This window comes from Roseburia sp. CLA-AA-H209 (assembly GCF_020687575.1).
Lineage (GTDB): Bacteria > Bacillota > Clostridia > Lachnospirales > Lachnospiraceae > Roseburia_C > Roseburia_C amylophila.
This window is the reverse complement of record NZ_JAJEQU010000008.1, coordinates 57672-147464: the sequence shown is the minus strand read 5'-3', so window position 1 is coordinate 147464 and position 89793 is coordinate 57672. Positions and strand designations below refer to the sequence as shown.

Sequence of the window (89793 nt, the reverse complement as noted above, 5' to 3'; positions counted from 1 at the left end):
ACATCTACCTTATACGCCGCAGTGCGCATCCTCGCGGAGCGTTTTTTACTTTACAGGAAAGCAATTTCCTGTAAAGTGAAGAAGAGGAAGTGGCTTACGCCTCTTCCTCTTCTTCTGTATCTTTTGCCCATCCAAAGGCATATTTTACTGCCTTCTTCCAGCCTTTTAATTTTTTCTGTCTCTCTTCCTCTTCCATCTGTGGATGGAATACCCGCTCTATCTGCTGGTTCTTTATCACATCTTCTTTGGTCTTCCAGTAGTCTACTGCAAGTCCTGCCAGATATGCTGCACCCTTTGCTGTTGTCTCTACACATGCCGGACGATTGACCGGTGCCTGTATCATGTCTGACTGGAACTGCATCAGGAAATTATTAGCACTGGCTCCTCCATCTACATTTAAGGAACGGATTTCGATTCCAGCATCCGCTTCCATGGCAGAGATAACTCCTTCCACCTGATAAGCAATAGATTCCAGAGTTGCCCGGATGATATGATTCTTATTGGTTCCTCTGGTAATTCCTACAATTGTTCCTCTTGCATACTGATCCCAATATGGTGCACCCAGTCCGGTAAATGCCGGAACCACATAACAGCCATGAGTTCCTTTTACTTTGGTCGCCATATACTCTGAATCCGATGCAGAGTCAATGAGACGCATACCATCACGCAGCCACTGGATTGCCGCACCTGCCACAAAGATAGAGCCTTCCAGTGCATAATTTACTTTGCCATCCAGCCCCCAGGCAATGGTGGTGACCAGTCCGTTTTCTGAAAATACCGGACGTTCTCCTGTATTCATCAAAAGGAAACAGCCTGTACCATATGTATTCTTCGCTTCTCCTTCGGAAAAGCAGGTCTGTCCGAACAAAGCTGCCTGCTGATCTCCTGCTGCACCGGCAATCGGTATCGCACTTCCAAAATATGCCGGGTCTGTATAACCATATACACAGCTTGACGGCATCGGCTTTGGCAGCATGCTCTCCGGAATATCAAGCTCTGCCAGAATATCTTTATCCCAGGTTAATGTGTTTATATTAAAAAGCATGGTTCTTGACGCATTGGAATAATCGGTTACATGTGCTTCCCCTTTCGTCAGTTTCCAGATCAGCCAGGTCTCTACCGTTCCAAAGAGCAGCTTTCCTTCTTCCGCTAATTTTCTTGCACCCTTCACATTATCTAAAATCCACTTGATTTTCGTTGCCGAAAAATAGGCATCAATAATCAATCCTGTTTTCTTACGATAGGAATCTTCCAACCCCTTTTTCTTTAACGCATCTGCAATATCAGCGGTCCGGCGGCACTGCCAGACTATCGCATTATAAACCGGCTCTCCGGTCTCTTTGTTCCATACAATTGCTGTCTCTCTCTGGTTGGTGATTCCAATGGCTGCAATATCTGCTGCCGTAGCACCAATCTTAGACATTGCCTCTACTGCTACCCCAAGCTGCGTCGACCATATCTCATTGGCATCATGTTCTACCCATCCTGGATTTGGAAACATCTGACGGAATTCTTTTTGTGCCATACTGCAGATTTCACCGTCTTCATTAAAGAGAATACACCGGTTGCTGGTGGTTCCGGCGTCTAACGCCATAATAAATTTTGACATAAAAATACCCTCCTGAAACTATATTTATACCCTTAGTACAATTATAATTTCCAGAAGGGTTTTTCGCAACTATTTTACACGAATCATCTGAAGAATATCAGCAAGCTTTGCTGCTTTCTCTTCATATGCTGCTTCTGTCATTTCTTCTGTTACAAATCCAAGTTCGCCGTTTACACCTTCTGCTGCAACAAACTCAACTGCTCCGAATGCATTCTTTACTGCTGCTTCGTCTGCTTTGGTACGGACAAAGAAACGGTTGGTTACCATCTTATAATCTGCAAGCTCTAATTTCTCCGGTCTCCATTCCATTGGAAGGTTGGTGTCTTTGAATTTTGCAATTTCAACCATATCAGCCACAACAGCACTGGCGGTTGGAAGTTTTCCTGCTCCACTTCCGTAGAACATTGCATCTCCTAATACATTACCATGTACAAAAATTGCATTAAATACATCATTCACCGGATACAGTGGATGCTCCTGTGGAAGCATACACGGAGATACCATTGCACAATAGCTGTCTCCTACTTTACGGCTGGTTGCCAGTAATTTAATGGCTTTACCCATTGCTTTTGCATATTTGATATCTGTTGCACTGATTTTGGTAATTCCTTCCGTATGAATGTCATTGAAGTCTACCTGTTGTCCGCATACTAAAGAAGTTAAGATTGCAATCTTACGGCATGCATCAAAGCCTTCTACATCGGCAGTCGGATCTTTCTCTGCATATCCTTTATCCTGTGCATCCTTTAATACATCTGCAAATTCAGAACCCTCTACACTCATCTTGGTAAGCATATAGTTGGTCGTTCCATTTAAGATACCGGTAATCTCTTCGATTACATCTGCAGTCAGGCAGGAATTTAATGGGCGGATAATCGGGATACCGCCTCCTACGCTGGCTTCAAACAGGAAATTCACATTTTTCTCTTTGGCAAGTGCAATCAGTTCTGCACCTTTCTCTGCTACTAATGCCTTATTTGAAGTTGTTACATGCTTTCCTGCCTCTAACATGGCACGGACAAAAGTATATGCTGGTTCTACACCGCCCATTGTCTCAACTACCATGCCAATTTCAGGGTCTTCTGCAATTACTTTGTAATCATGCACGATTTTATCCTGAATCGGGTCTCCCGGGAAATCCCGTAAATCCAAAACATATTTTACTTCGATTGCTTCGCCTGCACGTTTTGCAATGCTGTCATGATTAATGTTTAATACTTCTACTACTCCGGAACCAATTGTTCCATATCCCATTACTGCTGCTTTCATTGTTATTTCACTCCCTGGCTAATATTTTCAGATAATGTATTCCATCCTGTCCTTCAATCTTATCTACCATCTGTGACAAATCTCCTGTCTCCGGCAGAATATCAATACTCAGTGTCAGGGATGCAATCCCGTTTACCGGTATGGACTGGTGGATAGTTAATATGTTGGCATGAAACTCTGCCACAATATTCAAGACGGTTGATAATAATCCCGGCGTATCATCCAGCTGGATTACCATCGTAATTGTTCTCCCCTTCGCATTGTCGTGAAATGGAAAAATATCATCTTTATACTTATAAAATGAACTCCGGCTGATATCTACCTGCTCGGCTGCTTCCTGTACAGATGTTACGCGTCCGGATTCTAAAAGACGTTTCGCTTCCACTACTTTCAGCAATACCTCCGGTACAGCCTTCTCTTTCAACACAAAATACTTCGTATTCTCTGCCATATTCCCCTCCGACTGTTTGTGGTACAAACACAACTGTTCTCACCAGAAAGATGATAGCACATATATACAGCCATTACAAGTAAATTTCTCTTTTTTATACAAAAGTACCCATATGGAACCTTTTTCGGATTCCATATGGGTAAATTGACGAATTTTTATATTTGATTTCCTTATCCGAAAGCTCTTAGAATTTACGGCTTCCGCCTCCGGTGCTTCGTCCTCCTGCTCCGGTATGTACTGTTGTTCTGCCGGAACCACTTCCACCACCAGAAGATTCCCTCTGGATATGACGATGGGTTACTACCTGATTTACAAAACGGTCAGTACGGTTTGTAAGATTTACATGGCTGTTCTTGTGATAATCATATTTGTACTTATCAAAATGCAGGCGATATTTTCCAATGGTGATTCCACAGAATGCACCACCGATACCCAATGCCACCAGTAAGGTAATCAGGATTTCAAACCAGGTCAGCGTATTTTTCTCGTAGTAATCATATTCCCCGGTTTCTTCATCGTAATTATACTGACCAGAAGGCACACCCTGTCCGTAATAATATTCTGCCTCATCAATCATTGCCTCCATGGCATCTGCATACTCTGCATCTCCCATATAATTGAAGCCTTCATCCAGAATACTTTCTACTCTTTCATCCGTATAATAGCGGTTTGCTTCTCCAAAATGAACCACTGCGATTTCACGGTTATCCATGTCAATGACAAAAGCAACGCCATCCATGCCGGTGGCATACTGGTCAAAGGTATTCTCTCCATACTCCTGGGAAGTATACCCCTGCGCATCCTCTGTGGTAAATGCATAAATTTCCCAGCCGGTCTCACTGGAAAAATCGCTGATTTTTTCACTGATGGAATCTGCTTCACTCTGGTCAAAAAGCTCTGCATCATCATAGACGAAGGCTGCTTTTGGCTCTGATGCCATAACAGGAACAGCAAATAACATACTGCATAAAAGCAGTAATGGTACGATTATCTTTTTCTTTACCATATCAGCAGCCCTCCTAACAATCCAAGTACCAGCACTGCTGCTGATATGATTCCACTAACCAGAGTCAGCTTCTTATAATCTACCGGAAGTTCTCCACATACTTTTCCGGTCTGTCCATTCATGGAATAGTAATACATCTTGCCGTTATTGGCACGATAGGTGATGGTCCAGATTGGAAGAAGCACATAATTCCAGTTCTCACTGCCATTAGAAAATCCGCAGTTATGTACCTTCACACCGTCGTAGCCGGATACGCTTTCCCGCAAGAGCCTGGTTGCATAATCCTTTGTCTCTCGTCTTGCCTCCTCGGCTACGCCTTCTTTTTCAATATCACGCTTCTCTGCCTGGAAGCCGGAAAGATACCCCATGGAGAAATCCTTCATCTTGTCAAACTGATATGGCAGTACACCCTCTACCAGCTCTTTGTTAGCTTTCTGTAATGCATTCAGTTCCAGATTGGAAAGAGATACATCTCCGCCACGTTCTACTTCATAGAATTTTGTCTCGGTATATTCTTCATCTCCGGAACGCCATACCCGGACACGGGTTGCCTCTGCCGAAAGATTACCGTTCATCCTGGTATCATAAATCCAGAACGGAAAGTATACACCGGATAATTTATCAATTTGTTTCTTATTGAAAAATGCCTTTGGAACAAACTTTTTCCTGCCTACATATTCCATAAAACGTTTTTCTGCTTCTTTACGGTCAATTGCAAACGGAATGACCTTATTCGGCATATAGTTTCCGGATAATCTTCCGGAAAGCACTACCGGATTGTGGCAATAATAGCAGAAGGTTGCCGCCGTGGTTGCATCTGTTACAATCTGCGCACCACAGCTCGGGCAGGTATAAATGACTGCTTCTTCCTCTGTCTTCTTCTCTTCCTGTGTTCCGTCTGTATTCTCAGAAGCCTGGCTTCCATCCATGCTGCCGGCAGGTTTTTCCTGTTCCTCCGCCGGCTTCATGGCATCCAGTTCTTCCTGTGTAAATTTTGAGCCACAATATTCGCATTTATATGCGCCAGAAGCAGGGTCAAAAATCAGTTCGCCATCACAATTCGGGCACTTAAAACTAATTACTGACATGCAGTGCTCCTTCCTCCATTATGGTCTCTGTTTTCCACAATTGCTGCAGAATTTTCCGGTATTTACTGCTCCACATTCGCAGGTCCAGTCTGCTGCCGGAGCCGGTTTTCCGCAGTTAGTACAGAATTTTCCGGTATTTACCGCTCCACACTCACAGGTCCAGTCTGTCTTTACTGCCGGTGCAGGAGCCGGTTTTCCACAGTTACAGCAGAATTTTCCGGTATTTGTTGTTCCGCATTCACAGGTCCACTCATTGCCTGCCGGTGCTGCTGCCTGCTGTGCCGGAGCTGCCTGTTGAGCCGGTGCTGCCTGCTGCACGCCTGCTGCTCCGCCTGCCATCTGTGCTCCATTATTCATCTGCTGATTCTGCTGCATACCTGCAGTCATCTGATTTAAGCTGTCCATGCTGCTGTTGAATGCATTCATTCCCATTCCAACACCCATAAATCCGGTCATTGCACCCGCTGCATTAGAACCTGCATCACGGATACCTTCCGTAATATTTCCAACAGCAATACCACGCATTACATTCGGGTCACTACCCATCATTGCACCTTTGTTGCGCAGATTGATAAGGTTAGTGGATTCCTCGTCGTAAGAGATGCTTGCAATACCTACTGCCTGAATCTCCATACCACGCATCTGGTTCCATTCCTCATCAAGAGTTTCTGACATGTATTTACTCAGCTCGCGTCCCTTGGATGATACATAGGAAATGCGGACACCATCTGCAGATAACTGGTTGATGGATGTCTGTAATGCTTCTAAGAATTCAGAGATATACTGTTCATTGATATCTGTGATTTCTACCCTGTCTTTGTTTCTTGGAATTGCTTCTGCATAGAAACGAATCGGGTCTACAATCTTAATGGAATAAGTTCCGTGTGCACGCAGGAACAATTCTGCATTGTAGAAATTATCAAAATAGTTGATCGGATTTCTTGTTCCGAATTTGATTCCCTTGATTTCCTGAAGATTTATAAAAAATACCTTCTGTTTATCCGGTGTCTGACCACCAAATTTGATACGTGCGAAGGAATCTTTTAAAGTATCCTTTAACTGTCCATTAAACAGGGATGGTAAAGAAGAATTATCTACTTTGTAATATCCCGGCTCTGCAGTATAGTCTACGATTTTTCCACCATCTACTAACATCATAAACTGATTATCATATACATGGATGATGGAACCATTAGATACGGTATCATCAGTTCCCTTTGTATTCTGTCCACGGCGAATCAACACACCTCTGGTAAAGACGGTCTGATCTCCCATATCATCCGGCTCGATTACCTCTAACCACTGATCTGCAAAACTTCCTCCAACTGCCTGTGCTACTGCTTTAATTAAACCCATAACAAACCTCCTGTTTTCTTATGTTATATACTTTCATTACACCTTTTGGTATGTAACTTCGTAAAAATGCTGCAGAGACCAAACCTGCATATTGATTGGTATTACTTCACTGCCACAGAACTCACAGTATTTCGCTCCAAGAGATGTAACCGGAGCACCGCAGTGCGGGCAGGTAAGTCCTACCCCTTTATCAGCACTGACTTTGCTCTCATCCTGGATATACATCAGTTCCATGTTGTACTTGGTCTGTTCTAACAAATCTTTTTTACCGGAAATCAGTTTTCCGTCTTTTTCTTTATAGTGAATATGCTCCACTGCACTCTGTAGTGTAATAATGCATTTTCCCTTTTGTTTTTCATATCTGGCAATCTCAGTCTGATGAACACGGATACGTTCATATACCTCATTTACACCTGCTGTCTGATTCTGCTCAATTCTTGCTGCCACTTCTTCTTTAAGTGCTTCCGACAGGCTCTCTGCCCTTCCTATACTATGTGCGGAAATTGCCATCAATGACAATTTCAATGCATCTTCTGCCTTATTTTTAAACTGCACCCAGTTAAATTCCGGGAAATCCCGCTGTATCTGTGGTTCTAATAATCTTGTCATTCCGGATACGGAACATGGTGTCACAGACAGCTCCTCTTCCTGTTTCTTCCAGCCTTCCACTAAAGAATCTGTTCCAAAGAGATCCTGCGAAAATTTTCTTACTTTATTTTTCACATAGAAAAACACGCCTGCTATCACTCCCACAATGACAAGAATAATGACCAGTGGTATGATTACTTTTTCCATCTTACTCTCCCATCTTCTCCGGACAGCCCAGTGACAGCCACTTTAAATATCCATTAATGAAAATATCAATATCTCCATCTAATACTGCATCTGTATTTCCCGTCTCTACGCCGGTTCTGGTATCTTTTACCATAGTATACGGCTGCAATACGTAGGAGCGTATCTGATTTCCCCAGCCAATTTCTGTGACTTCGCCACGGATATCTGCTGCTTTATCTGCATTTTCCTGCTGTTTCAATAAATACAGCTTGGATTTTAACATCTGCATTGCCTTGTCTTTATTCATGTGCTGGGAACGCTCATTCTGGCAGGTTACTACAATTCCCGTCGGAAAATGGGTAATCCGGATTGCTGAAGATGTCTTATTGATATGCTGTCCACCGGCTCCGCTGGAACGGTAGGTATCAATCCTTATATCTTCATCCTTTACTTCAATATCAATGTCTTCTTCTATATCCGGCATCACATCACATGATACAAAGGAGGTCTGACGCTTTCCTGCCGCATTAAACGGTGAAATCCGCACCAGACGGTGTACGCCTTTTTCTGATTTCAGATAACCGTAAGCATTTTCTCCGTTTACCTGAAAGGTAATGGATTTGATTCCTGCTTCATCTCCATCTAAGGAATCCAGTACTTCAATGGCAAATCCTTTATCGGATGCCCATCTTGTATACATGCGGTATAGCATGGATGCCCAGTCACAGGATTCTGTTCCGCCTGCTCCTGCATGTAAGGATACAATTGCATTGTCTTTATCATATTCTCCGGATAACAGGGTTTTGATCCGAATCTTTTCAAACGCTTCTTCGTATTCCTTTATCTCTTCTTCGATTTCCGGAATCAGAGAAACATCATTCTCTTCATCTCCCATCGCAATCAGTGTTTCAATGTCGGAAAGTTTCTCTTCCAGCTGTGCACAGACTGCCACGTCATCCTTATAGCTTTTTAACTCCTTCATCTTCTGCTGGGACACTTCTGCATCATTCCAGAAATCTGGTGCTTCCATCTCCCGTTCCAATTCTTCGATTTTTTTTGACTTATCTGCTAAGTCAAAGTGAATCCCTCACTTCCTGCAGTGGAGCCTTATAGGTTCCCAATTTGTATCGGTATGCGTCCAATTCAACCACAGTATCACCAACTTTCTTATATTCTTATGATTTTCTGTATAACAAAGAATGTGCCTTGGCACATTCTCGCGCCTGCGCGGTCGCTTGCGACATTTACCTTATACGCCGCAGTGCGCATCCCCGCGGAGCGTTTTTTCGCTTTACAGGAAAGCAATTTCCTGTAAAGTAAGAAAAACCACTATAAACATTATAGTGGTTTCCCGGCTTCGAATCAATTATATTTTCCTTAATATTGGTTGAAAAGTCTATTTTTCTGCTTTCCGTTTCATTTTTAAGAGCATTTCCTTATCCTCTTTGGTCACGCGATAGGATTCCCTGATTTTCTGTATCGTCTTATTGTAAGTCCAGTCATCCAGATGATTTGTCCTGAGATAGGAAAGTGTTTTATCCCGGAACTTCACAAAACACACAGACAAATTCCAGGCTACTGCCATTTTCACATAATAGGCTTCCTGATGAATCTTATCCACCTCTTCTAAGACAAGGTCGATATAGTCTTCCGTAATAAAATGATCTAATAACATCACAACGCCAAACCGGATGAAAAATTCTTCGTCACTGCGAAGATAAGGCAGTAAATATTCTAAAACTGCCCCCGGCTCTTTTCTGGCAATTTTTAAACTTGCACAGGTGCTGTCACATACCGACCAGTTCTTAATCTTTGGAAGAAAGGCATCAAGATACGGACGGATTCCTGCGAAATCACTTTTCACATAGCCTAAGGTCATGCCCTGTAACATGGTCTCTTCCATGGAATCATCCGATGCCTGTGAAAGGTAAGTCTGCCAGTCTCCTTTTGCTAATTCTTTTGCATAAGAACGAAGTAATGGCAGCCTTACTCCAAGCACATGTTTTTCCCCCGGAATCAATCCGGCGGAAAAGGTGCCAAAATCCGGTTCTGCCCATTCCATTAACTGCTGCCGAATCTTTTCATTTAATTCACTCATGATTTATCTCTGTTGTAATTTCTGTATTCTGTGCATTGTCATGCTCTTCCGCATCCTGATACATCCCCTTAAGTACGAGAATGGTAACTACCAAAAGAATTACTGCCACCACATAGCGAATGATAAGTTTTTTCTTCTCTTCGTCATTCATCTTCATTATTCTTCTCCGTTCAATACTTCAATGGCTTTTAATATCTGATTATCCTGCATCTCATCATAAGTACCCTCGGTATCTCCGGTGTACTCATATTCAATTTCAACATCCGGTGTAATTCCGGTTCCATGGATGTTATCACCGTTTGGTGTATAATATTTTGCTACCGTAAGCTTAATGGCACTGCCATCCTTTAACTGCATGATATTCTGCACAATGCCTTTTCCAAAGGTTGTGGTTCCAATCAGTGTTCCATAATCAAAATCCCGGATGGCTCCTGCAAATATCTCGGATGCACTGGCGGAATTGCCATTGACTAATACTGCAATCGGCATATCAAGATAATGCTCTGCATCAGAAGTATAATCCTGACGGTTGCCATATTTATCTTCCGTATAAACAACGGTTCCTTCCGGAAGAATCATATCCAGCATCTGCTGACAGGATACTACCATTCCGCCGCCATTATCACGTAAATCAATAACCAGCTTCTCCATACCCTGACCCTGTAAATCTGTAATTGCATCCGAAAACTGGGTTGGTGTATTCTCTGCAAATTCAGATACCTGTATATATCCGATATTGTTTTCTAACATTTTATAAGCTACTGTTGGAATATCTACTTTGGCACGGGACACATCAAATTCCAGATTTTCTGATTCCCCTTCTCTTTCAATTACCAGATGAACGGTGGTTCCCTCTTCGCCACGGATGTTGGTTACCAGTTCCGATAGTTCCATAGAAGTGGCTTCAATATCATCTACCTTGACTATCTTATCGCCTTCTTTTAATCCTGCTTCCTGTGCCGGAGAATTATCATAAATATGGGTAACGGATACTTCCATGGTATTCTTATCCTGGGTAAGTCCTGCTCCGATTCCATAATAATTTGCATGGGTGGATATCATGATATCTTCATATTCTTCCGGGGTATAATACTCACTGTACGGGTCTCCGATCCCCTCAAACAAGCCTTTATACATTCCGTTAATCAAGTCTTCCTGATCCACATCTTCATAATAATCTGCATTAATCTGGTCTGCCAGATTGTCAAGCTTATTGATGACATCCTTTGAAAGCAGATCACCATCTGATGCTGTTACCGTCTGGCTGCCTCCTGTTCCACCTTTTCCACCAATTACCACAGCACCACTGTAAATACCAATCAATAATACAATCAGCAATACCGCCATGACCGAAGCAGCACCGGTAATCGCACCACGCCAGTAAGTTCTTCTCTTTTCCTTTATTTCCTGCCTGATTGCTTCTGCTGAATTTGTCTCTTCCCTTATTTCGTCCATCTTTCTTCCTCTTTTACTATTTACTCAGATAATTCCATGGGCTTACATAGCTTCCATTTAAGGATACGCCAAAATGTAAATGATTTCCAGTAGATATACCGGTACTTCCTACCTGGGCTATCGTCTGTCCCGCCGTGACTTTATCACCGGTGGATACCAAAAGTGCCGAAGCATGCCCATATACTGTATATAGCCCGCTGCCGTGGCTGATCATTACATAGTTGCCCATTCCATTATTATAGCCTGCATAGGAAACCGTTCCATCTGCCGCCGCCACAATACTCGCACCATAGCTTGCCCCAATATCCAGTCCCTTATGATTAGAGGATGCTCCCTGGGTCGGAGATAATCGCGTTCCGTAATCACTGGTTACCCTGGTACTGCTCGGACACGGCCATACAAAAGCCCCGCCACCGTATACATCTCCGGGAGTCGTATCCGGAGTAGTTCCATTTTCCTCTGCTTCCTGTCTTCGTTTCTCTTCTTCCGCTTTTTTTCTGGCTTCCTCTGCCTGAATCTGCGCAATAATTTCATTCTGTGCATCAATCTCTGCCTGTACTGCATCTGCATCCGACTGTGCCACCGTAATGTCACTCTTTACCTTATCCAGTTCGTCTTCCTTGGCATCCATCAGAGCCTGCACGGTCTGCTGCTGGGATTCTACCTGTGCCTTCAATTCTTCCAGCTCTGTATATTGCTGTTCTAACTGTTCCTTGGCATCTGCCACGGTCTGTACACTGTCATTGTACTGCTGCAGCATATCTCTATCATATTCTGAAATCTGCCGGATATATTCTGCCTGATTCAAAAATTCTGTCATACTGCCGGATCGAAAAAAAGCTTCCAGATATGACATTTTTCCACTATTTTCATACATGAACTGAATCCTTTTGCTCATAGCTTCTGCCTGGCTTGCCACATCCGCCTGGGCATCCTCTAATTCGCTCTGGGTGTCTGTAATCTCGGCACTCTTTTCCTCTAACTGTGCCTGTGTATTGGTAATTTCAAGAGAAATGCTTGTAAGCTGCTGATCTAATTCCTTTACCTTCGTCTGAATATCAGCCTTGGAATCTTTCAGCCCATCAATGACACCTTGGGCCTCCTCTAACTGCTTCTCTAAATTTTCTTTTTCCTTCTGTGCATCAGACAGGCTGCTGGCAGATATCTCCATCACCGGAGAAAGTAACATCACAGCTGTCAGTATTGCGGTTGTTACTTTTCTTCGTATCTTCATCTTATTCTCATCACCTTTTATATATTCAAAACAGGGTATCCCTGTGACTGCCCCAGTACACAGGCGATACCCTTTGTCCTTATACTTTCAAATGCTTCTTAATAGTCAGCCGGCTGCCAACAAATCCAATTCCCACTCCCAACAGCAGTGAAATTGGAACCAGACTGTGAAACAGTTCTGCAACCGGAATAAAATTCATAATATTATCTAAAAAGCTGAATTTGTCCGCTACATATACTATAATCTTGCCATACATGAAGTAAAGCAGAATCAGTGGCAATGCAGAACCCAGAAGTCCAATCAGCACACCCTCTACTACAAATGGTGCCCGCACAAAAGAATCCGTAGCTCCAATCAGCTTCATAATCGCAATCTCTTCTCTTCGTACCGAGATGCCAACTGTAACGGTATTACTGATTAAGAAGATAGCAACCGCAAGCAGGATTAAGATAATGCCTCCGGAAACATACGCAATCAGTTTATTAAAATCAGACAATGTATTTGCCACCACTGCAGAATGATGCACTTCCCTTACGCCATCTAAGGACTCTAAATATGTAACCAGTGCATCCTGCATGGAAACATCTTTCATATAAATTTCATAACTGGCAGAATTAGCAAGTGGATTCTCCGCAAATCCCTCTGCTGCTTCTTCTGAGCCACCAAAATATGTCTCTTTACACCTTTCCCACGCTTCATCTGCGGAAATAAATTCATAGCTGGCAACTTCCACACGCTTACTAATTTTATTACCAATCTCATCTATCTGTTCCTGCGAGATTCCCTCATTAAAGAAAACAGATACTGCAACGCCTTCCTCTGCCTCTTTTACCATTGACTGGAAGTTTTCTACAATCGAATAGAAAAGTCCAAACAAAAAGATACAGGCACACATGGTCGCAATAGATGCTACTGAAAACATTTTGTTACGCCAGATATTCTTGATACCCTGTTTTATTGAATAGAAAAACGAACTAATCCTCATCGCTGCAATCACCTTTCTCGTCACTGATAATGACGCCTTTCTTCATTGTGATTACACGTTTCTTCATTGCCTTGACAATCTCAAGATTATGTGTAACAACGACTACTGTCGTTCCCTTCTGGTTAATCTCCTCTAAGAGCTTCATGATTTCCCATGCATTATGGTTATCAAGATTACCGGTCGGCTCATCTGCCAGAAGAATCTTCGGCTGATTTACCAGTGCTCTTGCAATGGCAACCCTCTGCTGTTCTCCACCGGACAACTGTTTTGGATAAGATTTATATTTGGCAGCCAGCCCTACCATAGATAACATGGTCGGTACACTGCTTCTTATGAGCCTTGCCGGAGTACCTATTACCTTCTGGGCAAATGCTACATTCTCATATACATTTCTGTCTTTTAAAAGGCGGAAATCCTGGAACACAACACCCACATTACGCCGATATTTCGGTATCTGTTTTCTCCGGATTGCATTTAAATTACGGTTGTTAATCGTAATAACCCCTTTGGTCGGCTCTAATTCTTTTAACAATAATTTAATCAGTGTTGACTTTCCGGAGCCGCTGTTTCCAACGATAAAAACAAATTCCCCTTCTTCTATATTAAGACTGATATCATTTAATGCCGGTATTCCTGCCGAATATGACTTGCTTACATGTTCAAGCTTAATCATGTGTTCCTCCTAAAACTACTGCTTAGTAATCCAATGTCTCCATATATTTCATGTATTTTACTACCATTAACGCAATTTTAAATGTAATGGCATCTTCAAATACCCGAAGATCTAAGCCTGTACTTTTCTGCAGTTTATCCAGACGGTATACCAGTGTATTTCTGTGTATGTATAACTGTCTGGATGTTTCTGAAACGTTCAGGCTGTTTTCAAAGAATTTATTGATGGTAGTAAGTGTTTCTTCATCAAAATCATCCGGAGATTTTCCATCGAAAATCTCTTTGATAAACATTTTGCAAAGTGGAATCGGGAGCTGATAAATCAGACGTCCAATTCCCAGTGCAGAATACGCAATAATATTCTTCTCTTCAAAGAATATCTTTCCTACATCCAATGCCATTCGGGCTTCTTTATAAGAACGGGATACTTCCTTAATCTCATTTACTACGGTACCATATGCGATATAAGCCTCGCAGTCTTCATCTGCCTTGAACAGATTTAAGATAACTTCTGCCGTTTTCTCCAAATCCTCATAGGTCTCATTTTCTGCAAGTTCTTTTACCACAATGATATTTTTCTCATCTACCGCTGTCACAAAATCCTTGGACTTGCCGCCAAAGATACTGCGTACTTTTTCCAGTTCATTTCCGTCCTTTTCCCGGTTGGTTTCTACAACATATACCACGCGGCGTACTTCCGTCTCAATATGAAGCTTCTTCGCACGGTTATAAATATCTACTAAAAGAAGATTATCCAATAAAAGATTCTTAATAAAGTTGTCCTTATCAAACCGTTCCTTATATGCTACCAGAAGATTCTGAATCTGGAAACCGGCAATTTTTCCCACCATATACACATCATCACTGTCACCATTTGCCAGTAAAACATATTCTATCTGATGATCATCAAAAACTTTAAAGAACTGGCATCCCTGAATCACCTGACTGTCTGCCGGAGATTCTACAAATGCCAATGCAGGATTGATATAATTATCTGCATCGGGAAATGTGGTTGCCAATACTTTCCCCTCAGTATCGATAATGCACATATCCACTCTTGTAATCCCTTTCAAACCGTCAATTGTGTTTTGAAGTATCTGATTTGAAATCATACTTTTTTCTCCTTCTCTTATCAATATCGCCCCAGTTACTGGACAACTTTCACAAAAAATTCGCATCCTTTTGTGAAAGATAAAACTCTTTGAATCTTATTTTAATGCAAAACGTCAAAAAAATAAAGAGGAAATGTGAATATTTTTATGCTAATATTCCAAAAAACCTTCTCCCAGCACTTCCCGGGCATCCGTCACAATTACAAAAGCTTTCGAGTCAAGTTCCATTACTATCTCTTTTAACTCTACAATTTCCTTTTTCGACACTGCACAAAAGAGTATGTCCTTCTCATTTCCGGAATACATTCCCTTTGCATGAATCGCCGTAACACCGCGGTTCATCCGGTGCATCAGTGCATCTGCCACTTCAGCGGCATCTTCCGTAATGATATACGCCGCCTTGGAATATTTGATACCTTCCATAATTGCATCCGATACTTCCGTTGTTATAAAAATTGCCACCACAGCATATAACGCCGGCTTTACTCCAAAGAAAAACATTCCGCTTAACACAATAATACCATCTAACACCAGCATAATCTGTGCAATGGTATATTGTTTAAGAAAACGCTGTAATAAAGTGGCTACCATATCTGTCCCTCCAGTAGAGGACTTCGTCACCAGAACCAGACCGATTCCCGCTCCGGAGATGCATCCGCCATAAATAGCTGCCAGCATATAATCATCCTGGGCTATATTCCAGTGAGGCAGTACCAGAAGCCAGAAAGACAGCATTACCATTCCATATAATGCCCGCCACAAAAATTTCTTTCCCTTTCTTCTCCATGCGCATAAAAAAACCGGAAGATTCAACGCCAGGTTCGTAAACCATAACGGAATTCCTCCGGGAATCCATTTTACTGTCAGTTGTCTGATGAGAATTGCAACTCCGGTAAATCCACCAACAACCATTCCTACCGGGTCATAGATGGACTGAATTGCTATACCCATAAGGCAGGTTCCTGCTGTCATACACAAATAATCCACTATGGCCGGTCTTTTATATCCCAGACCCATAACCATCCGTTTCCTTTAATCTTTATTATATTTGTGTAATTTGCTCTGCAGTTTCTTCTTATGAATCAATCTGCCCGCTATCTGGGATATTCTGCTGATACGGGAACGCGGTGCATAATCACTGCTCAACCCATACCATATTTTAGCATCCAGTTTGCTTTTATTTTCTGTCAAAAACTGTTCCTGTAACGGAGACGGCAGAATGGAAAAAATAACATCTGCACTGGCACTGTTAATCTCATTTACCACACTTTCAAAGTCATTGGACTTTTCCTCTATCGCACAATGACCTGCCACCTCAATCTGTTCGTATTTTCCTACAAGGAAATGCTCCAGCTGTTCTTCCTGAGCAATGGTTTCTGCCAACAAAAATACTCTCTTATGGTTACGGATAATCCGCTTGATGAATTCCCTGAAAAAATCATGATTGATTGTCTCACTGATCCGCTGGCTGGAATGAACATCTGCCGCAATCAGAATCTCCTTCTCTCCGATTACCGCAAGATCCAGCTGTTCCATGCACGCCCGTACTGTTTCATCCCGTCCTGCCAGTTCTAGCATCTTCATATCTATGGTCTCTATGGTATTCATTACCGTGTTATCCAGATAATTTTCTACCTGCATCATTGCTTCACGGACTGTATAATTATCTACTTCTATTCCCAGTATATCGATTTTCTTTAACATCTTACACCTGTCTTATTCTGTGCATTTTCATGCGCTTTTATGCAAGTAGTATAGCAAAAGCTCCTGTTTTTTTCAACCATTGTGCAAATTTTCTGTAATTATTTTCTCCGATTGTCTTTTTACACCTTTGTAAATAAACTGACATTTTCAGACAATTTTATATGATTTTTTCAATATTGCAATGTCAATAGATTTTGTATATTTTTTTGAAAAGTTATCAACTTTATCATTTGTTCACAAAACATCCGTTCTTATTTTTTGCTATGTAAACCTATATTTTTCTCCTTTTTTCTGTGGATAATGTGTATAACTTGGTGTATAACTCCTTTTTTTCGATATTTCCACATTTTTCGATGTGGATAACTTTTGGGACTTTTTTATAATTTCCAGCACTTTTTTTCGACGTTCTTTTCTTTTTTGTGCATATTGTATATTTTCAAAAAAGAAGTGTAAAATTGTCTGATTGCAATTTACACTTCTTTTCCGTCAAATGAATTTCTTTTCCACTTTTCAAAATAGTCCCTCTTCCACATATGTATATTTACATAATATCATATTCGTTCACATAACTATTTTGATTAGAAAATTGTATGAACAATTCCTTCTATTCTTTTTTCTAAAACTGCATCTGCGTCCAGGATTCAGGCTCTGCAGACAGCTTCGATTTCTTCTAACTCTTCCGTGGTAAATGCCGGTGCATCTACAATCTTTAAATTATCTAATATCTGCTGTGGACGGGATGCGCCAATCAGAACACTTGCTACCGTCTCATCCCTTAATATCCAGCTTAATGCCATCTGTGCCAGTGTCTGTCCACGGCGCTTTGCGATTTCATTCAGGCTCTTAATCTGCTGCATTCTTGTTTCCGTAAGGTCGGATGCATGAAGGAATCTGCCATCTCTTTTAATCCGGCTGTCCTCAGGGATTCCATTGAGATATTTATCCGTCAGCATTCCCTGTGCAAGTGGAGAAAATGCAATCACACCTTTCCCCTTCTCTTTTGCAGCTTCCAGTAAGCCATTATTCTCTACCGTACGGTCAAAGATATTATAGCGGTTCTGGTTTATCACAAAAGGGCACTTTAAATCTTCTAAGATTTCAGCCGCCTGTTTCATATGTTCTCCATCGTAATTAGAGATTCCTACATATAGTGCTTTTCCGCTTCTTACAATCTGGTCTAATGCCAGCATGGTTTCTTCCAATGGCGTATCCGGATCCATTCTGTGATGATAAAAAATGTCCACATATTCAAGTCCCATACGTTTTAAGCTCTGGTCTAAGCTCGCAATCAGATACTTCCTGCTGCCATGATCCCCATAAGGTCCCGGCCACATATCAAAACCTGCTTTCGTTGTAATTAACAATTCATCGCGGTAGGCATGCAGTTCTTCCCGCATGATCCTGCCAAGATTACTCTCTGCACTGCCATATTCCGGGCCATAATTATTTGCCAGGTCAAACTGTGTGATTCCATGGTCAAATGCCGTAAAACACATCGCCTTCATGTTCTCATAATTATCATTGGTTCCAAAATTATGCCAGAAACCAAGGGACAATATTGGAAACAACAATCCGCTCTTTCCTACTCTTCTGTATTTCATGGTTTCATATCTTTGTTCTGATGCTGTATATTCCATCTGTGGTAACCTGCCTTTCCTTTCATTCTATAATAATGCGCCTCCGCCACTTTATTAGCTGATTTTATTATAATTGCAGTTTTTCCAGATAAAAATAGAATATTTTTTAATAACGTATCAAATTTTTATATCTGCTTTTTTCCAAATGTCTACCTGCAGTGTGCATCCTCGCGGAACGTTTTTTACTTTACAGGAAAGCAATTTCCTGTAAAGCAAAAAAAGGACTGTTGCAACCGCAACAGTCCCTGTTTATCTTTTTCAATATTATTTCATCCTTAATTTTACCATAAACTACAAGAAACACGCTTTGCGAGTTTCTCGAGTTATCGCGGTGCTCGCCAAATCTGCATGCAAGCATGCGATTTTTCTCGCTACTCGCGTAAATCAAATCCGGACATCCTAGAAAATACGTCTTACGGAAAGAACTGGCTTATAGTCAATCGGTGATGTAAATTTGATTCCAGAAGATGGTGTGCTGGCATGTACGATTGTGTTGTTACCAACATAAATTGCAACATGTCCGCTGTAGCATACGATATCGCCCGGCTGCATCTGGTCTGTACCAACTTCATATCCGCAGCCTCTCATTGCTCCTGAAGAATGTGGTAATGATACTCCAAACTGTGCATACACACTCATTACAAATCCGGAACAGTCTGCTCCGTTTGTTAAGCTTGTTCCACCTGCTACATATGGATTACCAACGAACTGGCTTGCGAAGTTTGCAACTGCTGCTCCATCAGATCCGGATGGTGCATTGTATGTAGATGTACCACCAGATGTACTGGAGGATGAGCTGCTGCTCTTAGAAGATTTTTCTGCTGCTTTCTTTGCGGCTTCTTCTGCTGCTTTTCTTTCAGCCTCTTCTTTTGCAAGTCTTGCGGCTTCTTCTTCTTTGGATTCTGCCTGAACGAATTCAGTAGATAATGTTACATAATCAGCGGATACATATCCCTCGCCCTCTTCGATGGAAACTTTTACCCATCCATCTACAGACTCGTCTGTAACTGTCAAATCATCCAGTCCTGCAACCATTCCAAGTTTCTTAGAATCGGTAGAAGGCTCTGTTCTCACAAATAAAGTAACTGCATCTTCATTTACAGTTGCTACACGACGTCCGACGGAACGGGCCAGTTCTTCGTTGCCGACTACTACATATTCACTCTTAACGTAACCGGTAACGGTACCAGAAGTAATCTGATACCAGCCATCTACGGTCTGCTGGACGGTTGCTGCTGAATTATTATAAAGCTTACCAAGCACCTCACTGTCTTCTGATGCTTCGCTTCTGATATTTACATAGTTATCAACCTGTGCAATTGCCACATTTGCGAACGGATCTTCTTCTGCCGGCTGTGCCTCTTCTGCTGTATCCTGCTGTGCTGCATCCCCTTCTGTAACAACAGGTGTGTCATTATTCTGTGCAGTTGCCACATTCGCCTTTGCTACAAGCTCACTGCTTGCCATATAATTGCTGAATGTCAAAGAAAAACCTGCTACTAATGTGTCATTGGAAGCCCCCACTTCCATTGCTGAAGTAACACCTGCGACTGGTGCTGCATATGTTGTTGTATTGCTTCCAGTGATTAATAATGCGCTTGCGAGTCCGCAGGCTGTTAATCTTAACGCTTTCTTATACATAAAAACCTCCAAACCTAACGATTTGTTACAAATTTATTACATTTATTACAGAGTCATTATAGCGCAGCTAATCTATCATGTCAACCTAAAATTCCCGCTTTTTTTTACATCATTCTTTCCATTCTTTTACGAAATTGCTCCATCACTTTCCATAGAAGCAATGGCATTGGCGCCATCTGCTACTGCAGTTACCACCTGACGCAGCTGCTTGGTTCTGACATCTCCCACTGCATATATGCCAGGCACACTGCTCCTTCCATCCTCTCCGGCTTTGATATATCCTGTATCATCCAATGCCAGATCCGGTATTACTTTTACGGTATTCGGTGCCATTCCCACAGCAACAAAAATGCCATTTACCGGAAGCATTTTTTCTTCCTGTGTCTTCTTATTTAATATTTTGATTTTCTCTACCATTCCTTCCCCGCAGATTTCCTCTACTACGGTATCATATAATATTTCAATTTTTTCATTTGTCTGCACCTGCTCCGCCAACACTTTTGCGCCACGGAAACTGTCTCTCCGGTGAATGAGGTATACTTTTTCACAACCTCTTGCCAAAAAGAGTGCATCCTCTAACGCAACATCACCACCGCCTGCCACCGCAACAGTCCGATTCCGGAAAAATGCTCCATCGCAGGTAGCACAATACGAAACTCCCATACCGGTAAGTCTTTCCTCCCCCGGTACCCCAAGCTTCCGGTAAGATGCTCCTGATGCAATGATTACTGCTTTTGCTTCATACTGTTTCTGATTTGTTGTTACAAGTTTCTTTTCCTGCTTATTCTCCACCGATACAACCTGTTCTTTTGCAAAGGTTACACCGCTCTTTTGGGCATGTTCACGCATCTTCTGCGCCAGTTCAAATCCACCAACTCCCGGCAGTCCCGGATAGTTGTCCACCTCACTGGTATTGACAATCTGACCTCCACTCATAGGTTTTTCTTCTATTATAAGTGTATCAAATTTTGCTCTTCCTGCATAAATTGCTGCTGACAGCCCCGCAGGACCGCTTCCTATTATAATCACATCATACATGTTATGGTTCCTCCATTTCTTCAGCAGGATAAGTATACCACCTTTTCCAAAATATATGAATGTTTCCTTGCTTTTTCTAATCTGCCATGCCATAATGAAAGTACATATCAAAGCAGAAAGGATGTGACTGATATGGATATTGCAGCATTAAACAATACTGCTTTAAGCGCACTCAACAGTGCCTCTACTCCAACCAGCGAAGCGATTGGAGTTGCAATGCTGAGTAACCAGCTGGATGTCAGTCAGAGTATGAGTGACAGCCTGATTCGTGCCATGGAATTGTCTGTAAATCCTGCTGTTGGCGGGAACTTTGATGTCTCCGTTTAAATCCACTGTATGGTTTTGCAAGACAATACATTGCAACGCAAAAGACCGGAACCTTTTTCTTCCTTCAGGGAGACTTTAAGATTTCCGGTCTTTTTCTATGTTTCCTTGTCTTATTTCATTGCGATTGCTTCGACTTCAAGCATAACGTCTTTTGGAAGACGTGCTACTTCTACGCAGCTTCTTGCCGGGAAATCGGTGGTAAAGAATGTCTTATAAACCTCATTAATTGCTGCGAAATCATTCATCTCTTTGATGAATACCGTCGTCTTAACCACTTTGTCCATATTTGTGCCCGCTGCTTCTAAAAGATTGGAAAGGTTGGTCAGCGCCTGTTTTGCCTGTGCTACAGAGCCTTCCGGAATCTCGCCGGTTGCCGGTACAACGGGAATAATACCAGAAGTATATACCATTCCATTTACTTCAATTGCCTGTGAATATGGTCCGATTGCTGCCGGTGCTTTTTCTGTTGCGATTACTTTCTTCATGTCTCGTTCCTTCTTTCTTTATTTAAATAATAACTATTCGCAGTGCTCGCCAAATCTGCATGCAAACATGCGGTTTTTCTGGCTGCTCGCGTAAATTAACTGTTTTTACGGATTGCATGCTCGCTGAGGGTTATCTTTCTCTCCTTATAGAGTCTGCCTATAGCACGCTTGAATGCTGCCTTGCTAAGTCCGGTTTCCCTCATGATTACTTCCGGTGATGCCTTTTCTGTAAATGGCAGTACACCGGCATAGGAATCTATCACTTCCATTACCTTCTGTGCATCGCTGTCCATCTGAAGGTAAGCTTTTTCCCGAAGGGTAATATCCAGTTTGCCATCCGGTTTTACATTGACTACCCTGGCAGCAATTACATCCCCTATCCGAAGATGGCTGCTGTCCTCATGCTTGGAAATCATTGCAGAATATTTATCATCCACCGCCGCAAAGGTTCCAAAATTATCACTGAATTCATAGATTCTTGCTTCTACTTCATCCCCTGCTTTATATGGAGAATCTTTGCTTAAAAGGTCATAAAGATTCTTCATGCTGGCACAAAGTCTGCGGCTCTTATCAATATATAAAGTTACCATGACTTCATCCCCGGCATTTACCTTGCGGGTCATCTCCTTATAAGGAAGGAATAAATCCTTTTCCAGTCCCCAGTCTAAAAATGCTCCTATTTTACCAACTTCCAATACCGGAAGCACTGCAAGCTGTCCCAGTACCAATTTCGGTTCATGGGTGGTTGCAATCAGGCGGTCTTTGGAATCCCGGTATAAAAAGATTTCTACTTTATCTCCAATGCAAAGTCCCTCCGGCACCTGTTTTGCCGGCAAAAGCACTCTGGTCTCATCCTCCGGATTTTCTGCCAGATACATTCCAAATTCAACTTTCTTTACTGCTGTCAGTTCCTGTTTTTCTCCAAGATTCATATTTTCCTGCTTTCTATTGTTCAAATTCTACAATGGCATATGGCTTCTGCTCTTCATCCGCCAGTGATACCAGATACATTTTATCATCTGCATATACAAATGGGAATACCTTGTCTCCTAATACTGCTGCTTTCCGGTATTCTGCCCGCATTTTATGGATATTAAAATTCTCAGGCAGATAATTCTTTGCCATGGCAATATACTGTTCATTATTTACATGATGATTGGTATCAATCTGCTCCGGGCGAATCTGAAAGCTTTCCTTTTCCTGCATTTTCTCCGGAAGTTTTATCTTTCTGTCCGCATAGTCCATTTTGAAAGGTTCTTCCATCTGATATTCTTCTAACATCTTATCAGAAATCCGTGCCGGTCTTTCCCTCTTTAAATCCATAAAAATCCACTGGGAATCCGCATAAGCACAGATTTTTCCCTCAGCATCCTCTATGGTAAAATTACGATAACCATAAAAACCTTTAAAGTTATATGGCCAGGTCTTTACTGTTATTTTTTCTCCAAGAACCGGCAGCCGTTCTACCACAATCTGCCAGGATGCCAAAAACCATGCCTGTGCATGCTCCTTCAAATAGTCCACGCCAATTCCAAGATCCTCTGACTGGAATATACAACAATCCTGCAGATAATTAGTCAATGCCTGAAATGTCATCTTCTGTCCGCTGTCTGCTTCACTATATCTTACTCTGCTTTTCATGGAATACATAGATGTGTCCTCCTTGTAAATGCCTGGCTATTAAAAAGAATGTGCCTGGGCACATTCTCGCGCCTGCGGCAGCTGCTTGCGACATCTACCTTATACGCCGCGGTGCGCATCCTCGCAGATCGTTTTTTACTTTACAGGAAAGCAATTTCCTGTAAAGTAAAAAAACACCACGCTGCTGTGGTGTTTTCATGAGCAGGGCTACAAGGATTCGAACCTTGAAATGACGGAGTCAGAGTCCGTTGCCTTACCGTTTGGCGATAGCCCTTTGTTGTGTCAACAATGGGTATTCTACATGAAAACATTCCATTCGTCAAGCACTTTTTCGATTTTTTTTCGATTTTTTGCAAAAAGTTTTTACAGGTCATCAAAAAACCCTGATTGTACCGTTCAAATCTGCAAATTCAATGGTCTCTTCCCACATCAGCTTTGCCTTTCCACTGGTGGAATCCGTAAGTTTCTTTTCTAATTCCAGACACTGTTCTAACGGTACTGCTACATCCAGTTCCACACCTTCTGCATATTCGGTATCCATAATCGTAACGCCCTGTTCTGCCAGAAGATACTGTATCTTGCCAAGTCCTGTATAATCCGTACTTATCTTAAGACGCTTTCCCGGTCTCTTTTCAATGATGGTACAATTCTTTAAGCCCTCCTGTACAGCACCCTGATAAGCACGCACCAGTCCACCGGTTCCCAGAAGTGTTCCACCAAAATACCGGGTTACTACTACCACTACATCCCGGATGCCCTCCCGTAAAAGTACGTCTAACATCGGACGGCCTGCTGTGCCGGAAGGTTCTCCGTCATCCGAGCAGCGGGTCAGCTCCTGATTTCTTCCTATTATAAATGCGGAGCAGTTATGTCTTGCATCCCAGTATTTTTTCTTCATAGCATTGATATATGCTACCGCTTCCTCTTCTGTGGTAACTGGTGCAATATTTGCAATAAACCGCGATTTTTTCTCTTCAATCTCACCACTGCCGCCTTCATATATTACTTTTCCGTTTGAAACTTCTGACATATTGCATTGCTCCTGCCTCTTTTTTCGTTTCCTTATTGTAGCATGATTTCCATTTTTCCTGCAAGGAAACCTTAAGAATTTCTTATCAAAACCTTGCGTTTTTACTTTTTTCTTTATTATATGGTATCTTTTTGCTATAATAAGAAAATAATGTTATTAATCCAAAGGAGGCACATTATGAATTATGGAAAGAAGAGTACCGCCAGGAAGGAAAAAGAGCTCACTTCCAAAGGTACTATGGTCCGTAAGAAGTTTTCCGTAATTTTCTGCAAGACTCTACTGATCTGCTTTTTCTTAGCAGCTGTCGTCGGTATTTGTGCAGGAATCGGAATCTTCAAAGGAATCATTGATTCTACACCAGATATAGATGATATTGATGCAAGTCCTACCGGACAGCTCTCTACCGTTCTTGACGATGAGGGTAATGAAATTGCCACTCTGGTTACTTCCGGTACAAATCGTGACCCGGTAACCATTGACAAGATGCCGATTAATCTTCAGCATGCATTCGTAGCCATCGAAGATGAACGTTTTTACGAGCACAACGGAATTGATATCAAAGGAATCATCCGTGCCGGCTTCAAAGGCATTGCATCCGGTTTTCATTTTCATCAGGGAGCCAGCACAATTACACAGCAGCTTCTGAAAAACAACGTCTTCACCGACTGGACAAGCGAAGACAGTATGGCTGATAAGTTTGAGCGTAAAATACAGGAACAGTATCTGGCTATACAGCTTGAAAAAAGAGAATCCAAGGACTGGATTCTGGAAAATTACTTAAACACCATTAACCTTGGTCAGAATACCCTTGGTGTCCAGGCTGCATCCAAACGATATTTTAACAAAGATGTATCTGACTTAACACTTTCTGAGTGTGCAGTAATTGCAGCGATTACCAAGAGTCCGACAAAGTATAATCCGATTACTAACCCAGACAACAACGCATCCCGTCGTAAAGATGTCTTAGACAATATGTTAGACCAGGGTTATATTTCGCAGGAAGAACACGACGAAGCGTTAGAAGATAATGTCTACGACCGTATTCAGATTGTAGATAACAGCACTTCTTCTACTGCAAATGTCAACTCCTACTTTGTGGATACCCTTACCGACCAGGTAATGGATGACTTAATCAATGAATTAGGTTATACCGAGACACAGGCTTTCAATGCACTCTATGGTGGTGGTCTTACCATTTACTCCACCCAGAATACTAATCTCCAGCAGATTTGTGATGAGGAAGTCAATAACTTAGACAACTACAATGGTCAGGTGGAATATTCTTTCTCCTACCGTCTTTCCATCCAGAAAGCCGATGGTACACTGCAGAATTACAGTGAACAGACCATGCTCACCTACTATCGTGAAAAAACCGGTAATAACAACTACAACATCAACTTCAGTTCCAAAGAAGATGCCCAGGCTGCCATTGACCAATATAAAGCAGATATTATGGAAGAGGGAGATACCATCCGGGGCAGCGGCGAATCCGTTACCTTTACGATTCAGCCACAGGCTTCCCTTACACTGATGGATCAGGCTACCGGTGAAGTGAAAGCATTAGTTGGTGGCCGTGGTGATAAAACCGCAAACAAAACCTTAAACCGGGCTTCTGATACCACCAGACAGCCGGGTTCCACCTTCAAGATTTTAGCTGCTTATGCACCTGCTCTTGACAGTGGCGGAATGACCTTAGCTTCTGTAGAAGATGATGCTCCTTATTCTTATACCAATGGACGTTCTCTTCGTAACTACGATGGCCAGTATCGCGGATTTACTACTTTAAGAGAAGCAATCTGCCACTCCATCAATATTGTAACAGTTAAGACCCTCACCGATATCAGTACCGATTTAGGTTACAGTTATTTACAGAATTTTGGATTTACCACCTTAGATGCTGAACATGATAATAATCAGGCTCTCTGCCTTGGAGGTATCTATAAAGGTGTTACCAACTTAGAATTAACTGCTGCCTATGCAACCGTTGCAAATGGCGGTACTTATACCAAACCAAGATTCTATACCAAGATTTTAGACCATGACGGAAATGTTTTAATTGACAATACTCCGCAGACCCATACTGTATTAAAGGACACCACTGCATGGCTCTTAACCAATGCCATGGAAGATGTTGTGACCTCCGGTACCGGTACAATCGTTAACTTCGGTTCTATGCCGATTGCCGGTAAAACAGGTACTACAACCTCTGACCGCGATGCTCTTTTCATAGGATACACACCATATTATACCTGTGGTGTATGGGGCGGATATGATGATAACAGCGAACTTTCCAGCACCAGATATCCAAAGTTAATCTGGAAAGCAGTTATGTCCCGTGTTCATGAAAATCTGGAATATAAAGACTTTACTATGCCAAGCGGAATTACTTCTGCTGTCGTATGTAAGAAATCCGGAAAACTTGCCGTAGAAGGTTTATGTGACTGTGATCCGCGTGGCAGCATGGTTGAAACAGAATATTTTGCAACCGGCACAGTTCCAACAGAAGTATGTGACCATCATGTCAGTGCAACAATCTGTACTTCCTCCGGAATGCTTGCAAATGAATATTGTCCGGAAGAAACAAAACAGACTGGTATCTATATCGTTGGCGGTTCTGAAGGTACGGATGATTCTCCATATCTTATGACAGATGAATTATCCAACAGCACCTGTAACGTACACACTTCAAGTTCCGTTACACAGCCTTCCACCCCATCTACTAATACAACAGATACCTCTAATCCAACCAGTGGAAGTCTTACTGGTGGTGGGGATAATACTACACCAGATCATGGTAATACCGGAACCGGAACCAGTACAAATACCGGTGGTGATACAGGAACCAATGGTGGTACAGGAACCGGCAGCAATACAGGAACCGGTGGTGGTACAGGAACCGGCGGCAATACAGGAACCGGTGGTGGTACAGGAACCGGCGGTGGAAGTTCCGGTACCGGCTCTGATGGAAACACTACGAATTAACCAAATCATTATTCTATAATCAGACACCTATAGAAGCTGCCAAAGGCAGCTTCTATTTTTTCTATCTGATGCCGGGCACAGACAACAACAAAAGCCCTGACATACGCCAGGACTTTCGTTGTTGATGTATATACTACTAAGGGGATTAGATAATTACTAACCTAATCACAATTAGATTAGTACATGATTAGTGAAGTTCTCTTGTTACAAAATCCGGGTAAGCTGACTCTAAGCCATGCTCAGTAGAATCCAGACCTTCTAACTCTTCTTCTTTTGATACTCTAAGACCAATTGTCTTCTTTAATACGATAAATACAATGCTCATGGTTACAATTACCCAGCCTGCGATACATACGACACCAAGTGCCTGAATAGCCAGATGATGAACTCCGCCACCATAGAAGAGGCCATCTGTATAATCGAAGAGACCTACCATCAATGTTCCAAAAAGACCACAGACACCGTGTACGGATACAGCGCCAACCGGGTCATCTACTTTTAATTTGTCTTCTACAAAGTATACTGACATGGTACAAAGGATACCAGCTAAACCACCGATAACGAATGCACCTACTGCATCAACATTTGCACATCCTGCTGTAATTGCTACCAGACCTGCCAGGGAACCATTTAAAGACATGGACACATCCGGTTTACCATTCTTAATCCAGGTATAAATCATTGCTGTAACAGTTGCTGCTGCCGGTGCAATGGTTGTTGTTGCAAAAATCTGTGAAAGCTGTAAGGTATCAGTTGCTGCTGCACCATTAAATCCATACCAGCCAAACCAGAGAATAAATACTCCCAAAGCACCAATTAAAATGTTGTGACCCATAATAGGTCTTGATTTACCATCTTTGTCATATTTACCAATACGAGGTCCTAATAAAGCGGCTCCGATAAATGCGGTAATTCCACCTACCATATGAATACATGCAGAACCTGCGAAATCTGTAAATCCAAGGTCTGTAAGCCATGGAGTTCCGCCCCATACCCAGTGTGCTTCTACCGGATATACAATCAGGCTGATTACAAAACTGTAAATACAATATGTAATGAACTTGGTACGCTCTGCCATTGCTCCAGATACAATTGTTGCAGCTGTTGCACAGAATACCAGGTTAAATACGAAATTGGACCAGTCTGTTGTTCCAAAATTCTTCAATGGGTTTAAACCCCATCCCACAAATTTTCCATCACCACAAAGAATATTATATCCTAATAAATAAAATGCAACGGTACCAATACAGAAGTCCATCAGGTTCTTCATTGTAATATTACCTGTATTTTTTGATCTGGTAAAACCAGCCTCTACCATTGCAAATCCACATTGCATAAAAAATACTAACGCTGCTCCCATCAGGAACCAAACACTCATATCCATAATCATTTCCTCCTTTACCAAAATAAATATTAAAGTAAAAAAAATAGAGATATCAAACAAGGCTCTCTCCTTGTCTGCTTATCTCCTTCGATAATATTTATTTGCGATATTCATTTTTCAATATCCACAAGACAGTTACCTATCTGTGCCTTACTCCTCTTTGCATCTTTTATAATGCTTTGTCACCATGTTCACCGGTACGGATACGAACGGCATCTTCTACATCATACACAAAGATTTTACCATCACCAAAGTTACCGGTATTAATCTCATCTACTACCTTATCAATTAATCCTGGTGCAACTTCATCTGAGACAACGGTCTCTACTTTGATTTTCGGAAGTAATGTTACATTATAAGATGCTCCACGGTAATTCTTGATAATACCCTTCTGATTACCATATCCCATGCTGTTTACAATGTTTAAACCATTGACTTCATTGCTTTCTAAGACTGCTTTCAAGTCTTCAAGCTTTTCCGGTTTGATAATAATTTCCAGCTTTTTCATATTATCTCGTCCTCCTTCTTATTATTGTTCACAATTTATTCACCTGGTATTCAAAGATGATTCACTTTATCAACACGTTTTTTTCAAATTAGGCTGATATAGTATAGTCATAAGCAAAAGAAAAACATAACTTTAAATATTCTTTTTCATAATCTGCCAGGTAACTTAAGTTGCCTGGCATCCTCCCTTTTATGCCTCTTTTTTCCGTCTGTTCTAAGGAGAATGCCCTGCAATTAAAGTTCTTTCTTATACTTCGAAGATTAAATCTCCATAAGATGGCATTGGCCATATATCTTTGTCAACAAGCATCTCTAACTTGTCAACCGGAGCTCTTAATGCATCCATTGCTGTTTTTACAACATCTCTATAATATACAGCCTGATTTCTTCCCTCTTCCATTGTTCCACCTTTTTCTGTTACTTCTTCCAGTTTTGCCAAAGCAACCTTGGTCTCAGATAAGAGGTCAGATACTTCTGCCAGTAATTCTGTCTGAACACTGATGTCTGCATCACATACAGATTTTACAGCTGCTGCAGAAGTTGCAAGCTCTGTTGTATATTTGATAACTGCCGGGATAATCTGTTTTCCTGCAATATCAATCATAGCTTTTGCTTCGATGTTAATCTCTTTTGCGTAGGTCTCATATTCGATTTCTACACGGGAATCCAGCTCCGCTTTGGTAAATACACCAAAACGCTCGAATAAAGAAACTGCTTTTTCTGTATTCAGTGCCGGGATTGCGTCAACCATGGACTTGATGTTTGGAAGTCCACGACGCTCTGCTTCCTCTACCCATTCATCAGAGTATCCGTTTCCGTTGAATACGATTCTCTGATGCTCAGTTGCATATTTCTTAATCAGATCATGTACTGCCATATCGAAATCGTCTGCTTTTTCCAGTTCATCACACGCCTCAGAAAATGCTTCTGCTACGATTGTATTCAATACAACGTTAGGCTGTGCGATGGAATCCTGAGAACCAACCATACGGAACTCGAATTTATTTCCGGTAAATGCAAATGGTGAAGTTCTGTTACGGTCTGTTGCATCTTTCATGAAGTCAGGCAATGTCTTAACACCAGTCTCTAATTTAGAACCAGCTAAACTGTGTGTAGCTTCTCCGGTACAGATAAGCTGTGATAATACATCCTGTAACTGTTCTCCAAGATAGATAGAAACGATTGCTGGCGGTGCCTCGTTTGCGCCTAATCTGTGGTCGTTTCCAACGTCTGCTGCAGATTCACGAAGCAGATCTGCATGTTTATCTACTGCTTTTAAGATACAGGTAAGCACTAATAAGAACTGTACGTTCTCATGAGGTGTTTTGCCCGGCTCTAATAAGTTAATTCCATCATCTGTTGTGATAGACCAGTTGTTATGTTTTCCAGAACCATTGACACCTGCAAATGGCTTCTCATGAAGCAGACACTGCAAGCCATGACGACCGGCAACCTTCTTTAAGGTTTCCATTACTAACTGGTTGTGGTCTACTGCTACGTTTGCTTCGGAGTAGATTGGAGCTAACTCATGCTGTGCAGGAGCAACTTCGTTATGCTGTGTCTTTGCAGATACACCAAGTTTCCATAATTCTTTATTTACATCTCTCATGTATGCTGCAATTCTCTCACGGATGATTCCGAAGTAATGGTCATCCATTTCCTGTCCTTTTGGAGGCATTGCTCCAAATAAGGTACGTCCGGTAAAGATTAAATCTTTTCTCTTTAAATATTTTTCTCTATCTACGATGAAATATTCCTGCTCCGGTCCAACGGAAGGAGTTACTTTCTTAGATGTTGTATTTCCAAATAATTTTAAAAGACGAAGAGACTGGGTATTAATCGCTTCCATAGAACGAAGTAACGGTGTCTTCTGGTCTAATGCTTCTCCTGTGTAAGAGCAGAAAGCGGTAGGAATGCAAAGAGTTGCTCCTGCTGCATCCTGTCTTACGAATGCCGGCGAAGTACAATCCCATGCTGTATATCCTCTTGCCTCAAAGGTTGCTCTTAATCCACCGGATGGGAAAGAAGATGCGTCTGGCTCACCTTTGATTAATTCCTTACCGGAAAAGCTCATTAAAACTTTACCGTTTGGCATTGGTGCTGTAATAAAGGAATCATGTTTCTCAGCGGTTACTCCTGTTAATGGCTGGAACCAGTGTGTATAATGGGTAGCTCCTTTTTCGATTGCCCACTCTTTCATCTCATGTGCCACTACGTCTGCTGTCTCGGGATCTAATTCTTTTCCCTCTTCGATTACTTCTCTTAACTTTTTGTAGGTCTTTTTCGGAAGACGTTCCTGCATTACTGCATCATTGAATACGTTCTCGCCGAAAATATCTGCTACATTGAAATATTCTGTCTCACTCATACTATACATCCTTTCTGCCTCTCACCATAAATCCCCTGAGAAATATGATTTTTATTTTCTGCAATCAATGTATGACTTCTCTCCTCCGGTAATTCCCCAGATATAGAAAAAAGGGCATTCCAATTCCTTTGGAACACCCTTGTTCGTCACGCACATTTCATCTGCTATATCTAAAATACATGAAACTTTCTAAAAAATCAAGTCAAAGTTTATATTTTTTTTATTTTTGATACATTCTACAAATTTGTGCAAAATAATATACATTTTTTGTCGATTTTATCAATCGCCGGTTTCGAAATCAGTTGCTGCCAGGCGGTACTGCATACCCATTCTCATCTGCAACTACTTTTTCCGTACCCTCTTCTGTGCTTTTTAATGTACACATTCCGTGGTTTCCAGCGCGGACTGCATCCAGATCCTCCTGCAGAATCTGGTTAATATCTGCGTCCTCTGCATGGGCAACCCGTTCTGACATCACCATGATAAGCTCTTCATTTAAGTTCCTTACCCAGCGTCCGTTGCTGTGATCTGAAGTCAGACTGTAGTTATTCTTTACCAAATCTGCATAAGCTGCTTCATCCACTTCATATGCTGCGTTATGTAAACCAAGAAGTCCAATCTTCACAATTTCATCCGGTGTATAATCCTCAAAATCAAAGGTATGCGGAATACGGCTGGCAAGACCGGAGTTCATCTGTAAGAACGCAGACATTTCCTTCGTATATCCGGCAAAGATAATAACCATATCTTTTCTGTGGTCTTCCATAAATTTTAAAATCTCATCGATGGCTTCCTTACCAAAATCATTTTCGCTGCCCTGACTCAGGGAATATGCCTCGTCAATGAAAAGGACGCCACCCAATGCTGACTCTAAAACTTCTCTTGTCTTCTTGGCTGTCTGACCGATATAGCCTGCCACCAGATCACTTCTTGATACCTCAATAAATTTCTTCTGGCTGATAATTCCCTTCTGATAAAGAACCTCACCTACAATACGGGCTACCGTTGTCTTTCCGGTTCCCGGATTACCAAGGAATAAGGAATGCAGTGTGAAGTCACTGTTTTCCATGCCCTGTTCTTCTCTCCGGTGATTTAATTCTACCAATGAAATAAAGCGGTTTACCTGTTCCTTTACACCATTGATTCCAATCAGCTTCTGCAGACGTTCCAATGCATCCTCATCCTTCTTACCGGATGCCTGATATCTGCCCTGTGCTAAGACTTCATCAATATCTGCTCTGGTGATAGTTTCCAAATCCTCTGTTCCCGTATTCATAACACGGTTGGCAAAGGCTTTCAGCAATTTCTCATTAAAGTTTCGAATCCAACGGGCATTGCTATGGTCTAAGGAATTACGATATGCACGTTTTACCTGCTGTGCATAGTATTCTTCATCTTCAAACTGATACTGTTTCTTTACCAGATCCTTTTCGCCAATCTCAACGATTTCATCCGGTGTATAATCCTCAAAGACAAATTTGTTTGGCACACGGGAAGTAAGTCCCGGATTGGTCTTTAAAAACTCTTCCATCTCTTTGGTATATCCGGCGAAGATAATCATGATTTCTCCACGGTGGTCTTCCATATACTTTAAGATGGTATTAATTGCTTCAATACCAAAGTCTACATTAGCATCCTTTTTATTCAGGGCATATGCCTCATCAATAAATAACACACCGCCTTTGGCTTTTTCCAATAATGCCAGTGTCTGCTGCGCCGTTCCACCTACATTCTGGGAAATAAAGTCCGGCTCGGATGCTTCTATCAATTTAAATTCATCACTCTTAAATGCTCCGGATTCAAATAAAACTTCTCCGATTAACCGGGCTACGGTTGTCTTTCCGGTTCCCGGATTTCCAAGGAATACGGAATGATAAGACTGCTCCTGCGGCTCTAATCCTTTTGCAATGCGCTGCTGGTTGAATTCCACCATACGAAGCATTTTATCAATCTCTTTCTTGACGCTGCCAAGTCCGATCAACTGATTCAACTGCTCTCTTGCACTTACCTGTGGCTTATCAGAATCTTCACTGCCATTGCCGGCATTTCCGGATGCTCTGCCATTCTTTGGATAATAAGTCTTGCAGCCCTCTTCTGCCTCAATATTCAGTTCACTTACTTCTCCACCATTATGTTTCAATTCCTTCACACTAAAAATGGAATCCTCTGTCATTCTGATATTCGGTGAATTCACATGATTTAAGGTAAGAGTGTCTCCATATACTACGGAACGATTCATGATGCCAAGGTCAATCTTGTCTTCACTCTCACCTAAAATATTCCATTCTCCAAGAATACATGCTGCTGATTCATCCTGTATCATAGCTCCTTCACGAATCACCGTATTCTTAAAGGTAGCTTTTGCATCCTCCACTTTTATAGAAGTAAATTCATTTCCCTCAGAATGTAAGCCGGAACCACTCTTCACACATATGGCTGCACTAAATCCCGGTTGCAGGATACGGGATGATACAATGCTTGCTGTACTTTTATCCAGCCATACTGCCGGATATTCTTTGTCCTTGTCACAGCCCTTAATGGTACTGTTTACAATTTCTACATTACAGCCTGCTGCATTTATGGCATTTCCATCCCCTGTCTGAAGGGTACTGTTATTCACTTTAAAATCTACATTGTCTATAATCAGCTTACAGTCCTGGAAAACGCAGTTATCCAGTTCCAGCTTACTGTTTTCGATATAGCTTTTTATATACAATTTCGGATTTTCCATGATGGTAGTGTTTTTCAAAACCACCTTTGATTCATTCTCTGCATAAATCAGCGGATATACCTCACCATCCGTCTGTGAATTTTCCAGCACGCAGTTTATCAGGCTGACTTCTGCCTGCTCTTTGCAGTTAATGATATTGGTTCTTTCCACTCCATAACAAATCCAGATGTTTTCAAATGTTACATTTGCCTGTTGATTGATATTAAATTTTCCTGTAATTACATTGGTAAAGTTCTGATTTCCACCCTCTGCCAATGTAACTTTTCCTTCAAAATGAAGGTCTTTGCTTATGGCAATGCCATCCACCACCGGCGAATAGCCTGCCTGAAACTCAATGGTATCCCCCGCAGCCGCTGCCTGAATTGCATCCGGCAGTCTCCAAGTATTATTATCTGTTCCAACCAGATATCTCATCTATTTGCTTCCTCCCTGTTTTTCCTGCAAACTACGAGAAACACGCTTTGCGAGTTTCTCGAGTTATCGTGGTGCTCGTCAAATCTGCATGCAAGCATGCGATTTTTCTCGCTACTCGCGTAAAAGAAAAAGACCTCATAGAGCAGTTCCTGCCGCCCTACAAGGTCTTTGTTTTTGCTTAATTTTGTCACTCCATAGGCTAGTAAATTTTACTCTTTAGAAATAAAATACTCTGCCTTGAAATGCAGAAAATCTGACCTTATAAAAAATATTATAGCGCGCCCACTATATTTTGTCGATACTATTTTACTTAGCATCTCTTATATTTTTAACCTATACTATAAAACCTATCAAATGTTTTTTTGAAACTGAATACTTCACAATGGATTCAATTCCCAGTAGATGACAAAAGTTTTCTTCATCGAACCTTAATTGAATAGAACTCTGCTATATCATACTGATAAATAAACGGATTTAAAAATTTTCTATTTTCAAAAAAAGACCTCATAGAACGGTTTTCCCGCTCTACAAGGTCTTTGTTTTTCATTATTTTATTCATCCCTTCGGTTAAAATTTTTTGCCTTGGGATAGATAAAAATCATTCTTATTCTGCTTTTCCAACAGAACCAAATAATTCCATTTTTTCTTTTACAGTAGCTTTGATTGCTTCTGCACCCGGAGCTAATAATTTACGTGGGTCAAATCCTTTGCCCTCTAAGTCCTTACCAGCTTCGATATATTTACGTGTAGCATCTGCAAAAGATAACTGACACTCTGTATTTACATTAATCTTAGATACGCCAAGAGAGATAGCTTTCTTAATCATATCTGCAGGAATTCCTGTACCACCGTGAAGTACTAATGGCATAGTTCCTGTCTTCTGCTGGATAGCGTCCAGAGTCTCGAAGGAAAGTCCTTTCCAGTTTGCCGGATATTTTCCGTGGATATTACCGATACCTGCTGCAAGCATATCTACACCAAGATCAGCGATTGTCTTACACTCGTTAGGATCTGCGCACTCGCCCATTCCAACTACTCCGTCTTCTTCTCCACCGATGGAACCAACCTCACACTCGATAGAAAGTCCAAGCTGATGAGCTACATTTACAAGCTCTGTAGACTTAGCAAGGTTCTCTTCAAATGGATAATGAGAACCATCAAACATGATAGATGTAAATCCAGCTTTGATACATTTATAACATCCTTCGTATGTTCCATGATCTAAGTGAAGTGCTACAGGAACTGTGATTCCAAGTTCTTCATCCATAGCTTTTACCATAGCTGCAACGGTCTTAAAACCTGTCATATATTTTCCTGCACCTTCAGATACACCAAGAATTACAGGGGATTTTAATTCTTCTGCAGTTAACAGTATTGATTTTGTCCACTCAAGGTTGTTGATATTGAACTGGCCTACTGCATAATGACCAGCTTTTGCTTTTTTTAACATTTCTGTTGCTGATACTAACATTTTGATTCCTCCATTGTTTTTTTTTCATTGTACCATGGCTTTTTCCAAAAATAAAGTTAAAAATATAACAATCATTTTACAGATGTTTCTTTATTCTTGACCATAATCTCCAAAGCCTGGTGCATATTTCTTATTTCCACTTCCTTATGGTCTCCCCCAAACTCACCATCTAAAGTCCATGGAATAATTTCTTCCGGATAAAACTTAATATTGCTGCTCTTAAATGAGTATACCAGGTCGGTATCATCCTTGCGGCTGGTTAATGCTGCAATAATCTCATTTAACTCCAGTGGATTCTTCGGTGCTTTAATCAGTGTCACCTCAAAAACACCGTCATCCAGGAGTACATTTTTACCTGTCAGGTTCTTAAATCCCCCCACAGAAATAGAATTGGTAATCATACCATAGATAAATTCGTCCTCTAATACCTCATCATCATATTCCACCCGCATCTTATAGACCGGAATGTCTAAAAGCTGTTTCATTCCTTCTAAAATATAAGCTGCGTGTCCTAATACATTCTTTAACTGCTGGCTGGTCTGATAAGATACTGCAGTAAACAGTCCAAATGCTGCCACATATACGAATGAATCTCCATTAAAATATCCTATATCTACCGGAAACCTTCTTCCCTTTACCGCTACATTTGCTGCCTTTAGCATGCTTTTAGGTATTCTTAAAGAATTGGCAAAGTCGTTGGTACTTCCTGCCGGAATATAACCAAGCAGTGTCTTTTCTTCACTTTCCATCATTCCGCTGACTGCTTCATCCAAAGTACCGTCTCCACCACTACAGACAATCAGATCATAATTCTTCGCTTCTTCTCTGACATGGTTCTGCGCATCCCCTTTGCTCTGTGTCGGATATATGGTTACTTCATAATCTGCCTTTACCATAATATCTACAATTTCTAACAGTTTATTCTTAATCAGTCCCTTGCCGGAATGTGGATTAAATATAAAAAGTAATTTCTTTTTCATTTTTTACATAACCTCTCTTTTCCTTCTAGCCCTCAGACAGGAACTGTTCCAATGTATCCAAGGCTTCCTTCTCGTCCTCACCCTCAGTAACAACTGTTACCATATCCTCATAATTCATTGCCAGTGACATCATACCCATAATGCTCTTCACATTTACTTTTTTATCTCCGGATTCAATATAAATACTGCTGGAAAAACGATTTGCAGTCTGAACAAGCAATGCAATGGGACTTGCTTCGACACCATTAACAAATTTAATGGTCACCTCTTTCTTCATCATATGTATTCCTCCTCATCCTTTTCATACTCTCATGTTTTCAGCAATTTCACTTATCTTTCTTAACCTGTGATTCACACCGGATTTTCCCACCGGCGGATTTAAGTATGCCCCCAGTTCCTTAAGAGGCGCTTCCGGGTGCTCCAAACGTACCTGTGCCATCTCGTAAAGATTATCCGGCAATTCCTGCAGTCGTCCCTTTTCCTGGATAAACTTAATATCTTCAATCTGCTTTACTGCAGCATTCACTGTCTTATTAATATTGGCAGTTTCACAATTTACCTGCCGGTTTACACTGTTACGCATCTCTTTCAAAATGCGTACATTTTCAAGGTTCATCAGTGCCACATGTGCTTCCATGATATTTAACATATCCACAATCTGTGCACCTTCTTTTAAGTATACCACATGGTGCTTCTTGCGTTCCACCACTTTCGCATCCATGCCAAAGTCACTGATTACCGTCCTGAGCTGTTCTGCCTGTTGTGGCGTTGCACATACAATTTCAAAATGATAGGATTTATGCGGGTCACTCATGGAACCCGAAGCCAGAAATGCTCCTCTTACAAATGTCCTTCTACAGCAGGACTTCTGCAGCAACATTCCATTTACTGCCTGTCGGAACGGATGCAGTGAACCGTCCTCTTCCAAAAATTTAAGTGCCATTAATACCCTGCGCATGGCATCCTGTTCTTCTATATATAACACACCCGGATTCTGTTCAGATAACTCTGCACTGATGTCAAATGCCCGCTTCAAAAGCGTATAGCACTTTTTTGCCAATCCGGCATGTTCTGTTGCAATTTCCAATCTGGGATCTGCTCCCGTCAATATCATTCTTCCGGAAAAACTTATAATTGCTGCAAGTTCTGCTAACTGGCAGTGTCTGCTTTTACTTATATGCTTCTCCAGTTCCGCCTTTACTTCTCCTGAAAAAGACATCTCATATCTCCATCTAGTGCCGCATCGTATCCTTTTCAATGTCACGATGCTCTATCTTAATTCCAAACTGTTTCTGTTTCTCCAACCGTTTAAACAATTCATTGGCAAGGGTTACGGAACGATGCTTGCCTCCGGTACAGCCAATGGCAATTACCAGCTGGCTCTTCCCCTCTGTTATGTAATTCGGTATCAGAAATTTTATCATATCTTCTAATTTATCCAGAAATACGTGGGCTTCCTTATATTGCATCACAAAATCCTGAATTTCTTTATCATTACCATTCTTTTGGCGTAAGCCTTCCACATAATAGGGATTTGGCAGAAAACGTACATCAAACACCAGATCTGCATCTGCCGGAATTCCATACTTGAATCCAAAGGATAAAATTGTGATAAATAAATTCTTAAATTCCTGATTCTCTACAAATATTTTATTTAATTCTGTTTTTAATTCTCTGGTCAGAAGATGACTGGTATCTATAATGTAATTTGCCTGTTTCTTTAAGAATTCCAATCTTCTTCTTTCTTCTTCGATGCCTTTATCGACACGATCGCTTCCTGCCAGTGGATGACTTCTTCTGGTTTCTTTATAACGTTTTACCAGCACACCATCCTCTGCATCCAAAAACAGTACATCAAATTCTTTTCCTTCACCTCTCAGGTGGTCAAGAATATCCTGCAAATCTTCCAATGCCTGTCCGCTTCGGATATCCACACCCACAGCAACCTTCTGAAGCTCGGTATTTCTTAAATCTGCCAACTCTATAAACTTTTCAATCAGCGGAATCGGTAGATTATCGACACAATAAAATCCGATATCCTCCATCATCTTAAGTGCTGTACTCTTTCCAGCCCCGGACATTCCTGTCAGAATTACCAGTTTCATGAAAATTCTCCTAACCTTCTTACTTCCGGCTCCAGTCTTACCTGAAACTCCTGTTCTACTTTTTCCTGCACCCTGCGCATCAGCTCTTCCACTTCTGCTGCAGTTGCCTGCCCACGGTTTATAACAAAGCCACAATGTTTCTCGGATACCTGGGCATCTCCCACACGATAGCCTCTTAACCCGGCATCCATAATCAGCTTTCCGGCAAAATAGCCTTCCGGCCGCTTAAAGGTACTTCCTGCACTTGGGAATTCCAACGGCTGCTTCTCCTGCCGTTTCTGGCGGAGTTCCTGCATGACAGCTTCAATTTTCTCTTTTTCTCCGGATACTAATTTTAACGTTACACCCAGCACTACTTCCCCGGTCTCCATGACACGGCTGTGTCTGTAACTTAAGGAAATCTCTTCTACCGGAACTTCTACCACTTCACCATCTTTGGTCAAAAGATCCGCAGATACTAAAATATCCTTCATCTCTCCGCCATAAGCACCGGCGTTCATCACAACTGCACCTCCGATGCTTCCCGGAATTCCTGCTGCAAATTCCATGCCGCCTAAGGATGCTTCCAGTGCCTTGTGTGCAACCTTCGAAAGCAATGCTCCCGCTTCAGCACGGATCATATTTTCCTTTACTTCAATGGAAGAAGCATTTGCGCCAAATTCAATGACCACTCCGGGAATTCCCTTATCGCCCACCAGAAGATTGCTTCCGTTTCCAATAATCGTATACGGAATCTTCTTTGCTCTGCACAATGTGATGACATCCACTGCCTCTTTGATGGTCGGCATCAGAAAAATCTCTGCCATACCCCCAATCCGGAATGTGGTATGACGGCTCATCGGCTCCTGCAAGCGTATTCTGTTTTCATCTACAATTGTTTTAATGGCTTCTATCCAGTCTTCTCTCACCATTTGCTTCTCCCATTTTATATTTCTCTATGAAGCCAAAAATGCTACATAACCTTTATATGCTTCATATAAATCTGCTTTACTGATAATTTCCCATGGTGCATGCATATTTAAAACTGCCACACCACTGTCAATTACCTGCATTCCATAATTTGCCAGAATATACGCGATGGTTCCGCCGCCACCCTGGTCTACTTTACCTAATTCTGCAGTCTGATAAAATACATTACCATCGTCCATCACTGCACGCAATTTTCCAACATATTCTGCACTGGCATCATTAGAACCTGACTTTCCTCTGGAACCGGTATATTTATTAAATACCATTCCTTTTCCAAAATATGCTGCATTTTTCTTATCCATAACGGACGGATAATTGGGGTCAAATGCCGCACTGACATCAGAGGATAATACATGGGAATTCTGCAATGCACGACGCAGTGCAAGTTCTGTATACTGTCCTGCTGCTGCCATCACTTCTGCTGTCATATTTTCAAAAAATCTCGACTGCATCCCGGTTGCTCCCACGCTGCCGATTTCTTCTTTATCTACTAGGAGACATACACTGGTATATTCCGGTGTTTCGTTTTTTGCCAGCATTGCCTCAAAGGATGGATACGCACAGACTCTGTCATCATGTCCGTACCCCATAATCATGCTCCGGTCAAATCCATAATCTCTTGCTTCTCCGGCTGGTACTACTTCAATCTCTGCGGACAGGAAATCTTCTTCCTCAATTCCATATTCCGCTTTTAAGATTCCAAGGATATTTTCTTTTACCGTATCCTTGGCATTTTCTTTTTCTTCACCTGCAAGCGGAATACTTCCAATCAGAAGGTCTAAGTTTTCTCCTTCAATAACCTTTGCTGCTTTCTTTTCCATCTGCTCACCGGCAAGATGAATCAGTAAATCACTGACACCAAATACCGGGTCTCCCGGCTTATCTCCAATATTTACCTCTACTACACTTCCGTCTTTCTTTGCCACTACACCATGCAATGCCAGCGGAAGTGTTACCCACTGGTATTTCTTCACACCACCATAATAATGGGTATCTAACATAGCAAGCCCGGTATCTTCATAGAATGGATTCTGTTTTAAATCCATTCTCGGAGAATCCACATGTGCGCCGAGAATCCGCATGCCCTCTTCCATTGGTTTCTTTCCTACAATGAACATAGCAAGTGCTTTTCCATTATTATCTGCATACACTCTTGCACTGGATTCCAGTTTTATTCCTTCTGCAATCACTTTCTTTATATCAAGATATCCTGCTGTCTCTGCCCGCTCTACCAAAGTGCGTACACATTCTCTTTCTGTCTTACATGCTGATATAAATTTACGATACTCTTCTGCAAATTCAAAAACTTTCTTCTTCTCTTCTTCACTGTAATGATTCCATGCTACTTCTCGTTCCATATGAATGAATCTCCTTTTACTCTTCTTCCTCGTCGTCCTTCTTGTTCAGATTTGCCTGTACACGACGATACAATTCCTGAGCTGCATTGTAACCCATCTTCTTCTGTCTGTGGTTAACGGCTGCAGCCTCGCAGATAACTGCCAGATTTCGGCCTGGACGGATTGGAAGGGAATGACATACTACTTTATTTCCAAGTAACTCTGTATATTCTTCCTCAAGACCAAGGCGGTCATACTCATTATCTTTCTTCCAGTCTTCCAGTTTAATTACGAGATCGATATTCTGTTTCTCTTTTACACACTCAACACCGAACAAAGTCTTTACATCAATGATTCCGATACCTCTTAACTCAATGAAGTATCTGGTGATATCCGGTGATGTGCCGGTTAAGGTATGCTCATTGATTTTACGGATTTCTACCACATCATCTGTTACCAGACGATGTCCTCGCTTAATCAGTTCCAGTGCTGCTTCACTCTTACCGATTCCGCTTTCACCGGTAATCAGAAGTCCCTCACCGTAAACGTCTACCAGCACACCATGGATGGTAATACACGGAGCAAGCTCTTCACTTAAAAGATAAATCAGCTCCGCCATGAATTCTGATGTGCTTCTGCCTGTTCCGAATACCGGCACATTATTTTCCTTTGCCCTCTGTAAGAACAGGTCATCCGGCTGTAAATCCCTGCAGAAAATAACACATGGTATATCATATTTTAAGAACCGGCTGTAAATGCTGTCCTTTTCTGAAACATTCAAATGCTGCAGGTATGTATATTCTACCATACCGATAATCTGTACACGGGACTGCTCGAAATGTTCAAAATATCCGCTCAGCTGTAATGCCGGACGGTTTACATCCGCAAGTCTGATGCGGTGTCCCTTTAATTCCATATCCTCAATATATTTCTTTAACTGCAGTTTTTTTACGATTTTCTCAATTCCTACACCTTCCATGGCATGACTCCTTCCTTATCTTCGCCCCTGTATTTTTATAATTCTTTACTGTTCTAATAATTTGAAACGATCTACCAGTTCATCTAAAGAAGTTGCCTCTGCAGACAATTCTTCACTGGTTGCTGATGCCTCCTGGGATGCTGCAGAATTGGTCTGAATAACATCATCAATCTGTTTTACACCATCTTCAATTTCTTTTACTGACACTGCCTGGCGGTCAGAAGCAATTCTGATATTAGCAACTTCTGTAATAATAGTATCCAGTTCTGTAATAACCTTATTTAATGATTCCGATGTCTGCTGTGTTACTTCATTTCCATGTTCTACTTCTACCTGGTTTGTCTCCAGTAAATGCTTGGATGTCTCTGCAGATTCTGCACTGCTTTCAGCCAGCATACGAATCTGCTCCGCAACAACTGCAAATCCCTTTCCTGCTTCTCCAGCTCTTGCCGCCTCAATGGATGCATTCAGGGAAAGAAGGTTAGTCTGGCTTGCAATACCATCAATTTCAGTAATAACTCTTTCCAGCTCTTTGGATGTTGTCGAGATACGTTCCATTGCCTCCATAAGTTCCCGCATCTTGTTCTGGCTGACATTTGCTTCCATTCCTACGCTCTTTGCACGGTCATGTACAATATCTGTTGACTTGCTGTTTGCAACAACCTGCTCTGTAACCTTTGAAACATTCTCCACCAGATTATCTACTGCAATAGACTGGTCTGTTGCACCCTTTGCCAGATCCTGGGAGCTGATTGCAAGCTGTTCAGAACCGGCGGCTACCTGATTAGAAGATTCCTTAATCAGACATAATGTACTGCTTACGTTCTGGATGGTGCTTACCAGTTCTTCCATCACTGTTTCAAATTCTCCCACATATGCTTCTTTGCATGAAGAATGTACGGTATAATTACCCTGTGCAAATTCTTTTAAAATATTCTGTAAATCGCCAACAATTTTCTGTAAAGTATCTTCCATATTACGGAACTGGTTTGCCAGTTCTCCGATTTCATCTTCTGACTGATAAGTTACTTTCTCATGTAATTCTCCATGGGAAAGATGCTCTGCTACATCTTTTAATTCCCGGATTGGTTTTACAATATAATAAATTAACCACTTGGATTCCCGGCCGGTTAAAGTAACACTTACTACTACGATTGTCAGCATAATCACAATGCAGATAACCAGAACCGGAATACGGAACGCATCCGGCACCACTGACAGCAGAATCAATCCCAGGCAGGCTAACGCTACTGTTGTAAAATACAGCCTGAATATCATGTTAAATGCATCATTAACTTTTTTCTTGATACTTTTGTTTTTGAATTTTTCTTCTTTGGTCATAGTAATTCTCCTTTTTCTTTTTCTTTTTCCTCTCCCCTGTGGAAAAAGCGGAATACTTCTTCCGCTGCTTTTTCGTTCATCGCTTCTGTCCCAGACAATTCTTCTATGGATGCACTGCGAATTGCGTCTAAGGACTGGAACCTTCGCATCAGCGCCTTTCTTCGTGCCGGCCCGATTCCCGGGATATCATCCAGCACAGAATGCACCTGTTCCTTACTTCGTAAAGAACGATGATATTCTATAGCAAACCGATGTGCTTCATCCTGTATTCTTGTAATCAGATGAAATCCTTCACCGGAAGTGTCTATCGGTATCTCTATATTCTGATAATATAATCCTCTCGTCCTGTGATGATCATCTTTTACCATTCCACAGACCGGTATGGAAAGATGCAGTTCATCCAGCACCTGAAGAGCAATATTTACCTGACCTCTTCCACCATCCATCATAATCAAATCCGGGAATTTTGTAAATCCCCCATATTGGTCATCCAGCCCTTTTTTTTGTAAAATTTTCCTTTCTTCCTGTCCATGGGTAAATCTGCGGGTCAGAACCTCGTGCATGGATGCATAATCATCCGGTCCCGTAATAGTTCTTAACTTAAATTTCCGGTAATCACTGCGCTGTGGTTTTCCCTTTTCATAAACCACCATGGAACCTACCGTTTCAAATCCATTGATATTGGAAATATCATAGGCTTCCACGCGTTCTAACTTTTCTAAATCCAGCCAGGATGCAATTTCTTTCATTGCACCGATTGTCCTGCCTTCTTCACGCTTTAGTTTTTCCCTGTCCTGGGACAATACCAGTGCGGCATTTTTCTCTGCCAGCTCTACCAGTTTTTCCTTCATTCCTTTCTGTGGTACCCGGAGTACTACCTTCTGACCACGCTTCTTAGTCAGCCAGTCTTCAATAACTGCTGCATCCTCAACTGCATATTGCAGCATGATTTCCTTTGGGATATATGGTGTTCCGGAATAGAACTGCTTTAAAAATGTTGCCAGTATCTGTTCCTTACTGTCTTCATTGGCAATAGTTACATAAAAGTGTTCTCTTCCTATAAGCCTGCCACTCCGGATAAAGAATACCTGAACTACCGCATCCCGGTCATCGGCTGCAAGAGCTATTATATCTTTATCCTCTCCGTCGGAACTGGTGATTTTCTGCTTCTGTGCCACCTGTTTTACACTGTTTAAAAGTTCCCGGTACTCAATTGCCCGCTCAAAATCCATATTTTCCGATGCCTGCATCATCCGCTCTTCTAATTCTTTTAAAACCGGCTGATAATTGCCATTTAAGAAATCTACTGCCTGATTGATTTTCTCCCGGTACTCCTCTTTGGAAATATACCCCTGACAGGGTGCCTGACACTGATGAATATGGTAATTAAGGCACGGACGTTCTTTTCCAATATCTCTTGGCAATACCCGGTTGCAGGTTCTTAAATGATAAATTTTTTTCAACAAATCTATCGTATCTTTCACCGCACCGGCACTGGTATATGGACCAAAATATCTGGATTTGTCTTTTTTCAGCTGACGGCAAAAGAGAACCCTGGGGAATTCTTCCCCCAGAGTCACCTTTATATAGGGATAAGTCTTATCATCCCGGAGCATGGTATTATACTTCGGTCTGTACTCTTTTATTAAATTGCATTCTAATACCAGTGCTTCTAATTCCGAATCAGTGATAATATATTCAAACCGGGTAATCTTCTTTACCATCTGGTCTTTCTTGATTCCTTCGTCATGACACGCCTGAAAATACTGACGTACCCGGTTCCGAAGGCTTACTGCCTTACCTACATAAATAATGGCATCACTGGCATCATGCATGATATAGACCCCCGGCTGATCCGGAAGCTTCTTTAATTCTTCTTTAATATTAAACGTCATTCCCGTTCTCTTCTTTTTGGTCCTCTTCTTCCTTCTTTTCCTCATCCGGATCCGGCAGCCCTTTTAACTCACGGAATATCTTCATAAATTCTTTACCCGTAATGGTTTCATGTTCATATAAATAATCCGCAATATGGTCTAATACCTCGCGATTCTCTTCTAAGAGCTGATATGCCTCCTGATAGCAGTTATGAATCATGGTACGGACTTCTTCATCAATCTGTGCCGCTGTCTCATCGCCGCAATTCAAATGTGCTGCACCATCCAGATATGCATTATCTACAGAAGCCAAACTCATCATGCCAAATTTATCTGACATACCAAACTGTGTAATCATTGCCCTTGCAATCTTGGTCGCATTTTCAATATCATTTGCTGCTCCACTGGTTGCAGAATGGAATACCAGTTCCTCTGCTGCACGGCCTGCCATATAAGTCGTTATCTTGGCAATTAATTCATCCTTGGTCTCAAGAAATTTCTCTTCTTCCGGTGTCTGCAAGGTGTATCCCAATGCCCCCATGGTTCTTGGTACGATAGTAATTTTCTGTACCGGTTCTGTATTCTTCTGTAATGCAGTAACCATTGCATGACCTACTTCATGATAAGAAACAATCTTCTTCTCATGATTACTCATGGCACGGTCTTTCTTCTCTTTTCCACCAACTGCCACGATTTCAAAGGCTTCAAACAAATCACTCTGATTTACAAATTTACGGTTATGTTTTACTGCATTAATAGCCGCTTCATTAATCATATTTGCAAGATCGGAGCCAACCAGTCCAGCACTTGCCAGAGCAATTGCTTCCAAATCTACGGATTCATCCATATGCACATCTTTGGAGTGTACCTTCAGCGTCTCAAGACGACCCTTCAAATCCGGTTTGTCTACAATAATTCTACGGTCAAACCGGCCCGGGCGAAGTAACGCTTTATCCAGTACTTCCGGACGGTTTGTTGCTGCCAGAACTAAAAGCCCCTTTGAAGTATCAAATCCATCCATCTCTGCCAGCAGCTGGTTTAAGGTCTGCTCACGCTCATCATTTCCACCGCCGAATCTGCTGTCACGGCTCTTGCCGATGGCATCAATCTCATCAATAAATATGATACATGGTGCCTGTTTCTGGGCATCCTTAAACAAATCTCTTACCCGGGATGCACCGACACCTACAAACATCTCTACAAAGTCAGAACCGGCCAGTGAGAAGAACGGAACATTTGCTTCTCCGGCAACTGCCTTGGCAAGCAGCGTTTTACCGGTTCCAGGAGGTCCTACAAGCAATGCTCCCTTCGGAAGTTTTGCTCCGATTTCACGGTATTTTTTCGGATTATGCAGGAAATCTACCACTTCCTGTAAAGATTCTTTTGCTTCATCCTGTCCGGCAACATCCTTAAAGGTTACACCGGTTGTCTTTTCTACATATACTTTGGCATTGCTCTTGCCGACTCCCATCATTCCGCCACCGGCCTTCTTCATGACTGCGCCAAAAATAATCCAGATAATAATCAAAGGCAATACAATACTTAAAATATTAAATACCCATGTCGATGTATTATTCGGAATATATCCGTCAATTTCTACCTTGTGTTTATTTAAGAGATCTAATAAATTTTCATCTTTAATAAATCCGGTATAATAGGTCATCTTTACCAACGTCTTATCATCTGACTTTGGTGTGATATTATACTGGTTTGCACCTACTTCGACCTTTTCTACCTTGTCATCCTTTACCATCTGGACAAATTCCGTATAGGTAATCCGCTGGGAAGTCATATCTGCACTGCAACGGTTTAAAAGACTCATAAAGAACAGCGTCACAAGAGTAATGATAACAAATGCCAGTATCATCTGGCCATTACCGCCCTTTTTATCGCCGTTCTGATTATTATTCCCATTATTCTGGTTATTATTTCCACCATTCTGATTATTATTTCCATTATTAAACAGGTTATCCATTGTATCCTCCGTATATGATTCTCGAAACTCTCCCAAAATATAGTTCTTATTATATGTAATCTGCCCGGATAAATCAATAATAACTCTGTTAAGTTTTCCTTTCTTTTCTAAATATTTTATAAATTTTTGTGGATTTATTTTTACTGTCGTTGTATAATAGACTAAGTTTGAGAAAAAATGAGACCGACGGCGCATTCACTGTCGGTCTATCTAAGTTTTAACCATATACACACATTTAAGGAGGAACTACCATGCCTGTAAAATACGTCTTTGTCACCGGTGGAGTTGTTTCCGGTCTCGGAAAAGGCATTACTGCTGCATCACTTGGCCGTCTGTTAAAAGCCAGAGGCTACAAGGTTACTATGCAGAAATTTGACCCGTATATCAATATTGACCCGGGTACCATGAATCCAATCCAGCACGGTGAAGTTTTCGTTACCGATGATGGAGCAGAAACCGACCTGGATTTAGGCCATTATGAACGTTTCATTGATGAAAGTCTTACCAAGAATTCTAACGTTACTACCGGAAAGGTTTACTGGTCTGTACTTCAGAAAGAACGCCGTGGAGACTTTGGTGGAGGTACTGTTCAGGTAATTCCACATATTACCAATGAAATCAAGAGCCGATTCTACCGTAACTTTACTTCCAATGATACCCATATTGCCATCATTGAAGTAGGTGGTACTGTTGGAGATATTGAAAGCCAGCCTTTCTTAGAGTCCATCAGACAGTTCCAGCATGAAGTCGGACATGAAAATGCAATTCTGATTCATGTAACACTGATTCCTTATATCAAGGCATCCGGTGAATTAAAGACCAAACCGACACAGTCCAGTGTAAAGGAATTACAGGGAATGGGTATCCAGCCGGATATTATCGTATGCCGTTCCGAGCATCCTTTAGACCAGGGCTTAAAAGATAAAATTGCTTTATTCTGTAATGTGCCAAATGACCATGTGCTGCAGAATCTGGACGTAGAATATCTCTACGAAGCACCACTTGCCATGGAAAAAGAAAATCTGGCAAAGGTTGCCTGTGATTCTCTTCATCTTCCATGTCCGGAGCCGGATTTAAAAGACTGGACCGATATGGTTGAAGCATTACGCAATCCGATTCAGGAAGTAAATATCTCCTTAGTCGGAAAATATACACAGCTTCATGATGCTTATATCTCTGTTGTAGAAGCATTAAAACATGGTGGAATTGCCGAGCGTGCAACCGTTAATTTAAACTGGGTAGATTCCGAATTATTAAATGATGAAAACGCAGAAGAAATTCTTGGTAATTCTGACGGAATTATTGTACCGGGTGGTTTCGGTGACCGTGGTGTAGAAGGAATGATTACTGCTGCAAAATATGCAAGAGAACATAAAATTCCATACCTTGGTCTCTGTCTTGGTATGCAGGTTGCTATCATTGAATATGCAAGACACGTCTGCAAACTCAATGACGCGCACAGCATCGAATTGGACCCGAATACCACACATCCTGTTATTGCTCTGATGCCGGATCAGGATGGCATTGAAGACATCGGTGGAACCTTACGTCTCGGTTCTTACCCATGTGTTCTGGATACTGCTTCCCTTGCTTATCAGGTTTACGGAGAAGAAACCATCCACGAAAGACATCGTCACAGATACGAAGTGAACAATGATTACCGTAACATTCTTACTGAAAACGGTATGAAGCTGTGTGGTCTTTCTCCGGATGGACGTATCGTAGAAATGGTAGAAATTCCTGGACACCCTTGGTTCGTTGCAACCCAGGCCCATCCAGAATTAAAATCCAGGCCAAACCGTCCACATCCTTTATTCAAAGGCTTTATTAAAGCAGCAACTGAAATCAGAAAGCAGAAATAGACTTTATTTTAAAAACAGCCTGTGATTTTCATGATACATCATGAAAATCACAGGCTGTTTCTGTTTTACAAATATAACCAAAAATCAAAGCAGTACTGCTTACTTTCTTTCTCCGTCTAAGAAACGCATCTCGCCCTCTTCCCCTTCTTCCGGTTTTGAGAAGCCAATCATTCTGGCCTTTTCTCCATTTAAAAGACGCAGGCACTGTGGACAAAGTGTTCCAAAGGAAACCGGCTGTCCGCACCGGGAACAATAATTCGACATAATACCTGCTTTATCCTTTTCTTTATATTCAATTCTTCCCTCTTTAATCCACTGCTTTACCATTCGTACCGGAATATCAAAATACTCTGCCACCTGATATTCATTTACATCATTGTTTCGTACAAATTCCCGCACTTTATCAAAAAGAAGCAGTTCCTCACAGGCATAACAGTATTCCCTGTCTGACAAAGGCGGCAATGCCTTTCTGCACATCTTACAATACTTAACTTCTGTCTCCATTCTTCCCATCACCTGCTAACTGTATTTATTCTGTATCTTCTGAAGATATGTCACATATTTTTCTCTCATCTCTGCCGGCTCGATAATCTCAACCTTTTCTCCAAGACCACAAAGCCAGCCGTAAAACTGTCCGCTGACTGCCACATGAAGTCTTGCTCTAAAATGCATATCATCTGCTTTTCTGACATTTACTTCCTGCCCAAACCGGTCAATCACCACACCAATCATATCATTTTCACAAAGCAGTGTCACCGTTTCTTCCTCACCGGCAAACATACCAAAAGTTTTCTTTGAATAAGATGCAATATCAAAGGTTTCAAACTGCTTAAGACCTTCCCGTTTCTTTCTGGTCAGTGAAATCTTAAGCATCTTATCCACGCGGAAATGCTTGATAATCTTATCTTCCTCATCATATGCTATAAGATAATAATTCTCATCATCCCAGGAAAGCACCAGCGGACTCACCTCGTAAAATGCTCCGTCCCGCCGAAGCTCCATTTCCTTTTCGATATTCCACGAAAAATACTGGAAACGGATTTTTACATCTCCGGAAATTCCGTTGTAAATCATATCAATGTTATAATAAATATTCTCATTAATGGTCTTATTCCGGTTGGTTACCACTACCTGACGCTGAAGCTGTTTTGCCTCATAGACGCTGACCAGCTTCTCCAACTTATGTATCAGCTCTCTTGATTTCTTCTGTGTAATGAACTTCGATGACTGCACCGCATCCACCAAAAGTTTCAATTCTGCCAGTTCAAAATCACGGCTTCCGATATAATATCCGCCTCGGTACTCCTGTTCCCTTAAAATATCCACACCAAAGTCCTGCAGCATCTCCAAATCCCGATAAATACTTTTGCGTTCTGCCGAAATACCTTTCTGATTCAGATATGCTATAATATCCCTCATCCTGACAGCATGCTTCTCATCCGTCTGTTCATACAGCAGTTCTAATATATATAATATTTTCAGTTTCTGATGCTCTGTTTTTCCCATAGTTCTAGTATAGCATAGGGCAAAACTTTGTGATACCTGTTTTTCAAATTTTCTGACATTTTCTCGTCACTCGCCTAAATTATGTTTTTCATTTTACTGTAAAAAAGGAATTGTCACCCATTCCAATTCATGTTATAATATGTATAAATAAAGATTGAATTACCAAGAGATGAGAGCAAGGTAAAGAAGAGCGAGAGTATCGCTTTTATTTATCTTGCTTTTTTTGTTGCCAGCAGAAAGGAGTTTTATATGTACGATATTGCAATTATTGGTGCCGGAGTCACCGGCTGTGCCATTGCCAGAGAGTTATCCCGCTATCAGGCAGGCATCTGTGTCATTGAACGGGAAGAGGATGTCTGCTGCGGAACCTCCAAAGCCAACAGTGCCATTATCCACGCCGGATTTGACGCAAAACCGGGCACACTGAAAGCAAAGCTTAATGTAGAAGGAAATGCCATGATGGATACTCTCTCTAAGGATCTGGACATTCCTTTTGTACGAAACGGTTCTCTGGTGGTCTGCACCGATGAACAGGATGCCAGCGAATTGGAACGTCTTTTGGAACAGGGGAAAGAAAACGGGGTCAAAGACTTACGCATTCTTGACCGCGAAGCCTTACACACCATGGAACCAAATTTAGACAATCATGTCACAAGTGCTCTCTACGCGCCCACAGGTGGTATTGTCTGTCCGTTTCATATGACAATTGCCTTCGCAGAAAATGCCGTTGCAAATGGCGTTGAATTCTTTTTAAATACTGCTGTAACTTCTATCACCAGCCTAGAAGATGGATACCTGATTTCCACTGATAAGCAGGATATCACCGCAAAAACTGTTATCAACGCTGCCGGTGTATATGCCGATGTTTTTCACAATATGGTAAGCAGCAAAAAACTTCACATTACCGCCCGGAAAGGTGAATACCAGCTTCTTGATAAATCTGCCGGAACTCATGTATCCCATACGATTTTCCAGCTACCGGGTAAAATGGGAAAAGGTGTCCTGGTTACTCCTACGGTTCACGGCAATCTTCTCGTTGGTCCGACCGCAGAGGATACCGATAACAAAGAAGGTATCAATACCACCAGAGAAGGACTTGCTTCTCTTTCCGAAAAAGCCTCTCACAGCGTTAAGAATCTTCCGATGCGTCAGGTCATTACTTCTTTTGCCGGACTTCGTGCCCATGAAGATAATGGCGACTTTATCATTGGCGAAGCAGCTGATGCTCCCGGCTTCTTTGATGCCACTGGTATCGAATCTCCAGGGCTCTCCTCTGCACCAGCCATTGGCGTCATGATGGCCAGACTGGTGCAGGATAAGATGCATTTAACCAAAAAAGAAAATTTCATTGCCACCCGCAAAGGAATTTTAAGACCAGAAGAGCTTTCCTTAGAAGAAAGAAATGAACTGATCAAAAAGCAGCCTGCCTATGGAAACATTATCTGCCGCTGTGAAATGATTTCAGAAGGAGAAATTCTCGATGCTATTCACCGCCCGCTGGGTGCCCGCTCTTTAGATGCCATCAAGCGTCGTACCAGAGCAGGCATGGGACGCTGTCAGGCAGGTTTTTGTTCCCCGCGTACCATGGAAATTCTTTCCAGAGAAGTTCCTATAGAAATGACGGACATCAGCAAATGTGGTGGCTCTTCACAGTTTGTCTATGGATATAACAAAGAGATTCAGGAGGAAATGCCATGAAATCACATGATTTAGTAATCGTTGGCGGCGGTCCTGCAGGACTTGCAGCCGCTGTATCCGCAAAAGAAAATGGAATAAATGATATTCTCATTATTGAACGTGACAAAGAACTGGGCGGCATCTTAAACCAGTGCATACACAACGGTTTTGGCCTTCATACCTTTAAGGAAGAGCTGACCGGGCCGGAATATGCTTCCCGCTTTATTGAAAAAGTACTCGCTCTTGGCATCTCTTACAAATTAAACACTATGGTAATGGATATCTCCCATAAGAAAAAAATAACTGCCATGAACCGGAAAGATGGCATGTTTGAGATTCAGGCAAAAGCAATTATCCTTGCCATGGGCTGCAGGGAACGGAGCCGTGGTGCCCTTAATATTCCGGGCTATCGTCCGGCAGGTATCTACTCCGCCGGAACGGCACAGCGTCTTGTCAATATGGAAGGCTATATGCCGGGCAGGGAAGTCGTTATCTTAGGCTCCGGTGATATCGGTCTGATTATGGCACGCCGCATGACCTTAGAGGGCGCCAAAGTAAAAGTCGTAGCAGAACTGATGCCTTATTCCGGTGGTCTCAAGCGTAATATTGTTCAATGTCTGAATGACTTTGATATTCCGTTGAAATTAAGCCATACCGTTATTGATATTGAAGGAAAAGAGCGTGTCACCGGTGTTACCATTGCAGAAGTCGGCTCCGATGGAAGGCCAATTGCCGGTACAGAAGAATATTATTCCTGCGATACGCTCCTTTTATCCTGTGGTCTGATTCCGGAAAATGAATTAAGCCGCGGTGCCGGTGTCACTTTAAATCCGGTCACCTCCGGTCCTGTTGTAAATGACAGCTTAGAAACCAGTATTTCCGGTGTTTTTGCCTGTGGAAATGTCCTGCATGTCCATGACCTGGTGGATTATGTTTCTGAAGAAGCCGGTATCGCCGGAGCGAATGCTGCACATTATATTTTATCCGGCAATACTGCTGATGCATGTAATACCAGCAGCCAGCATTCCAATGCATCCGTTTCCGAATGCAGCCAGCCATCTGTCGAAATTATTCCAACCGGTGGCGTCCGCTATACCGTTCCAAAATACATCCGGCCGGAGGCTATGGCAGACAAAGTTACTGTCCGGTTCCGTGTGGGACAAATTTATAAAAACTGCGGAATTGCTACTTACTTCGGCAAAGAACGTATCAGCTTCCGGAAACGTCCGGTTATGGCTCCGGGCGAAATGGAATCCGTTGTCCTTACCAAAGAACAGCTTACCAACTGCCCTGATTTAGAGCAGATTACCATTTGTATAGAGGAGGCGTAAGAGGATGGAAAAACGTGAATTAACCTGTATCGGCTGCCCTTTAGGCTGCTCCATTACCGTAACCATGGAAAATGCAGAAATTCTTGATGTTACCGGCAACACCTGCAAACGCGGCGATGCTTATGCCCATAAGGAAGTTACCCATCCAACCAGAATCGTAACTTCTACCGTCCGGGTATCCGGTGGCACGATTCCGATGGTGTCCTGCAAAACCAAAGAGGATATCCCAAAAGAAAAGATTTTTGCAATTATCAATGCTCTCTGTGGCGTCACTGTTCCTGCACCGGTTTCTATCGGAGATATTCTGGTTCAGGACGTTGCAGGTACCGGCGTGGATATTGTTGCCACAAAAAATGTTCCTGCAAAATTATAATCTCATTGTTATCAAATGATTCACATCATTCTGATAAATATTTATTCCAGGGGAATAACTGTTTTGGTGCGCCAGTATCTGATTGAGGGGTCGGATGCTGGCGTACTTGTTTTTACATGCGTTCCGTATGTTCATAAAATTCCGCAAATTTATATTTTTTATCCTATAGTTTTCCTTTATCATTTCCGGAAATGACGGTATAATATTTATAAATACGAAAATACGATGCGTAGAAAGGCGGTTTTACTATGCTTTCAAATTGTAAAGATGCTATGGATAATTCTCCGATTATTGCAGCCATCAAGGATATGGCAGGATTGAAAAAATGTCTCACCTGCGACAGTCAGGTTATTTTTATCCTGTTTGGAGACATCTGCAATATTGCAGATATTGTAGATAAGGTCAAAGCTGCAGGGAAAACGGCTATGGTACATATCGATTTAATCAATGGCCTGTCCGGAAAAGAGATTGCTGTGGATTTCATCCGCAAATACACCCACGCCGACGGAATTATCACTACAAAACCAGTCCTTATCAAACGAGCCAGGGAATTAGAGCTTTCCACGATTCTGCGATTCTTCGTCATTGATTCCATGGCTTATGACAGCATTGAAAAGCAGCTTCGTTCTGTAAAACCGGATTACATTGAAATCCTGCCGGCACTAATGCCTAAGGTTGTATCCCGCATATGCCGGCTTTCAAAAGTTCCGGTTATTACCGGCGGACTCATTTCCGATAAAGAAGATGTAGTTTCCATGCTGAATGCTGGAGCAGTCTGCATCTCATCTACGAATCCGGATGTGTGGTTTTTGTAATATGATTTTCAATTAATTTTATACAATTTCTATTTGTAACGAATCAGGAGGTTTCCTATGACAGAATCAGAAAAAATGAAGCTGGGACTTTGGTATGATGCCAATTATGACCAGGAATTATCAGAAGAACGTGAGAAAGCCGAAGATTTATATTTCACTTTCAACCATACTGCACCAAAGGAAAAGGAGCTGCGGGAAGATATTCTTAAAAAACTGCTTCCAAAAATGGGTGAACGTGTTACCATTCTCTCCCCATTTTATACCGATTATGGTTATAACTGTAACATTGGCTCTGATTGCTTTATCAATCACAATGCCTATCTGATGGACTGTGCTCCAATCACTCTTGGCAGCCACTGTTTTATCGGCCCAAACTGCGGCATGTATACAGCCGTTCATGCTACTATCGCCGAAGAACGCAATCTTGGGCTGGAAAAGGCGCTTCCGATTACTATTGGCGATAACGTCTGGATGGGCGGTGATGTCACCATTCTTCCAGGTATCACCATTGGTGGAAATACCATTATCGGTGCCGGAAGCGTCGTCACAAAGGATATTCCTTCCAATGTCGTTGCCGCCGGTAATCCATGCCGTGTTCTCCGCCCAATTACAGAGGCCGACCGCATTGCAAAGAAATAATGCATTTCATTATAATTACTTCTTTCTTCAAAATATTCTTCCTTTTTAATCTACTTTCTTATTCTTCTTATCAACACACCATTTGACAAAAGTGTGGAATCAATGTAGTGGCGGGCAAGCAGGATTTCTCCCTGCTGTTCCACTTCTACATCTTCTTCACAGCAGTTGATGATTACCTCCACATAACAATCCGGAAAATCCACTTTCCGGAACTGGATAACACGCTTGTACTTGGCATAATCATTTGGGAAATGGAAATTGCGGCTTTTTAAAAGAGGTTCCTGTCTGCGCAGATGAATCAATGTTGCAATAATTTTGCTGCGCTCAGCATATTTTCCAGCCTCAATATCCTTCCAAGGCATACAACGTCTGCAATCCGGATCATAGCTTCCCTCCATTGCAATTTCCGTTCCGTAATAAATGCAAGGACTGCCCGGCATTGCAAATAATACTGCAATCTGCGCAAAATACTCATCCAGATTTTTCACATCCGAGCGAAGCCGCTTTGTATCATGAGAATCCAGAAGATTGAAAAGCACATCATTGGTCTGCTGCATATAGCTTGTATAGCAGCGGTTAATCGTATACTCAAAATCCTCATTGGTCAGACTCTTATCAATCCAGAAATCCTTAATACTTTGTCCCAGTGGATAATTCATAACGGCATCAAATTCATCCCCGCGAAGCCACGGAAGTGCATTGTGCCAGATTTCTCCTAAAATATAAATGTCCGGGTTAATTTCCTTTACTCTGGCATGCAGTTCCTTACAGAATCGATGAGATACCTCATTTGCCACATCCAGACGGATTCCGTCAATACCATAATGCTCCACCCAGTTTGCACAGATGTCTACAAAATATTTTCTGACTTCCGGGTTATTGGTATTGATTTTCGGCATTCCATCATAAAAGGCAAAGGTATAAATCTGTTTTTTCTTTGCAGCCTTTCCATTCCGGTCAAAAGGCCATTCATTTATCATAAACCAGTCATAATATTCTGATTCCGGTCCTTTTTCAAGAACATCCTGCCACGGTGCAAAATAATATCCGCAATGATTAAACACGCCATCTAACATTACACGGATGCCACGTTTATGTGCTTCTTCCACCAGATGAATCAATGTCTCTTCATCTCCGAACCGTGGGTCTATCTTTGTATAATCCGTCGTATCATACTTATGGTTGGATGGTGACTCATTGATTGGTGTCAGGTATAATCCATTGATTCCAAGATTCTGCAGGTAATCCAGCTTACTTGTGATTCCAGCCAGATCTCCGCCAAAGCATTCCTCATTTTTCACTCTGCCATGCTCACGCCACGGCACTACATCCTCCGGGTCAATGGAATGGTCGCCGTTACAGAAACGGTCCGGGAAAATCTGATACCACACGGTATCGTTTACCCATGCAGGTGTACGCGGCACATCACACGGATTCATCCACGGAAATACAAAACACTGGCGGCTTCTGCCTTCCAGATGCATCTGCTCATCACTGACAAATCCATCCTCAAAATAGAACCAACTTTCATTTTCTGTCTGTAACTTAAAATAATATTTCAGACGTTTATACTCCGGTCGGACGGTCGTTGTCCACCAAATCTGATTTTTCAGACGCTTCTTATAAATGATTGCCTCTTCCGTTCCATCCCAATGCTCTCCACCGCCTAAGATACCGGCAGCAAATGGGTCTCCTAATATGATGGATACTGATTGCACATCATATCCTGTCTTAATATTAATAATTAACTCATCTTCATTCAGCGGATAACAATAATTGTCACTTGCCTGATGATAAACTGCATTAAAATCCATTTGTTTCCTCTTTCTTTCCATTCTATGATTCTTTTTATTCCGAAACAATTTTAGATAGGTATATTCTACCACAATTATCACAAAAAAACACCCCAGGACATAAGTCCTGGAGTGTAAAATACTTTTTCTGTAACGTTGTGATTCTGACTAACGTTTTGAGAACGAGAAAAGCCCTGAAATAAGGGATTTGTTGATAACAGTGTTGCATTTGTGTTGTATGCTGAGGACTGCTCCAAGCATTCCACGACTTCTCCAATATGTGAGATTGCTTGTACACTTTTGTCGTACAAATACTACAAGCATGAAATATGTGGTGAGCGTATTTACAAAACATCGCCACCCGAAAGGATCTACTTATGATTAAGATAATCTTTGCTATATATAACTCCGAAACCGACAGCGTTGAGGTTAGCCTTGATAAACAAATCCACATCTCTTTTAACTGTCAAAAATGTAACGCTTCTGTTCGTCTGGATGCTCCTTCTGATATTGCATATCTTACAAGGCTTGCCAGAGAAGAACCATGACTATATGCCAAACTGGCTGCCAAGGATGGTGGGTTGAAAGGGTATGTTGAGGCGATGGGGCGTTTAATTAATGGCTCCCCAAATCATCTATTTCGTTTTTATTCAACTCGTCATTGCCTAACGAACTAAGTAACTGTTTTAATGTTTCATAACCACGTTCCACAAGCAAGGATTTCATCTTATCTGAATAACCATTTTCCACACCGTTTTTTTCAATTGATAATACAAATGAATATAATCCTTTTATGTGTGCAATTTCATTATAGTCTTTTTCCTCCTTATCATATTGATTAATTGCAGACCAAAAAATATGATTTTTTAATTTTCTCCCCACACTTAAATGTCTATAATTATTTTTATCTTTTGTTATACTCACTCCAGTAATACGAACATGATTCGTTTTCTCAAGATTAATTATTTTAGTTTTTTTATGATTTATAGACAAATGAACTCTTTTTAATAAATTATCAATTTCACTCCTTATCAATTCTATTTTTTCCAAATAGTCTTCCTGGCTCTGAAACGAAATAACCATATCATCCGCATATCGTGTATATATCGGTCTTTTTATATCCATTTTTTTTAACTTTCCATATAACAATCCATCAAACTCTTTCAGATAAAGATTGGCTAACGCCGGTGATGTCACAAAACCTAATGGCAATCCTTTTTTTCCTACACTACATTTTTTAACTATATCATAACACTCTCTTCTACTAATCGAAGTATTTTTGTTAATTTCATGGTAAAGACATTCCGCTAAATAATTATGATTAATACTAGGAAAAAAATCTTTAATATCCATTTTTAAGAATATATCATTGTACATATGTGCATACGCATTTTTATAAATAGATGTTTTAGGTGCATAAGCTTTTGCAAATTTTGATACAATAACATGTTTATCTAAGTATTCAACTACTTTTTCATGATACTTCCTTAGTTCCCCACGTTCCTTATATGTGACAATTTTTCGAACTTTATTTTTTGTTTTTATATACTTAACAACTAATTCCTCGTCCATGTTAATCCTTTCACACTATCTGTGTATCAACAGCACAGCCTATGCACTCATCATATTTTTTGTAAAAGAAATGATTCATTCCCGTCTTGCATTGCACAATCTTTCTAGTAATCTCAACTTTACCACTTTCTTTATAATCTTCATCCTTTACAATTTGTATAAATTCTGCAGCTTGAAATAAATATAAACACATACCTATAACTCCAGATATATAAACTCCTCCAACATTCATTCTTGGAGTAATAGAACAAGAATATATTTCTTTACCAGTTTCCTCTACTATTGTATTTATAAACACTTGTTGCAAGTGTTTTTTCACAATGGCAATATACTCTTTCATTTGCTTATATCCTGCATTAAATATTCCATCTTCAAATTCATCAACATTAAAAATTGTTGCTATACATAGCATAATTATTCGAGGTAAAGCTGTGATTTCTAATCGACCATCAATCACCGAATAATGAATCATCCCTTCATTAACTTTATTAATATTTTTAGTAAATCGAATTTGATATTTCAAATCATCGCATTTGAGAAATTCCATAATATTTTTACCAAGATTTTCACCTATCATATCTTTATGAAAATATGTATGCCAATTCATAACCTCGTTAGAAATAATATTCTTCTCTACTCTTGGATAATATGTTATAATTTTTACGTCGCTCGCTTCACTTAAAAATGCAAGTTTTATAAACTGACCAATCTTATCTTCTTCTACCGCAATTTGATCCGGAACTAACAAACATGTTTTTTTAGCCATTTGTTCTTCACTTAAAAACAAACCAGTCTCTGCCCCTGTTGAAATACTTTCATGAATAATTATATTTTTATCTGATAAATAGTTTGTCAGCATCTCAACCTGATATAGATCCTTCATATAAATATCATCATATACGAGAAATCTGGACATATTCTTTTTGAAAATAAAATTGTCTTCTAAAATTATTGGCTTATAACAAGAATTACTCGTTTTAATAAAATTTCTAATTACATTTCGCTTGTCTTTCATACTATTTCTTCCGTACTTAGTTCCACACAAAAAAATATACCTATACTCATCTACAATTTGTTTTTCTCTAAATATGTATCGTTTCATTTTTTCTCCATAAAAAAAGGATCCTACTTAAATTTGGAAATAATTCTTTGCAAAAAGAAAATTTATTATGGGGTTCTTCTTATTGAGGCAAGGTTGCCGAAATAAGAAGGTTCATATAATAAATTTACTTTTAAACCAAACATCGACATCGTCGACCAAATTTAACCAAATTTATATTGCTTTAACCTCAAACGCTGAGGTGGCAAAAAGCCTTACTAGGATCCTAACTCATTCTATCATATTATTCCCGCTTTTTCAAATGAATCAAAATCACAAAAAATCTTTATTTTTGCATCTCTTTTTTCTTGTGTGTCATAATTTGAATAAATATCACCTTCCACATCAAATCCCACATTTTCCAAATATGCCTTTGCTCTTTCATCCATATAATAGTAATATTTCAATAATAAAATATATTTTGATGTTGTTTGTTTTAAAAAGTTGGGTTTATCTAACCAAAGCGACACAGACATCATATCTTTCGCCAAAATTAAATTAATCAATATTAATAAATCTTCAAATGTTATATCTATATCTTTTGGATTAGAAAGTATTTGCCCATCTACAATTTTCTTCATTCCCTTTAAAGCATATGATTCTTTTCCAATGACAATTTCATAAGATTCCCCTTCATCCATATATATTTTTTTTAACTCCTCTATTAATAAATCCATTGTACTACTTGCTTTTATTTGAAGAAGCATCATAAGAATATCTGCATCTGAAAAATACACTCTACACCCATTCTTCACATACAAATATTTTGTAAACTGTCCTTTTTTTATAATAAACTCCTTACACTCCCTTCCATACACTTCAACTTTTATTGGTATGTAAAGTGCAAAATTCTTATTATATGGACTAATCTTATTTTTAACTCTAACGTCGTCATATAGGCAATCCAAATTCTCAATAAAATTTGACATTTCTATTCCTCTCAACAATTTTTCATCTACATTCTTTACACTAAGATTGATTCCTAATATTTCCATTTCCCATATTCCTATATCCAAATTCACTAAGTGGCTTTTCCTTTCCACAATTCGGATATATACGCATCGGCTCACTTCCATTGTAACAACTTGTTTGGATAATTGGTTTTTTATCATTTTTCTTGTTTTCGAAAATAATAACCTCTCCTTTCATACGCTCGTCACTAAATAAACACCTTTTCCATAGCCCCATTCTCCATATCCTCAATATTGTAAATCGTATCCATAACATCAAATGTCTCTCTTAGATTACCTCTGGCACTCTTCCATCCAATTCCATCTGTAAACCATACAAATGTAAAGCCATCTATTATATCAGCCTCTTGAGAAAGCATCTTATAACTTCTCGCCGTTTCATTTAACTTTGAACCACCACTCGCATAGAAATTGGTTTCAATTGCATATATCATCTTATCCGTCTTAACCACAAAATCAAATCTCTTTGCAGCTTTGCCCTGATTTGAAAGTGCGGATAAATCTATATTCCATTTGGCTTCAATGTCCTTCAGATACATTTCTTTAAAATAATTTACATCCTTTTTAAATCCTGCTGCCACAATATACTTTTCAACCAAATTCTCCATCTGATGGCCACCACGATTTTTACGACCATTAGAGTCAAGACCAGTTTCTATACCTAATGCATAGTCAACTAGGTTATTCACAATATGATTTGCAATCATATCAAACAATCCAGTCTTACGCATGAATATCTTGTACTGCTCCACGCTATAATCCATCTGCTTGAAATTATATAAAAATGCACCGTCCTCATCCTGTGCATAAATCTCATTTCCACGAACTGCAAGCAATAATGGAATGCATTTTAATGTTTCTGGATACTTGGTTACAATCTTTTCAAACTCATTTTCTATGTTTTTAGAACCGATTAATGAATTCAGAATGTTAAGCTCCACCTTGATTTCATCGACATTCTTAATTACCTTTGCAAAATCTATGTAATAATCATAGCTTGATATACTTGGTCTGAATTTACTCAGCCATTCATCAAAATCTCTCATCTATCAATGCTCCTTTATAGTAATATCTATTTTATCTTCAGAAAATTTCCAAATTGCCTTACATGGATTGTACGAACCATCCTCAGCAATTAATCCAGATTTCTTATACAAATCTGTTACGCCTGCAAGATATCCTCTATTCTTTGCTACCGTTAATTCTTTAGTTGACAGTCCATTAAATATCACTTTAACTTTATGTGCGTCTTCTGGTAAACGATTTGTAATAGCTTTTGGTAATCTTAATATTCTTGCTCGAATGTCATTAGCCGAAATCTGTTTATCCACAACCAGCTTAATCTCTTCGTTTTCTTCAGCGATTGTTCCATCTTCTTTTACCAAATCATCTGTTTCATCCTTTAGTGCGTCCATTGCATCTTTACTGAATACAGGTGTAAATACAAAACCAATCTCGTTATCAATACAGCTTTCAACAAGTGATTTTCCATCTATAAGTATTATCGGACGTGATGGATCTGCTTCTATAAATTCTTCTGTCTTTTTTGAGTAACTTGCAGTTGTTATAAATATCCCTTTACTGCCTGATGGCATCACACCTCTAAGTGCCCTAACTTTTTCAATAGGAATTGTAGTTCCTGGTTTATTTCTCTTTGCCTGAACAAAATAATCAACAGCATCCGCCCCATCAAAACCACCAACACCATATCTTACAGCCTCTAAATCAATTCCACCATCTGAAGAACGCTGTGTGACAATAACCTCATCTAAACCAATCTTTTCAAGATACACTTTTAAAAATTCCTCGAATGCATATCCGCTTTCAAAATAGCCATAAAACTGCTCTAAAAATTCATTTATCTTTTCATTAGATATTTCAATATTCTTTCTCACTCGCTAATACCTTCTCCAATCTTCTCTTCGATATCTCTAAGTATTCTTCACTGACATCAATTCCTATAAACTTTCGTCCAAATTTTACTGCCTCCACCCCTGTAGTTCCTGAACCACAGAACGGATCTAATATAATCTGTCCATCTTCCGTAGATGCCAACACTATTCTTTCCAGCAAATATTTTGGCTTCTGTGTAGGATGCTTTCCTTCTGTCTTCTCGGATGGCTTTGTCAATGAACCCGTCCACACATCCTTCATCTGCTTGCCACCATTCATTTCTTTCATTTTCTGATAATTAAAAAAATGCCGAGACTTCTTTTCATTCTTCCTTGCCCATAAGATAGTCTCGGTAGAATGTGTGAAGCATCGACATGCTAAGTTTGGTGGTGGGTTTGTTTTCTGCCATGTAATATTATTGATTATCTTGAAGCCTTCCTGCTCCAATGCCATACCAATCGAATATATATTGTGTAATGTTCCTGATATCCATATTGTGCCGTTTGGCTTTAGTACTCTCTTACATAACCCAATCCACTTTCTGTTAAACTTATGTTTTTCTTCAACACTGGTTCCGCCTTCTGAAAGCTTATCCCATGAGCCCTTATTTACTGAAACCATCTTTCCACCCTGACAGGTAATTCCGTCATTACTTAAAAAATATGGTGGGTCCGCAAATATCATATCTACGGATTCTGGTTTCATTTTTGTTAGAATTTTAAATGAATCACCTACTATCAACTGTGATTCATCAGTCTCAAAGTATAATGGCACTTTCTTAGTAAATAAGTTATCCATTATATGTCTCCTTGTTTTTCTTAACTAAATGCGAATCTTTACAAACAAATATATTTTCTACATTTAATAATTGCATATAATCACTTCTTTACCAACTCTGTTAGATGCATCTGAATTAATCATACGCTTTACGCTTACAACATCTATCTTATAATCTTTATTTCCATATAACTCATTTATCAACTCTGTATTATGATTCGTAAGCATACAATAGCAACCTCTGGCAGTTAATTCATCATAAAGCTTTGCTAATCGCTTGTGACTTTCTATGTCAAACCCTTCTTTTGTGTAGGATTCAAAGGATGTAGGATTCAAAGGTGCATACGGGCTGTCTATAAATACAAAATCACCTTTCTTTGCATTCTTACAAGACTGTTCAAAATCACCATCTTTAATAGTTACTCCCCTAAGATACTCAGATGTAGCCATAATAACATCTTCATCAATAGAAACTCTTCGACTATTATTATATGGAACATTAAACAATCCCTTGCCATTCACACGATATAATCCATTAAAACAATGTTTATTTATAAATACAAACAATGCTGCCAGCTCTACATCATATTCTGACCGCATAAGTTTGTCATTATAATGTTCTCTGATAGAATAATAATATTTTTTCCCATCTTCCCACATATCATTATCTAGCCTGTTGACCTCTTTCAGGAAAGTATCAGGTTCATTACATATTGTTCTGTATGTGTTAATCAAAGCTTTATTTATATCATTAATCAGAGCATTTGCAGGTAGTAGATCAAATATTACAGCACCACCACCTACAAACGGCTCATAGTAATCATTATATTTTTCAGGCATTCTTTCTCTTATCTGCGGAATAAGCTGACGTTTTCCTCCAGCCCACTTCACAAATGGAGCAATACTTGAATTACTCATTTTGATTCCTCTTCTCTAGTCACTAAGTGACAAAATCTCATAAATTTATTATACTTGCTAACATAGAAAATAACAATCAAAACTTTCTCTCCATGTGAATCCAATATACTTTCATTACTTCTCAAAGACAAATATATACTCATGTGCAAGAAGCAAAAAATTATTATTCTGTTTTTCCCAGTACCCAGTAGATTTACAATTATGCTGCTCTTTTATGATTATTTCCTTGTTGGTAAATCCAACTCGCAAAAAACACTCCATCATACGAAATCCTAACGGAACAACTTTTCCACCTTTTCTTATATCACCAATCATAACAGCACACATCTTTCCCTTTTTCAACACACGATATGCTTCATATGCTACCTTATCCATTGCATCTATGAATGGCTTTAACCCCAGCATAGAAATATCCCCTTCTATGCCTTTGCTGTACTTTATGATATCAGCATATGGCGGATGAGTGCAGATAAAATCTATATGAGCATCTTTGATAAAATGCAATTCTGCTGCATTTCCCTCTCGTATATATATTTTTGAACTTGTATCACATTGGAATTGTAAATTTGTTTCTGAAATTGAAATTGACTGCGGATTAATATCTATACCTACCGCATTACGACCTAGTAGTTTTGCCTCAACCAGTGTGGTTCCACTACCCATGAATTGATCTAAAATCCAGTCACCTAGTTTAGAATATCGAAGTATCAGATTTCTTGGTACATATGGTGACCAATTTCCCCGATACTTTCCTGAATGCGTTGCCCAACTTCCTCTGTCCGGAAACGACCAGATTGTTGTTGGTTCAAGCTTGAAATTATTTGGTTGTAAACTTATAAGTCATGCCCCCTTTTCATTTCCATTGGCTGAAGTATTCTGAAACACCCCCGATACCTTTTATCATGAATGCTCTCATAACATCATTTTGAAACTTAATTTTATTTTCATCAGAAAGGTTATTAAAGTCCTGTTGTATCTCTTGAATTTTATGTGCTGTCTCTATTACAAATTTATCATATTCATATTTTTCTTGAAATGAATCCATTGTAATCCCCACCTTCCATCAATCATATATATAAGTTTACCTCAACTCAGTTAAAAAAGCCATCTCTTTTTTCTTTCACAATAAGTGAATTTTTATCTTATTCATAGCATGAGATAATATTCACAAATAGTGAAAGAGGTATAGCTATGCATTTTAATAATGATACTGACCTATATCGTACTATAGGTTCAAATATAAAACATTATAGACAACAAGCTAATTTAACACAGATGCAGCTTGCAGAAAAGGCTCAAATCAGTATCAGTTATCTTTCTAAAATTGAAGCTTCTGGTTGTGATAAAAGTCTTTCCATATCTGTACTTAATCAGATTGCAAATGTACTCAATGTTGAAATCAATGACTTTTTTAAGGAAGAGGAGACAAATGCCAAGACAAGCTAATCGCTTTGGTGGCGGAGCTAATACCAATAGAAATGGACTCCATTTCGAACAAACAACATCCCTAAATACAGCATTACAAAATGCCGGATTTATCATTGCCAATCATTTTGAAGTATATGATAGAAACCAGTTACTAGGTTACTCTATAAATCAAGATGAATTTTCCACAATATTTTTGAGACGAAATGGAATTAATGACCGAGCCATCAACTCCAAACGATGGAAGCCTGATGAAGCTTTTATAAATGAAATTGATAAAACCGTTTACATTATTGAAAAAAAATTTCAGCACACTAGTGGTTCAGTTGATGAAAAACTCGCAACATTCCCATTCAAAATCAGAGAATATAGACGGCTTTTAGATCCTATTGGTTACGATTTGGTTTATATCTATCTATTGTCATCTGATTGGTTTAATGTTCCCAAATATCAAGATTATTATGATTATATGGATGAACTTGGTTGTCCTCATTACTTTGATAACTTACCATTATATGCTATTGGTCTATAAGCATCGATAGTTATTTTAGAAACTATCATATAGGAGGTGTTTCAATATGGCTATATGTAACAAACAACATCGATATTTGCAAGGTTTTAATGAGCTTCCAGAAGCTCAAGATAATAGAAACGGGAGACGACATATCTGTGCCGCTTGTGCTTATGAAGAGGGACTAAAAGATGCTCTACAAGGCAATTCCCCACAATCAGATCTTTCTCATTTGCCCGATAGTCAAGCCGGTGCTGTACGCCATAAGAGTGCTATTGATGCATATAATCTCGGATATAAATTTGGCAGGGAAATCAGTTCTTAACTAATATTATAAGGTATCTTGAAAATTTATTCAAGATACCTTATTTTTATCTTCCCTCATACACCTCCCACAACCTCTTCTGCTCCGCTCCAATCCTCAATATCTCCTGAAAATCTCTTGCCATAGTCTCAACATTAGCATCCATCTGTTCAACTGTTCCTGTCCTGTTACCTGCCTTAATCTCCCATTGAATTGACTCTTTACTATAATATTCCCTAGTCTCCACATTCGTATATCCATACACCGAATATGAATACTAGGGCTACTTCGCCCTTAGAAATTTTCCACCTCATAAGCCTTGGAAACCAGCATAATCCTTCTTTTATCAGTTCCTTAAATGTCTCCAACAACTTTCCTATCTCATAAAATATTCCTCTGAATGAGTTTCCTGCTTCTATCGTCTTATCTGATTCAACATGATTAGCATATTCTTCTATTGTCGGAGCGAATAATCTGAATGATGATACAAAGGCATTGATCTTATCAAGCAATTCTACTGCTTCATTTGCTTTGTTTGTCACGCTTGCCAGCTCTTGCTTTACCGATTGAAGTTCTGAACGCTTTTCATTAAGTTCCTTAGTCTGTCTACGCTCCAATTCCTTATAGGCAATTTGTGAAGCAAACAACTTAATATCCGCATCACTCACCTGTTCCTGTATCTGTTCCAAATGCTCTGTTTCCTGTGCTACTTTATATTCCGCAACTGTCAGATCATGATTACGTCCTTTCGACTTTTCCTTTATTTGTTCCCCAAACCAATCATTGACCTCTTTATTGGCTACCTCCCTTAGCTCGTCCTGCAGCACTTGCGAAAGCACTTCTCTTGTAAACACTTTTCTCTTTGATACCTGCTTGCTAAGTCCCTTTTTATATCCATCTGCTACTGGAACTCCCACTATATGCATATGAGGACTATCCTCGTCAAGATGAACTACTGCATTTGCCACAACAAATTGTGGAAGTCTCTTTATTAGTTCACCCAATATTATCTCATACGATAGCTTTATATATGATTTCGTATCATCATATTCTTTCCAGAACTCCCTGTCGCCTATCTGAATGATTATCTCTACCGCCATATCCTGCTCCTTACCAGCGACATGTTCAAAATAATCTTCTATCCGTCGGTCAGGTCGTGTCTGCTTTTTATTATATTCTTCTAATACCTCATCGAATTCTTTGTGATATACTGTCTTTACATCATCAATCAGATTTGATGTTCCATAGACAATAACAATGTTGTCTTTGCTGTAATCTGATGACTTATATTTTCTCAGATTGTGTTTTGCAACAGCAGTTAGCTTAGATTTCGATGTAATGGCACTTTTCTTACTGCTCACATGAGCTGTATATGAAATATTTCCCATTCGCATCTCCTTATCTGTATTCTATTCTTATCTGTGTTTCTATCGGAGCAGTGCAGTTATCATCTTGGCTCTGCCATAGATGATAACCCCCTAGCAGTTCTGTCAGTCCAAATCCACAATCGTCATTGTGAATATTGTTCTGTCATAACTGCGGGGGCTCTCCGAGGGTTACATATACACCAGTCCGATACAACTGATACATATGTGTTACATATCAAGAATTTAATAATCTGTCCTTTTAAGAAGTACAGACTCTAAACTCTTATAAGAATTTAGAATCTGTTTTCTCAAACATTCAGATTATTAAATTCTTTATTGTGGTAAGAGCCAAGTCCAATAACTTGTTCCATCCTCCGCTTTAGCTTTACCCGAAGTAATTCCCAGTTTTTTCTTTGCTGATAACAGAGTGTTCCTCTTTATTCCTCTTCTTACTGCCTCTTGCAAAATATCATTCGATATGATTTCTTTGCTTGAGCCGAAGTACTCTTTGATAAAATTCTCTGCTATATCCAGCTTCTTTTTACCTCTCCCTTCATTACCCGACAGAAGCTCATCTATGCTGATATCATAAGGTCCTATGCATACCATTCCACTATCCTCTGTCATCTCGAATCCTATAGCATCTCCTGTTGGTGCAAGTGATGATTTATCATGTGCCATTATTCTTATATTAGGCTTGTCCCGAAGTCTTGCTACCAACAACACGCTCCTTGCTGTTGCCTGAATATCAATCGAGCCTAAACCTCTGTAGGTTGACTTACTTCCAGCCGCCTTATTCATATGACCGATAAGAACTATTGCACAGTTATATTTTTCAGCAATCATTCCCAAACGCTTTAACACTGGTCTTATTTCATTTGCTCTGTGCATATCAACCTTTGCCCCTATATACGCCTGTATCGGGTCAAGAATAACCATTCTCGCTCCTGTCTCAACAATCGCCTGCTCCAGCCTGTCATCTGTCATACTTAATTCTTTTTCAGTTTCATCAATCACTCGTATCATGGAACAATCCGCACCAGCCTTTTCAAGTCTTGGCTTTATCGTATCGTCAATTCCATCCTCTGCTGTCTGATAAATAATATGAATTGGTTCTCGTTCCATATCATCATCACAGGGAAGTGGCAAGCCCCTGCTAAGGGCTGCCGCTAACTTTAATACCAGAGTTGTTTTTCCTTCTCCCGGATCTCCTTCTACTATAGTTATCTTTCCATAGGGTATATATGGATACCATAACCACTCAACTTCTTTTGAAACCACATCTTCCATGTGAATGAGTTTCAATTCTACTTTCTGTTGCTCGTTCATAATCTTCCTCCTTGTCATACTGCTTCTTTGTTAAAATATCCTGTTTCTTCCCACACTCGCTTATCCGGACAATAATAGCTATATTCGTTTGAATTTCCTACTTTTATCGCCGATCCGAATTTGAGTATTCCTTGTTGTAATCCCAGCCTTACATACTGTGCGTCCTTCCCTATTGCACTTGCAATCTCCTTTATTGGTACATTCCTTCCTGTAAAAGCTGGCAAATCAACCTTATAAAGAACATCTGGCATATTTACCACCTCCTCTTTTATAGAGCATTTCTTGCTCTGTTATGTTTTGCATTATACAGACCTTTGTTTGCTCTGTCAATAGTTTAAAATTTAATGTTGACTATCAATTATTAGTATGTTACATTTACAACTACAGGAGGTTGAAGCAATGAATACAGGTAAAAAGATTAAATTGATACGAACCTTTCGTGGTTTAACCCAAAAGGAACTAGGTGAAGCATGTGGAATACACGAAGTTGCAATCCGCAAGTATGAATTAGGAAAAAATATTCCTAAGCCGGAACAATTAAGAAAAATTGCAGAAGCACTTAATGTAAATGTCAATTCATTAGCAGAATTTGATATTGAAGCTGATGGTGATGTACTACCATTACTATTTGCAATTGATGAAAAGTTTGATGTGTCTCTCAAAGACATTGATGGCGAGCCGGGAATATTTTTCTCTGATAAGAATCTTGTACAGTTCTTAAAGGACTGGCAGGCTATGAAAGAACTTCTTGCATCTGGCAGCCAGACACAGGACAACTATGAGATATGGAAAACAATTCGCCCAAGCGTGACAAAGGTAACCCACGAATAACAATCATTTTATCCGTTTGCTATCAGCTTTCTAGTAAATAGCGAAAGGATGGTGCTTATGAAGTTACCCAACGGATACGGAAGCGTTGTAAAACTTTCCGTTAAAAGAAGAAAGCCTTATATTGTGTGAAAAACTGTAGGCTGGCACTACGATAAGGAAAAAGACAAGCAGATTCAGGATATGATAACAATTGGATATACAGCAACCAAAGCCGAAGGCTTACAGATGCTTGCTGAATATAACAACAATCCATTTGATACTACTGCCGCCAAGATGACATTTTCAGATGTATATGATGAATGGTCAAAGCGTAAGTTTCCTACAGTTTCTGAATCTAATGTAAAAGGATATACAGCATCATATAAGACATGTGAATCCCTTTACAACAAAGTATTTAAGGATATCAAACTGGTTGATTTACAGACAGTGATTGATACCTGTGGAAAGAATTATCCCACACTAAGGAAAATCAAAGTCTTATTTAATCAGCTATATGATTACGCTTTAAAGAATGATATATGCAACAAAGATTATTCAAGCTATGTAGATGTTGTTCAGTACAAGGATCGTAATCCTAACAAATACGACAGAAATAAATTCGAGAAAAATGAGATTGACCTTCTATGGGAGCAGAAAGAAGACAAATATTATCAGATAGTATTGATGCTTATATATAGTGGTGTCCGAATTTCAAAACTGCTCGATTTGAAGAAAGAAAATATTTATCTGGATGAACAGTATTTTGATGTCATCTGTAGTAAGACAGAGAATGGTATCAGAAAAGTTCCAATCGCCGACAAGGTTCTGCCATACTACAAAGACTGGTATGAATCCTGCCCTGAATGTGAATATCTGCTTCATACAGAAGACGGAAAACATTTTGAATACAGGAACTACTATGATAGCTATTTCAAGCCACTTATGGAACAACTTAATATTAATCGTACACCACACTGCTGCAGACATACATGTATATCTATGTTAGCAGAAGCCGGTATTAATCAGACGATTATCAAGAAAATTGTGGGACACTCTGGTGCTACGACACTCACAGAAAAAGGACATTCCCAGATTCCTCTGAAAATGTCCTGTACATATCAATATATTTGTTGCATACCTGCTACATATGTGTTGCATTCGATGTAAATTCCAGCACATCTGACAGCATTCCACAACTTCTGTAACCCTTGTAAAATGGGCTTTTCTTGATATCTTCGTTCTTGAAATATTATCTCTTTGTTAACGTTTGCTGAACTGTGGAGCACGACGTGCAGCTTTGAGACCGTATTTCTTTCTTTCTTTCATACGTGGATCTCTTGTTAAGAATCCGTTAGATTTCAGAACTGGTCTGTAATCTGCATCAACGGTAAGTAATGCTCTTGCAATACCATGACGGATTGCTCCAGCCTGTCCTGTGTATCCGCCACCTTTTACGTTTACTAATACGTCGAACTTGTCGGCTGTCTCAGTAACTGTTAATGGCTGACGAACGATAACTTTTAAAGTCTCTAATCCGAAATATTCATCGATATCTCTTTTATTTACTGTAATCTTACCTGTTCCTGGTACTAAATATACTCTGGCAACAGAGGATTTTCTTCTTCCTGTTCCGTAATACTTTGTATTAGCCAATGTTTTTTACCTCCTATTAAAATGTTAAAGCTTCTGGTTTCTGAGCTTCATGCTTGTGGTCTGGTCCTGCGTATACAAATAATTTAGTATACATTTCTCTTCCTAAAGGTCCCTTTGGAAGCATTCCCTTAACAGCGAACTCAATAACTCTTTCTGGATGCTTTGCTAACATTTCCTTTAATGTAGTCTCTTTCATACCGCCTACATAATCGGAATGATGGTAATAAATCTTCTGGTCTAATTTCTTACCTGTTACTTTAATCTTCTCTGCATTTACAACGATTACATAATCACCTGTATCGATATGTGGTGTAAATGTTGGTTTATTCTTTCCTCTTAATACTTTAGCAACTTCTGATGCTAAACGTCCTAATGTCTTTCCATCAGCGTCTACTACATACCATTTTCTCTCAATGGTTGCTGGACTAGCCATAAAAGTTTTCATTGGTTTACCTCCTTGAAATTATAAGGAACATATACATTCTGCGTAATGTCCGGACGCAGTCCGCTTTGCGTTCCACACTATTGTTTCTATAGTTGAAATGTCGCTCCGGGGCTTTGGATTGACATTCTTGTACTATGTCAGACTTAGATATTATAGTACACGACCCCTCGTGTGTCAAGTAAATTCTCTACAAATATTTTCCACAACATTCGCCATATACCATCTATCTTATTATTATAAATATTCGATTCCAATCATCGTTAATCCCTGTGCCGGTGCCGTTGGTCCTGCAGCACTTCTTTCCTTTGCCGCAAGAATTGTTTTTATCTCTTCCGGCTCTATCATTCCCATGCCTGCCTGAAGCAGGGTTCCTGCAATAATCCGGACCATATTATAAAGGAATCCATTTCCAGTAACACGGATTGTAATGATATCCTCCTGCCTGCTTACCGTCAGCTCATAAATGGTACGAACCGTTGTTTCAACCACTGCCGCTGTAGCACAGAAGCTTTTAAAATCATGTTCTCCCCTTAAATATTCTGCCGCCTGCTGCATCTTCTCTAAATCCAGCTTGCGGTAACAGAAATATGTGTTATTCCGATACATCGGAAGCGGAAATTCCCGGTTTAAAATCCGGTATTCATAGGTTTTCCGGCTGTCACAGTGTCTCGGATGAAAATCAGCTGGTACTTCCTCTGATTTCTGCACTACGATGTCCTCCGGAAGCCACTGGTTCAGGGCATAAGAAATCTTTTCCGCCGGAATGCGGCTCTTCGTATCAAATACTGCTACATTCCCCATGGAATGTACACCCGCATCCGTCCGGGATGCTCCGGTCACAATAATCTTTTCCCCTAAGAGACTGCTTAAGGTGCGGTTTAGCACGCCTTCTATTGTCTCTCCGTTGGGCTGCACCTGCCAGCCGTGATAATTCGTACCGTCATAGGCTACAATTAGCTTCACCCGTTTCAATCGTTTTGGGGCAGATGGAGTTTTCTGCTCTTCTACCTCTTCTATGTTCACAACCGGATTTATCTCTGTACTCATAATGGAAATGCTCCCGGAAGTATACCTGCTGCCATACCGGACAATACGTTAATCCAGAGGATGCGAAGTCCGATGACTGCTGCAAGATAGACCAGTAAAGTCAGATAAGCCATGCGGTCACGTTTCTGGTAATGAAGCGGTTTCATCTTGGTTCTGCCTTCCCCACCACGATAACAGCGGGCTTCCATTGCCATTGCCAGATCATTGGCACGGCGGAATGCAGATACAAATAGCGGAACCAGAAGTGGAACCATGTTTTTGGCTTTCTGAATCAGATTTCCATGTTCAAAATCTGCTCCTCTTGCCATCTGTGCTTTCATGATTTTATCTGTTTCTTCAATCAGAATCGGGATAAATCGAAGTGCAATTGACATCATCATTGCAATTTCATGCACCGGTACTTTTATATATTTCAATGGAGATAACGCTTTTTCCAGACCATCTGTCAACTCGTTTGGTGTTGTGGTAAGTGTCATCAGCGAGGTTCCGATAATTAAGAAAATCAGACGAACCATCATGACAACAGCATTTTTCAATCCCTCATAAGTAATGGTAAAAATCCAGAAGGAAACCAGCTTTGTTCCCGGTGTCAAAAACAAATTAAATACCGCCGCAAATAACATAATCAGTACAATAGTTTTCAATCCTTTAACCATATAGGAAAATGGCACCTTTGACAGCTTGATTAATACTACCAGAAAGATTGCTGCCAGTATAAATGCCGGAAGTCCCTTAAATACAAACAGGGAAATAATATAAATCAGTGTTCCAAATAATTTCACCCTCGGATCCAGCTTATGAATAACGGAATCTGCCGGATAATATTGTCCTAATGTAATATCTCTTAACATACTGTTCCATCCTGTCTCTTTGTTATTACACGCAGGATTTCATCCCGTGCCTCGTCTACTGTAGTTGCATCTGTGCTTACCGGGAAACCTTCTTCCTTCAATTCATGCATCAGATAAGTTACCTGTGGTGCCGCAAGTCCGATTGCTTCCAGTTCTTTATAGTGGCGGAATACTTTCTTTGGAACATCATCAAACATCACCTGTCCCTGATTCATTACAATAATTCTTCCCACATATTTAGCCACATCTTCCATGCTGTGTGAAACAAGAATGATGGTAATTCCACGTTCTTTATGCATTGCTGCAAGCAAATCTAAGATTTCATCACGGCCCTTCGGGTCAAGTCCCGCTGTCGGTTCATCTAAAATCAGCACCTCCGGCCGCATGGCAAGCACCCCTGCGATTGCAACACGTCTTTTTTGTCCACCGGACAAATCAAAGGGTGACTGATAATATAATTCTTCCGGAAGTCCTACGCTCCGTAATGCTTCAAATGCCCGAAGTCCTGCCTCTTCCTTGGTTAGTCCCTGGTTCTTTGGTCCAAAGGATACATCATCAAAAATGGTAGTTTCAAAAAGCTGATGCTCCGGATACTGAAAGACAAGTCCCACTTTACTACGCAGGGCTTTCATATCAAAGTCCTCTTCGTAAATATCCTGTCCATTATAATAAATGCCGCCGCTGGTAGCTTTTACCAGTCCGTTCAAATGCTGAATCAGGGTGGATTTACCAGAACCGGTATGTCCGATGATACCGATAAATTCTCCATCTTCTATTTTCAGATTAACATCCTTTAAGGCATGTATCTCATAGGCAGTGCCTGAGCTGTAAACATAATTTAATTCATTTATTAGGATTGACATAGCTTTTCCAACGCCTCCGTCAGTTCTTCTCTGGTCAGGATTCCATCCGGTATATCCAGTCCCGCCTTCTTAAGTTCATATGCTAATAATGTAATCTGCGGCACATCCAGACGATATTCCTTCAATCGCTCCACCTGGGAAAAGATGCTGCGCGGCGTTCCCTGCATAACCACTTTTCCGGCATCCATAACATAGACATGGTCTGCCTCTACCACTTCTTCCATATAATGTGTAATCAGAATGATGGTCACACCCTTTTCCCGGTTCAGTGCATGAACAGCTTCTAATACTTCTTTTCTTCCTACCGGATCCAGCATGGCTGTCGGCTCGTCTAAAACAATACATTCCGGCTGCATCGCCATTACCCCGGCAATGGCCACACGCTGCTTCTGTCCGCCGGATAATTTATTCGGGGAATGCTCTCTGTATTTTAACATGCCGACCGCTTTTAAGCTTTCTTCCACACGCTGCCAGATTTCATCTGTCGGCACGCCTATATTTTCCGGTCCAAATCCGACATCCTCTTCTACCACGCTTGCAATAATCTGGTTGTCCGGATTCTGGAATACCATTCCGGCACGCTGTCTGATATCCCAGATATTTTTCTCATCTGTGGTATCAAATCCATCTACCCAGAGACTTCCCTCTGTGGGTTCTAAAATTGCATTGATATGCTTGGCAAGGGTAGATTTTCCGGAACCGTTGTGTCCTAATACTGCGATAAAGTCACCCTTTTTTACATCAAGGCTTACTTTATCAAGGGCAGTCTGGATAGACTCCACATTGCCTTCTTCATCACGTCTTATATATTCATGTACCAAATCTTTTGCTTTGATGATGCCCATAATTTACCTTTCTACCAATGTAATCTGTGCAGTTCACCCGCCAGCCGCATATGGTCAAAATTGTTCTGGCGCAGTGCTTCATATAATACGATTGCTGCTGAATTGGATAAGTTTAAGGAACGGGTATCTCCGATCATAGGAATCCGGATACACTCATCCGGATGCTGTATCAAAATTTCTTCCGGAATACCCGCACTTTCCTTTCCAAACATAATATAACAGTCCGGCTCATAATTTACTTCTGTATAAACATGGCGCCCCTTGGTGGTTGCCATATAAATCTTTGCACCCGGATTCTTCTCTAAGAAATCCTCATAATTGACATATCTTGTCACATCCAGCTGGTCCCAGTAATCCATTCCTGCCCGCTTGATTGCTTTCTCTGTCAGATGGAAGCCCAGCGGTTCAATCAGATGCAGTCTGGTTCCGGTTGCTACACAGGTTCTTCCGATATTTCCGGTATTATAAGGAATCTCCGGCTCATAAAGTACGATATTAAGCTTCGCCATTGTTCCCGCCTCGCAATCCTGTTATGTAACGCTCCATACGGTCTAATGCCTCTTTCAGATTATCCAGGGAATAGGCATAGGAAATACGGATAAATCCTTCTCCGCAGTCACCAAATGCAGTTCCCGGAACAACCGCTACCTTCTCTGTCTTTAAGAGATTGGTGGCAAATTCTTCAGAAGTCATTCCAAATTCTTTGATACATGGAAAACAGTAAAAGGCTCCATATGGTTCAAAACACTCCAAGCCCATTTCTTCAAAACGGTGCATCAGATATCTTCTTCTGCCATTATATTCTTCCCGCATTCTCTGGACATCTTCATCCCCTGCCCGGAGTGCATCCACTGCTGCATACTGTGAGGTAGTCGGTGCACACATAATTGCATACTGATGAATCTTTAACATCTGGTCTAAGATGATTCTCGGTCCGCAGGCATAGCCCAAACGCCATCCGGTCATCGCATGGGATTTGGAAAATCCATTGATAACAATGGTACGCTCCTTCATGCCCGGAAGGGATGCGATAGAAATATGCTTCTCGGTATAAGTCAGTGCAGAATAAATCTCGTCACTGATGACAAAGAGGTCATGCTTCTTTACTACCTCTGCCACTGCTTCTAAATCTTTTTTCTCCATGATTGCTCCGGTCGGATTATTCGGGAAAGGCATAACAAGAAGCTTGGTCTTTGGCGTAATTGCCGCTTCTAATTCTTCTGCAGTCAGACGGAAATCGTTTTCTGCCTTAAGATTAATCGGCACCGGCACACCATTGGCAAGCACGGCACATGGCAGATAAGATACATAACTTGGCATCGGGATTAATACTTCATCGCCCGGATCAAGCATGGCACGCATGGCAATATCAATTGCCTCGCTTCCTCCTACGGTTACTACGATTTCATGCTGATAATCATACTGCAAGTCATAATTACGGAATAAGTATTTTGCAATTTCTATTTTTAATTCTTTTAATCCGGCATTGGAAGTATAGAAGGTACGTCCCTTCTCTAAGGAATAAATTCCCTCATCCCGGATATGCCATGGAGTATCAAAATCCGGCTCGCCTACTCCTAAGGAAATAGCATCTTCCATCTCATTTACAATATCAAAAAATTTCCGGATTCCAGATGGCTGTATCGTTACGATTGTTTTTGATAATGGATTTCTCATGGTATCATCTGTATCCTTTCATCTTTTGATTTTGCTGCCATAATGGTTCCGTGGTCTTTGTATTTCTTTAAGATAAAGTTGGTCTGTGTGCTTAATACGGAGTCTAATGCAGAAAGCTTCTCAGATACGAACTGGGATACTTCACGCAGGCTCTTTCCCTCGATGGTCACCAAAAGGTCAAAGCTTCCTGAAATCAGATATACAGAATTTACTTCCGGATAATTATAAATACGCTCTGCTACTTTATCAAATCCCATACCACGCTGCGGAGTAACCCGTACTTCAATTAATGCGGATACTTTTTCTACGCCGGCTTTATCCCAGTTAATCAAGGTATGATAGCCACAGATGATATTTTCTTTCTCCATTGCTTCTAATTCATTCATAACGGCTGCTTCTTCTACGCCTAATACAACAGCCAGCTCTTTTAAATCGATTCTGCTGTTCTTCTCTATAAAGGTTAAAATCTTCTCTCTCATGCTTCAATTCCTCCAATTGATTTCTGATTTACTACTGAATTACTTTATATAATTCATCCGTCTTCGGTGGTTCTAAAAATCTGCGTTCGTCCTCATTCATAAGCACGCGGTCATTTCCCGCAGTTGCTTTTCCAATTACCGTTGCTTCAATGCCATTTTCCTTTAATCTTCTAATCAGCTCATTTCCATCTGCTGCTGCCATCAGCATACAGCCGCTGGATATCAGTTCATAGGGATTGATATGGAAAAACTCACAGACTTCTACTGTCTCCTGCCGAAGCGGAATCTTCTTTAAGTCGATTTCCAGTCCGACGCCGGATGCTTCTGCCATCTCCCAGAGTGCTCCGAATATACCGCCCTCTGTTACATCATGCATTGCTCCCACGCCAGACTTCACGGCGGTGGCGGCCTCCGGCATTACAGATAAATACCGTTCAAGTGCCTGTGCCTGTTCTACAAAATACCTGGAAAAATGAGTACAGAGTTCTTCTTCCTTTTCATGGGCAATAATAGCTGTTCCCTCTAAGCCAATCCACTTAGTGGCAATGATGTCCATGCCCGGTTTTGCTCCTCCGGTAGAAATGAGTCCGTTCTTCTTTACCTTCCCTACACCGCATACAGTAACCAGTGGCTGATTTACCACCCTGGTAATCTCGGTATGTCCGCCCATAATCTGAACGGACACCGCCGCGGCAGCCTCTTCCAGCTCCTGCATCAGTTGTTTCAAAAGGCTTTCTTCCGTGTGCTCCGGTAGCAATATGGTTAACATAACTCCAATTGGTTCTGCTCCGGCACTTGCCAGGTCATTAGTAGTAATGAGAATTGCCAGCTTTCCGATTTCATGGATTGTTCCTGTAATCGGATCCGTAGACATTACAAACATCTCATCCGGGGCAAGGGTAAGGGCAGCACAGTCTTCTCCCACGCCTGCACCTAACACAACTTCCTTTCTCTTCGTATGCAATTGTCTGATTACGGAGCGTTTTAATACGCTTTCCGGCACTTTTCCTATCTTCATAGATTCTTCTTCCCATTTTTACAGCATAAGGCTGTCTCATAGCCGAGGCAGCCTTTCTTGCTTCTTATTTACGCGGGTGGCGATAAAAATCGCATACCTGCATCATCTTTCACCGTTTTACTGGGTGGTTGCAGCTCCATCTCCGGTTCCTGTATCCGGTGTCGTCGGTGTTGTCGGTGTTGTTGGTGCAGTCGGTGTCGTCGGTGTTGTTGGTGCGGCAGGTGCATCAGCCGGTGGCTCTACTCCACCGGAAGCCGCCTGTTGCTGCTGCTGCGCTGCAGCTTCTGCCGCTCTTGCCGCTACCGCATCTGAGCACCAGGTTGCTGCTGCAGAACGGATAATTGCTTCATCCTGCGTTGCAATCGCTGCATTCATTGCTCCAATTGCCTCTTCATTATCAGAGCCCATACCAACAGAAATAATTCTAGGTGTTGCTTTATATTTACTGGTATTAAATACCTCTCTGCTTTCTTCTACGCCATCTACGGTAACAATCTTCCAGAGTTTTGCCGATTTACCGATGTGTGCTTTCTGAACGGTTACAGTTCCAATCGGGTCTTCGGTAGTCTGCACCTGAATAGTCGGCTCTTCTTCACTGACCGTTTCACTGACAAAGTTTACCTGACGGTCAGCCGGTCTTGTCTCCTGACCAAATACGTTGAAATATACAATACCGCCGCTGCAGTATCCTTCAATATAAATCGGAGCCTCCTGATTATTCTTAAATTTCAAATCCTTTAAATTGCTGGCAATCGCTGCATCCATAGATGGCTGTACATATGTTACCAGCATGGAATGTGCATAACGCTCGGTAATATCCAGTTCTGCACGGATAACCGCATTATAAAGCGTTGTGGAAACCTGACATACCCCACCACCATAAGATTCTACGGTTGTACCATTCTCATATGCACCTGCCAGTTCATATCCACCGGAAGCGTCCAGTGGTGCAATAGCTTCATACACAGAAAATTCCTCTCCCGGGTAAAGTACGGTTCCATCGATTTTACTTACCGCATTTTTTACATTTGCCACACGACCGGCAGAAGAATCACTGAAGTCGGTAGAGAAAGAGCCCAGTAAATCCTTTACCTTGGAAAGTTCTTCTGCAGTTCCTTCCGGCTCTACCACATTTGCTACCAGACTGATGGTTGCATCTCCGCCCTTCCATTCTTCGGTAAAATATTTCTGTAAACTTTCTACAGAAGCATCCTCATCTACTTCGATACCTTCCTGGCCATCGATGATTTTAAATTCACCATCCTCACGTGTAAGACCATTGTTGACCGCTTCCTGGTTCAGCTCTTTGGCGTGATTTTCCAGAAAACTTTTTGTGGTGTCTGTATCTACGGTATATATAATATCAAATACTTTATTTTCCTTTTCCAGATCTTTCTTCGCTTTGTAACGCTCCAGAAGATTTCCCGTACGGGTATAATTCATTGCTTCTTTTACGATATCCTTATTGCTCCAGCTCAATCCCAGATCAGAAGGGCTTGCCTTTACACTGTTTTCTGCAGCGGACAATTCAAAGGTTGCATCCTCATAAGCAGATACTGCTGCTTCTACAGCTGCCTCTGCATCTGATTCACTCATTCCGCCTACAGACACATCCCCGATATATACGTTCTGTGGAATCACTTCTGCATTTTCATCCGCTTTCACAATTGCGGTTGCTGATACACCCGCTGTTACTGCGAGTACCAGTCCCAGAATCGGAAGCACTAATTTTATTTTTTTCATATTCTTCCTCTCAATCTCTTAAACCCTCAAGACATTTTAAAGCTTTTTATTCACCAGATTACACTGTGAAAGTTTTGCTAACACTCATTTTATCATATAACTTTGCATTTTCAAGCGTCATAACTACTAATATATTTGACAGAAATACGCGATTTCTGTATATTATGACATGATGAATGCATAAAAAATTCTATGAAAAAATAGTGATGCAAAGGGATAATACCATTGCTGCAACGAGAATAATTGCGATAAATCCTGCGAAATATTTTTTCCCTTTTGAATTTTTAAAATTAATCATTTCATTCACCTCATATTTATTTTTATACTACTATACTTTCGAAAGGAGCAAACTATGTTTCCTATCATACTCATATGCTTTATCATTTTTGTTGTTTTTCTAAACTCCAGAAAACGTCAGATTACCAAACAGGAACAGGAAATTACCGAGCAGTTCTGGGCCCGTGAAAATAAAGCCAACGCCACCCGCCGCCGCAGTCTTGACAACCTTCCTTATATTACTATTCCGGAAGAACTGCTGACTCCCCCGGCACAGGCATCTGAAGATGTCCTCACCCTTTATGAAACACTTCGTCAGCTGTCTGCTAAAAAAATCGTTAATCTGAATGGCAAAACCAATACCGATTTAAAATTAGCTTACGGTGCTGCCAGCCTCGCAGCTCTGACCGAGTTTGATGAAAATTATAATACTTTAATCTGTACCATTGCAAAACTTGGCAAACTGCTCTGCGACCAGTCTGAAGAAAAAGCCGCCATCGATATTCTGCTCTTTGGCATCCGCTGCGGAAGCGATATTACAGATAATTATACGTTGTTAGTTCCTCTTTTAAAAGAAACAAACGACAGCAGTTCATTGACTGAAGTATATCAGAAGCTTGCCACACTGCCGGAAGGCTCCAGAAAGCGTATCAAAGAAAAACTTTCCTAATCATTCGGGCATCTTCCATACTGTGAAATCAACTTATCCATAAGACGCGATGCTTCGCTTCTGGTCAGTTGTTCCCAGACAATGTCAAGTTCTATTTTATGATAATCCGCCAGTTCCTTCAAGTGAATTTTTTGAATTTTCGTTGCAGGAGTCTGGCGTTTTGTTTTATATATCAAATCTTTCGGTTCAAATACTTCCGGATTTGTTTCTCCATATGTCTTTTGTAAATACTGATAAAGTTCATGGGTTGCCAGTGCATCATAGATTGCCCGGTGCTCCCGCTCCCGCTCGATATCAAGGTAATCGCAGAGACATTCCAAAGACTTTTTTTCCGGACGCAGCATACATTTGCGTGCTGCTTTCAACGTATCTACTGCTTTTTTTTCAAACGGCACTTTCTCATTGACGGCCTGCTGCTTTAAGAAGCTGTAGTCAAATATGATATTGTGTCCCACCAGAATATCATCTCCGATAAATTCTGCTGTCTTATGAAATGCTGCTGCCGGACTTAAGCCTTCCTTTACCATCTCATCGGTAATTCCGGTAAGTTCTGTTATCTCCTGCGTAATTTTCCTGCCGGGATTCACAAAAATGTCCATGGTATCCGTCACTTCGCCATTTCTTATTTTTGCTGCTCCCACCTCAAGGATGGCATCATTTTTCGGATGAAGCCCCGTCATTTCAAGGTCAATTACTGTATAATCCTGTGGTATCATTTCCGCTTATCCTCTGCTTTACACAAATCCTGTAAGAAACATTCGCTGCACTTTGGTCCTCTTGCAAAACAGATATTTCTTCCGAATGTTATAATCTGGATGTTATATAAAATCCAGTGATCCTTCGGTAATACTTTCATCAGATCATATTCTACTTTTACCGGATCATCCTCTTTTGTAAATCCAAGGCGTTTGGAAATACGTTTTACATGGGTATCTACTACGATACTTGGGTCATGGTAAATATTTCCCCGGATGACATTTGCAGTCTTTCGTCCAACTCCTGCAAGGGAAGTAAGTTCTTCCAATGTAGACGGAACTTCTCCATGATATTCCTGAACCAGCGTCCTCGCACAGGATATGATATTCTTCGCCTTATTGTGATAAAATCCGGTGGAACGGATGTCCTCCTCTAATTCCGCCAGATCTGCATTGGCAAATTTCTCTAAGGTGTCATATTTTTTAAACAATGTTTCTGTCACAATATTTACCCTGGCATCGGTACACTGCGCACTTAAGATTACTGCTATCAGAAGCTGCCAAGGTGTCTCGTGATTCAGATAACAGATGTATTCGGTACCATAGGTTTCATCTAATCTTTTTAATATTTCTGCCGTCCTTTTTGTCACTTTGTCTCTCCCTCCCACTGAATTATCGTAACTTCCGCCTGATTCGTCAGCGGATTTCTGTTTTCATAATCAAATTTCAGATAGTATGGTTCGCATTTTCTGCCAAATGCATCTTCTTCGAAGCTATAGTCAAAGCACTCGATATGTGCAAGGCTTCCCTTCGGGCAATATGCTCTTGTCACATCTTTCCACTGCGCATAATCCTTTGCCCATTTCGGACGGCTCTTGGCATTTTCCCTGCTGTAAATATCATAAGTTGCCGCCTGATAGAACACTTCCATGTCAGCCACCCCAAGGCTTTCTACATATTCCAAGAGAATCTCGCTTCGCCGCATTCTGGTATGGCTCATGGCAAGGTAGCCATGTTCCTCATAGAAATGTCCCAGATTTTCAAACATATGATAAGCACTTTCGTGTATCGTCTCTAGCAGCCGGATGCTCACCGGAAACTGTGTGCTGTTATAATATACCTCAAGCATTTCTTCCGCCAGCTTTATGTTACAGATATCTTCATAGGAAAGCCACTTCGTCCGAAGCACCTCATAAGGTGGTTTTGCCCGGTATACTGCCTCATACTCTTTTGCATGTTCATACATATAAGAGCCTTTTAAAACCTTTAAGAAACCAAGCTGCAGCTGCTCCGGTTTCCATTCATAAATATCATCAAAGGAATGGGTAAATGTTTCATAATCTTCAAAAGGCAGTCCTGCGATTAAATCCAGATGCTGATGAATGTTTCCTGCCTTCTGGACTTTTTTCATCATCTGGTGCACATCTTTTAAATCCATATGGCGGTGGATTTCCCGGATTGTTTCATCATGGGTGGACTGTACCCCGATTTCCAACTGTATCAGGCCCGGACGCATCTTTGCAATTAAGTCTGCTTCCTCATCCGTCAGCAAATCCGCTGCAATTTCAAAATGAAAATTCGTGATTCCATTATCATGTCCTAAAATATACTGCCAGATTGCCATAGCATGCTTTTTGTCACAATTAAAAGTACGGTCAACAAATTTAACCTGTTTTACCTTCTGGTCTAAGAAAAACTGTAACTCTCTTTTTACGATTTCCACATCCCGGAACCGAAGTATCTTCTCTACCGAGGACAGGCAATAGCTGCAACGGAACGGACAGCCCCTGCTGGATTCATAATAGATAATCCGGTGGGAAAAATCCTCCGACAAATCATAGCAGAAGGGAATCGTATTCATATCAAGAATTTCCTGTGACTCATGAATCTGCACATTTCCAGCTCCATCAAAAAGGGCTATGCCCTTCATCTCCTCCAAACTGCCTTCTCCCTTCACATAATACCTGCAAAGCTCCGAGAAAGTTTTCTCCCCTTCGCCGATTATGACACCGGTAATAAACGGATGCTCTTTTAAGAACGCCTCCACTTCATAGGAAACCTCCGGGCCTCCTACCCAAATTGGAACCTTGGGACAAAGTTTATGAAATTCCTCTGCCACTTCTAAAATAATGGAAATGTTCCAGATATAGCAGGAAAAGCAGATTACATCTGGCTTTTTCAGATAAATCTCCCTTAAAATATATTCTGTCCGGTTATTAATGGTATATTCTGCCAGTACTATATTTTCTTTTAATTCTCTGGCATATGCCCGCAGGCTGTAAACCGCAAGATTCGAATGAATATACTTTGCATTTACTGCCGTGAGTAATATTTTCTTCATGATTTCTTCCTCTTTTATTTCTATTCTGGGAAATTCATATTGGCAACATATCGTTCCTCAAAGTCCGCCTGTTCTGCAAGATTGATTGATTCACATTTTTTTATCATTTCTTCCGTGCGGCTCCTGTTTTCTTCCGAACTTCCATAGGCGATACAGCCCTGCAGAGATGTATTTCCGACTGCTTTTGTACACTTCTCTAATTCCGCCGGAAGCAGTCCAATGCCTGCTGCTATATGCACATCCAGATATACTCCAAAGCCTCCTGCCAAATATACTTTTTTTATCTCTCCCATGGAAATGCCGGCATGCTCTAACAGTAATTCGATTCCGCTGTGAATTGCCGCTTTAGCAAGCTGCACCTCTCTGATATCCTGCTGGGTAAAAGTAATCTGTTTTCCATCCTTCATCCGTGCCAGAGGAAAGCCTTCTTCCCTGTATTTTTCCTTCATCTGGCCGGATGCATCTATGATATGATTTTCATAAAGTCCTGCTACCAGCTCTAACACGCCGGTTCCACAGATTCCCGTTGCCGGTGCGTTTCCAATCGTTCCAATAATTGTCCGCTCTCCAATGACACGCACCTTGCTGATTGCTCCAGTCACACTGGCAACACCGCATGAAATATTTCCACCTTCTAATGCCGGTCCTGCCGGTGCAGAGGTGGCAATCATCTTATCCTCTAATGCCAGCACCATTTCTCCATTGGTTCCCAAATCCAAAAGCAGGGAAGGTCTTTCTTCTTCATCCATCCCGCACGCCAGCATGCCAGCTGCAATATCTGCGCCCACAAATGCTGAAATTCCAGGCAGTAACGTCACCGGTATGTTCGAAAGGCTGTCCTTTCGTTCTGCAAGACTGACCGGAGTAAATGGTGCCTTACCAAGTCCCTCACAGGAATCTCCCATATAAAGATGTTCCATGGTGGTATTTCCTGCAATATAAATATGCTCAATTACAATGTCTTTCTGTTTCTTCTGTATCTCTTCTAACAGGTTTAAAATATCCTGCCGGATTAATGTCTTTAATTTTTCACCCGTTCCCGCTACAGATGCCTTAATTCTGCTTAATACATCCTGTCCAAATATACGCTGGCTGTTGCCACAGCCTGCTGTGGCAAGCACCGCTCCCGTCTCCTTCTCTGCCAGTGCCGCTGCTATGGTAGTAGTCCCGATATCTACTGCAAGGAAAGTTTTTCTCGTTTGTCGTTTTGCCTCCTGTGCTCTGCCTTCTGTTATATTTATTTTTTCTACTCCTGCAATCTGGGTTAATTCTTCTCTTCCCTCTCCCCAGCCAAAGGCAGAAATTATAATATCTTCTTCCGGTTTCGGATAGAGTTTACAGGAATTCACCCATGCACCATCTATCTCTACTTTACATTTCCCACAGGTGCCGTTTCCACCACATGCCATAGGAACCTTATAATCTTTCCGAAGCAGTGCCTGTGCGATGCTTTCTCCCGGCTGCATAATAATGTCCTGATGTAGTTGTCCAATTCGAAGTTTCAGCATTGTGGTCACTGCCTCCTTTCTTTGTGGCTATTATACCCCCCGGCATTACTACTTAACAAGGGGAAAATACAAATACCGCCGGCAGCTGCGCTCCCAAACGCAGCTGCCGGCGGTATTTTCACGCCCTTATATTTATAATATAAACCTTATTATTACATCTACTCCGCCAATCAGAAGAAGAATTCCTCCAATCAGATATACCTTTGTCTTCTGTTCATAGCCGAAATGATATCCAACATAAGCACCACCGACTACACAGACAACAGTAAGTATGATTCCAACCAGTATTAATGACAGTAGGCTTGTTCCCAGAAAGCCAAATGCCGCACCGGTCAGGAATGTATAAAATGATGTTACAGCACAAATCCGTACGAATTTATGTACGCCAAGGTTCTCTTCCCGGCGTTCATCAATCCGGTCATTCTTCCAGGCTTTAATCAAAAGCCGGATTCCCAGACACAGGAATACTGCCACTGAAATCACTTCACCTAATATAACCTGTGATTCTTTAATATCATATTTACACAGGAGGTCGGCTCCAAGATTTCCAAGATATAAAACAATTACCTGCCATACGGATACCAGTAATGTCACCAGCACAAGCTGTTTGGTACGAATCTTAGCTAACATTGCTCCCTGACATTCTACTGAAGCAAATACATCCATGGAAAGTCCGCATACAATTATTAATGTTTCTATCCAGTTCATCTTCCGTCCTCCTTTCTCTTAAAATTATTATACTTAATCCTCTGCCTTAATGGAAGCAGTTTCCCAAATAAATTTTACATTTCCTTTGACACCATCTGCTGTTCTGGTAAATGTGTTATATTCATTTCCGGCATCCAGCACTGCATCTACTTTATCCAAGAGCTCTTTCAAATCTCCGTTGTAAGCATCCGCAAGTTTCTCTATTGCCTGCTCATCAAACTGTGCCATTCCATCTGCCAGTGTCTCAGAGCCATCCTCTAACTGGTCTACACCATTTATCAGAAGGTCTGTTGCACTCTTCAAAGAAGTCATTCCTGCATTCAGTTTGTCATTATTTGCAACTAAGGTATTTGCTCCGTCTGCCAGCTGTTTTGCACCATTGGTCAAATCTGTAATTCCCTGTGAAAGTGCGCCATTTACAGAGCTGTCTAATGTATTAACACCTGCTACAATTCCATCGTCACCATTCAGGCCTGCATCTAAGGATGCTGCTCCAGTCTTTAAGGTTGCAAGCTGTGTATCATCAAACTGTGCAAGTCCTGCCTGTACCTGAGCCAGTGCCTGTGCACCACCTGTAGTTCCAAGCTTGGTTGCAACTGCTGAAATATTCTGTAACTGGGCTGCATAAGCTGTGCTTAAGCTATTGAAATCAACCGCACTGCCTGCCTGGGTAGTTACTGCTAAAAGTGTTGCATTGGTTGTATCATCCAGCATATAAATATTAGCATCTGCATTAACCGCCTGTAATCCGCCACCGGTTGCTGCTACTACCTGTGAATAGGCACCGTTTAATGTAGTTCCCGGGGTCTGTAACTGCTGTAATACTGCAAGGTAATTTACTGCTGCACTGGTATAATCAGTCAATGCGGAAGTAAATGCTGCCTGTGCATCTGCTGAAGATGCATAAGCATCCATTCCTGCAAGACTGCCATTTACAGTAGATTTCAAGGTTCCGATTCCATCTACCAGCTGGGCAACTCCACCATTAATCTGTGTTGCACCGGCTCCTGCCTGCTGCACACCAGTCTTTAATGCAGATACACCACTTGTCAGTGCCGGAGCACTTTCTGCAAGCTTTGCAATGCCGGAGTTTAAGGTATTTGCACCATCTGCTACTGCAGATGCACCAGAAGTATAATCTTTCACACCAGACTGTGCTGTTCCAACACCGGCTTTAAATTCTCCAAGACTGCTCTGTAATGTTTTCAGTCCATCGGATAACTCGCTGCTGCCATCTACCAACTGGTCAGATGCATCAGTCATCTCATCTATTGTATCGGATAATACAGATAAGTCAATATCTCCATTTACATTCATTTCAGAAAGAAGGTTGCTGGATGCCATGGATACTGTCATATCCAGCGAGAAATCTTCTACATCTGCAGTTACTTCTACATAATCCGGGAACTGGACATCATCACCAAGGTCAGCATCATCAATACCAAGGCTTTCTTTTAAACCTGGCATTGTGATTCCTACCACAATATTGTTTTTTCCATCAGAAATTACTTTTCCATTGGTAACTTCTACATTCGTGAAGTTATCATTTAATACCATTCCGGTTACAACAGAGAACGGAACATAGACATCTGTGGATTTGCCATCGATAGTCTTTGTTGTCTTCTCATTATTGGTAAATTCAAAACGCATGGTAACTTTTCCGCTCTTTCCGGCTAAATCCTTTGGAGCAATTTCTTTTCCATCCAGATAGTAAGTAATTTTCTGGGTAATCGGAGCTTCTTTATCCGTAGTACCCTGATAGAAGATATCATTTCCCTGTGCATCCCAGGTTACTTTATCTCCATCCTGTTTGAAGGTCTCATCGCCTTTTACATTCTTGATATCCTTTAAATCAGATGCATCCTCCAAAGTATCTGCATTTTCTTTATTCTTTAACCAGTCGCTTACAATGGTTTTATTTACGGTACCGTCTGCATCTGCAATCATATATACTGTTTCATCTTTTCCGGTTT

At 40.8% G+C, this 89793-nt stretch carries 86 protein-coding genes and 1 tRNA gene (1 of these 87 cut by a window edge); 14 read left to right on the top strand and 73 right to left on the bottom strand.

Going from position 1 to position 89793, the window contains the following annotated elements; all coding sequences use genetic code 11:
- Positions 1-94 precede the first annotated feature (94 nt).
- The 20 genes from glpK to trxB all read right to left on the bottom strand — a co-directional run bounded on the left by glpK (position 95) and on the right by trxB (position 21129).
- Positions 95-1609 (bottom strand): glycerol kinase GlpK, encoded by a 1515-nt coding sequence (gene glpK, locus LKD41_RS09590; RefSeq protein ID WP_227701043.1) that lies wholly within the window; start codon positions 1607-1609, stop codon positions 95-97.
- Between the two features lie 69 nt (positions 1610-1678).
- Positions 1679-2878 carry a homoserine dehydrogenase gene (locus LKD41_RS09585; RefSeq protein WP_022243549.1) on the bottom strand — a complete coding sequence of 400 codons (1200 nt, stop codon included), beginning with the start codon at positions 2876-2878 and terminating at the stop codon, positions 1679-1681.
- 7 nt (positions 2879-2885) lie between these two features.
- Positions 2886-3329 carry an ACT domain-containing protein gene (locus LKD41_RS09580; RefSeq protein WP_022243550.1) on the bottom strand — a complete coding sequence of 148 codons (444 nt, stop codon included), beginning with the start codon at positions 3327-3329 and terminating at the stop codon, positions 2886-2888.
- A gap of 184 nt (positions 3330-3513) precedes the next feature.
- The gene (locus LKD41_RS09575) at positions 3514-4335 is read right to left on the bottom strand and encodes a TPM domain-containing protein (RefSeq protein WP_227701042.1); all 822 of its coding nucleotides are present in this window, start codon (positions 4333-4335) and stop codon (positions 3514-3516) included.
- Entirely contained in the window at positions 4329-5423 is a 1095-nt protein-coding gene (locus tag LKD41_RS09570) for a TFIIB-type zinc ribbon-containing protein (RefSeq protein ID WP_117947716.1), read from the bottom strand. The genes LKD41_RS09575 and LKD41_RS09570 overlap by 7 nt, the downstream gene beginning before the upstream one ends.
- 18 nt (positions 5424-5441) lie before the next feature.
- Complete coding sequence (locus tag LKD41_RS09565; RefSeq protein ID WP_227701041.1) at positions 5442-6779, bottom strand: SPFH domain-containing protein; 1338 nt, start codon at positions 6777-6779, stop codon at positions 5442-5444.
- 36 nt (positions 6780-6815) lie between these two features.
- A complete protein-coding gene (locus tag LKD41_RS09560) occupies positions 6816-7574 on the bottom strand; it encodes a TIM44-like domain-containing protein (protein ID WP_022243554.1) in 759 nt (252 codons plus the stop codon).
- Between the two features lies 1 nt (position 7575).
- Positions 7576-8704, bottom strand: a protein-coding gene (gene prfB / locus LKD41_RS09555; protein ID WP_416906631.1) for a peptide chain release factor 2 whose coding sequence is annotated in 2 segments (ribosomal slippage) — positions 7576-8640 and positions 8642-8704 — 1128 coding nt in all. Because the reading frame shifts where the segments join, the coding sequence is not laid out codon by codon here.
- Positions 8705-8949: 245 nt separating this feature from the next.
- Positions 8950-9651, bottom strand: a complete 702-nt coding sequence (locus LKD41_RS09550; protein ID WP_227701040.1) for a DNA alkylation repair protein — start codon at positions 9649-9651, stop codon at positions 8950-8952.
- The gene (locus tag LKD41_RS09545; protein ID WP_227701039.1) at positions 9644-9808 is read right to left on the bottom strand and encodes a hypothetical protein; all 165 of its coding nucleotides are present in this window, start codon (positions 9806-9808) and stop codon (positions 9644-9646) included. The genes LKD41_RS09550 and LKD41_RS09545 overlap by 8 nt, the downstream gene beginning before the upstream one ends.
- The gene (locus tag LKD41_RS09540; RefSeq protein ID WP_227701038.1) at positions 9808-11106 is read right to left on the bottom strand and encodes a S41 family peptidase; all 1299 of its coding nucleotides are present in this window, start codon (positions 11104-11106) and stop codon (positions 9808-9810) included. Before LKD41_RS09540 ends, LKD41_RS09545 begins: the two co-directional genes overlap by 1 nt.
- Positions 11107-11122: 16 nt before the next feature.
- Positions 11123-12340 (bottom strand): murein hydrolase activator EnvC family protein, encoded by a 1218-nt coding sequence (locus LKD41_RS09535; protein ID WP_022243559.1) that lies wholly within the window; start codon positions 12338-12340, stop codon positions 11123-11125.
- Positions 12341-12419: 79 nt separating this feature from the next.
- Positions 12420-13325 carry a permease-like cell division protein FtsX gene (gene ftsX, locus LKD41_RS09530; RefSeq protein ID WP_117842235.1) on the bottom strand — a complete coding sequence of 302 codons (906 nt, stop codon included), beginning with the start codon at positions 13323-13325 and terminating at the stop codon, positions 12420-12422.
- On the bottom strand, positions 13315-13998 hold the full coding sequence (ftsE, locus tag LKD41_RS09525) for a cell division ATP-binding protein FtsE (RefSeq protein ID WP_022243561.1): 684 nt from the start codon (positions 13996-13998) through the stop codon (positions 13315-13317). The genes ftsX and ftsE overlap by 11 nt, the downstream gene beginning before the upstream one ends.
- 22 nt (positions 13999-14020) lie before the next feature.
- Complete coding sequence (locus tag LKD41_RS09520; protein ID WP_117696702.1) at positions 14021-15109, bottom strand: PucR family transcriptional regulator; 1089 nt, start codon at positions 15107-15109, stop codon at positions 14021-14023.
- Positions 15110-15259: 150 nt separating this feature from the next.
- Positions 15260-16081 (bottom strand): YitT family protein, encoded by an 822-nt coding sequence (locus LKD41_RS09515; protein WP_331470912.1) that lies wholly within the window; start codon positions 16079-16081, stop codon positions 15260-15262.
- Positions 16082-16141: 60 nt separating this feature from the next.
- The gene (locus LKD41_RS09510; protein WP_022243564.1) at positions 16142-16813 is read right to left on the bottom strand and encodes a WecB/TagA/CpsF family glycosyltransferase; all 672 of its coding nucleotides are present in this window, start codon (positions 16811-16813) and stop codon (positions 16142-16144) included.
- Between the two features lie 641 nt (positions 16814-17454).
- On the bottom strand, positions 17455-18450 hold the full coding sequence (gene mgrA / locus LKD41_RS09505; RefSeq protein ID WP_227701036.1) for an L-glyceraldehyde 3-phosphate reductase: 996 nt from the start codon (positions 18448-18450) through the stop codon (positions 17455-17457).
- Positions 18451-18849: 399 nt separating this feature from the next.
- The gene (locus tag LKD41_RS09500; protein WP_227701035.1) at positions 18850-20091 is read right to left on the bottom strand and encodes a C40 family peptidase; all 1242 of its coding nucleotides are present in this window, start codon (positions 20089-20091) and stop codon (positions 18850-18852) included.
- Between the two features lie 126 nt (positions 20092-20217).
- Positions 20218-21129 (bottom strand): thioredoxin-disulfide reductase, encoded by a 912-nt coding sequence (trxB, locus tag LKD41_RS09495; RefSeq protein ID WP_431978795.1) that lies wholly within the window; start codon positions 21127-21129, stop codon positions 20218-20220.
- Between the two features lie 132 nt (positions 21130-21261).
- On the opposite strand from trxB, the gene LKD41_RS09490 reads away from it, so the two are divergent.
- On the top strand, positions 21262-21456 hold the full coding sequence (locus LKD41_RS09490) for a YjfB family protein (protein WP_022243568.1): 195 nt from the start codon (positions 21262-21264) through the stop codon (positions 21454-21456).
- Positions 21457-21566: 110 nt separating this feature from the next.
- Here the strand turns inward: LKD41_RS09490 and LKD41_RS09485 are convergent, their stop codons facing one another.
- The 5 genes from LKD41_RS09485 to LKD41_RS09465 all read right to left on the bottom strand — a co-directional run bounded on the left by LKD41_RS09485 (position 21567) and on the right by LKD41_RS09465 (position 24612).
- Entirely contained in the window at positions 21567-21941 is a 375-nt protein-coding gene (locus LKD41_RS09485) for a RidA family protein (protein ID WP_227701034.1), read from the bottom strand.
- Between the two features lie 95 nt (positions 21942-22036).
- The gene (locus tag LKD41_RS09480; protein WP_117842228.1) at positions 22037-22873 is read right to left on the bottom strand and encodes a CvfB family protein; all 837 of its coding nucleotides are present in this window, start codon (positions 22871-22873) and stop codon (positions 22037-22039) included.
- 13 nt (positions 22874-22886) lie between these two features.
- Complete coding sequence (locus LKD41_RS09475; RefSeq protein WP_118057107.1) at positions 22887-23591, bottom strand: acyl-[acyl-carrier-protein] thioesterase; 705 nt, start codon at positions 23589-23591, stop codon at positions 22887-22889.
- Positions 23592-23784: 193 nt separating this feature from the next.
- Positions 23785-23856, bottom strand: a tRNA-Gln gene (locus LKD41_RS09470).
- A 99-nt stretch (positions 23857-23955) separates the two neighbouring features.
- A complete protein-coding gene (locus LKD41_RS09465) occupies positions 23956-24612 on the bottom strand; it encodes a YigZ family protein (protein ID WP_227701033.1) in 657 nt (218 codons plus the stop codon).
- Between the two features lie 177 nt (positions 24613-24789).
- Here LKD41_RS09465 and LKD41_RS09460 point away from each other — a divergent pair, with 177 nt between their 5' ends.
- The gene (locus tag LKD41_RS09460) at positions 24790-27594 is read left to right on the top strand and encodes a transglycosylase domain-containing protein (RefSeq protein WP_227701032.1); all 2805 of its coding nucleotides are present in this window, start codon (positions 24790-24792) and stop codon (positions 27592-27594) included.
- Positions 27595-27781: 187 nt separating this feature from the next.
- Here the strand turns inward: LKD41_RS09460 and LKD41_RS09455 are convergent, their stop codons facing one another.
- The 15 genes from LKD41_RS09455 to ftsH form a co-directional block, all read right to left on the bottom strand.
- A complete protein-coding gene (locus LKD41_RS09455) occupies positions 27782-28978 on the bottom strand; it encodes an ammonium transporter (protein WP_227701031.1) in 1197 nt (398 codons plus the stop codon).
- A gap of 169 nt (positions 28979-29147) precedes the next feature.
- Positions 29148-29486 carry a P-II family nitrogen regulator gene (locus tag LKD41_RS09450; RefSeq protein ID WP_227701030.1) on the bottom strand — a complete coding sequence of 113 codons (339 nt, stop codon included), beginning with the start codon at positions 29484-29486 and terminating at the stop codon, positions 29148-29150.
- A gap of 246 nt (positions 29487-29732) precedes the next feature.
- Positions 29733-31853, bottom strand: coding sequence for a glutamine synthetase III family protein (locus LKD41_RS09445; protein WP_227701029.1), 2121 nt, complete (start codon positions 31851-31853; stop codon positions 29733-29735).
- A gap of 298 nt (positions 31854-32151) precedes the next feature.
- The gene (locus LKD41_RS09440; RefSeq protein WP_227701028.1) at positions 32152-34998 is read right to left on the bottom strand and encodes an AAA family ATPase; all 2847 of its coding nucleotides are present in this window, start codon (positions 34996-34998) and stop codon (positions 32152-32154) included.
- 604 nt (positions 34999-35602) lie between these two features.
- On the bottom strand, positions 35603-36469 hold the full coding sequence (fba, locus tag LKD41_RS09435; protein ID WP_022243577.1) for a class II fructose-1,6-bisphosphate aldolase: 867 nt from the start codon (positions 36467-36469) through the stop codon (positions 35603-35605).
- A 71-nt stretch (positions 36470-36540) separates the two neighbouring features.
- The gene (locus LKD41_RS09430; RefSeq protein WP_117696671.1) at positions 36541-37449 is read right to left on the bottom strand and encodes a diacylglycerol/lipid kinase family protein; all 909 of its coding nucleotides are present in this window, start codon (positions 37447-37449) and stop codon (positions 36541-36543) included.
- Between the two features lie 25 nt (positions 37450-37474).
- Entirely contained in the window at positions 37475-37729 is a 255-nt protein-coding gene (locus tag LKD41_RS09425) for an HPr family phosphocarrier protein (protein ID WP_022243579.1), read from the bottom strand.
- A gap of 21 nt (positions 37730-37750) precedes the next feature.
- Positions 37751-38668, bottom strand: coding sequence for a DNA-binding protein WhiA (gene whiA / locus LKD41_RS09420; RefSeq protein WP_022243580.1), 918 nt, complete (start codon positions 38666-38668; stop codon positions 37751-37753).
- 13 nt (positions 38669-38681) lie between these two features.
- Positions 38682-39554, bottom strand: a complete 873-nt coding sequence (gene rapZ, locus LKD41_RS09415; RefSeq protein WP_118057105.1) for an RNase adapter RapZ — start codon at positions 39552-39554, stop codon at positions 38682-38684.
- Positions 39551-40462, bottom strand: coding sequence for a UDP-N-acetylmuramate dehydrogenase (murB, locus tag LKD41_RS09410; protein WP_431978796.1), 912 nt, complete (start codon positions 40460-40462; stop codon positions 39551-39553). The genes rapZ and murB overlap by 4 nt, the downstream gene beginning before the upstream one ends.
- A 27-nt stretch (positions 40463-40489) precedes the next feature.
- The gene (locus tag LKD41_RS09405; RefSeq protein WP_227701026.1) at positions 40490-41881 is read right to left on the bottom strand and encodes an aminopeptidase; all 1392 of its coding nucleotides are present in this window, start codon (positions 41879-41881) and stop codon (positions 40490-40492) included.
- Between the two features lie 16 nt (positions 41882-41897).
- A complete protein-coding gene (gene hprK, locus LKD41_RS09400; RefSeq protein ID WP_227701025.1) occupies positions 41898-42839 on the bottom strand; it encodes an HPr(Ser) kinase/phosphatase in 942 nt (313 codons plus the stop codon).
- Positions 42840-42884: 45 nt separating this feature from the next.
- Positions 42885-44180 (bottom strand): methyl-accepting chemotaxis protein, encoded by a 1296-nt coding sequence (locus LKD41_RS09395; RefSeq protein ID WP_227701024.1) that lies wholly within the window; start codon positions 44178-44180, stop codon positions 42885-42887.
- On the bottom strand, positions 44177-46075 hold the full coding sequence (gene uvrC, locus LKD41_RS09390) for an excinuclease ABC subunit UvrC (RefSeq protein WP_227701023.1): 1899 nt from the start codon (positions 46073-46075) through the stop codon (positions 44177-44179). The genes LKD41_RS09395 and uvrC overlap by 4 nt, the downstream gene beginning before the upstream one ends.
- A complete protein-coding gene (ftsH, locus tag LKD41_RS09385; RefSeq protein WP_117947729.1) occupies positions 46065-48029 on the bottom strand; it encodes an ATP-dependent zinc metalloprotease FtsH in 1965 nt (654 codons plus the stop codon). Before ftsH ends, uvrC begins: the two co-directional genes overlap by 11 nt.
- 251 nt (positions 48030-48280) lie before the next feature.
- Here ftsH and LKD41_RS09380 point away from each other — a divergent pair, with 251 nt between their 5' ends.
- Positions 48281-49891, top strand: coding sequence for a CTP synthase (locus tag LKD41_RS09380; protein WP_117842220.1), 1611 nt, complete (start codon positions 48281-48283; stop codon positions 49889-49891).
- A gap of 99 nt (positions 49892-49990) precedes the next feature.
- Here the strand turns inward: LKD41_RS09380 and LKD41_RS09375 are convergent, their stop codons facing one another.
- Positions 49991-50395, bottom strand: a complete 405-nt coding sequence (locus LKD41_RS09375; RefSeq protein WP_022243589.1) for a hypothetical protein — start codon at positions 50393-50395, stop codon at positions 49991-49993.
- Between the two features lie 15 nt (positions 50396-50410).
- Positions 50411-51397 carry a helix-turn-helix transcriptional regulator gene (locus LKD41_RS09370; RefSeq protein WP_227701022.1) on the bottom strand — a complete coding sequence of 329 codons (987 nt, stop codon included), beginning with the start codon at positions 51395-51397 and terminating at the stop codon, positions 50411-50413.
- A 249-nt stretch (positions 51398-51646) separates the two neighbouring features.
- Between LKD41_RS09370 and LKD41_RS09365 the strand changes: the two genes are divergently transcribed.
- The 5 genes from LKD41_RS09365 to LKD41_RS09345 all read left to right on the top strand — a co-directional run bounded on the left by LKD41_RS09365 (position 51647) and on the right by LKD41_RS09345 (position 56232).
- Positions 51647-53095 carry an NAD(P)/FAD-dependent oxidoreductase gene (locus LKD41_RS09365; RefSeq protein WP_227701021.1) on the top strand — a complete coding sequence of 483 codons (1449 nt, stop codon included), beginning with the start codon at positions 51647-51649 and terminating at the stop codon, positions 53093-53095.
- Positions 53092-54405, top strand: a complete 1314-nt coding sequence (locus LKD41_RS09360) for an NAD(P)/FAD-dependent oxidoreductase (RefSeq protein ID WP_227701020.1) — start codon at positions 53092-53094, stop codon at positions 54403-54405. The genes LKD41_RS09365 and LKD41_RS09360 overlap by 4 nt, the downstream gene beginning before the upstream one ends.
- 4 nt (positions 54406-54409) lie before the next feature.
- Complete coding sequence (locus tag LKD41_RS09355) at positions 54410-54778, top strand: DUF1667 domain-containing protein (RefSeq protein ID WP_227701019.1); 369 nt, start codon at positions 54410-54412, stop codon at positions 54776-54778.
- Between the two features lie 248 nt (positions 54779-55026).
- A complete protein-coding gene (locus LKD41_RS09350; protein WP_118541974.1) occupies positions 55027-55593 on the top strand; it encodes a glycerol-3-phosphate responsive antiterminator in 567 nt (188 codons plus the stop codon).
- Positions 55594-55650: 57 nt separating this feature from the next.
- Positions 55651-56232, top strand: a complete 582-nt coding sequence (locus LKD41_RS09345; RefSeq protein WP_117696640.1) for a sugar O-acetyltransferase — start codon at positions 55651-55653, stop codon at positions 56230-56232.
- A gap of 50 nt (positions 56233-56282) precedes the next feature.
- On the opposite strand, the gene LKD41_RS09340 is transcribed toward LKD41_RS09345, so the two are convergent.
- The 10 genes from LKD41_RS09340 to LKD41_RS09295 form a co-directional block, all read right to left on the bottom strand.
- Entirely contained in the window at positions 56283-58046 is a 1764-nt protein-coding gene (locus LKD41_RS09340) for a glycoside hydrolase family 13 protein (protein WP_227701018.1), read from the bottom strand.
- Between the two features lie 594 nt (positions 58047-58640).
- On the bottom strand, positions 58641-59597 hold the full coding sequence (locus LKD41_RS09335; RefSeq protein WP_227701017.1) for a reverse transcriptase domain-containing protein: 957 nt from the start codon (positions 59595-59597) through the stop codon (positions 58641-58643).
- Between the two features lie 10 nt (positions 59598-59607).
- On the bottom strand, positions 59608-60699 hold the full coding sequence (locus LKD41_RS09330) for a hypothetical protein (protein WP_227701016.1): 1092 nt from the start codon (positions 60697-60699) through the stop codon (positions 59608-59610).
- Positions 60700-60935: 236 nt separating this feature from the next.
- Positions 60936-61691 (bottom strand): hypothetical protein, encoded by a 756-nt coding sequence (locus LKD41_RS09325; protein WP_227701015.1) that lies wholly within the window; start codon positions 61689-61691, stop codon positions 60936-60938.
- A gap of 164 nt (positions 61692-61855) precedes the next feature.
- Positions 61856-62713, bottom strand: coding sequence for a type II restriction endonuclease (locus LKD41_RS09320; protein ID WP_227701014.1), 858 nt, complete (start codon positions 62711-62713; stop codon positions 61856-61858).
- Between the two features lie 3 nt (positions 62714-62716).
- Positions 62717-63562, bottom strand: a complete 846-nt coding sequence (locus LKD41_RS09315; RefSeq protein WP_227701013.1) for a restriction endonuclease — start codon at positions 63560-63562, stop codon at positions 62717-62719.
- Entirely contained in the window at positions 63546-64358 is an 813-nt protein-coding gene (locus LKD41_RS09310; protein ID WP_227701012.1) for a DNA-methyltransferase, read from the bottom strand. Before LKD41_RS09310 ends, LKD41_RS09315 begins: the two co-directional genes overlap by 17 nt.
- A 63-nt stretch (positions 64359-64421) precedes the next feature.
- Positions 64422-65255 (bottom strand): DNA adenine methylase, encoded by an 834-nt coding sequence (locus LKD41_RS09305; protein ID WP_227701011.1) that lies wholly within the window; start codon positions 65253-65255, stop codon positions 64422-64424.
- 114 nt (positions 65256-65369) lie between these two features.
- The gene (locus tag LKD41_RS09300; RefSeq protein ID WP_227701047.1) at positions 65370-66092 is read right to left on the bottom strand and encodes a DNA methyltransferase; all 723 of its coding nucleotides are present in this window, start codon (positions 66090-66092) and stop codon (positions 65370-65372) included.
- A gap of 16 nt (positions 66093-66108) precedes the next feature.
- Positions 66109-66300, bottom strand: coding sequence for a hypothetical protein (locus LKD41_RS09295; RefSeq protein ID WP_227701010.1), 192 nt, complete (start codon positions 66298-66300; stop codon positions 66109-66111).
- A gap of 146 nt (positions 66301-66446) precedes the next feature.
- On the opposite strand from LKD41_RS09295, the gene LKD41_RS09290 reads away from it, so the two are divergent.
- From LKD41_RS09290 to LKD41_RS09280, 3 genes are read left to right on the top strand one after another with little or no spacing between them, the layout of a single operon-like run.
- Positions 66447-66701, top strand: a complete 255-nt coding sequence (locus LKD41_RS09290; protein WP_118362451.1) for a helix-turn-helix domain-containing protein — start codon at positions 66447-66449, stop codon at positions 66699-66701.
- A complete protein-coding gene (locus LKD41_RS09285; protein ID WP_227701009.1) occupies positions 66685-67212 on the top strand; it encodes a hypothetical protein in 528 nt (175 codons plus the stop codon). The genes LKD41_RS09290 and LKD41_RS09285 overlap by 17 nt, the downstream gene beginning before the upstream one ends.
- A 46-nt stretch (positions 67213-67258) precedes the next feature.
- Positions 67259-67516 carry a hypothetical protein gene (locus LKD41_RS09280; RefSeq protein ID WP_227701008.1) on the top strand — a complete coding sequence of 86 codons (258 nt, stop codon included), beginning with the start codon at positions 67259-67261 and terminating at the stop codon, positions 67514-67516.
- A 46-nt stretch (positions 67517-67562) separates the two neighbouring features.
- On the opposite strand, the gene LKD41_RS09275 is transcribed toward LKD41_RS09280, so the two are convergent.
- From LKD41_RS09275 to LKD41_RS09260, 4 genes are all read right to left on the bottom strand, one after another.
- A complete protein-coding gene (locus LKD41_RS09275; protein WP_227701007.1) occupies positions 67563-67742 on the bottom strand; it encodes a hypothetical protein in 180 nt (59 codons plus the stop codon).
- The gene (locus LKD41_RS09270; RefSeq protein ID WP_227701006.1) at positions 67732-68883 is read right to left on the bottom strand and encodes a plasmid recombination protein; all 1152 of its coding nucleotides are present in this window, start codon (positions 68881-68883) and stop codon (positions 67732-67734) included. Before LKD41_RS09270 ends, LKD41_RS09275 begins: the two co-directional genes overlap by 11 nt.
- Positions 68884-69195: 312 nt before the next feature.
- Entirely contained in the window at positions 69196-70191 is a 996-nt protein-coding gene (locus tag LKD41_RS09265; RefSeq protein ID WP_227701005.1) for an AAA family ATPase, read from the bottom strand.
- A gap of 14 nt (positions 70192-70205) precedes the next feature.
- A complete protein-coding gene (locus LKD41_RS09260) occupies positions 70206-70442 on the bottom strand; it encodes a hypothetical protein (protein WP_118679803.1) in 237 nt (78 codons plus the stop codon).
- A 148-nt stretch (positions 70443-70590) separates the two neighbouring features.
- Here LKD41_RS09260 and LKD41_RS09255 point away from each other — a divergent pair, with 148 nt between their 5' ends.
- Both LKD41_RS09255 and LKD41_RS09250 read left to right on the top strand, forming a co-directional pair.
- Complete coding sequence (locus LKD41_RS09255; protein ID WP_117947748.1) at positions 70591-71022, top strand: helix-turn-helix domain-containing protein; 432 nt, start codon at positions 70591-70593, stop codon at positions 71020-71022.
- A gap of 180 nt (positions 71023-71202) precedes the next feature.
- A complete protein-coding gene (locus LKD41_RS09250) occupies positions 71203-72168 on the top strand; it encodes a tyrosine-type recombinase/integrase (RefSeq protein ID WP_227701004.1) in 966 nt (321 codons plus the stop codon).
- 93 nt (positions 72169-72261) lie between these two features.
- Here LKD41_RS09250 and rpsI read toward each other — a convergent pair whose 3' ends face one another.
- From rpsI to LKD41_RS09195, 11 genes are all read right to left on the bottom strand, one after another.
- Positions 72262-72654 carry a 30S ribosomal protein S9 gene (gene rpsI / locus LKD41_RS09245; RefSeq protein WP_022242745.1) on the bottom strand — a complete coding sequence of 131 codons (393 nt, stop codon included), beginning with the start codon at positions 72652-72654 and terminating at the stop codon, positions 72262-72264.
- A 16-nt stretch (positions 72655-72670) separates the two neighbouring features.
- Positions 72671-73099, bottom strand: a complete 429-nt coding sequence (gene rplM, locus LKD41_RS09240) for a 50S ribosomal protein L13 (RefSeq protein WP_022242744.1) — start codon at positions 73097-73099, stop codon at positions 72671-72673.
- A 234-nt stretch (positions 73100-73333) separates the two neighbouring features.
- A complete protein-coding gene (gene truA, locus LKD41_RS09235) occupies positions 73334-74071 on the bottom strand; it encodes a tRNA pseudouridine(38-40) synthase TruA (RefSeq protein WP_227701046.1) in 738 nt (245 codons plus the stop codon).
- A gap of 71 nt (positions 74072-74142) precedes the next feature.
- The gene (locus LKD41_RS09230; protein WP_117947109.1) at positions 74143-74997 is read right to left on the bottom strand and encodes an energy-coupling factor transporter transmembrane component T family protein; all 855 of its coding nucleotides are present in this window, start codon (positions 74995-74997) and stop codon (positions 74143-74145) included.
- Complete coding sequence (locus LKD41_RS09225) at positions 74991-75860, bottom strand: energy-coupling factor transporter ATPase (protein WP_022242741.1); 870 nt, start codon at positions 75858-75860, stop codon at positions 74991-74993. The genes LKD41_RS09230 and LKD41_RS09225 overlap by 7 nt, the downstream gene beginning before the upstream one ends.
- Positions 75848-76705, bottom strand: coding sequence for an energy-coupling factor transporter ATPase (locus tag LKD41_RS09220; protein ID WP_022242740.1), 858 nt, complete (start codon positions 76703-76705; stop codon positions 75848-75850). The genes LKD41_RS09225 and LKD41_RS09220 overlap by 13 nt, the downstream gene beginning before the upstream one ends.
- Before the next feature lie 11 nt (positions 76706-76716).
- Complete coding sequence (locus LKD41_RS09215) at positions 76717-77214, bottom strand: tRNA (cytidine(34)-2'-O)-methyltransferase (protein WP_022242739.1); 498 nt, start codon at positions 77212-77214, stop codon at positions 76717-76719.
- A complete protein-coding gene (locus LKD41_RS09210; RefSeq protein ID WP_022242738.1) occupies positions 77201-78382 on the bottom strand; it encodes an aminotransferase class I/II-fold pyridoxal phosphate-dependent enzyme in 1182 nt (393 codons plus the stop codon). Before LKD41_RS09210 ends, LKD41_RS09215 begins: the two co-directional genes overlap by 14 nt.
- The gene (locus tag LKD41_RS09205; RefSeq protein ID WP_117696612.1) at positions 78379-78861 is read right to left on the bottom strand and encodes an Lrp/AsnC family transcriptional regulator; all 483 of its coding nucleotides are present in this window, start codon (positions 78859-78861) and stop codon (positions 78379-78381) included. The genes LKD41_RS09210 and LKD41_RS09205 overlap by 4 nt, the downstream gene beginning before the upstream one ends.
- Before the next feature lie 31 nt (positions 78862-78892).
- Positions 78893-79879, bottom strand: coding sequence for an AIR synthase family protein (locus LKD41_RS09200; protein ID WP_227701003.1), 987 nt, complete (start codon positions 79877-79879; stop codon positions 78893-78895).
- Between the two features lie 117 nt (positions 79880-79996).
- Positions 79997-81622: a VanW family protein gene (locus LKD41_RS09195; protein WP_227701002.1), complete on the bottom strand. Its 1626-nt coding sequence runs from the start codon at positions 81620-81622 to the stop codon at positions 79997-79999.
- A gap of 352 nt (positions 81623-81974) precedes the next feature.
- Between LKD41_RS09195 and LKD41_RS09190 the strand changes: the two genes are divergently transcribed.
- Positions 81975-82568, top strand: coding sequence for a hypothetical protein (locus LKD41_RS09190; protein WP_227701001.1), 594 nt, complete (start codon positions 81975-81977; stop codon positions 82566-82568).
- On the opposite strand, the gene LKD41_RS09185 is transcribed toward LKD41_RS09190, so the two are convergent.
- The 6 genes from LKD41_RS09185 to LKD41_RS09160 all read right to left on the bottom strand — a co-directional run.
- Positions 82565-83284 carry a 3'-5' exonuclease gene (locus LKD41_RS09185; RefSeq protein ID WP_227701000.1) on the bottom strand — a complete coding sequence of 240 codons (720 nt, stop codon included), beginning with the start codon at positions 83282-83284 and terminating at the stop codon, positions 82565-82567. The genes LKD41_RS09190 and LKD41_RS09185 overlap by 4 nt on opposite strands.
- Positions 83281-83913: an endonuclease III gene (gene nth / locus LKD41_RS09180; RefSeq protein ID WP_117696597.1), complete on the bottom strand. Its 633-nt coding sequence runs from the start codon at positions 83911-83913 to the stop codon at positions 83281-83283. The genes LKD41_RS09185 and nth overlap by 4 nt, the downstream gene beginning before the upstream one ends.
- Positions 83910-85604 carry a B12-binding domain-containing radical SAM protein gene (locus LKD41_RS09175; RefSeq protein ID WP_227700999.1) on the bottom strand — a complete coding sequence of 565 codons (1695 nt, stop codon included), beginning with the start codon at positions 85602-85604 and terminating at the stop codon, positions 83910-83912. Before LKD41_RS09175 ends, nth begins: the two co-directional genes overlap by 4 nt.
- A 20-nt stretch (positions 85605-85624) precedes the next feature.
- Positions 85625-87112 carry an ASKHA domain-containing protein gene (locus LKD41_RS09170; RefSeq protein WP_227700998.1) on the bottom strand — a complete coding sequence of 496 codons (1488 nt, stop codon included), beginning with the start codon at positions 87110-87112 and terminating at the stop codon, positions 85625-85627.
- Between the two features lie 132 nt (positions 87113-87244).
- On the bottom strand, positions 87245-87820 hold the full coding sequence (locus LKD41_RS09165; RefSeq protein WP_022242983.1) for a manganese efflux pump: 576 nt from the start codon (positions 87818-87820) through the stop codon (positions 87245-87247).
- A gap of 33 nt (positions 87821-87853) precedes the next feature.
- Positions 87854-89793, bottom strand: the 3' portion of a protein-coding gene (locus LKD41_RS09160) for a hypothetical protein (protein WP_227700997.1). It continues 271 nt past the right edge of the window; the window shows 1940 of its 2211 coding nt (coding positions 272-2211); the start codon falls outside the window, past its right edge; it ends in the stop codon at positions 87854-87856.

What these genes read in the sequence shown, in the direction of transcription:
- glpK (WP_227701043.1), bottom strand. Translation starts at nt 1,609, where the DNA reads ATGTCAAAATTTATTATGGCGTTAGACGCCGGAACCACCAGCAACCGG.
- LKD41_RS09585 (WP_022243549.1), bottom strand. Translation starts at nt 2,878, where the DNA reads ATGAAAGCAGCAGTAATGGGATATGGAACAATTGGTTCCGGAGTAGTA.
- LKD41_RS09580 (WP_022243550.1), bottom strand. Translation starts at nt 3,329, where the DNA reads ATGGCAGAGAATACGAAGTATTTTGTGTTGAAAGAGAAGGCTGTACCG.
- LKD41_RS09575 (WP_227701042.1), bottom strand. Translation starts at nt 4,335, where the DNA reads ATGGTAAAGAAAAAGATAATCGTACCATTACTGCTTTTATGCAGTATG.
- LKD41_RS09570 (WP_117947716.1), bottom strand. Translation starts at nt 5,423, where the DNA reads ATGTCAGTAATTAGTTTTAAGTGCCCGAATTGTGATGGCGAACTGATT.
- LKD41_RS09565 (WP_227701041.1), bottom strand. Translation starts at nt 6,779, where the DNA reads ATGGGTTTAATTAAAGCAGTAGCACAGGCAGTTGGAGGAAGTTTTGCA.
- LKD41_RS09560 (WP_022243554.1), bottom strand. Translation starts at nt 7,574, where the DNA reads ATGGAAAAAGTAATCATACCACTGGTCATTATTCTTGTCATTGTGGGA.
- LKD41_RS09550 (WP_227701040.1), bottom strand. Translation starts at nt 9,651, where the DNA reads ATGAGTGAATTAAATGAAAAGATTCGGCAGCAGTTAATGGAATGGGCA.
- LKD41_RS09545 (WP_227701039.1), bottom strand. Translation starts at nt 9,808, where the DNA reads ATGAAGATGAATGACGAAGAGAAGAAAAAACTTATCATTCGCTATGTG.
- LKD41_RS09540 (WP_227701038.1), bottom strand. Translation starts at nt 11,106, where the DNA reads ATGGACGAAATAAGGGAAGAGACAAATTCAGCAGAAGCAATCAGGCAG.
- LKD41_RS09535 (WP_022243559.1), bottom strand. Translation starts at nt 12,340, where the DNA reads ATGAAGATACGAAGAAAAGTAACAACCGCAATACTGACAGCTGTGATG.
- ftsX (WP_117842235.1), bottom strand. Translation starts at nt 13,325, where the DNA reads ATGAGGATTAGTTCGTTTTTCTATTCAATAAAACAGGGTATCAAGAAT.
- ftsE (WP_022243561.1), bottom strand. Translation starts at nt 13,998, where the DNA reads ATGATTAAGCTTGAACATGTAAGCAAGTCATATTCGGCAGGAATACCG.
- LKD41_RS09520 (WP_117696702.1), bottom strand. Translation starts at nt 15,109, where the DNA reads ATGATTTCAAATCAGATACTTCAAAACACAATTGACGGTTTGAAAGGG.
- LKD41_RS09515 (WP_331470912.1), bottom strand. Translation starts at nt 16,081, where the DNA reads ATGACAGCAGGAACCTGCCTTATGGGTATAGCAATTCAGTCCATCTAT.
- LKD41_RS09510 (WP_022243564.1), bottom strand. Translation starts at nt 16,813, where the DNA reads ATGTTAAAGAAAATCGATATACTGGGAATAGAAGTAGATAATTATACA.
- mgrA (WP_227701036.1), bottom strand. Translation starts at nt 18,450, where the DNA reads ATGGAATATACAGCATCAGAACAAAGATATGAAACCATGAAATACAGA.
- LKD41_RS09500 (WP_227701035.1), bottom strand. Translation starts at nt 20,091, where the DNA reads ATGTATAAGAAAGCGTTAAGATTAACAGCCTGCGGACTCGCAAGCGCA.
- trxB (WP_431978795.1), bottom strand. Translation starts at nt 21,129, where the DNA reads ATGTATGATGTGATTATAATAGGAAGCGGTCCTGCGGGGCTGTCAGCA.
- LKD41_RS09490 (WP_022243568.1), top strand. Translation starts at nt 21,262, where the DNA reads ATGGATATTGCAGCATTAAACAATACTGCTTTAAGCGCACTCAACAGT.
- LKD41_RS09485 (WP_227701034.1), bottom strand. Translation starts at nt 21,941, where the DNA reads ATGAAGAAAGTAATCGCAACAGAAAAAGCACCGGCAGCAATCGGACCA.
- LKD41_RS09480 (WP_117842228.1), bottom strand. Translation starts at nt 22,873, where the DNA reads ATGAATCTTGGAGAAAAACAGGAACTGACAGCAGTAAAGAAAGTTGAA.
- LKD41_RS09475 (WP_118057107.1), bottom strand. Translation starts at nt 23,591, where the DNA reads ATGTATTCCATGAAAAGCAGAGTAAGATATAGTGAAGCAGACAGCGGA.
- LKD41_RS09465 (WP_227701033.1), bottom strand. Translation starts at nt 24,612, where the DNA reads ATGTCAGAAGTTTCAAACGGAAAAGTAATATATGAAGGCGGCAGTGGT.
- LKD41_RS09460 (WP_227701032.1), top strand. Translation starts at nt 24,790, where the DNA reads ATGAATTATGGAAAGAAGAGTACCGCCAGGAAGGAAAAAGAGCTCACT.
- LKD41_RS09455 (WP_227701031.1), bottom strand. Translation starts at nt 28,978, where the DNA reads ATGGATATGAGTGTTTGGTTCCTGATGGGAGCAGCGTTAGTATTTTTT.
- LKD41_RS09450 (WP_227701030.1), bottom strand. Translation starts at nt 29,486, where the DNA reads ATGAAAAAGCTGGAAATTATTATCAAACCGGAAAAGCTTGAAGACTTG.
- LKD41_RS09445 (WP_227701029.1), bottom strand. Translation starts at nt 31,853, where the DNA reads ATGAGTGAGACAGAATATTTCAATGTAGCAGATATTTTCGGCGAGAAC.
- LKD41_RS09440 (WP_227701028.1), bottom strand. Translation starts at nt 34,998, where the DNA reads ATGAGATATCTGGTTGGAACAGATAATAATACTTGGAGACTGCCGGAT.
- fba (WP_022243577.1), bottom strand. Translation starts at nt 36,469, where the DNA reads ATGTTAGTATCAGCAACAGAAATGTTAAAAAAAGCAAAAGCTGGTCAT.
- LKD41_RS09430 (WP_117696671.1), bottom strand. Translation starts at nt 37,449, where the DNA reads ATGAAAAAGAAATTACTTTTTATATTTAATCCACATTCCGGCAAGGGA.
- LKD41_RS09425 (WP_022243579.1), bottom strand. Translation starts at nt 37,729, where the DNA reads ATGATGAAGAAAGAGGTGACCATTAAATTTGTTAATGGTGTCGAAGCA.
- whiA (WP_022243580.1), bottom strand. Translation starts at nt 38,668, where the DNA reads ATGTCTTTTTCAGGAGAAGTAAAGGCGGAACTGGAGAAGCATATAAGT.
- rapZ (WP_118057105.1), bottom strand. Translation starts at nt 39,554, where the DNA reads ATGAAACTGGTAATTCTGACAGGAATGTCCGGGGCTGGAAAGAGTACA.
- LKD41_RS09405 (WP_227701026.1), bottom strand. Translation starts at nt 41,881, where the DNA reads ATGGAACGAGAAGTAGCATGGAATCATTACAGTGAAGAAGAGAAGAAG.
- hprK (WP_227701025.1), bottom strand. Translation starts at nt 42,839, where the DNA reads ATGGAAGGTGTAGGAATTGAGAAAATCGTAAAAAAACTGCAGTTAAAG.
- LKD41_RS09395 (WP_227701024.1), bottom strand. Translation starts at nt 44,180, where the DNA reads ATGACCAAAGAAGAAAAATTCAAAAACAAAAGTATCAAGAAAAAAGTT.
- uvrC (WP_227701023.1), bottom strand. Translation starts at nt 46,075, where the DNA reads ATGACGTTTAATATTAAAGAAGAATTAAAGAAGCTTCCGGATCAGCCG.
- ftsH (WP_117947729.1), bottom strand. Translation starts at nt 48,029, where the DNA reads ATGGATAACCTGTTTAATAATGGAAATAATAATCAGAATGGTGGAAAT.
- LKD41_RS09380 (WP_117842220.1), top strand. Translation starts at nt 48,281, where the DNA reads ATGCCTGTAAAATACGTCTTTGTCACCGGTGGAGTTGTTTCCGGTCTC.
- LKD41_RS09375 (WP_022243589.1), bottom strand. Translation starts at nt 50,395, where the DNA reads ATGGAGACAGAAGTTAAGTATTGTAAGATGTGCAGAAAGGCATTGCCG.
- LKD41_RS09370 (WP_227701022.1), bottom strand. Translation starts at nt 51,397, where the DNA reads ATGGGAAAAACAGAGCATCAGAAACTGAAAATATTATATATATTAGAA.
- LKD41_RS09365 (WP_227701021.1), top strand. Translation starts at nt 51,647, where the DNA reads ATGTACGATATTGCAATTATTGGTGCCGGAGTCACCGGCTGTGCCATT.
- LKD41_RS09360 (WP_227701020.1), top strand. Translation starts at nt 53,092, where the DNA reads ATGAAATCACATGATTTAGTAATCGTTGGCGGCGGTCCTGCAGGACTT.
- LKD41_RS09355 (WP_227701019.1), top strand. Translation starts at nt 54,410, where the DNA reads ATGGAAAAACGTGAATTAACCTGTATCGGCTGCCCTTTAGGCTGCTCC.
- LKD41_RS09350 (WP_118541974.1), top strand. Translation starts at nt 55,027, where the DNA reads ATGCTTTCAAATTGTAAAGATGCTATGGATAATTCTCCGATTATTGCA.
- LKD41_RS09345 (WP_117696640.1), top strand. Translation starts at nt 55,651, where the DNA reads ATGACAGAATCAGAAAAAATGAAGCTGGGACTTTGGTATGATGCCAAT.
- LKD41_RS09340 (WP_227701018.1), bottom strand. Translation starts at nt 58,046, where the DNA reads ATGGATTTTAATGCAGTTTATCATCAGGCAAGTGACAATTATTGTTAT.
- LKD41_RS09335 (WP_227701017.1), bottom strand. Translation starts at nt 59,597, where the DNA reads ATGGACGAGGAATTAGTTGTTAAGTATATAAAAACAAAAAATAAAGTT.
- LKD41_RS09330 (WP_227701016.1), bottom strand. Translation starts at nt 60,699, where the DNA reads ATGAAACGATACATATTTAGAGAAAAACAAATTGTAGATGAGTATAGG.
- LKD41_RS09325 (WP_227701015.1), bottom strand. Translation starts at nt 61,691, where the DNA reads ATGGAAATATTAGGAATCAATCTTAGTGTAAAGAATGTAGATGAAAAA.
- LKD41_RS09320 (WP_227701014.1), bottom strand. Translation starts at nt 62,713, where the DNA reads ATGAGAGATTTTGATGAATGGCTGAGTAAATTCAGACCAAGTATATCA.
- LKD41_RS09310 (WP_227701012.1), bottom strand. Translation starts at nt 64,358, where the DNA reads ATGGATAACTTATTTACTAAGAAAGTGCCATTATACTTTGAGACTGAT.
- LKD41_RS09305 (WP_227701011.1), bottom strand. Translation starts at nt 65,255, where the DNA reads ATGAGTAATTCAAGTATTGCTCCATTTGTGAAGTGGGCTGGAGGAAAA.
- LKD41_RS09295 (WP_227701010.1), bottom strand. Translation starts at nt 66,300, where the DNA reads ATGGATTCATTTCAAGAAAAATATGAATATGATAAATTTGTAATAGAG.
- LKD41_RS09290 (WP_118362451.1), top strand. Translation starts at nt 66,447, where the DNA reads ATGCATTTTAATAATGATACTGACCTATATCGTACTATAGGTTCAAAT.
- LKD41_RS09285 (WP_227701009.1), top strand. Translation starts at nt 66,685, where the DNA reads ATGCCAAGACAAGCTAATCGCTTTGGTGGCGGAGCTAATACCAATAGA.
- LKD41_RS09280 (WP_227701008.1), top strand. Translation starts at nt 67,259, where the DNA reads ATGGCTATATGTAACAAACAACATCGATATTTGCAAGGTTTTAATGAG.
- LKD41_RS09270 (WP_227701006.1), bottom strand. Translation starts at nt 68,883, where the DNA reads ATGGGAAATATTTCATATACAGCTCATGTGAGCAGTAAGAAAAGTGCC.
- LKD41_RS09265 (WP_227701005.1), bottom strand. Translation starts at nt 70,191, where the DNA reads ATGAACGAGCAACAGAAAGTAGAATTGAAACTCATTCACATGGAAGAT.
- LKD41_RS09260 (WP_118679803.1), bottom strand. Translation starts at nt 70,442, where the DNA reads ATGCCAGATGTTCTTTATAAGGTTGATTTGCCAGCTTTTACAGGAAGG.
- LKD41_RS09255 (WP_117947748.1), top strand. Translation starts at nt 70,591, where the DNA reads ATGAATACAGGTAAAAAGATTAAATTGATACGAACCTTTCGTGGTTTA.
- LKD41_RS09250 (WP_227701004.1), top strand. Translation starts at nt 71,203, where the DNA reads ATGATAACAATTGGATATACAGCAACCAAAGCCGAAGGCTTACAGATG.
- rplM (WP_022242744.1), bottom strand. Translation starts at nt 73,099, where the DNA reads ATGAAAACTTTTATGGCTAGTCCAGCAACCATTGAGAGAAAATGGTAT.
- LKD41_RS09230 (WP_117947109.1), bottom strand. Translation starts at nt 74,997, where the DNA reads ATGTTAAGAGATATTACATTAGGACAATATTATCCGGCAGATTCCGTT.
- LKD41_RS09225 (WP_022242741.1), bottom strand. Translation starts at nt 75,860, where the DNA reads ATGTCAATCCTAATAAATGAATTAAATTATGTTTACAGCTCAGGCACT.
- LKD41_RS09220 (WP_022242740.1), bottom strand. Translation starts at nt 76,705, where the DNA reads ATGGGCATCATCAAAGCAAAAGATTTGGTACATGAATATATAAGACGT.
- LKD41_RS09215 (WP_022242739.1), bottom strand. Translation starts at nt 77,214, where the DNA reads ATGGCGAAGCTTAATATCGTACTTTATGAGCCGGAGATTCCTTATAAT.
- LKD41_RS09210 (WP_022242738.1), bottom strand. Translation starts at nt 78,382, where the DNA reads ATGAGAAATCCATTATCAAAAACAATCGTAACGATACAGCCATCTGGA.
- LKD41_RS09205 (WP_117696612.1), bottom strand. Translation starts at nt 78,861, where the DNA reads ATGAGAGAGAAGATTTTAACCTTTATAGAGAAGAACAGCAGAATCGAT.
- LKD41_RS09200 (WP_227701003.1), bottom strand. Translation starts at nt 79,879, where the DNA reads ATGAAGATAGGAAAAGTGCCGGAAAGCGTATTAAAACGCTCCGTAATC.
- LKD41_RS09195 (WP_227701002.1), bottom strand. Translation starts at nt 81,622, where the DNA reads ATGAAAAAAATAAAATTAGTGCTTCCGATTCTGGGACTGGTACTCGCA.
- LKD41_RS09190 (WP_227701001.1), top strand. Translation starts at nt 81,975, where the DNA reads ATGTTTCCTATCATACTCATATGCTTTATCATTTTTGTTGTTTTTCTA.
- LKD41_RS09185 (WP_227701000.1), bottom strand. Translation starts at nt 83,284, where the DNA reads ATGATACCACAGGATTATACAGTAATTGACCTTGAAATGACGGGGCTT.
- LKD41_RS09175 (WP_227700999.1), bottom strand. Translation starts at nt 85,604, where the DNA reads ATGAAGAAAATATTACTCACGGCAGTAAATGCAAAGTATATTCATTCG.
- LKD41_RS09170 (WP_227700998.1), bottom strand. Translation starts at nt 87,112, where the DNA reads ATGCTGAAACTTCGAATTGGACAACTACATCAGGACATTATTATGCAG.
- LKD41_RS09165 (WP_022242983.1), bottom strand. Translation starts at nt 87,820, where the DNA reads ATGAACTGGATAGAAACATTAATAATTGTATGCGGACTTTCCATGGAT.